Origin of the sequence: Nocardia sp. NPDC058640 (assembly GCF_042716995.1) — a bacterium.
Classification (GTDB): Bacteria; Actinomycetota; Actinomycetes; order Mycobacteriales; family Mycobacteriaceae; genus Nocardia.
On the sequence record NZ_JBHXRG010000023.1, the window covers coordinates 1 to 86,605 of the forward strand.

Below are 86,605 nucleotides of genomic sequence, written 5' to 3' on the forward strand. Positions count from 1 at the left end.
CTGCACGCCGAGCGCCGGGCCGCGCTGCACGCCGAGCGCCGGGCCGCGCTGCACGCCGAGCGCCGGGCCGCGCTGCACGCCGAGCGCCGGGCCGCGCTGCACACTGAGCGCCGGGCCGCGCTGCACACTGAGCGCCGGGCCGCGCTGCACGCCGAGCGCCGGGCCGCGCTGCACATCGAGTGCGGGGCGCCGACCCGCCAGCGCGCGGCGCTGGCTCCGTGGGAGCGAGCGCATTGGTACTGGCGCATCCCGGCGCCAGCGCCGCCGACGTTCGCAGGTGCGCCGGAGCGGGGCATGGGGCAGGCGGGGAAGACGGCTCCGTCACTGAAGCCGTCGGGGTCTGCCCCCGCACGGCCATTCGGATCGGTTGGGCGCTGGCTCGCGTGGCGCGGGCTCGCGTGGCGCGGGCTCGCGGGGGATGCGGGTGCTGCCTCGGTGTTCGTGTGTGTGGTGTTGGCGGGGTTGATCGGTATGACGTTGGTGGTCGCGCAGGTGGGTGCGGTGGTGGTGGCGCGGCATCGCGCGCAGGGGGCCGCTGATCTGGCAGCGTTGGGCGCGGCGGTGGTGTTGGTCGAGGGTGCCGAGGCGGGGTGTGGGGAGGCCGGGGAGATCGCCGCGCGGATGGGTGCGCGGGTGCGACGGTGTGCGGTCGCGCAGTGGGATGTGGTGGTCGAGGTCGAGGCGAATGTGCCCGCGGGGGTATTCGGCGTGCGCACTGTGCGGGCATCGGCGCGGGCGGGACCGGTCGAAGAGAATGGGTGACGCGCAAGTGTTATCACTGGTCGGTGGTAGTTCCGTACCGAACCATTCCGGAATTTAAAGGAACCACGTTTGCACTATTTCATGCGCATTCTTTGATCTGATCGGGAAAAAAATGAAAGCAATAGCGCGATTGCCCACCCGCGCCCATTGGCAATGAGTCAGTTAATCGAAAAGTGGTCCTCTTTAATCGGAAGCGAGGCGTCCATGAGCATGTCTGCGCTGGTCAACACTAATTCGGACAGGTGACCAGCATTCTTCGAGCGAGGTATAGCCCCGGTCACACCCGGAACGCGCGAGCATCACGGATCAGCTACCGGGTTCGGCATGGACCCGCAGCTCGCTCAGCACGGCCGCGAGCAGGCGTGCGGCAGCGTCCTTGTCCAGGGGATTGTTGCCGTTGCCGCACTTGGGCGACTGCACGCACGAGGGGCACCCGTCCTGGCACGCACAGCTGCGGATCACGCTCAGCGTGGCGGCCAACCAGTCGCTGAGCTGGGCGAACCCGCGCTCGGCGAACCCGGCCCCACCGGGCTGCCCGTCGTAGACGAACACCGTCGGCGCCCCCGTATCGGGATGCTCGGCGATGGAGACACCGCCGATATCCCACCGGTCGCAGCCCGCGACCAGCGGCAACATCCCGATGGCGGCGTGCTCGGCCGCGTGCAAGGCGCCGGGCAGCTGTTCGTCGGTGATGTCCGCGGCGGCCAGCAGTCGGGGCGTGACGGTATAGAGGACGGCTTTGGTGTGCAGGGTGTGCGCGGGCAGGTCGAGTTCCACCTGGTCGAGCACCTCCCCGGTGACCAGCGTGCGCAGGTAGCCAACGACCTGATTGGTGACCGCGACCTGCACGGATGCGGTAAATACCTCACCGAACACCCGCTCCTCGATCACCCCTTCGACGGTGATCGAGGTGACCTGACGAGAGCTGGTAGTGAAGCCGGGATCCACCTCGTTGACGAACGCGACCCCACCTTCGAGGTCGAGCTCGTCGACCAGATAGGTCTCACCCTGATGCAGGTGCACCGCCCCCGAGTGCAGCGTCGCGGGCGCCCGTCCCGCGTCGGCGGTACCGAGCAGCCGCCCGGTTTCGGCATCGACGATCGCGATCGGCGACCCGAGCCCACCGCGCACGTCGACGTCGTCGTGCGGGTGGGTGTGCGCGGTGACATGCCAGCGCGCCCCCGCCCCGCGAACACTGGGCCGACGCCGGATCAAACCCTGTTCGGCCAGGTCAGCGAGCACTTCATCGGCCCGGAGTTCGCTCACTTCCATGTCGGTGAGCGGCAGTTCCATCGCCGCGCACAGCAGCTGCGGCCCGAGGATATAAGGGTTGTAGGGATCGGTGATGGTGGCCTCGATCGGCCGGTCGAGCAGCGCTTCCGGGTGATGCACCAGATACGTGTCGAGCGGATCGTCGGTGGCCACGAGCACCACCAGCGACCCCTGCGACCGCCGCCCCGCCCGCCCCGCCTGCTGCCAGAACGAGGCCACCGTTCCCGGAAAACCCGCGATGACCACGGCATCCAATCCCGCGATATCGACACCGAGCTCGAGCGCATTGGTACTGGCGGCACCGAGCAGAGTCCCCTCCGACAGCGACTTCTCCAGCTCCCGTCGGTCCTCGGCCAGATAGCCCGCCCGATACGCCGCGACCCGTTCCTGCAGTTCAGGTGCGGTTTCCGCGAGCACGCGACGAGTATCCAGCGCGATCAGTTCGGCACCGCGCCGCGAGCGAACAAAGGTCAGCGTCCGGGCACCCTCGGTCACCAGCGCCGCCATGATCTTGGCCGCCTCGCTGGTCGCGGTCCGCCGCACCGGCGCCCCGTTCTCCCCGGTCAACGACGCACTCAGCGGCGGTTCCCACAGCGCGATCGTCCTGGCACCACGCGGCGACCCGTCCTCGGTGACCGCGACAACCGGCGACCCGACCAACCTGCTCGCCGAGGCCGCCGGATCGGCACTGGTGGCCGAGCACAGGATGAAAACCGGATCGGCACCGTAGAACCGGGCCAGCCGTCGCAACCGTCGCAGCACCAGCGCGACGTGCGAACCGAACACTCCTCTATATGCGTGGCATTCGTCGACCACCACATACCGCAGGTTCCGCAGCACCCGCGCCCACCGCTGGTGCGACCGCAGAATCCCCACGTGCACCATGTCGGGATTGGTGAAGATCCACCGCGCGTTGGCCCGCACCCACTGCCTGACCTCGGCGGGAGTATCGCCGTCGTAGCTCGCCGGATGGGCCTCACGCAGGGGATTGTCGTGAATCAGACTGCCGACCGCCCGCAACTGGTCGGCGCCCAGCGCCTTGGTGGGGGACAGGTAGATCGCGGTCGCGCGCGGGTCGTCGTGCAGCGCGGTGAGCACCGGCAACTGGTAGCCCAGCGACTTCCCGGACGCGGTCCCGGTGCTCACGACGACGTCGTCGCCGGCCCACGCGAGATCGGCCGTGCGGGTCTGGTGCTCCCATGGCAGCGCGATCCCCTGGGCGTCCAGGGCTGTGACCAGCGACGATGCCACCCATTCCGGCCAGTCGGTGGTCCGCGCGCGCTGCGCGGGCAGCTCGGCGACATGGGTCAGCGGGTCGCCGCCCGCGGCCGCGTCGGTCAGGACACGATTCAGCAACGATCGACCGTAGCTTTCGCTCGCATCGCGCGCTCGGACCTCCGTCCGGTCTGCCGGATTCATCCGGTCCTCCTCTCACGCGACACGAGAAGTGTGAAACGTGTGTGTGCGCCAACCACTACCTGGGATTTCGTAACCCAGTGGCGATCTGGGTCACAGCATGTTTGCTGGAAGCTCACTCGGTTATCAAGAAGCAAACAGACCGAAAGTACGGAAACACCTAATCTCTCCCTTACCTGCACATTCGCAAGATCATGAATTTTGCAAATAGTCGGTAACTCGACTGTTGAATTGCTCGGAGACATGGTTCACTGGGTCTCGGTCGCAAGCTTCTGTGTTCGAGGGACGGATCCAAGGTCCAAACCATCAGCAGGATCGTTGTTGCGAACGCCGTGCTCAGGATTTCCTTGCAGGGGGACCAACAGTACAGCGGTCGGAACGGGCCCGGCGGACGAACCCAGTTGTCCGCCGATTCCGGAGAAAGAGAAGGAAACAGAATGGCACAGGGAACTGTGAAGTGGTTCAACGCGGAGAAGGGGTTCGGCTTCATCGCGCCTGAGGACGGCTCAGCTGACGTCTTCGTCCACTACTCGGAGATCCAGGGCACGGGCTTCCGTACCCTCGAGGAAAACCAGAAGGTCGAGTTCGAGGTCGGCCAGGGCACCAAGGGCCCCCAGGCCACCGGCGTTCGCGCGCTCTCCTGAGCTGCGAAACACAACAACGTCTCGTCCCCCACCCCCGCATGCGGAGGTGGGGGACGAGCCATTTCCCGGGTAGCATCGCCCAGGTTGGCGTTGGCGCGTGTGCAGCTCTACCCCAAGTGCGCAGGGTATAAACGTCACTGATGGTGATGTCCGAACGTCACCATCAGCCCCAGCCGCGCACCGAGCGGACCTCCCGACGCGCGGATCAAGAAGGAAGGTGTTCGCCGGTGGCAACACGAGACCGCAGTTCAGCCGACCAGGGCCGACCCCTGCGTCGTCTCGTGATCGTCGAGTCACCGACCAAGGCCCGCAAGATCGCGCCCTATCTGGGTAAGAACTACACCGTCGAGGCCTCGGTAGGCCACATCCGCGACTTGCCGCGCGGTGCCGCCGACGTGCCCGCCAAGTACAAGGGCCAGCCGTGGGCGCGCCTCGGTGTCGACGTCGATCACGACTTCGAGCCGATCTACGTGGTGAACCCGGATAAGAAGGCCAAGGTCGCCGAACTCAAGAGCTTGCTGGCCGACGCCGACGAGCTCTACCTCGCCACCGACCCCGACCGCGAGGGCGAGGCGATCGCCTGGCATCTGCTCGAGACGCTCAAGCCGAAGGTCCCGGTTCGCCGGATGGTCTTCCACGAGATCACCGAGCCGGCCATCCTCGCCGCCGCCGCCGACACGCGCGAACTCGACAACGATCTGGTCGACGCGCAGGAAACCCGCCGCATCCTGGACCGCCTCTACGGCTACGAGGTCTCCCCGGTGCTGTGGAAGAAGGTCATGCCGCGGCTGTCCGCCGGTCGCGTGCAGTCCGTGGCCACCCGGGTGATCGTGCAGCGTGAGCGTGAGCGCATCGCGTTCCGCTCCGCGGGGTACTGGGACATCGCCGCCAAGCTCGACGCCGGTCCCGACGAGAAGTCCGATTCGACCAACCCGCGCACGTTCGGCGCGCGCCTGGTGCAGGTCGCGGGCGACCGCGTCGCGTCCGGTCGTGACTTCGGGTCCGACGGTCAGCTCAAGTCGGCCACCGGCGTGGTCGTGCTCGACGAGGCCTACGCCCGTCGGCTGGCCGAGTCGCTGCAGGGTGCCGCGATGGAGGTCAGCTCGGCCGAGGCCAAGCCGTACACCCGCAAGCCGTACCCGCCGTTCATGACGTCCACGCTGCAGCAGGAAGCGGGCCGCAAGCTGCGGTTCACCTCCGAGCGCACGATGCGGGTGGCGCAGAAGCTGTACGAAAACGGTCACATCACCTACATGCGTACCGACTCCACGACGCTGTCGGAGTCGGCGATCGCGGCCGCGCGTTCGCAGGCGACCCAGCTCTACGGCGCGGAGTACGTCTCGCCGACGCCGCGTCAGTACACGCGCAAGGTGAAGAACGCGCAGGAGGCACACGAGGCGATCCGTCCCTCGGGTGACGTGTTCGCCACGCCCGGTCAGCTGGCTTCCAAGATCGACAACGACGAGTTCAAGCTCTACGAGATGATCTGGCAGCGCACCGTCGCCTCGCAGATGGTCGACGCGCGCGGCACCACGCTCACCCTGCGGATCACCGGCACGGCGGGCACCGGCGAGGAGTGCGTGTTCTCGGCCTCGGGTCGCACGCTGACCTTCGCGGGCTTCCTCAAGGCGTATGTCGAAAGTGTCGACGAGGAGGCGGGCGGCCAGTCCGACGACGCCGAATCCCGTTTGCCCGCACTGGAACAGGGCCAAAGCGTCACCGCCGTCGAGCTGAACCCCGACGGCCACAGCACCAACCCGCCCGCCCGCTACACCGAAGCCTCGCTGATCAAGACGCTGGAAGACCTCGGCATCGGCCGTCCGTCGACCTACGCCTCGATCATCAAAACGATCCTCGATCGCGGGTACGTCTACAAGCGCGGCAGCGCGCTGGCCCCGGCCTGGGTGGCGTTCGCGGTGGTCGGTCTGCTCGAGGCGTACTTCGGTCGACTGGTGGACTTCGACTTCACCGCCGCGATGGAAGACGACCTCGACGCGATCGCCGGTGGGCGCGAGCAGCGCGGAAACTGGTTGTCCAGCTTCTACTTCGGTGGCGATCACGGCGCCGAGGGTTCGGTGGCGCGGTCGGGTGGCCTGAAGAAGATGGTCTCCGTGCAGCTCGACGACATCGACGCGCGCGAAGTGAACTCGATCAAGATGTTCGTCGACGACGAGGGCCGCGATGTCGTGGTTCGCGTCGGTCGTTTCGGTCCGTATCTCGAGCGGATGATCGTCAATCCCGATGACCCGGAAGGGGATCGGATCTCGCAGCGGGCGAACCTGCCCGACGATCTGCCGCCCGACGAGCTCACCGAAGAGGTCGCCGAGAAGCTGTTCTCGACCCCGCAGGAGGGTCGCTCGCTGGGCATCGATCCGGTGTCCGGCAACGAAATCGTCGCCAAGGACGGACGTTTCGGCCCGTACGTCACCGAGGTGCTGCCCGAACCGCCCGCTCCCGACCCGGCCGCGCCGCCCGCGAAGAAGACCAAGAAGGCCGCGGAGGTCAAGCCGCGCACCGGTTCGCTGTTCAAGTCGATGGACCTGGCCGAGATCACCCTCGACGACGCGCTGATGCTGCTGTCGTTGCCTCGCGTGGTCGGCAACGACCCGACGTCGGGTGAGGAGATCACCGCGCAGAACGGTCGCTACGGCCCATACCTGAAGAAGGGCACCGACTCTCGTTCGCTGGCCACCGAGGAGCAGCTGTTCTCGGTCACCCTGGACGAGGCGCTGAAGCTCTACGCCGAGCCCAAGCGGCGCGGACGTCAGGCGGCGGCCGCGGCACCGTTGCGTGAGCTGGGCAACGACTCCGCCACCGACAAGCCGATGGTGATCAAGGACGGTCGCTTCGGTCCGTATGTCACCGACGGTGAGACCAACGCGTCCCTGCGCAAGGGCGACGAGGTCGAGTCGATCACCGACGAGCGCGCGTCGGAACTGCTGGCCGATCGTCGGGCGCGTGGTCCGGTGAAGAAGGCGGCGAAGAAGACGACCGCGAAGAAGGCGGCCAAGAAGGCTCCGGCGAAGAAGACCGCGGCCAAGTCGACCGCGACCAAGACGGCCACCAAGACCGCGGCCAAGAAGACCACCGCGAAGAAGACGGCCGCCAAAAAGGCTCCGGCCAAGACGTCTGCTGCGAAAACCGCTGGGACAGAAGAGGATTGATCGTCTGGACCAGTCGTTCGGAAAACCTGTCGGACCCCGCGGCTAAGGTGTAGTTCGTGGCAGGTGTCTTCGATCGACTGGTCGGCCAGGACGTGGTCGAGACCGAACTGGCCGCTGCCGCGACGGCGGCGCGAGCCGGGGTGGTCACCGGTGCGATGACGCATTCGTGGTTGTTCACCGGGCCGCCGGGTTCGGGTCGTTCGGTGGCGGCGTTGTGCTTCGCGGCGGCGTTGCAGTGCACCGATCCCGACATCGTCGGCTGCGGAAAATGCCACGCCTGCACCACCACGATGGCCGGTACCCACGGTGATGTGCGACGCATCATCCCCGAGGGGCTGAGCATCAGCACCAAGGAGATGCGCGCGATCGTGCAGATCGCCGCCCGCCGCCCGAGCACCGGCCGCTGGCAGGTCGTGGTAGTCGAAGACGCCGACCGTCTCACCGAGGGCGCGGCCAACGCACTGCTGAAAGTCGTCGAAGAACCACCGGACCGCACCGTGTTCCTGCTGTGCGCACCCACCGTCGATCCCGAGGACATCTCCGTCACCCTGCGCTCCCGTTGCAGGCACGTGCACCTGGTGACCCCGACCGTCCCCGCCATCGCTCAGGTCCTGCGCGACCGCGACCACCTCGACGCGAAAACCGCCGACTGGGCGGCCTCGATCAGCGGCGGTCACGTCGGGCGGGCCCGCCGCCTGGCCACCGACGAAGACGCCCGCCAACGCCGCCAACGCGCCCTGGCCCTGGTCACCGCCACCGAGCGCCCCGGCGCCGCCTACCTGGCCGCCGACGAACTGGTGAAGTCCGCCGACGACGAAGCCAAACTCATGAGCGCCGACCGCGACGACCGCGAACGCGACGAACTGGCCACCGCCCTCGGCGCAGGCGGCACCGGCAAGGGCGCGGCATCTGCCACCCGAGGTTCGGCAGGCGTGCTCAAAGACCTGGAAAAACGCCAGAAGTCCCGAGCCACCCGCACCGGCCGAGACGCCCTCGACCGCGCCCTCATCGACATCGCCGGCATGTACCGCGACGCCCTGGCCATGCGTTTCGCAGGCCGAGGCACCCCCATCACCCTCACCCACCCCGACATGACCGCCGAAATCACCGACCTGGCCACCAGCGTGCGCCCCGAAGGCCTACTCCGCAGCATCGACGCCGTCCTGGCCTGCCGCGAAGCCCTCGACACCAACGTCAAACCCCGCTTCGCCGTAGCCGCCATGACCGCCACCCTCATCACCGCCCGCACCACCTGACCACCCGTTTTCGCGTTCCGACCATTCTCGCGATAGACTCGCGTCGCCTAACGGCACGCCGCCTTAGCTCAGTCGGTAGAGCATTTCACTCGTAATGAAAAGGTCGCGAGTTCGATTCTCGCAGGCGGCTCCAGGTCAAAGGCCCTTTCCGGTTCTCCGGGGAGGGCCTTTTGCTGTGTTCATCTGCCGCCGAGCAGGTTCCAGACTGTTTCGCGTTCGTCGGCGATGTCGATGGGTGTGTCTGCGAGGGTGGTCAGGAGGGTGGGGAGGGGCCAGGTGGCGAGGTGGGCGTAGCGGGCTGAGTAGATGCCTACGTGGGTTAGGGCGTAGGTGTTGGTGTGGTCGAAGAGGGCGTAGGCGATTACCTGGTAGAGGTCGTTGGCGGAGAGGGAGTCGGCTCGGGTGCCGGTGCGTGGGTTTTTGGGGCCGAGGTGGGTTTTGAGGTCTAGGAGTAGGCCTGCGCTGATGATGTCGGCGTCGGCGTTGCACAGGACCGAGGCGTCGAAGGTGGGGCCGGGGAAGGTGGGGGGTTTCAGGTGGGGGAGTAGGTGGTCGTCGGCTAGGCCGCGTAGTTCCCAGAGTTGGCGGATGGCGTCGGGGGGTGTGAGGGACAGCAGCGGATCGGGGGCGAAGCGGCCGGTTCTGAGGAGGTGGTCCAGGGCGGAGTCGCGCAGCAGGCCACGGCGGTAGACGTCGGTGCACAGGGCCAGGGCCCAGCAGGCTCGGCTGAGGGTGTCGACGTCGGTGGCGGTGGGGGCCACGGCGGCCTGGGCGGTTTCGATGACCGATTCGACGACCGCTGATTCCTCGGGGTAGCCGAAGAAGCCGAGTAGCGGCAGGACCGGGGCGTGGTCGGGGACCAGCAGGAAGCGGACGGCGAAGTCGAAGGCGGCGCCGAGGGTGGCGGGGTTGGCACCGCCGGTGTCGACGAGCAGGGGGCCCGCTTCGCGGCGGTATTCGGCCTGGACGGGCCTGGTGTTGGGGTACCGCTCGTGCAGGTACTTGCGCAGGGGTGAGGTCTTGTCGCGCAGTGCGGCGGACAGATTGGTGTAGACGTACACGGGCCCTCCGTCTCCGGATGAGTCGAGCGTGCTCTCGATAGTGCCACCTCGCGGCGGGCCGGCGATGCCGTGGGCGCTCAGCGAGTCGAGTTGCAAAGAAAACTGTGCACAGATATCTATGCAAAGAGTACTGTGCAACTATGGATGTACCACCCAGGGAGATCACCGACCCCGCCGCCCTGCGCGCGCTGGCCCACCCCCTCCGGCAGCGCATCCTGCGCGCACTCGCCGAAAAGGGCCCCGCGACCGCAACGGCCCTGGCGGCACAGCTGGCCGAGAACACCGGCGCGACCAGCTACCACCTGCGCCAACTCGCCGCGCACGGCTTCATCGAGGAAGCGCCGGAACTGGCCAGCGGAAAGGAGCGATGGTGGCGGTCGCCACCGAAGGACCTGCGGTACCGCATGGACAAAGAGCAATCGCCGGAAATGCGGGAGCTGCTGGAAGGGCTTGTCGCCCAACACATCACCGATGATGTGGAGACATTCCAGCGGTTCCGCGCCGAACGCGCCGAGCTGGGTGATTGGGCCGACGCGATGCCGTTCTCGCGCGGCTCGATCTGCGCCACCCGCGAGGAGCTCGAAGAGTTCTGTGAGGACTACCTCGCCCTGCTCAAACGTTTCCAAGCCACCCATGCCGAGGGTCGACCGGGCACCCGCCGGGTGCTGACCAGGTTCATCGCCTTCCCGGCACCCGGAATGCCCACCAGCGAATAGGGATCCACCGATGTTGTATCGAATTCTGTTGTTCCTCAGCCTGATTGCCGCCGTTGTTGTCGGTGCACCGACAGCACACGCGAGCGCGACCACCGACATCACCATCACCCGCGGCGACGGTACGACCACCCCGGGCACCATCCACGCCCCCGAAAGCGCCTCGGGACGTCCCGGCGTCGTCCTCGTCTACGGATCCGGCACATCACCCAGCATCAAATACGCCGAGCAGGCCGAAGCTTTCGCCCGCGCGGGCATCGTCGCACTGCGCTACGACAAACGCACCGAGCACTACACCGCGGCCCACCGCGACTACTCCCTTCTCGCCGACGATGCCCTGTCCGCCGTTGCGGCACTGCGTAACAGGCCCGAGGTCGATCCGAACAACGTGGGAATCTGGGGACTTTCGGAAGGCGGCTGGGTTGCCCCGCTCGCCGCATCACGCAGCGCCGACATCGCCTTCCTGATCACCATCGGCGCCAACTCCGGCGCCCCCGCTCCCCAACAGACCTGGGCAGACCAAACCAAACTCCGCGTCGGCGGTGTCCGCGGCTCCATGGTGGATACGTTGTTACCCAACGGCATTCGACAGGTCGTAGGAGCCGGCCAGTTCGCCGAAGCCGACTACGACCAGCCGTCGGTACTGGCACGCATCCAACAGCCGGTACTCGGAATCTGGGGCGACAAGGACCGCCTGACCCCACCCGGCGACAGCCTGCGCGGATTCCAAGCGGCCTTCGACCAGGTGGGCAAGACGAACTACACCCTGCGAACCGTGCGAGACACCCAGCACAGCGGATTCACCACAACAACGGGATTCGACAGGGGCGATCACCTGTCTCCCGAATACACCCAGCTCATGGGTGACTGGGTGAACGGGCTACCCGGTTCGGCCGGTCGACAGGTGGATCAACCCGCAGCCCAACGACACTCGGTGACACCGCTGCAGCCACTGGCCTGGTGGGAATCCACTGCCGTGTTCCTGACCGTCCTGGCCGGGACACTGCTCGCCCTCGCCGGATTCACCCTCACCGGTTTCGTGAAATCCTGGCGTCTGCCCAGCCCCGGGCCCACGCGAATCCTGGTGGTAACAGCGGTAATCGGTGTCGTCGGCACTATCGCGCAGATCATGTCCATCGCCTCGAGCCGCGGAACATCGTTCGGCCCATTGATTTTCGGTCGCACACTGCCCTGGCTGACCCTGCAAGTGCTCGCCGTCTGCGCGGTGGTGGCCTTGGCGCTCGTCGTGGCCCGCAGCAGGCACACCCTTGCCGAGGCGACCACCGGCGCACGTCTGCGATGGGCTCTATTGATCTGCGGTGGCACAGGATTCGTACTCTGGGCCCTCTACTTCGGACTATTGCTCCCCTGACGAGAAAGACCCCCAACCATCTGGTCGGGGGTCTCTTTCGCGGCGACTCCTGAGCCGATCGCCATTGATCGATCTCAGGAGAACCGGCTCGGGTCAGAGTGCGGCGACGTTGCGGCGGGTGGCCCGAGAGTTCAGGGAGGTGCGCATGATCTGGTGCAGCACCGTATCGAACGCGACGGTGTCTTCGACATTGCTGAGGTGCCCGTGCGGCAGCACCACGAACTCGGCCAAATGACCGGTGCGACGCAGGGTTTCGACGATCGGGCGCGACATCCGTTGCGGCAGCAGACGATCCGCCGCGCTGGCGATCACCGTGGTCGGCACGGTCAGGTTCGCAGTGCCTTCGGACAGATCCATATCGGCCATCGCCGCGGCGTGTCGACCACGCGCGACCGGACGGCAGGACCGTATGATCCCGATCGCGAAGTCGACCTCGTCGGCGGTGGCTTCGGGCGTCAGGATCCGGTACCGGAACACCTGCTCGGTGAGCCAGCCACCGGGGATCGGCAGTGCCGTGAACAGCAGCGACTCGCTGACCGGCTGCGGCACGCGCACCGGCGAACCCATCACGGTGATCGGGTATTCGGCGACGGTGAGCTGCTTGTTCAGCATCGGCAGCAGATCGGTTTCGTGGCGGATCCCGCCGTTGGCGGTGTTGGCCAGCAGCACGGCGGACGCGCGTTCGGTGACCTGCTCGGGGTGATGCTTGGCCCAGGCCTGGATGGTGAGCCCGCCCATGCTGTGCCCGGCGAGCACGGCCTTCTCGCCCGGACGCAGCGTCGCGTCCAGGACGGCGGACAGGTCGTCGGCCAGGGTGTGTTCGCTGGGGGCGACGGTGCCAAGGGTGGATTCGCCGTGGCCGCGCTGGTCGTAACCGACCACGCGGTACTCGCCGGCGAAGGCGTTGATCTGCGCGTTCCAGTACTCGATGCTGCAGGCCCAGCCGTGGATGAGCACCAGCGTGGGAGCGGTGTCGGGGCCGTAGACGTGCACCCGGAGCCGGGCGCCGTCCTCGGTGATCACCGGAACGACCCGATGCGGGGTGGTGGGGGCGTTGAGTTTCGCGGTGGCGAAACTACGGGTCCGCAGTCCAGCACGGAACTGTGCGGTCAGGGCGCCGGTCTCGAGGTGGGAGACCATGGATCGCGCTGCCGCGAGCGTCATCATCGACTTCGCAAGCATGTCGGCACTCCTTTGTGTCGTAGGCCACCGTACCGTGCGAACTCGGGTGCTAGCTAGTGTTAGCGGGTCACGTTGTCCCACTTGTTGCGAAGTGCGCCAGTGTGCGTTCGGTCACTGTGAAATCGCCCGAGATCGGCGGAAAATTACACACATCCGATAACAATGTCGCCGGGCGAGTCGCGTGCTGGCGGTGCTGACCGGCCGCCGCTACCGTGAGGGGGTGGAGAGCGTGCGAGTGCAGGACCGTCCGGCTGTGCGGCGTCTGGCCGCGCCCGTGGTCGCCGCCGGTCTGGGCATCGGCGCGCTGGCGCTGCTGCATTTCCGCGATCCGCACGTCGAAGGGTCGTACGGCCTGTGCCCGTCGTTCGCGCTGCTGGGCGTCTACTGCCCCGGCTGCGGCGGAATGCGCGCGATGCACAACCTCACCGACGGCCGTTTCCTTGACTCGCTGCACAGCAATGTGCTCGCCCTGCCGCTGACCATCGCGTTCGCGGTGTTCGTCATCGACTGGATCGTGCGGGCCCGCCGCGGAAAAACCTGGCGCTTGCCCAGCCTGAGTCCGGCGGTCGTGTGGTCCTTCTTCGGCCTGCTCGCGGTCTACACGGTCCTGCGCAACACGCCGTGGGGCACCTGGCTCACCCCCGTGTAGTGGCCTGCCCGCCCAGCGGCGGCAACTGCGGCAGCGGCTTGGTGCCCAACCAGATCGCGAACAGTCCACGCAACGGCGCCACGCTGTAATGACCGGCCAGGTCGACGAATTCCTCTGTGGTGATGGAGGAATGGCGGTACCGCGCGGTCCATTCGCGGATCAGTTCGAAGAACAGGTGGTCGCGCAGTTCCAGCCGCAGCGCGTGCAGGGCCAGCGCACCGCGCTTGTAGACGCGGTCGTCGAACATGTCCTTGGGGCCGGGATCGCCGATGATGATGTCCTGCGGCTGACGCGCCAGATTCGTGCGCGCCGCCCGCGCCAGCTGATCCGCGGTCGGCCCGCCCGAGGCCTCCGACCAGATCCACTCCGCGTAACAGGCGAAACCCTCGTGCAACCAGATGTCACGCCAGTGCTTCAACGTGAGACTGTTGCCGAACCACTGATGCGCGAGTTCATGTGCCACAAGACGTTCCGAGCCGCGCTTGCCGTCGCAGTGGTTGGCGCCGAAGATCGAAATGCCCTGCGCCTCGATCGGGATATCGAGCTCGTCATCGGTGACGACCACGGTGTAATCGTCGAACGGATACGGCCCGAACTTCTCGGTGAACAGCGCCATCATCTCGGGCTGACGGGCGAAATCATGGTCGAAATTCGTGCGAAGCCGCGGCGGGATGACCGCGTGCATGGGCACCGGTTCGCCCACCGCGCCGACCCGGAACTTGCGGTAGTTGCCGATCTGGATCGTGGCCAGGTAACTGGCCATCGGCTCGGCCATCTCGTACACCCAGGTGGTCTGGCTGGCCTTGGCCTGCTTGCCGACCAGCGCGCCGTTGGCCAGCGCGTAGAACGGACTGTCGGTGGTGATCGAAATCCGGTACGACGCTTTGGAACTGGGGTGATCGTCACACGGGAACCACGACGCCGCACCGTTGGGCTGGCTGGCCACCAGCACGCCCTCGGTGAGCTCCTCCCAGCCGACCTCGCCCCACGGCCCACGCACCGGCTTCGGGGTGCCCGCGTAGTGGACGGTGATCTCGAGAACGCCACCGGCGGGGATCTTCTGCTGCGGGGTGACCGCGAGCTTGCCCTGTTGGTGCGTGAACTTGGCGGCCTTGGACCCGTTGACCAGGACCTTCGATACCGCCAGGGCCTGCGACATGTCGAGGGTGAACCGCGGCTGCACCGTGGTGGTGACCGCGATGATCACCGCGCGCCCCGCCAGCCGGTTGCTGGCCGGTTTGTAGCTCAGCTCCAACTCGTACCGGGACACGCGGTATCCGCGATTGCCGTTGTGCGGCAAGTAGTCATCGATGGGTTCGCTGTAGAAAGTGCTCCGCATCAGGCGGCTCCGCGCTGCCTCGACTCCCGCGGCGCGGCGGGATCGGTCCAGTGCGAGATGGGGTTGCCCCACCAGCGCGTCGACGGGGGGACCACGTCACCGCGCATCACCAGCGACGCGGGGCCGATGGTGGCGCCCGCGCCGATATGGGCGGCGGGCAGGGCCACGCAGTGCGGGCCGAGGGTGGCGCCGGCTTCCAGGGTCACCGTGTCCATGGACATGATGCGGTCGTGGAACAGGTGCGTTTGCACCACGCAGCCGCGTTCCACGGTCGCGCCGTCACCGAGTGTCACCAGGTCCGCCTCCGGTAGCCAATAGGACTCGCACCATACCCCGCGACCGATCTTGGCTCCGAGTCCGCGCAGCCACAAATTCATCACGGGAGTGCCCGTGGCGGCCCGCGCGAACCACGGCGCGGCCACGGTTTCCACGAACGCGTCGGAGACCTCGTTGCGCCACACGAACGAGCTCCACAGCGGGTACTCCACGGCGCGAATTCGCCCGACTATCAACCACTTCGCGGCCACGGCGATGATTCCGGCCAGCGCTCCCGCGGCCATCAGCACCAGCCCGGAAACCAGGGCTGCGACAAGGTAATCGGTGTGCTGGGCGATCCGTGCGAGCACCAGCAGCACGCCCAGGCCGATGGCGAAGGTCACCATCACCGGGATCAACCGGCAGGTCTCCACGAACGCCCGCGCCAGCTTCAACCGCAGTGGTGGGTCGAAAGTGCGTGAGGTGTCGCTGGATTCGGCCGCGCGACGCAACCGCACGGGCGGACTGCCCAGCCACGACGAGCCCGCCTTGGCCTTGTTCGGGGCAGCCGAAAGCACTGCCACCAGACCGTTTTTCGGCACCCGACGCCCCGGCGCGGTCATGCCCGAGTTGCCGAGGAAGGCGCGTTTGCCGACCTTGGATTCGCCGATGCGCAACCAGCCGCCACCGAGTTCGTAACTGCCGATCATGGTGTCGTCGGCCAGGAACGCGCCGTCGGAGATCACGGTGAACTTGGGCAGCATCAGCACGGTCGACGCCTCGACGTTCTTGCCGATCTTCGCGCCCAGCAGCCGCAGCCAGACGGGAGTGAGCAGGCTGGCGTACAGCGGGAACAGGAAGGTGCGCGCGGAATCCAGGAGGCGTTCGGTGGCCCAGACCTGCCAGCCGGTGCGGCTGCGCACGGGGTGATAGCCCTCGCGCAAACCGATGCTGAGCAGGCGCACCGCGATCACCGTGGCCACCGCGTACACGGCGAGACTGAGCAGGGTGGCCACCGGCAGGATGGCGAAACCGCGCAGGGCGGCGGCGCCGATGGTGGTCTCCTTGCGGACCCACCAGGCGATGAACGTGCCGCCCACGGCGAGGCCGAACACGGGCATCGCGCCCAACACCATCGACGACAGGCCGAACACGAGCAGCCAGTGGCGGGCGCGTTCGGGGGTGTGGTCGGGCCAGCGGCGCGGCGCCTTACCGGTCTTGGTGGCAGGCGAGCCCGCCCATTCCTGTTCACCCTTGACCTTGCCCGACACCGCGGAGCCGGGCGCGATCTCGGCGCGTTTGCCGATCTTGGTGCCGGGCAACAGGATCGAGCGGGCGCCGATCACCGCACCGTCGCCGATGGTGATGCCGCCGATGTGCACGATGTCGCCGTCGACCCAGTAGCCCGACAGGTCCACTTCGGGTTCGACGCTGGCGCCGTCGCCGAGTTCGAGCATGCCGGTGACCGGGGGCAGGCTGTGCAGGTCGACGCCCTTGCCGATCTTGGCGCCCAGTGCGCGGGCGAACGGAACCATCAGCGGTGCGCCGGAAAGACTTTCGGCGCCACTGGCTTCGGAGAGACGGACTGCGGCCCAGAGCCTCAGGTGCACTGAGGAGCCGCGCGGGTAGGAGCCGGGGCGAAGGCCGGCGAGCAGGATGCGGGCGCCGATCACGCAGATCGTCATCCGGCCGATCGGCGAGATGAACAGCACGAACGCCACCACGATCCACCACCACGACAGGCGCGGCAGCCACGGCAGCGAACCCGACCAGGCCGCGATGCCCGACACGATGGTGAGCCAGGTGACCCACTGCAGGCCGGTGAGGGTGGTCAGCGGGATCGTGGCAAGGACCTGGGTGATCTGCGCGCGCAACGGGGTCGGTTTCACCACGCGCACGTCGACCGCGGCCACGGGAGCGCTGCCGTCGAGGAGTTCGACCAGCGAACCCAGGCGCGGATGGTCGTAGAGATCGGCGACGGTGACGTGCGGGTACTTCTCCCGCAGCGCGCCGACCAGCTGGGCTGCCGACAGGGAGCCGCCGCCCAGATCGAAGAATTCCGCGTCGAGATCGGTGGGTTGGGCGCCGAGGATCGCGTCCCACAGGCCCGCCACCCAGGCCGCGGTGCCGGACAGGCCCGTCTCGGGCTCGTCGGTCGACGGCAGTGGCCACGGCAGGGCGTCGCGGTCGACTTTGCCGGAGGTGCGGGTCGGCAGGTCGGCGACGATCGCCAGGCGGGGGACCAGCGGGCCCGGAAGTTGTTCGGCCAGAATCTCTCTGGCCTTCTTCACGTCGAAATCGGGACCGGCGCCGGTCAGGTAGCCGATCAGAATCTTGTTGCCCGCCTTGGTGGTTCGGATAGCGGCAGCCGCGCCGCTGACACCGGGTAGGTGCTGCAATGCGTTGTCGAGTTCGCCGAGTTCGATGCGGCGGCCGCCGATCTTGATCTGGTCGTCGGCGCGGCCGAGGAAGATCAGGCCTTCGCGGTCGTTGCGCACCAAATCGCCACTGCGATAAGCGCGTTCCCAACCCAGCGAGGGCAGGGGTGCGTACTTTTCGGCGTCCTTGGCGGGGTCGAGGTAGCGGGCCAGGCCGACGCCGCCGATCACGAGTTCGCCGGTTTCGCCTTCGGCTACCGGGTTGCCTTGCGGGTCAACAACAGTCAGGTCCCAGCCGTCGAGGGGAAGGCCGATTCGCACGGGCATCTCGCCGGTGAGCAGCGCGGCGCACGCGACGACGGTTGCCTCGGTCGGCCCGTAGGTATTCCACACTTCACGCTCGGGGCCCGCCAGGCGCTCGGCCAGCTCGGGCGGCACCGCTTCCCCACCAAAGATCAACAGCCGCACCGATTCCAGTGCTTGCGCGGGCCAGGTCGCGGCCAGCGTCGGCACCGTCGACACGATGCTGATCTCGCGGCGCATCAGCCACGGGCCCAGATCGGCGCCGGTGCGCACCAGGTCGCGCGGGGCGGGGACCAGGCAGGCGCCGTTGCGCCAGGCCAGCCACATTTCCTCGCAGGAGGCGTCGAAGGCCACCGACAGTCCGGCCAGTACGCGGTCGCCGGGGCCGATCGGGGCCTGCTGCAGGAACAGGCGCGCCTCGGCATCGACGAAGGCGGCGGCGTTGCGATGGGTTACCGCAACACCTTTCGGGGTTCCGGTGGAGCCGGAGGTGAAGATGATCCACGCGTCGTCGTCGGGGGACGGCAGGGTGTTCCAGTCGTGGTCGCCCATGGCCGTGGTCTGTGACTCGATGCCGTCGGCGGTCGCGATCGCGCTCACCTTCGCCTCGCCGAAGACCAGCTTGGCGCGTTCCTCCGGGTCGTCGGCGTCGACGGGGACGTAGGCGGCGCCGCAGTAGAGCACCGCCAGAATCGTCACGTACAGCGCGGCGCTACCCGACGGCATCCGCACGCCGACACGGTCGCCCGGACGCACGCCCGCCTCGGTCAGCTCGGCCATGCGGGCCTCGATCGTGGCGATCAGCTCCATGTACGTGAGCACGACCGTGCCGTCGTCGATCGCCGGCGCGTCCGGGTGTGCCAGCGCGGTGCTGGTCAGAATGTCGACCAGGGTGCGCGGCGGCGCGGCGAGATCGGCGCGCAACAGCGGGTCGCGAAGAACCGCCGGAACCTGTGGCTCGAGCATCGTGCTCAGTCCACCTCTCATCGGTTGACCCCCATCGGTGGTGTCTGTTGTTTCATGAGCGGGTTACCGGAGGGCAAACGGGATGGTCACCAGATGCCAACGGTACTCGCGGAAGGACTTGCTCGACGGCAGCGTGCGGCGTGCCGTCGGCGCTGATCACGACGGCGATTCCGGCAACTCGCCCAGCGCCGTGACCACCAGTCGGTGCAGCGTGCGCTGTTCTTGTTCGTCGAGGCCGTCCAGCACTCGCGCGGTGGCTTCGGCGATCAGTTTGTCGGTGCGCTTGCACTGCTTGCGCCCCGCCTCGGTGATCCGCAGCCGGTACTTGCGGCGATCCTTGCCGTCGCGGGTGCGTTCGACCAGGTCGGCGCGTTCCAGCGCATCGATCAGCCGCACGACTTCGCTGCGGTCGATGCCGAGTGCGTCGCCGACTTTCTTCTGCGTCAGGTCGGCGTTTTCCTCGATGAAGGTGAGCACCCAGTGATCGCGCAACGGCACGTCGATCTCGGCGTGCAGCGCCTTGGTGAGCCGTCCGAGCGCGTACACCGGGTAGCGCGGCAGGCCGCGGACGGAGTTCGTGTTCGTGGACATGAGAGAGGACTCTAGCAAATAGTGGAGCCGCTCAATCATCTCGGGTGTCCATCATGGGGTTTTCAGATGGTTGAGAAGTGGGCGTGACCAGGCAACTCGGGGCAATCGCGCGATCTCGAAAATTCTGATGATCCCGACGTGTCGACCGCCCACTTCCTGTGACTCACGCCTTGACGGTTGACAGGTCCCGCGATCGTCTGTCACTCTCGTTGCAGGTCACGAGTACCAGTGTTCAGCCCCGGCTTGCTGGTCGGCAACCCTCCTCCGCGGTGGGGTGCTCCGGGTGACGACCTGGCTGACGTCCGCATCGGGCGCGGCAAGCGCGGGCCAACTCTTCGAGCGGGTCCCTGAACCGACGGGATTTCGTCATGACTGCTGTAATCGACCCCACCTGTGCCATCGCCGCCGTGTCCGGCGCTGACCTGCGCGTTCCGCTCGTGCAGGGCGGCACGAGCACCTACGCCAACTTCGACTACGCCGCCAGCGCGCCCGCGTTGAAGCAGGTCACCGACCGGATCTCGCAGCTGCTGCCGTTCTACGCCAGCGTGCACCGGGGTGCGGGGTACGCCTCGCGGATCTCCACCGAGTGCTACGAGGCCTCGCGCGGCTCGGTCGCCCGGTTCCTCGACGCCGACGACGACCAGGTTGTGGTCTTCACCCGCAACACCACCGATTCGCTGAACCTGCTGGCCGGGTGCGTGCCGGGGGAGACCGTGGTGCTCGACATCGAACATCACGCGAACTTCCTGCCGTGGACCGAGCACGGTCGCCGGGTCGTGCGCGCCGGTGCCACCGTCGAGGAGACGGTGCAGCGGGTGGTCGCCGAACTGTGCAGCAAGCCCGCTGCGCTCCTGGCGGTGACCGGCGCGTCCAATGTCACCGGCGAGGTGCTGCCGCTGGAACGTCTCGCCCGGATCGCGCATCTGTGTGGTGCGCGCATCCTCGTCGACGCCGCGCAGCTGGCCCCGCATCGTCGGATCTCCTTGCGCGAGACCGGCATCGACTACCTCGCCTTCTCCGGGCACAAGCTGTACGCGCCGTTCGGCTCGGGCGTGCTCGTGGGTCGACGTGACTGGCTGGACCAGGGCGAGCCGTACCTGGCCGGCGGTGGCGCGGTGCGCAATGTCGGTGTGTCCGAAGTGGAATGGGCCTGCGCACCCCAGCGGCACGAAGGCGGGTCCCCGAATGTGTTGGGCGCGGCCGCCATCGCCGCCGCCTGCGACGCACTCGCCGCCATCGACCCCACCGAACTCGTTGCGCACGAACGCTTCCTGGCCGACCGCCTCCGCGACGGCCTGTCCACGATCCCCGGCGTCGACCTGGTCACCATCTGGTCCGACAGCCCCGACTGTGTGGGCATCGTCGCCTTCACCGTCGCCGACTACGCCCCCGGCCAGGTAGCCGCCTACCTCTCCGCCGAACACGCCATCGGCGTCCGCGACGGCCGCTTCTGCGCCCACCCCCTCCTGGCCAGCCTCGGCCTGGACGCCGCCCTGCGCGCCAGCATCGGCCTCGGCACCACCGCCGCCGACGTAGACCGCCTCATCGACGCCGTCACCACCCTGGTCACCACCGGCCCCACCTGGACCTACGCCCCCACCGACGGCCACTGGAACCCCACCCCCGAAACCCGCCCCCTCACCGCGTCTTCCCCCGAAGGCGCAGCCCCCTGCTTGATCGGGTGACCACCAACCCGGCGTAATCGACCACTTCGACGCTCAAAAGTCAGAAAACTGATTCTGACGAGGCGAATTGGTCGATTACGCCAGTTTCGGCGGCATCCGTGCATCGGAGATCGGCCCATCGCCCGCGCCGGGTACTCGGAGGAGCCAGGCCCCGTGGTGCCGACCACGACGCTCGCGCCACCTCCGCCGCCCGTCATCGTCCCTGTGCCCACCACGACCGTTGACGTGCCTGCCCCGCGTGTTGCGCCCGTCCCCGCACCCGAAGTACCCGCGCCGGCCAGCGCCTACTACCCGAATTGCAAGGCGGCCAAAGCAGCCGGCGCCGCGCCGCTGCACCGGGGCGACCCGGGGTACAGCTCCAGCTCGGACCGAGACGGGGACGGCATCGCCTGCGAAAAATAGTCTCGTCGTTCGTCCGGCCTAGTCGGCGGTCGAGGTCGAGTGCATGACATCGCCCGGCTGGACGAGCTGGGAGATCGTGTCCGAAAAGGTGAATGAGTATTCGCCTCTGGATGATCGGTGGAATTCGATCCACTGGAGGGTTCCGTGGGCGATCACCTCGTCGCCCCGCCGGAGTTCCACGTGGTCGCCCTGACGGAAGTCGCCGATCGCATAGCCCGTCACGAACGGGTTCGGTTTGTAGCTGACGGGGAAGACGCCGGTTACGCGGAACTCGCTCATGGATTCTCAGGTGTCGAGGGGGGTGGGGCGGTGGTACCTACCGTTGTAGTACAGCAAGGGGGCGGCTGAGGGGGATTCTTCGGTTTGGTCGTGGACTCGGGTTACCAGGCCTACGGCGAGGGTGTGGTCGCCTAGGTCTATGAGTTTGTGGAGGGTGGTGCGTAGCCAGATGGGGGTGCCGTGCAGGACTGGTTCGCCGGTGGGGAGGGTGGTCCACAGGGAGCGGTCGGTAAAGCGGTCGGCGGCGGTGCGGGAGAAGCGGTGGGCCAGGTCGTGTTGGTGTTCGCCCAGGAAATGGATGACCACGGAGTCGGCGGCGCGCAGGGCGTCGATGCTCGACGAGGTGTGGGCGATGTTGAACGAGACCAGGGGTGGTTCCAGCGACAGGGAGGCGAAGGAGGTGGCGGTGAAGCCGACGGGGCCGGTGTCGGCGTCGAGGGTCACCACGGTGACGCCGGCCGGATAATGGCGCATGGAGGCCCGGTATTGCTCGGCGGTGATCCCGCTCAGATCGTCGGGAACTACCAGGCCGGTCTCGGAAGGTTGTACATCGCCCACCGCTTCAACTTACGCCCGCCCAACCCGCGTTCCTGCGCCCGCGTTGTCCGATTGGTCTGACTGGGTGGTCGCGGTCGCCGTAAAAACGCAGGGCACAGGCCCAGGACAATCGGGGCGTCGGGTTTTCGATCTGCCTGCGCTCAATGCCGCGCGACTTCAGTCCAGGTCGAGCGGCAAACCCGCCGTGATACGGACCAGTTCGCGGAAGTTGGTGCGGAACACCGTGTTCGGATGACCACCCGCCGCCCAGACTTCGGAGTGGGCGGCCAGCGCCGTATCGACCCAGGTGGGAAGGTTGGTGGGGTGGCCGAGTGGCGCGGTGCCGTCGATGGGTTGGCCGGTGATGCGTTCGACCAACGGCGTGGGGGCGGGGGTCAGGGTGCCTTCGAGGCGTTTGCCCGTGCGGGTGAGGTCGACGTGGTGGTGGTCGGCTACCAGGATCAGGACCGGGTCGTCGTCGAGCAGGAAGACCTGGGCGGTGAGAATCGCGGTGGGGTGCGCGCCCATGGCGCGGGCGGCCGCGGCCGCCGTGGGGGACGGCGTCTCGGGGCAGACGATGACGCCGTGGTGCCCGCGGGCGATGAGAGTTTCCGCGACCCGGCATGCGACCGGCGGCAATGACGACCTGCGCATGTCATCCAGAGTAGGTCGATTGCCGGAAATGTGCTGTGTTACTGGAGTTCTGGTGCAGCCTCGGGGGTGCGAGACCGAGGTGGACGGGCCGGGCGGCAATAATTGCCCCATGAGTGAATGGAAGGCTTTCGCCGTCGAGATCGCTGACAACGTCGCGCAGGTGACGTTGACGGGGCCGGGTAAGGGCAATGCGATGGGCCCGGATTTCTGGCGGGAGTTGCCGGAGATCTTCGCCGAGCTCGACGCCGACGCGCAGGTGCGGGCGGTGGTGATCACGGGGTCGGGCAAGCATTTCTCGTACGGTCTCGATCTGGCGGCGACCGCGGGGACGTTGGCGCCGGTGTTGGCCGATGACGCGAAGGCCGCGCCTCGTGCGAAGTTTCTCGAGGAGATCCGGCGGATGCAGGCTTCGGTGACGGCGCTTGCCGAGTGCACCAAGCCGGTGATCGCGGCGATCTCCGGGTGGTGCATCGGTGGTGGGCTCGACTTGATCGCGGCCGCGGATATTCGGCTGGCCAGCGCGGACGCGAAGTTCAGCTTGCGTGAGGCGAAGGTGGCGATCGTCGCCGACATCGGTTCGCTGCAGCGGCTGCCGGGGATCATCGGCGAGGGCAATCTGCGGGAGCTGGCGTTCACCGCCAAGGACATCGACGCGGCGCGGGCGCAGCGGATGGGTCTGGTGAACGAGGTGTTCGACGATCAGGAGGCCGTGTTGGCCGCCGCGCACGCGATGGCGCGCGAGATCGCGGGCAACCCGCCGCTGGTGGTGCAGGGCATCAAGGATGTGCTCGAGCAGCGGACCGGTCCGGCGGTGGCCGAGGGTCTGCGTTATGTGTCGACGTGGAACGCCGCGTTCCTGCCGTCGAAGGACCTCACCGAGGCGATCACGGCGGTGTTCCAGAAGCGCGCGCCCGAGTTCAAGGGCGAGTAAAGGCAGTTCAAACGGTTGCCCCGGCGACCGGTCTACGCACATACTTGTATCGAACAACTAATTGTATGATGCAAGTAAAGGTGGCACATGAGCGAGATCGAGCAGGCGATCGACACGATCGCCTCGCAGCTCGTCCGGCTGCACCGCCTGCGGGACCGGTCGCTGGCGCAGATGAAGGACTCCTCCGGCATCGACCCGGCGGGTTTCGTGGTGCTGTTCCGGCTGGTGTGTGACGGCGCGATGCGCTCGGGGGCGCTGGCCGACGCCGTGCACTCGGACGCGTCGACGGTGAGCAGGCAGGTCGCGCAACTGGTCGACCGCGGGCTGGTGGAACGCACCGCCGATCCCGACGACGGCCGCGCGACGGTGCTGCAGGCCACCGCCGAAGGGCGTGAGGTCGCCGCCCGCATCCGCGCCCGCAGGCAGGACAGCATCGCGATCATCACCGACAGCTGGTCCGCGGCCGACCGCGCGAGTTTCGCCGGGCTGCTCACCCGCTTCGTGGACGACTACGACCACGCCCGCGCCACCCTGCTCGCCCGGCCATCGGCCATCACCGCTTCGGAGAACAACTCGTGACCACCACTGCCACCCCCGCGGTGGATTCCCCCGCCGGCTTCACCCATCGCCAGATCCTGACCATCCTGTCCGGGCTGATGCTCGGCATGCTGTTGGCCTCGCTGGACCAGACGATCGTGTCGACGTCGATCCGCACCATCGCCGACGATCTCGACGGCTATTCACTGCAGGCATGGGCCACCACGGCCTACCTGATCACCGCCACGATCAGTACTCCTCTCTACGGCAAACTTTCGGACATGTTCGGTCGAAAGCCGTTCTTCCTGGCCGCAATTGGGTTGTTCATCATCGGTTCACTGCTGTGTACGCTCGCGACTTCGATGTATCAGCTGGCCGCGTTCCGTGCGTTCCAGGGTCTCGGCGCGGGCGGTCTCATGTCGCTGGCGTTGGCCATCATGGGCGACATCATCGGACCCCGCGAACGGGCCCGCTACCAGGGCTATTTCCTTGCGGTGTTCGGTATTTCGAGTGTGCTCGGTCCCGTGCTCGGCGGCCTGCTGGCCGGGCAGGACACGATTCTTGGCATCACCGGCTGGCGCTGGGTGTTCCTGGTGAACGTGCCGCTGGGGCTGCTCGCGCTGGTGGTCGTCACGCGCGTGCTGCACCTGCCACGCAAGCCGCACGCCACCCATCGCATCGACTTCGCGGGCGCTGTGGTGCTCGCGGTCGGTCTCGTTCCGCTGCTGATCGTGGCCGAGCAGGGTCGCGAATGGGGTTGGGGGAGTACGGGTTCGATCATTTGCTATGCGATCGGCGCGATCGGTCTGGTCGCGTTCGTCGCGGTCGAGAAGTTCATGGGTGATGCGGCGCTGATCCCGCTGCGAGTCTTCGACAACGTGACTTTCGCACTGGGCGTGGTGATTTCGTTCGTCGTCGGCGCGGCCATGTTCGGCGGGATGTTGCTGCTGCCGCAGTACCTGCAGGTGGTGCGTGGCGCCGGGCCGACCGAGGCCGGACTGCAGATGCTGCCGATGGTGCTCGGGCTGATGATCGGGTCGATCCTGTCAGGGCGGCTGATCTCGAAAACCGGTCGCTACCGCGCCTTTCCGATCATCGGCGGGTTCATGCTCACGCTGGGCCTGTTCCTGCTGCACCTGCTGGATGCCGACAGCCCGCTGTGGTTGGCGATGTTGTTCATGGCGGTCACCGGTTTCGGCCTCGGCAATCTGATGCAACCGCTGACGCTGGCACTACAGAATGCGTTGCCGCCCAAGGACATGGGCGTGTCCACCGCCTCGGCGACCTTCTTCCGGCAGATCGGCGGCACGCTGGGCGCGGCGGTCTTCCTGTCGATCCTGTTCTCACTGCTGGCCCCGAACATCACCACGGAACTGCAGCAATCGGCGAAGGATCCCGCCTACCAGCAGGCAGTGATCGAGGGCGCGCGCAGCGCGAACCCCGCGGATGTCGCCTTGTCGAAGGGCCTTCTCGCACAGGACACTTCGGCCGCGGGTGACGTGCTGAAAGACAGCTCGATCATCCAGCAACTCGACCCGGAACTGGCCAAACCCTTCCAGGTGGGCTTCGCCGACTCGATGTCGACGGTGTTCCTGGTCGCCTCCGCCGTGGCCCTGATCGCGCTGCTGCTGGTGCTGTTCTGGAAGGAAGTCCCGCTGCGCATGTCCAGCGGACTGCAAGCGGCCAAGGGTGAGGAGGACCAGACCTAGGGGTTCCTGGTACTGACAGCAAAACGGGAAGTCCGAAAACCCTTCGGACTTCCCGTTTTTCGTCGGAATCAGCTCAGTGGCCGGATTCCTTCAGACGAGCGAAGGACTCGTCGATGATCTTCTCGGCCTCGGCGCGGCCCAGCCACTCCGAACCCTCGACATACTTGCCGGGCTCGAGATCCTTGTAGCGCTCGAAGAAGTGCTTGATCGCCGACAGTTCGAACTCCGAGACGTCGCCCAGGTCCTGGATGTGGTCCCAGCGCGGGTCGCCCGCGGGGACACACAGCACCTTGTCGTCGCCGCCGGCCTCGTCGGTCATGCGGTACACGCCCACCGGGCGGGCCTCGACGATCACGCCGGGGAACACCGACTCGGGCAGCAGCACCAGCGCGTCCAGCGGGTCGCCGTCCTCACCGAGGGTGTTCTCGATGAAGCCGTAGTCGGCCGGGTAGCCCATGGAGGTGTACAGGTACCGGTCGAGCTTGACCCGGCCGCTCTCGTGATCGACCTCGTACTTGTTCCGAGAACCCTTGGGAATCTCGATGGTGACGTCGAACTCCACGCCATCTCCTTGCTCGTTCGAGTGCTGGTCTGTGCCGAATCGCCAGATCGTTCTGGGGAACCGGTGCGCAACGAGGATAGTGTGGTGTGCTGGTACACCGGTGCGGCAGGCGGCTGTAGTCGCACAGTCGAGGCGTGTCGGGCGGCGTTTGAGGGAGACACGGTCGTGACAGACGGCAGTAATCCGGGATCGCGGGCGCAGGGGCGCCGCGGGTCTCGCTGGATCTGGTTATCGGCGGTGGTCATCGCGGTGCTGGTGATCGCGGGTGGATTCGCGGCGATCGCGAAGCCGTGGACGCCGGAATTCCGGCACGGCGGGCTCACCGTGACACCGCCGCCGGACACCGGTCAGGTGTTCCCCGAGGTGGCGCCTGCCAGATCTGACGCGCCCGCGCCGACGGTCGCGGGAATCGCCGCGGCGCTGGCTCCGGTGATCGGAAACCCTGATCTGGGCGCGTTCGCCGGGCAGGTCACCGATCCGAGCAGCGGGACGACGCTGTGGAGCCAGGACCCGACCAAGCCGATGATCCCGTCCTCGACGGCGAAGATCATGCTGGTCGCGGCCGCGCTGCTGACCCTGCCCGACGATCAGCGGGTGGCCACCAAGGTCCTCGCCGGTGCTTCCGGCGAACTGGTGCTGGTCGCGGGCGGCGACCCGACGCTGACCACGCAGCCCGCGGGCGGCTACTTCACCGACGGTGCCCGGATCTCCGATCTGGCCGCGCAGGTGCGGGCCGCGGGCAAGCAGGCGAATGCGATCGTGGTCGACACCTCGCTGTATTCGGGCCCGACGATGGCGCCCGGCTGGGATCCGATCGACGTGCCGGAAGGCTCGATCGCGCCGATCGAACCGATCATGATCGACAGCGGTCGTGAGGTCTTCTCGATCGACTATTCCCCGCGCACCTCGACCCCCGCGCTGGAAGCCGGTCGCGCGCTGGCCGCGGAGCTGGGGATCGATCCCGGTGCCGTGCGAGTGGATCCGGCGAAGCAGACCGGCACCGAGATCGCGAAGGTCGAATCGGCGCCGTTGCGAGTTCGATTGCACGACATGATGATTCATTCCGACAATGTGCTGGCCGAGACCATCGGGCGTGAGTTGGCGCTGGCATCGGGGCAGCCCGCCTCCTTCGCCGGGGCCGCTGCGGCGACGTCGGCGGCACTGTCGGCGGCCGGATTCGATGTCACCGGACTGCATTTGGCGGATAACAGCGGACTGTCGGTCGATGACCGCGTCACGCCGAAGCTGCTCGAGGCGATCATCGCCACCGCCGCGAAGCCCACCGGCAGCGGCGCGGTGATACCCGCCGGAACGCAAGCCAGGCCCGAAAGTGACCCGCGCGCAGCAGCTCTCGCGCCACTGCTGGACAACCTGCCCGTCGCGGGCGCCACCGGCACCCTGGCACCGCGCTACGCCCGCTTCATCACCCAGAACCGGCAGGGCGCGGGCTGGGTACGCGCCAAGACCGGAACTCTGAGCGTGGCCAGCGCGTTGGTGGGATATGTGCTCGACCGCGACGGACGAGTGCTCACCTTCGCGCTGATGTCCAACGATCGGCCGCCGGAAGTCAGCAGGCCGGCCCTGGACGCGGTGGCGGGTGCCCTGCGCGACTGCGGATGCTCGTAGAGAACGGGTGGCGGATGACCGACAAGACCGAGCACAAGAGTTCCGGGTTCAGCGGGGCGGTGGATTGGCGGCTGGCCGCGCGTACCGGGGCGCTGCTGGCACCCTCCGGGCCGCGTACTTCGCGGGAGGCCGCGGAACAGGTCGTCGACGAGTTGGCGTCGGCGTCGGTGCTGGCGGAGTTGCCGGTGCGCGAGGTCAGCGGGCTGCTCGACGATCGGCCGGTGCCGCAGGCGCGCATCGTCGACCGGCCGGGATGGATTTCCGCCGCCGCCGACTCGATGGCCGTGCTCACCGGGACAGAGTCCACTGACGGGGGCAAGCTCGCGGGGAAACCGGCAGGGATTCAGGCCGGGACGATGCTGGCCTTCCTGTCGACCGCGATTCTGGGCCAGTACGACCCGTTCACCGGCGAAGACGGCACGCTGCTGCTGGTCGCGCCCAATATTCTCGGCGTCGAACAGGCGCTGGGCGTGGATCCCAGCGACTTTCGGCTGTGGGTGTGCCTGCACGAGGTGACGCACCGGGTGCAGTTCTCCTCGGCGCCCTGGTTGGCCGGGTACATGCGCACGAATGTGGACATTTTGAGCGAGGTCGGCGAGGAACCGATGAGCGAGATGCTCACGCGGTTGCTCGGTGAGGTGCGGGCTCGGCGCAATGGGGACAACGCTGACGACCCGAACAGTCGCGGGGTGGTCGGGTTGTTGCGCGCGGCGCAGGCCCCGCCGCAGCGGGAGGCGCTGGACCGGCTGCTGATGCTCGGGACGCTGCTCGAAGGGCACGCCGATCACGTGATGGACGCCGTCGGGCCCGCTGTCGTGCCGACTGTCGCCGACATTCGTTCCGCGTTCGATCGCCGCAGGCAGCGGCCGTCCAATCCGATCCAGCGGCTGATGCGGGCCCTGCTCGGGGTGGACGCGAAGGTCGCGCAGTACGTGCGGGGGAAGAAGTTCGTCGACGCGGTGGTCGAACGAGTCGGCGTCGCGGAGTTCAACACGGTGTGGACCAACGGGGACACTTTGCCGCGGCTGGACGAGATCGACGAACCGGACCGGTGGATTCGCCGAGTACTGGGGTAGGCGATCGGTAACCTGCGGAGATGAGATTGCCCGAGACAGCGGCGGTGCTCGCTGTGCGGCGGGGTGTGCGGGAGTGGGTGGTCGCGCACGGTGGGCGGCGGCCGGTGGTGGTGGGGTTGTCCGGTGGGGCGGATTCGTTGGCTTTGGTGGCGGCGGCTGTTGTCGAGGCGGGTGCGGTGACGGCGGTGGTGGTCGATCACGGGTTGCAGGAAGGGTCTGCCGAGGTTGCCGAGCGGGCGGCTGCGCAGGCGCGTGCGTTGGGGTGTGTGGAGGCGGTGGTGGTGCCCGTTCAGGTGGGGCGTGAGGGTGGAGTCGAGGCGGCGGCTCGGGCGGCTCGGTATGCGGGGTTGGAGTCGGTGCGCGACGGGCGGCCGGTTTTGCTCGGGCACACGCTCGACGATCAGGCCGAGACGGTGCTGCTGGGGTTGGCGCGAGGGTCCGGTGGGCGGTCCATTCACGGGATGGTGGCGTGGAAAGCGCCGTGGGGGCGGCCGCTGCTGGGGGTGCGGCGGGCGCAGACCGTGCAGGTGTGTGCGGATCTGGGGATCGAACCGTGGGACGACCCGCACAACGCCGACCTGAAGTACACCCGCGTTCGGGTTCGCAACGAGTTGCTGCCGCTGCTGGAAGACGTGCTCGGGGGAGGGGTGGCCAAGGCGCTCGTTCGCACCGCAGACCAGCTGCGCGAAGACGGCGCAGTCCTTGACGGCTACGCCGAGACCCTGCTGCGGGCCGCCCGCACCACCGACTCGACTGCTCCTGAAGTCGTTGCGGGCGCCGAATTGCGGCCGCCCGGCAACCCGTCGCCGGGCGGCCTCGATGCGATCACCGATCGGCCCAACGACCTCGTGACCCCCGATCAACCCAGCAGTGGCCCCCGCGACACCCATCGACCGACCCTGTCGATCGAGATCCTGGCCACTGCCCCCGCCGCCCTGCGTCGCCGAGCAGTCCGCTCCTGGCTGGCCGATCAGGGCGTCACCGGCCTCGTTAACGCCCATTTACAGGCAATCGACGAGCTGGTGAGCAACTGGCGAGGCCAAGGTGGCGTGGCCGTGGGGGGCGGCACGCGGGCCCACAGGTTGGTCGTGACGCGCGAACATGGCACGCTGGCGGTGCGAGCACAGCCGCGCATTTGATGCCACGAAGGGACACCCACTTCCGTGTACGGAGACGACATCGCATCGGTGCTGATCACCGAAGACGAGATCAAAGCCAAGATCGACGAATTGGCCGAGATCGTCGCCAAGCGGTACCCGCCCGATTCCCCCGAAGGTGACCTGCTGCTGATCTGCGTTCTCAAGGGCGCAATCTTCTTCATGACCGACTTCGCCAGAGCGCTGCCGATCCCCACCCAGCTGGAATTCATGGCCGTGTCGTCCTACGGCTCGTCCACCTCGTCCTCGGGCGTGGTGCGGATCATGAAGGACCTGGACAAGGACATCGCGGGCCGCAACGTCCTGATCGTCGAGGACATCATCGACTCGGGTCTGACCCTGTCGTGGCTCAAGCGCAACCTGTCCACCCGCAACCCGGCCTCGCTGGAAGTAGTGACCCTGCTCCGCAAGCCCGACGCGCTGCGCACCCCCGTGGACGTCGCGCACGTGGGCTTCGACATCCCCAACGAGTTCGTGGTCGGCTACGGCCTTGACTACGCCGAGCGCTACCGCGACCTGCCCTACATCGGCACGCTCAACCCGGCCGTGTATTCCTGAACATCCCCGACTGCCCCGTCCCCGTATCGTGTTGCGGGGGCGGGGTTTTCGCGTGTCAGCTGACGACGCGTTCGAGCGCTTTCAGGTCGGCTTCCAGTTCGCGGAACAGTACGTACGAGCCGACGAACGCGATGATGCCGCCGATACACAGCACGCGCACGGCGACGATCACCGACGGGATGTCGGCGGGCGGTAGGAAGGTCAGACTCGCCACCGCCAGCAGCGGCACCGATGCCGCCACGGCCAGATACCAGGTGCATCGGCGGCTCAGTGCGCGCAGCCAGACGCCGTCGTCATCGCTGATCTCGCCGTGCCGCAGGAACACCGGATAGATGCAGCGCACGAGGTAGAAGGTGACGAGGAAGAACGGGTAGGCCACCGCGATCGCGCCGCAGACCAGCAGCGATGCCAGGAAATGCACCACGGCGCGCCCCGGGACGTCACCGGTGGACAGTTGCAGGGCCACCGGGAACGTCAGGCCGGCCAGCGCCCACAGCGAGAACGCGACGATCACCGCGCGGTCGCCCAACCGCAGCGAGTCCTGTCTGGCGCGGCGCAGGGTGTCGGGGTCGTAGCGGCGGCCTTTGCGCAGGCCACCGGGTACCCACAGGACGAATCTCGACAGATAGATCAGCACCGCGGCGCCCGCGGGGAAGAAGATCAGGTTCACGCCCGCGGTGATGAAAATGAAGGTCTGCTGGGCCGTTTCGCCGAGGCGACTGACCACCAGGGTCTGGTTGTGCTGGATGTTGTACCAGGACGCGAGGCCGTTGGGGATGCCGATCGCCAACACCAACACCAGCAGCGGCCACTTCCGCCACACCATCCGCGCACTGTCGGGCGGCGGATCGACCAGATCGCGGGCCCGCTCGTCCAAACACAGGTCGAACTGCTTGGCCAGCACGCCACCATCGGCCCACCGTCGCGATCGATCCTGGTCCAGGCACGTGAGCAGGACTCGGCGCAGCGCCGCCGGACAGTTCGCGGGCACCCGGTCCAGCGCGTCCGCGTCGACACCGCCGGTGCGTCGTTCGAGCATCGCTTCGAGGGTCGTCTCGTCGCCACGTCCCGCGGCTTCGGCGGTGCTGTCGTCGAACGGTTTCGCGCCGGTCAACAGCTCCCACAGCACCACGCCCAGCGAATAGATATCCGCGCGCGTATCCAGATCGCCCGCGGTACGGCCGAGGTCGGGGTGACAGGCCTCGAGCTGTTCGGGCGACATGTACGACAGCGAACCGCCGAAATACGCCACCGGACTCGTGCCCACGATCGTGCGACTGAAGCTGATGTTGAAATCGGCGAGTTTGGGCACACCTTCCGCGGTGAGCAGCACATTCGCCGGTTTCACATCGCGATGCAGCACGCCGTGCGAGGACGCGTAATCCAGCGCCTCGGCCAGCCGTCGACCCAACCACGCCACCGTTTCCGGCCAGCTCAGCGCGGCGATCTCGGCCCGCACGCTCGAGTCGGTGGGGCGGATCTCGCCCTTTTCCTCCATGGCGGCGTCCACCGCGTCCAGTAGCAGTCGGCCGCTGCGGTCGGCGGGCGCGGTCGCGCGGACCCAGCGCAGCAGGCCCAGCAGCGTGCCGCCGGGCAGGAACTGCATGTAGAGCAGACGAAGCCGCCGCGAACCCGAAGGCACGGAGTCGGTGTCGAGTAGCTGTTGGTCGAAGACTCGCACGATGTAGTCGTGATCGAGTTGGGCCAGGGTCTGCGGTTCGGTGCCACGATCGGCGGAGATCTTCACCGCGACCAGCCGCTGCATCGACCGCTGCCGAGCCAGGAACACCCGCGCGAACGCACCCGAACCCAACCCGGTGAGCAGTTCGAAATCGCCGATCCGCTGGCCGATCTCGATCCGATCCAGCGGCTCGAACGCACCCGGCGTCGTGGTGACCGTCGCGGCCGAGGTGGCGGTGAGGTCGAGCTGCCCCGTGTCGGCACCCACATTTGTAGACCGACGGGTACTCGCGTCGGGTGGTTCACCGCCGGTCGTGCTGTCGCCCAAATTCATTTCGCCACACCCGCCGCCATCGTCGGACAGCCGTACCGAAAATGATAACTTGCGCCTCTAGAGCTGATCACCCGATTATCGACGATTGTGCGACGGGGGCGAATCCGCAGATGAACGAAGACCTCACAGCCATAGCCTGGGAATCCATCGACGACGAGGGCGTGACCGACGCGCCGGTGAGCATGAGCACCGGCCGCCCGAGCGCCGACGAATACCCCATCAGCGGGCCCGCGGCCGCGTTGGCCGCGCGGGTGCGCGCGGGCACGATCATGCCCGCCGACGTCACCGCCGACGCGCTCGCGCGGATCGCCTCGGAGAACCGCAAGATCAACGCGTTCACGGTGGTACGCGCCGACAAAGCCCGAGCGGAAGCGCGGGAACTGACCCTGCGCGTCGACCTGGACGAGCTGCCGTTGGCCGGCGTGCCGGTGGCGGTGAAACAGAACATCGCGGTCGCGGGCGAAGCGACCCGCGCGGGTTCGGCGGCCACCTCGACCGAACCCGCGACCGTGGATCACCCGGTGGTGGCCAGATTGCGGGCCGCGGGCGCGATCGTGGTCGGGTTGACGGCCATGCCCGAAATGGGGCTGTGGGCCAGCACCGACGCCCCGGGCCGCGTGACCCGCAATCCGCGCGATGTCGGCCGGTCGACCGGCGGTTCCTCCGGTGGCGCGGCTGCCGCGGTGGCCGCCGGACTCGTCCCGATCGCCCATGGCAACGACGGACTCGGCTCGATCAGGGTGCCTGCCGCCGCCTGCGGAGTGTTCGGCATCAAGCCGGGTAGACACGTGGTGCCCGCGCAGATCGGCGCCGATTCCTGGGGCGGTTTGGCCGAGAACGGCGTACTCGCCACGACGGTCTCGGACGCGGCGCTGGCACTATCGGTGCTGGCGGGCCGCTCCGACCTGGCCGAACTCCGCAAACCACAGCGACTACGCATCGGACTCGCCGTGGCTCCGCCGTCGCGACTTGTCCGCATGGATCGGCATTGGACGGCGGCAGCGCGTACCGCGGGTGCGCGCGCGGCGGTGGCCGGGCACGAGGTGCAACCGGTCGAACTGCCCTATGGCGACGCGGCGCTGTTGATGCTGTTGCGCTGGCCCAGCGCCGGGCTGGGCGACGCCGAGGCGCTGGCGAATCCCGAATTGCTCGAGGATCGCACCAAGCGTCATCTGGCGTTGGGCGCGGTGATTCGGCGTCTTGGCCTGGTGCGACCGAGTCAGATCGACCGGACCGAAGCCAGATTGCTCGAATTCTTCGAGAACTTCGACGTGGTGATCACCCCGACCCTGGCCGCGCGACCGCCCAAAGCCAGGCAGTGGAGTGGGCGCGGGTGGGCGGCGAATGTGGTGTCGTCGGTGCGCTACGCACCGTTCACCGGGCTGTGGAATCTGCTCGGCTGGCCCGCGGCGTCACTGCCGATGGGCACGCATCCCGAGGCGCACACGCCGTTGGCGGCGCAGTTGGCCGGTCCGCCGGGCAGCGAGGCCACTTTGCTCGGCCTCGCCGCCCAACTGGAACTGACGAATTAAACCGCGATCGGCTGCGGCTGCGGGGTGGGCTCGGAGAACCCACCGTCCACGGCGCGACCGGCGAATTCCAGAATGGTCGGACGGGTGTCGTCGGCCCGCCACGCCACGGCCAGCTCACACGGGGTGAGACCGGCGACCGGACGCGCGGTCAGCCCGGGCCAGCGGTACATCGGCACGTTGTTCTCGGCCAGCAGGCACACGCCCAGACCCAGGCTCACGGCCTCGAGCTTGTCCTCGGGGGTGGCCGCCTCGGCGCCGATCTTGGCCGCGCGACCACCACGGGCGTCGTTGCCCAGCCAGAAGTCGCGCACCGCACCGGCTTCGGTGGGCAGCGCGACGAACGGCTCGTCGAGCAGGTCGGCGAAGTCGATGGTCTCCTGCTCCGCCAGCGGATGGGTGTCGGGCAGCAGCACCCAGCGCGGCTCGGTGCGCAGCACCTGCCAGCGATACCGGTTGGAGTCGGGCAGCGGCAGCCACACCAGCGACAGGTCGGCCTGACGACCGGCAAGCCCACTGGACGGGTCGTTCCACGACGCGGCGTGCAGGGCCAGACGGTGACCGCTGGCGCTTTCCAGGTCGTTGAGCAGCCCGCGACCCAGCGCGGACTGGATGCCGACGCGCAGCACCTCGCCTGCTTCCTGGAGGGACACGTTGGTCACCTCCCACAGCTCGAGGATCTTGCGGGCGCCGTCGAGCAGTTCCTTACCGGCGACGGTCAGGGCAACGCTGCGTTGGTTGCGGTCGAACAGGACCACGTCGAGCTGGCGTTCCAGCTGGCGGATCTGGCGCGACAGCGTCGGCTGAGCGATGTGCAGCCGCTGGGCGGCGTTGGTGAAATGCAGTTCCTCAGCGACGGCGACGAAATACCGCAGATCGCGCAAATGCGGGTCCATAGCACCTTGCTATCAGAATAAGTCGGGAAAATCCAGCCAAAATAGGCAAGGAAGTTCGCGGAAGTGGATCAAAACAGTCACCAGGTTGGTATCGCACAGCATATGGCCTGCCATGGTGAGCTGCATCATCGAGTTGCCTTTTTCCTACCGCGGCCGATTCCGGCCGGGTGCGGAGGCGCTGACCTGCGCGAATGCGGCTCGATTCACACGAATGGGCCGACTGTGGGTCATGTCCCGATGGCATGGTTCGGGAGGCGAGTGCGCCGCTGACCACTTACTCAGCGGGCTTGGAGCACCTTTAGTGAGGTTGATCACAAAAAGGTTTCGTTCATATTGTTCAGGCCGGTCAGTGGCCCGAACATGCGTCAACCGCGCCCCGTCACGTGATGGGGCGGGTGGGGTCGTACGCGCGGATCAGGAAGTCTGTTGAGCTTCTTCGTCGCGCGCGGCGATCCGACGCAGCGGCGGTTCGGTCGGCGGGGGCACCCGACGATCCGGTAACTCCTCGAGCAGCGCGGTAGTGGCCGCGGCGATGGCGGCGACGGCCTTGTCGACGGCGGGTTTGGTGGCACTACTGAGGCCGGAGATGCCGCCGACTTTGCGCACATATTGCAAGGCGGCAGCGTAGATCTCCTGCTCCGTGGCGGCAGGTTCCAAACCACGCAAGACGGTGATATTTCTACACATGACAGCACCATAGACCTGTGAGGCATGACACGACAGGTGAAGGGATTCGCACGCCCCACGTGATCGCGGTCACCGCACTAGACTCGGCCGCATGCCTGCCAGGGGAGTACCAGCACTGACCACTTTTCCCTACCCCGAACTAGACGAACGCGAAGAAGATCACTGGTCGGGCGCGGGCTGCAGCGACGACGAACTGCGCGCACTGGCGCTGGGCGCCTTCTACTCCACCCGGTGGGACGCCTTCCACGACGCGATGCTGCTGGGCCCCGAACGCGAACACCCACTGGGTGACCGCCGCGAACTGGCCATCGACACCCTGACCGGCGCCTGGGGCATCACCGACGGCACCGAGGCGCGCGCGTCGATGGAACAGTTGCTCGAAGGCATGCACGCACCGCTGTACTCGCTGGTGCATCCGCTGGTGATGGCCTCGGTCAACGCCAGCGAGCGCGACCGTTTCGGTGAACGCGCCGACAAGCAACGCGCGTTCCTTCGCCAGGTCGGCTCGTTCAGGGGGATGGACAACCCCGAAGCGCTGGTGCGCGACTACGACATCTGGGCGCAGGCCATCAAAATCGGCTTCACCGACCATCTGTCGCGTCCGCTGCCCAACGACATCCACGCCTGGGACCTGGCCCGCGTGGTCGCCGTGGCGCGCATGGCCTTCACCGCCGGCTATATCGACGCCGACGTGGCCTGGGAATACTGCATGCGCGCGCTGGCCCCCGCGCAACGCCGCTACCGCAACTGGCGCCAATTCGGCGACGCCTACCTGGCCGGCTGGACCTATTGGCAGGCCACCGAGGACCTGGCCGAACTGAAGAACGGCGGCGTGGACCGGCGCATGGAACTGATCCGCCTGTGGACCCGCCCGACCAGCCCGTGGCGGCGCATCGAACTCAACGAACCCGACAAGAAGCCCGAAACCGAAGCGGCCGAACCGAATTGAGCATTCGGTCCGGCCGTCTGGCGACTGTTGTCTACAGGCTGCGCAGAATTCCGCGACCGTAACGCTGGAACTGGGTGTCGTCGACCATGCCCAGCGAATGCCGTTCGACCAGTAATTCCCACTCCGCGTAGAGCTGGTTGACGCCGGGATCGGCGGGCCCGGACGCGCCGTCGGCGGCCTGCCTGCGCACCGCGAAATTCACCGCGCACGTGACCCTTTCGGTGTCGGCGCGATCCACCCCCGCGAAATGCAGCGTGCGATTGCCGTCGTTGATATCGATCCCGGATCCGCCGTGGCGGGTATCGATCTCACCGGGCGCGCTGTGCCCCTCGACCGTGCGGGCGCCCAGAATCGCGGCCACCGCCAGTTCGAAGGCATAACGCTCGCCGGTGCCGATGGAGATGAACAGCACCCGGGTGGTGGTCGCCGCGAGCAGGCCGGTGCCCGAACCCGCGGGCGGAGTAGCCACCGTGATGGCCGTTTCCAGCACGTACTCGTCGGGGGTGACGTACCGGTTCAGCGCGTTGATCGCCGAACGGGCGTCCTTGCGCGGCGCCATCCGGCGTACAGCCCGCTCGACATCGGCGCGGGTCGGACCCGACTTGCCCCACTCGGGAGCGGGCGGGGTGAGATCGGGCGCGGCCACGTCGATGCGCTTGGTCGCCATGATCTGATCGTTGATCCGGTCGACGATGCCAAGGGCCGCGGGCACGTCGTGCTCGGCGATGAGCACCGGCAGCGGTGTGCGGTCGGCGGGAACTCCGGTGAGCACCGCGGTGGGATAACGCAGGTAGATCTCGATCACCACCGCTTCGTCGGCCCGCCTGTTCAGGCGCACTTTGAGCAGGTCGGCAATGGGAACGTCGAGTACACGTTCGCCGTCGGTACCAGGACGCAGGACGACAAGCCGTCCACCGCCATGGCGCAGAATCGCTGTGGGTGTTCGTAGCTCGACGATGGCTGTACCCCCTGCGCTGTAGTTGTGTCGCCGCCCACGATAGGGCGGGCATGACATGATTGTGGCCACTTGCCACAACCCGGCTGGAGAGTTCGGGAACCTCTCACGTTCTCCGGCCGTTTACCAGTGCAACTGCACCAGCAGCCGAACTGCGCGATGTATCGAACTAGACCGTACGCGGTAACGTGGCATGTCCGCATCCGAAACCCGCCGAACTCGACGCATCGCTAGGCACACCCGGAGAAATAACCGGAAAGGACTGGGCCGTCCGGCCGACGCTCTATGAACCGCAAGACAGTGTTTCGCACTTTGGCGATCATCTCGGGCATCATGCTCATGATCTGGCTGTTCACCTATCTTGGCGATGACACGCGCGGCTGGGAGAGTGTCGACACTTCTGTTGCGCTTGCCCAGCTCGAAGACAAGGCGAACGTCAAGAACGTGCAGATCGATGACAAGGAGCAGCAGCTCCGCATCGAACTGAACAACGGCAACGAGGCCACGAGCAACAACGCCAAGATCGTGGCCAAGTACCCCAGCGGCGGAGAGAACTCCGCGCAGGTCCTGGACGCCGTGCAGAAGTCCGGCGCGCCGTACGACACCGTGGTCAAGCAGGAGAGCTGGCTGTCGCAGCTGCTGCTGTTCATCGTGCCGATGGTGCTGTTGGTCGGCCTGTTCATCTTCGTGATGTCGCGCATGCAGGGCGGTGGTCGCGGCGGCATGATGGGCTTCGGTAAGTCCAAGGCCAAGCTGCTGACCAAGGACATGCCCAAGACCACGTTCGCCGATGTGGCCGGTGCCGACGAGGCCGTCGAAGAGCTGTACGAGATCAAGGATTTCCTGCAGAATCCGGCCCGCTACCAGGCACTCGGCGCGAAAATCCCCAAGGGTGTGCTGCTCTACGGGCCGCCCGGAACCGGTAAGACGCTGCTGGCCCGCGCGGTCGCGGGCGAGGCCGGGGTGCCCTTCTTCACCATCTCCGGTTCGGACTTCGTCGAGATGTTCGTCGGTGTCGGTGCCTCGCGTGTGCGTGACCTGTTCGAGCAGGCCAAGCAGAACAGCCCCTGCATCATCTTCGTCGACGAGATCGACGCGGTCGGCCGCCAGCGCGGTGCGGGCCTCGGCGGCGGTCACGACGAACGTGAGCAGACGCTGAACCAGCTGCTGGTGGAGATGGACGGCTTCGGCGATCGCTCCAACATCATCTTGATCGCGGCCACCAATCGCCCCGACATCCTCGATCCCGCGCTGCTTCGCCCCGGTCGTTTCGACCGGCAGATCCCGGTCGGCAACCCCGACCTGGCCGGTCGCCGCGCGATTCTGCGCGTGCACTCGGCGGGCAAGCCGATCTCGCAGGACGCCGATCTCGAGGGTCTGGCCAAGCGCACGGTCGGTATGTCCGGCGCCGATCTGGCCAACGTGATCAACGAGGCCGCGCTGCTCACCGCCCGCGAGAACGGCACGGTCATCACCGGCGAATCGCTCGAGGAATCGGTGGATCGGGTGATCGGTGGCCCGCGCCGCAAGAGCCGGATCATCAGCGAGCACGAGAAGAAGATCACCGCCTACCACGAGGGTGGCCACACGCTGGCTGCCTGGGCGATGCCCGATATCGAGCCCGTCTACAAGGTCACCATCCTGGCCCGCGGCCGCACCGGCGGTCACGCCATGACCGTGCCCGAGGACGACAAGGGCCTGATGACCCGCTCGGAGATGATCTCCCGGCTGGTCTTCGCGATGGGTGGTCGCGCGGCCGAGGAACTGGTGTTCCACGAGCCCACCACCGGCGCTTCGTCCGATATCGACCAGGCCACCAAGATCGCTCGCGGCATGGTCACCGAGTACGGCATGAGTGCCCGTCTGGGTGCCGTGCGCTACGGCCAGGAGCAGGGCGACCCGTTCCTGGGCCGTTCGATGGGCGTGCAGCCCGACTACTCGCACGAGGTCGCGCGCGAGATCGACGAGGAGGTGCGCAACCTCATCGAGGCCGCGCACACCGAAGCCTGGTCCATCCTCAGCGAATACCGCGAGCAGCTCGACACTTTGGCGACCGCGCTGCTCGAGCGCGAAACGCTGCACCGCAAGGATCTCGAGAAGATCCTGGCCGGCGTCGAGAAGCGTCCGCGCATCACCGCGTTCAACGATTTCGGTGACCGGCTCCCGTCGGACAAGCCGCCGGTGAAGACCCCGGGTGAGCTGGCCGTGGAACGTGGCGAGCCGTGGCCGCCGGTGCAGCCCGCGCCGGTGCCGCTGCCCAACGGCGCGCCGCCGGTCGAGCCCAACGGGTACCAGGGTCAGCCGTACGGTCAGCCCGCACCGCCCGCCGCCGGGTACCCGCTGCCCGCCGCGCCGACCCAGGCGTTCCCGCGGCCGTCGGGCACGCACGGTTCACGGCCCGATTACGGCGCTCCCGCCGGTTGGTCGGCGCCCGGTTGGCCGCCGCGCGACGAGCAGGCACCGCACCAGCCGCAGCCCCCGCAGCAGCAACCGCCGCAGGATCAGGGTCAGGGCAGTGCGTGGGGTCGACCCGATCAGCAGCAGCCGCGGCACGCCAGCGACGGCTTCCAGCCGTGGGGCGCGCAGCCGCAGCCGCCCGCGCGCGATCCCGAGCCGGACAACAGTGAATGGGAAGGGCCGAACGGCCGCCACTGATCGGCTGCCGACTAGGCTCGATCGTCGAATGCCGCACGATCACCGTCGCACCGACGGGTGATCGTCGGCGTTCGACACCGGTTCTCGACCCGCCCGACTCCAGATCGATCGGCGGGTGAGAACCCCGCGGCACCAGCCGCGAATATTACGGAGGTGCGGAGAAGTGTCGGCGAACAATCAGGATGTCGATTCGGCCGGTGGGCCGGTGTTGACCGCGTTGGCCACCGGTGCGCCCTTCGACCAGGTGCGCGCCGAGAACGCCGTGCGCGAATTGCTGCTCGCGGTCGGCGAGGACCCCGATCGTCCGGGCCTGCTCGACACGCCCTCCCGAGTCGCACGCGCCTACCGGGAGATGTTCGCCGGGCTGTACACCGAGCCCGACGCGGTGCTGGCCACCACCTTCGACGAAGGTCACCAGGAACTGGTGCTGGTCCGCGATATCCCGATGTACTCCACCTGTGAACACCACCTGGTCTCGTTCCACGGCGTCGCGCACGTGGGGTACATCCCCGGCCCGCACGGTCGCGTGACCGGCCTGTCGAAGCTGGCGCGCGTGGTGGACCTGTACGCCAAGCGCCCGCAGGTGCAGGAGCGGCTGACCAGCCAGGTCGCCGACGCGGTGATGCGCAAGCTGGAACCGCGCGGCGCGATCGTGGTGATCGAGGCCGAACACCTGTGCATGGCCATGCGGGGCATCCGCAAGCCCGGCGCCAGCACCACCACGTCGGCGGTGCGCGGCCAGTTGCAGACCGACGCCGCCTCGCGATCCGAGGCGCTGGACCTGATCCTGCGCAAATGAGTCAGCCACTGGTGACCGCCCGCGACCAGCGTTGCAGCGTGGTCATGGGGGTGGTCAATGTGACCGCTGATTCCTTCTCCGACGGCGGTCGCTATCTCGACCCGGAACTGGCGATCGCACACGGTATCGAGCTGTATGCCGCCGGTGCGGACATCGTCGATGTGGGTGGGGAATCCACCAGACCGGGAGCCGATCGGGTCGATCCCGGCGCCGAGGCCGCGCGGGTCACCCCGGTGATCCGCGGGCTGGTCGCCGCGGGCGTGCCGACCAGTGTCGACACCATGCGCGCCGAAGTCGCCGAGGCCGCGTTGGAAGCAGGCGTCTCCGTGGTCAACGACGTGTCCGGCGGCCGCGCCGACCCGAACATGGTGAAGGTCGTCGCCGAGGCGGGCGTGCCGTGGATCCTCATGCACTGGCGCGCGGGCGCGGATTACCGCCACACCGGCCCTGCCGACCACTACGACGACGTGGTCGCCGAGGTCCGCGCCGAACTGGCCACGCAGGTCGACCTGGCCGTAGCCGCGGGCGTCTCCCCGGACCGCCTGATCCTGGACCCCGGCCTCGGCTTCGCCAAGAACGCCGAACACAACTGGGAACTCCTGGCGGCCCTACCGGAACTGGTCGCCGACGGCCTCCCGATCCTGATCGGTGCCTCCCGCAAACGCTTCCTCGGTGCCCTACTCGCCGACGAATCCGGCCCGCGCCCCCCTGACGGCCGCGAAACCGCCACCGCCACCCTGTCCGCACTGGCCGCCACCCACGGCGCCTGGGGCGTCCGCGTCCACGACGTGCGCGCCTCCGTGGACGCCATCGCCGTCGTCGACGCCTGGCGCCGTGCCACCGAAACCCGTGCCGCCACCCGAGGAGCCATTCGATGAACTCGCCCCTGCTGCCGCCGCCCGCTGGTCGGCCCGCCTCCTCGCGGATCGAACTGCGTGGACTGACCGCGTTCGGTCGGCACGGAGTGTTCGATTTCGAGCGGCGTGACGGGCAGGAGTTCATCGTCGACCTGACCGTGTGGGTCGATTTCGCGGCGGCCGCCGCGTCCGACGACCTCGCCGACACCGTCGACTACGGCGCCCTCGCCGAACGGGCCGTGCGCATCGTGACCGGTCCGCCGCGGAATCTGATCGAGACGGTGGTGTCCGAGATCGCCGATGACGTGATGGCCGATCCGCGTATCGAATCCGTCGAGGTGGTCGTGCACAAGCCGTCGGCACCGATCCCGCACACCTTCGCCGATGTGCGGGTGGTGGCCACCCGGTATCGCACGGTCGCGCCGGGGTCGCGGCGATGACTCGCGCGGTGCTGTCGATCGGCTCGAATCTGGGTGACCGGCTCGGACATCTGCGCAGTGTGGTGGAAGCGTTGGGGGAGCGGGTCATTGCGGTGTCGCCGGTCTACACCACCGCGCCGTGGGGTGGCGTCGATCAGGACGACTACCTCAATGCTGTTGTCGTAGCGCAGGATTCGGACTTCGATGATTACGCGTGGTTGCGATTCGGGCAGCAGCTCGAGCAGGCGTCGGGGCGTGTCCGCGAAATCCGTTGGGGTGCGCGCACTCTCGACGTCGACATCGTCCAGTGCACCGACGGCACCGGCACGCCCATCGCGCGCGACACCGATCCCGACCTGATCCTCCCGCACCCGCAAGCCCACAACCGCGCGTTCGTCCTGACCCCATGGCTGGCCGTCGAACCGTCCGCGCAGTTGCTCGTCGACGGTGTCACCCACCCGATCGCGGACCTGCTCACAGAACTCGACCAGTCCGAAAAAGACGGCGTCATCCGCACCGACCTGGTGCTACGCGACGAAAGTGCCCGCTCGTGCTGAAACCCACCCGGGTGCTGGACCTGGCGCTGAACGTCGTGATCGCCGCCGCCGTCGCGTGGACCGCCACCAGGTTCGCCTACTCCAGCTTCCCGAGCATCTCCGTGGCCGCGGGCGCCTCACTGCTGCCGGTCGCCGCGATCGAGGCCACGCTCGGCTTCGCGATCAAGGCCAAGATCGCCGATCAGGAGATCGGTGACGGCTCCGGCCAGATGCACCCGATCAACGTGGCGCGGGGTGTGGCGCTGGCGAAGGCCTCGCTGCAGGTAGGTTCGCTGGCTGCCGGAGTATGGCTCGGTTTCCTGCTGTGGGTTTTCCCACAGAGCGGCACCGTGACCGCCGCGGCCGCCGATTCACCGGGCGCGGTGGTGGGCCTGCTGGCGGGTTCGGCCCTGGTTGCTGCGGCATTGTGGCTGGAGTATTGCTGCCGCGCCCCCGAGGACCCCACCGACGATCCGGCTACCACTTAGCAACTCGCAAATGGAATCACTGTCACCTTTGGTGGGCCGACCAGCCGATTCCGGCTACCCTGGCCCTCATGGTTTCACCCTCCCGCAGCACGGCGCCCCGACGACGGCGGGACGACGCGGGAAAATTCTTCGTCGGTTTCCTGATCCTGCTCGGTCTGACGGCCAGCGTTTTCCTGATCTTCAGCGAGAACGTCCAGTACGTCCGAATCGGCCTGGTAGCGGCCCTGTGGGCCGCGGTGATCGGCGCACTCGCGGCTACCCGCTACCGCAAGGACGCGGCCGTGGATCAGGCCAAGGTGCGCGATCTGCAGACGGTGTACGAACTGCAGCTAGAGCGCGAGATCAACGCCCGGCGTGAGTACGAGATGGGCGTCGAGGCGCGAGTGCGCGCCGAGGTCGGCGCCGACACCTCCGAAATCGCCGCCCTGCGCGCCGAGCTGACCCTGCTGCGCCAGAACCTGCAGGTCCTTTTCGACGGTGCGCTGCCCGAAGAACAGGTCGCGCTGCAGGCCGACGCCGTGCGCATCGACGCGCTGCCCGCCGGTGAATTCAGCGCTTTCGACGACACGGACCCCGATTTCGACGATAGCCCCGTGGATGCCAACGCGGCCTGGTTCGGACCGTGGCAGCAACCGCCCAGCGCGCTGAAACCCGTTTTCATGCAACCGGTTTCGGCCAATTTCGCCGACCCGTACGACGATCCGGTCACCGCGGAGACCTCCGCGATCCAGCTCGACGAGTACGCCGAAACGCAAGCCGCCACCGCGCCCGCCGCGGCGAAGTCGGCAGGCAAAACGCCCCCGCCGCGCCTGTCCTCCCCGCACACCCGCAAGGTGAGCGACGCGGATTCGCAGTCCAACGGCACCGAGTCCAACGGCACGGAGGCCAACGGTCAGCCTTCGACCGCCGCAGCACCCGCTCCCGCAGCACCCGCGCCCGCAGTGCCCGCGCAGGCGACCAAGCCCGCGGCCGCAAAGCCCGAGAAGTCCCCGTCGGTCGGCACCAGCTCCCGTCGCCGCCGCCGCGCGGAGACCGAGGGCACCGCCCGCCTGTCGGTGGCCGACATCATGGCCAACCTGGAATCGGAGTCTGCGAGGTAGATCACCTCGGGGGTGATGGCGTGCCGCGCATACCGCGCACTATCCTCGACTCGTAACGTCTGGTACCCGCTCCGCGGGACTGGAACGCAAATCGAGAGGACAACGTTGACCTCGAGAAGTGTCAACCCTGATGGCGCGAGCAACAACAGTGTCGATCCAGCGCCCGCACGACTGACGGTGGGAATCGTCTCGGCGGGACGAGTGGGTTCCGCACTGGGTTCCGCGCTCGAGCGAGCCGGCCACGTGGTGTTCGGTGTCGCCGCGATCTCCGACGCCTCGGTGCATCGCGCCAACACGCGTCTGCCCGAGGCGCAGATCCTGCCGATCGAACAGATCGCCCAGCGCAGCGAACTGCTGGTGCTCGCGGTCCCCGACGCCGAACTCGCGGGCCTGGTCCGCGGTCTGGCGGCGGCGAACGTGGTCCGCCCCGGCACCATCGTCGTGCACACCTCCGGCGCGAACGGCGTCGCGATCCTCGAGCCGCTCACGAGCCAGGGCGCGCTCGGCCTGGCGATCCACCCCGCCATGACCTTCACCGGCCACGACGAGGACATCGCCCGCCTGGCCAATGCCTGCTTCGGCGTCACCGCCGCCGACGAGGTCGGGTACGCCATCGCGCAGGCCCTGGTCATCGAGATGGGCGGCGAGCCGGTCCGGGTCGACGAGGACCAGCGCGCGCTGTACCACGCGGCGTTGGCGCACGGCAGCAATCACCTGGTCACGGTCATCGTCGACGCGGTGGCGGCCCTGCGCGAATCCCTGTCGGGCCCCGGCCTGCTCGGCCAGCCCACGGTCGACGACCAGCCCGGCGGCCTCCCCGAACGCCTGCTGGCACCGCTGGCCTCGGCCGCGCTGGACAACGCCCTTCGCCGCGGCCAGTCCGCACTCACGGGCCCGGTCGCACGCGGCGATGTCGACGCCGTCGCCGCACATCTCGACGCCCTGGAACAAGTCGACGATCGCCTGGCCGCGGCCTACCGCGCCAACTCGCTGCGCACCGCCGAACTCGCAAACACCAATCCGGCACTGCTGGAGCTCCTCGCCAAGGAAGGCCACTGATGGAACCCCGAGAAGTGCATCACCACCAGGGCGGCGCGCGCGCCACCGGCGCCTACAAGCCCGGCGTGCTCACCGTGCACCACAACCCCGAGGTCCTGGACACGGTCGCCAAGGCGTTGCGTGGCGCGGGTCGCACGGTCGGTTTCGTGCCGACCATGGGCGCGCTGCACGAGGGTCACCTGGCGCTGATCCGGCAGGCCAAGCTCAACAACCAGGTCGTGATCGTGTCGATCTTCGTGAACCCGCTGCAGTTCGGCGAGAACGAGGACCTCGACGCCTACCCGCGTACCCTCGACGCCGACCTGGAACTGTTGCGCACCGAGGGCGTGGACCTGGTCTTCGCACCCAGCGTGTCCGACATGTACCCCGACGGCATCCGCACCACCGTGCACCCCGGCCCGCTGGGCGCCGAGCTCGAAGGTGGCAGCAGGCCAACGCATTTCGCGGGCATGCTCACCATCGTGGCGAAGCTGCTCAACATCACCCACGCCTCGGAGGCGTACTTCGGTGAGAAGGACTACCAGCAGCTCACGCTGATCCGGCAGATGGTGCGCGACCTGAACATGGACGCCAAGATCGTGGCCTACCCGACCGTGCGCGAGCCCGACGGTCTCGCGCTGTCCTCGCGCAACCGCTTCCTCGACGCCACCCAGCGCGAGGCCGCGCTCGCCCTGTCCGCCTCGCTGGCCGCGGGCCGCCACGCCGCGGGTCTGGGCCCCGACGCGGTGCTGTCCACCGCCCGCGCCGTCCTGGACGCGGTCGACGGCCTGGACGTGGACTACCTCGAACTGCGCGACGCCAACCTCGGCCCGGTCCCCACCGCGGGCAACGCCCGTCTGCTCGTCGCGGCCAAGGTCGGCGACACCCGCCTGATCGACAACGCCGCCGTAGTACTCGGCGCCCAGATCGACGGCCATCCCGACGCTTCCCAGCCTGCTCCGCAGGCGCACTGAAAGGCCACGACGATGTTGCGCACCATGATGACGTCGAAGATCCACCGCGCCACCGTGACTCACGCCGACCTGCACTACGTCGGCTCGGTGACCGTGGACCAGAACCTCCTGGACGCCGCCGGACTGCTGGAAGGCGAGCAGGTCTGCATCGTCGATATCGACAACGGCGCCCGCCTCGAAACCTACGTGATCGCGGGCGAACGCGGCAGCGGCGTGATCGGCATCAACGGCGCCGCCGCGCACCTGGTGCACCCCGGTGACCTGGTCATTCTCATCGCCTACGGCCAGCTCGACGAGGCCGAACTGCGCGAATATGCCCCCAAGGTCGTGTTCGTCGACGACCGCAACCGCCCGATCGAACTCGGCAGCGACCCGGCGTACGCGCCCGAGGGCTCAGGCCTGACCTCACCGCGTTCGCTGTCGATCGTCTGAGCGCGGCGGGGGGACTGAAAAACAATGTTGTTGACGATCGACGTCCGCTACACCGGGATCGAGCTCGGCCTGTTCTCCGGCAGCGGCGAACACTCGAAACTGGTGCGTAACTGGCGAATTCACACCAATCCGCTGATCACCGCCGACGAGTTCGCCATGCAGGTGCGCGGCCTGGTCGGCGCCGACCTCGACCAGATCGTCGGCGTCTCGGCGCTGTCGACCGTGCCGCCGGTGCTGCGCGAACTGCGCACGATGCTGTCGCGGTACTGGTCGCATGTGCCGCACGTCTTGGTGGAACCCGGTGTGCGAACAGGGATTCCGCTGCTGGTGGACAATCCGAAGGAAGTCGGCGCCGACCGCATCGTCAACTGTCTGGCCGCCTACCGCACCTTCGGCGGGCCCGCGATCGTGGTCGATTTCGGCACCGCGATCTGCGTGGACCTGGTCTCGGTCAAGGGTGAATTCCTCGGCGGCGTGATCGCGCCCGGCGTGGAGATCTCCGCCGAAGCGCTGGTGGAACGCAGTGCGATGCGTCGCGTGGAGTTGGCGCGCCCGCGTTCGGTGGTGGGCAAGAACAGCATGGAATGCATTCAGTCCGGCGCCATCTTCGGATTCGCCGGGCTGGTCGACGGCCTGGTCGACCGCATCCGCGACGAATTCGACGCGTTCTCGGGCACCGATGTCACCGTGGTCGCCACGGGTGCGGGCGCGCCGCTGATCGTGCCGGAGTCCGAGACCATCGACCAGCACGTCCCGCACCTCACGCTGACCGGCCTGCGCCACGTCTACGAGCGCAACAAGAAATAGCGTCTGATAGGATATCGCTCGTGATCTTCCGTGTGAGCACCCAGGAGTGTTGTCGAGGCTAATCTGCCTCGACCGTTCGAGGCTGACGTTTTCCCTCGACCGATATCTCACCTCCTGGAGATGCGCTCATGCGTTCTTCCGTCCTTTCCCTTCCGTCCGCACGCGACGACTATTCCGCGACGCCCCCGCTCGACCGGGCGATCGCCTCGGCCCTGCCGACCCGTCTGCGTCCCGCTGACCTGCTGCGACTCACCGACGAAGGCGCCGAAGACGTCCTCGCGGGCCGCTACGACCACCTGCTGCCTGCCGACGGAATCTGGCCCGCCGACGAACGCTGGGCGACGCGCCTTTCGCACGACGACGAGGTCGATGTCTGGCTGATCAGTTGGACGCCGGGCAAATTCACCGATTTACACGATCACGCCGGCTCACTGGGCGCGCTGACCGTGCTCAGCGGCGCCCTGTCGGAATTCCGGTGGAATGGCACCGAATTGCGCAGGCGCACACTGGCCGCGGGTGATCAGGCGTCGTTCCCGATCGGTTGGGTGCACGACGTAGTGCGCGCCCCCGCCGCCGCGGAATCGGTCGGCCCGCTGGATCCCACCTTGAGCGTGCACGCCTATTCCCCGCCGCTGTCGGCGATGTCGTATTACGAAGTGACCGGCCACGGCACGCTGCGTCGCACCAAAACCGTCCTCACCGACCAGCCCGAAGGTGATCTGTGATGAGCCGTATGACCATTGACCAGATGCTCGACAACGCGCGTGCGCGGTTGCGCCGGGTGTATGTGTACGACCTGGCCGAAGCGCTGGCGCGTGGCGCGATTCTGGTCGACATCCGGCCCGCCGCCCAGCGAGTGCGCGAAGGTTCGTTGCCCGGCGCGCTGGTGATCGAGCGAAATGTCCTGGAATGGCGACTGGATCCGACCTCGTCGGCGAGGTTGTCGCTGGCCGCGGATCATGATGTGGAATGGATCATTTTCTGCTCGGAGGGCTACACGTCGAGTTTGGCCGCGGCCGCATTGCAGGAGTTGGGCTTGCACCGCGCCACCGATGTGATCGGCGGCTACCAGGCGTTGAAGTCCGCGGGTTTGTTGACCGTGGGCGTCGGTGTGCCACATTTCACTCGCGAAGTGAATGCCTTGGCTTCGCTATAAGTTCGAATTCGCGGTTACGGCTGCCCCGCGCAAGTGCGGGCAGTGCGCGCCGCTAGGGTTATCTGATGTGAGCACTCCTAACCCCGCCGCGCCCGGCCGCGCCGCCACTTCCGCCGTGGACATCGACGTTCCTGAGCAGATGCGGATTCGTCGAGACAAGCGGGAACGGCTGCTCAGCGAGGGTGGGCAGGCCTATCCGGTCGTCGTGCCGCGCACCCACACGCTGGCCGAAATCCGTGCGGCCTACCCGGATCTGGAAGCCGATACGCAAACCGGTCTGGTCGCCGGTGTCGCGGGCCGCGTCATTTTCGTGCGCAATACCGGCAAGCTGTGTTTCGCCACGCTGCAGGAAGGCGACGGCACCAAGCTGCAGGCCATGATCAGCCTCAACGGTGTCGGAGCCGACGCGCTGGCCGCCTGGAAGTCCGATGTCGACCTGGGTGACTTCGTGTTCGTGCACGGCGAGGTCATCTCCTCGCGCACCGGCGAATTGAGCGTGATGGCCGATTCCTGGTCGATGGCGGCGAAGTCGCTGCGCCCGCTGCCGGTGGCGCACAAGGAGATGAACGAGGAGTCGCGCGTTCGGCAGCGCTACGTGGACCTGATCGTGCGTCCCGAGGCCAGGGAAATGGCCCGCACGCGCGTGAATGTGGTGCGCGCGCTGCGCAACGCGCTCGAGCGCCGCGGGTTCCTCGAGGTCGAGACCCCGATGCTGCAGACCATCCACGGCGGCGCCGCCGCGCGCCCGTTCGTCACCCATTCCAACGCGCTGGACATGGACCTTTTCCTGCGCATCGCGCCGGAGCTGTTCCTCAAGCGTTGCGTGGTCGGCGGCCTGGAGAAGGTCTTCGAGATCAACCGGAACTTCCGCAACGAAGGCGCCGACTCGACCCATTCGCCCGAGTTCGCGATGCTGGAAACCTACGAGGCTTACGGCACCTACGACGACTCCGCGACGATGACTCGGGAATTGATCCAGGAAGTCGCGCAAGAGGCATTCGGCACCTTGAAGATGACGCTGGCCGACGGCACCGAATATGATCTCGGCGGGGAGTGGACCACCGTCGAGATGTACCCTTCGCTGTCGGAGTCGATCGGTGTGCAGGTCACCCCGGAAACCACCGTCGAGGAATTGCTGGCGCTGGCCGATCGGGTCGGTCTGGAAATTCCTTCCGACAAGGGCTACGGCCACGGAAAACTGGTCGAAGAACTGTGGGAACACGCGTATGGCGATAAGCTGTACGCGCCGACTTTCGTTCGCGACTTCCCGGTGGAAACCTCACCGCTGACCCGTCAGCATCGCAGCAAGGCCGGTGTCACCGAGAAGTGGGACCTGTATGTGCGCGGCTTCGAGTTGGCAACGGGCTATTCCGAACTCGTCGACCCGGTGATCCAGCGTGAACGCTTCGTCGACCAGGCCAGGCTCGCCGCGGCAGGCGATGACGAGGCCATGGTGCTCGATGAAGACTTCCTCGCCGCGATGGAACACGGTATGCCGCCGACCACCGGAACGGGTATGGGAATCGACCGCTTGTTGATGGCTCTGACGGGTTCGGGAATCCGGGAAACGATCCTGTTCCCCATTGTTCGTCCCACTACTCGCTGACCAGTGAATTCATGGGGTGAAGACCCCATGTTGGAAATTTAGCATTTCGGGGTATTCTTGCCTCGGGTATTCGGCCTGGAGGCAGGCTTGACGATTTCGAGAGGACGTTCATCTCATGGCAAAGAAGGTCACCGTTAGCCTGATCGACGATGTCGACGGTGAGTCCATCGCGGACGAGACCATCGAGTTCGCTATCGATGGGGTGTCGTACGAGATCGATCTGTCGGACGCAAATGCGGCGCGTCTGCGTGAAGGCCTGGACGAGTGGGTTGCCAACGCCCGTCGGGTGAGTGGCCGTCGCCGGGTGAAGGCTGCCGGCGCACCCTCCCCGCAGGGCAAGAGCCGCGTTTCCATGGACCGTGAACAGAGTGCGGCAATTCGCGAATGGGCTCGTCGCAAGGGCCACAAGGTCTCGGCTCGCGGTCGTATTTCCGCGGAAATCACCGACGCGTACAACTCCGAGGTCGGCAAGAGTTGATTCACCGGCAGGCCGGGGCTCGCGTGGTGCGCGGCCCCGCCTGCCTGCTCGTCCGCGAGGTCGGGGACGTACAGTGATGTTCGTGCACAAGGTGTTTCGGGTCTTCTACGGCGTCGCGGCGTGAGCTCTTTCCTGCGGTACACCGACGGCACCGGCAAGCAGCACGAATTGGCGCTGGACGCGCGGCAGCAGCGGATCACCATCGGCCGCAATGTGCAGGCCGATCTGGTGCTCGCGTGGGATGTCGAGGTGTCGCGGCTGCACGCCGCGGTCGAGCATCTGGGCGCGCAGTGGACGATCATCGACGACGGCCTGTCGCGCAACGGCACGTTCGTCAACGGGGAACGCCTTGTCGGCCGACGCCGCTTGAGTCCCGGCGACCGCATTCGGGTCGGGACCACCCTGGTGCATTTCTTCGATTTCGGCGGTGTGGTCGATGACGCGACGCATACCGCGTCCGGGTCCATCCCCACCATGCGCTCGCTCACCGATACCCAACGCGCGGTACTGATCGCACTGTGCCGCCCGTACAAACACGGCACCGGTTTTGCCACGCCCGCGTCGAATCAGCAGATCGCCGAGGAATTGTTCCTGTCGATCGACGCCATCAAAACTCATCTGCGCGCGCTGTTCGCGAAGTTCGGGGTGGAGAACCTGCCCCAGAACCAGAAGCGCACCAGGCTCGCGGCCCTGGCCATGCAGAGCGGGATGATCTCCGACCACGATTTGTGAGCACAGACGCTCGCGTAGGCCGTTGAGCGCCTGAACCATGTTCGCGAGGGGCCGCTGCGCGGTTGACTTACTCGTATCCCCGAAAGAGCTTGCGGGGCACGAGTCAAGGAGACGTCATGTTCGCAGTTCGGATGGCCACCATGGTGCTGGCGCTGCTCAGTACCGGCCTCGTCGCCGGAGTGTTCTTCGCCTACGCGATCTCGGTGATGCCCGCGCTGGCACGCACTTCCGACCGCACCCTGATCGAGGTCATGCAGAAGGTCAACATCGTGATCCTCAATCCCTGGTTCATGTTCGCGTTCATGGGCACGGTCGGTTTCACCGCGTTGGCGGCGGTGTTGCACCTGGGCAGTGACCAGCGCGCCACGCTGATCTGGATCGGAGTCGCGGTGGCGCTCAACGTGATTGCGTTCGCGGTCACCGCCGGGATGAATGTGCCGCTCAACGAGGCGCTGGATGCCGCGGGCGATCCGTCGTCGATGGCCGACGCGGCCGCCGTTCGCGCGAATTATGAAGCGGCGTGGGTTCGTTGGAACATCGTGCGCGCGGTGCTGAACACCGCGGCGTTCGCGGTGCTGTGTGGCGCGATGTTCGTCGCCGGTGTGCAACACGGCAACTCCAGCAACGCTGTTGCGGGACAGTCGATGGTTTCCGCGCGGTAGTGCCACGCGATCGCTGGGGCGTGTTCCATGATCAGTGGAACACGTTCTAGTGAGGAGTCGTTCATGCGTCGTTCGTTCCGACAATCCTGGTCGCTGCTGATCCTGGCCGCGGCCATGTTCGTGCCAGGCACCGCCACTGCGGCACCGCTGCCGGTCGACTACAACTTCTTCGCCGGCATCGTCCCCGAACTCACCAACCCAGGCGGCTCGCTGCCCGGCGCGAACGACCCGACCTGCGTCCCCTCGGCCGAGCACCCTGATCCGGTGGTCCTGCTGCACGGCACCGGCGGCGGAGGCCAGACGAACTGGGGCGTATATGCCCCGCTGCTGGCCAACGAGGGTTATTGCGTGTTCAGCCTCACCTACGGCTCGTACGCGCTGCCGTGGCCCGTCTCGGCGATCGGCGGCATGGCGCCGATTCCACAAAGTGCCTCCCAGGTTTCCGCCTTCGTCGACGACGTGCTGGCCCGCACCGGCGCGCAGCGCGTGGACCTGGTCGCGCATTCGCAGGGAAACATCGTCGGCAACTACTACGTCAAACGCCTCGGCGGTGGAGACAAGGTCGGCAAGCTGGTCGGCATCGCCCCGCCGTGGCTGGGCACCAACGCGTTCGGGGCGGGCGATATCGCCCATTTCAGCCGGGCCTTGGGCGCGGGACCGGCCTTCGACGCCGTCTCCTCCTCGCTGTGCCAGGCCTGCGGGCAGATGTTCACCGGCTCGCCGTTCATGACCGCGCTCAACGCCGACGGCGTCTACGACCCGCGCGTGCGGTACACCAATATCGTGTCCGCGATCGACGAACTGGTCGTCCCGCACACATCAGGCCTGGTACCGGGCCCGAACGCCACCTCCGTCGTGGTCCAGGACGGCTGCGCGCAGGACTACTCCGAACACCTGGCCATCGCGGGCAGCCCCCGCGCGGCCGGTCACGTCCTCAACGCCCTCGACCCGGCCCGACAGGCACCCGTGCCCTGCGAATTCGTCCCACCCTTCACCGGCTAGCCCCTCGGCGCCGATTTCGCTGTAGGCAAAACTGAAGTGGAAACGAATGCCGCGACGTGCGCGTTGTGAGTGAATGACCATGTTGTCGCCGGTCCCCAATAGGGTGGACCGGCGGCGGCGGAATCCCGTGCCAACTACAGTGGTGGCGGGGGCCGCAACCCCCGGGCTTCATGGCAGGCTGGCGACGACAGTTGTCGGTCCGACGCCCTAGGTTGTATCGAGCGCATACTGCGGCGTCTGTTGCCAGAATGTCGGAGCAGGAGAGTGAGGGAGCGATGTTCGAGAGGTTCACCGACCGCGCGAGGCGTGTCGTTGTCCTGGCCCAAGAAGAGGCCCGGATGCTCAACCACAACTACATCGGCACCGAGCACATCCTGCTTGGGTTGATCCACGAGGGCGAGGGCGTGGCGGCGAAGTCGCTGGAGTCCCTTGGCATCTCGCTGGAGGGTGTGCGTAGTCAGGTCGAGGAGATCATCGGGCAGGGCCAGCAGGCGCCGTCCGGTCACATCCCCTTCACCCCGCGTGCCAAAAAGGTGCTCGAGCTGAGTCTGCGCGAGGCGCTGCAGCTGGGCCACAACTACATCGGAACCGAGCACATCCTGCTCGGCCTCATCCGCGAGGGCGAGGGCGTCGCCGCCCAGGTCCTGGTCAAGCTGGGTGCCGACCTCAACCGTGTCCGTCAGCAGGTCATCCAGCTGCTGTCGGGGTACCAGGGCAAGGAGCCTGTCGAAGGCGCCGGTCCGCGCGGCGAGGCGGGCACTCCGTCCACGTCGCTGGTGCTGGACCAGTTCGGCCGCAACCTCACTCAGGCGGCCCTGGAAGGCAAGCTCGACCCGGTCATCGGTCGCTCGAAGGAAATCGAGCGCGTGATGCAGGTTCTGTCGCGCCGCACCAAGAACAACCCCGTGCTGATCGGCGAGCCCGGTGTCGGTAAGACCGCTGTGGTCGAAGGCCTTGCCCAGGCCATCGTCAACGGTGAGGTCCCCGAGACCCTCAAAGACAAGCAGCTCTACACCCTCGACCTGGGTTCCCTGGTCGCGGGCAGCCGCTACCGCGGTGACTTCGAAGAGCGCCTCAAGAAGGTGCTCAAGGAGATCAACACCCGCGGCGACATCATCCTGTTCATCGACGAGCTGCACACGCTCGTCGGCGCGGGTGCTGCCGAAGGCGCCATCGACGCGGCCTCGATCCTGAAGCCGAAGCTGGCCCGTGGCGAGCTGCAGACCATCGGTGCCACCACCCTCGACGAGTACCGCAAGTACATCGAGAAGGACGCCGCCCTGGAACGCCGTTTCCAGCCGGTGCAGGTGGGCGAGCCGACCGTCGAGCACACCATCGACATCCTCAAGGGTCTGCGCGACCGGTACGAAGCACACCACCGGGTCTCCATCACCGACAGTGCGCTCGTGGCCGCCGCCACCCTGGCCGATCGCTACATCAACGACCGGTTCCTGCCGGACAAGGCGATCGACCTGATCGACGAAGCGGGTGCGCGCATGCGCATCCGCCGGATGACCGCTCCGCCGGACCTGCGCGACTTCGACGACAAGATCGCCGACGCGCGCCGGGAGAAGGAAAGCGCTATCGACGCGCAGGACTTCGAGAAGGCCGCGCGTCTGCGCGACAAGGAGAAGCAGCTCGTCGCCAAGCGTGCCGAGCGCGAGAAGCAGTGGCGTGCGGGCGATCTGGACGTCGTGGCCGAGGTCGACGACGAGCAGATCGCGGAGGTGCTTGCCAACTGGACCGGCATCCCCGTCTTCAAGCTCACCGAGGAAGAGACCACCCGTCTGCTCCGCATGGAAGATGAGCTGCACAAGCGGATCATCGGCCAGGAGGAAGCGGTCAAGGCCGTCTCCAAGGCGATTCGTCGTACGCGTGCCGGTCTGAAGGACCCCAAGCGTCCGTCGGGCTCGTTCATCTTCGCCGGCCCCTCGGGTGTCGGTAAGACCGAGCTCGCCAAGTCGCTGGCCAACTTCCTGTTCGGCGACGACGACGCGCTCATCCAGATCGACATGGGCGAGTTCCACGACCGCTTCACCGCGTCGCGACTGTTCGGTGCCCCTCCCGGGTACGTCGGTTACGAAGAGGGCGGCCAGCTCACCGAGAAGGTGCGGCGCAAGCCGTTCTCGGTGGTGCTGTTCGACGAGATCGAGAAGGCGCACCAGGAGATCTACAACACCCTCCTGCAGGTGCTCGAGGACGGCCGTCTCACCGACGGTCAGGGTCGTACGGTCGACTTCAAGAACACCGTGCTGATCTTCACCTCGAACCTGGGCACCTCCGACATCTCGAAGGCGGTGGGCCTCGGCTTCACCCAGTCGAACGCCCAGGGCTCGAACTACGAGCGGATGAAGCTCAAGGTCAACGACGAGCTGAAGAAGCACTTCCGCCCCGAGTTCCTCAACCGCATCGACGACGTGATCGTGTTCCACCAGCTCACCAGCGAGCAGATCGTGATGATGGTGGACCTGATGATCACGCGCGTGGGCAAACAGCTGAAGAACAAGGACATGGCCATGGAGCTGACCGAGAAGGCCAAGGCCTTGCTCGCCAAGCGTGGCTTCGACCCGGTTCTCGGCGCTCGTCCGCTGCGTCGCACGATCCAGCGCGAGATCGAGGACCAGCTCTCGGAGAAGATCCTGTTCGGCGAGATCGGCGCAGGCCAGACCATCACAGTCGATGTCGAGAACTGGGACGGCGAAGGCCAGGGCGAGGACGCCAAGTTCACCTTCGCGGGCAAGTCCACGAAGCTGACCAAGGCCCCCGCAGGCGACGACAAGCCCGAGGTAGTCCTCACCGGCGCAGCCGAGGGCACCGCGCCCGAAGCCGCCGCCTCCGGCGAGTAGTCAGCACAACGACGGAGCCCGCCCCCTGGAAGTTTCAGGGGGCGGGCTTTTCGTTGCCAGGATCAGCCGAAGCTCTGCAGGAGTCCGGACCGATGGTGCGCGGCGTGCACGAATACCTCGACCAGGCTGGCGTAGTTCTCGCGGAGGTAGCCGAGGCCGTCGTTGCCGTCGCGGATCCAGATCGGGGGATAGACCCCGATGGTGTCCATCGCGACCGGGTCGTAGTGGGCGGCGAGGTTGTCGAATGATGTATTGCCCAGCAGTTCCGCCGTGTGAGCGACATCGTCTGGATCCCATCCGCTGTACCCGTCGATGGGCAACGGCGTAGCGGTGAAGAACAGGTCGATACCCGTATCCGCCGCTTCCAGAAGGTATTTCAGCCCCGCCCACGACTTGTCCAAATACCCGTTCGGGTCGGTTTCCGGTGGCGTGTAGTCGGCGAGAAACTCCTCCGCGCAATCTTTGTGCTTCATCGCCAGTTCCAGATCCGCCGCGCTCACCCTGGTGAACGACATGATCACACCCACAACAGTTTCCTTTCCTCGGTTTCGTTCACAGCCTTGTTGTCAGCTAGGCGAGTCGACCCAGTACCGCAGAGTTCGTCGAAGACGCGTAGGCGAAGAACGCCTGTAGCCGGGTATAGCCGTCGCCCAGGTAGTCGAGCGCTTCGTCGCGGTCCTCCCAGATGTCGGGGCGCGCGTCCTCCTCGTCCATCAACTCGGCGGAGAAATGCTCGGCGAGTCGGTCGAAGGGAGTCGAGGTGAGGACTTCTGCTGCCGCGGCGACTTCCTTCGCGGTCCATACGGTGAGGCAATCCTCGCGATCGTTGGGCCGGTCTTCGCGCAAGAGGTCGAAGTCGACGGCCGCTGCGGAGAACAGCAGGCGCAGCCCATCCCAGGCTTGGTCGAGGTCACCGCATGGTTCGCCCTCAGCAAGGATCGGTGCGTCGAGGAATTCGTCGGGGACATCGGTCGACCCGGCGATGTTGTCGGCGTCGGCGGGGGAGATGCGGGTGAAGACAAAGATCGTGCTCACGGAATCGGGCTCTTTTCGCCGGGGAGTGGTCGGTCCGTGGTGACGGTAGGAATCGCGGCTTGGCGATACCTTGGCGACTCCTTTTCGCCGGTCCCGCAGGCGAATTCGTCGGCGTACGGTGGGAATTGCTCGTACAAACCGACATGGGGGTGTTCGCACACATGACTGATTCCGATCGCACGTTGATTGCGGTATTGCTCGACCGTTCCGGGTCGATGCAGACCATCAAGGCCGATACCGAGGGTGGGTTGGCCGCCTATTTCGAGCAGCAGCGGGCGGTGCCGAAGAAGATCGAGGTGACGCTCGCGCAGTTCGACACCACCTATGACGTGGTCTACGCGAACCTGCCACTGGAGCAGGTGCCCGCACCGAACCTGCAACCGCGCGGCGGAACAGCGCTGTACGACGCGGTCGGCAAGCTCGTCACCAGCGTCGGCACCGACCTGGCTGCCCGACCCGAATCCGAACGCCCCGGCACCGTGATCGTCGTGGTCCTCACCGACGGCCACGAGAATTCCAGCCGCGAATGGACCCACCCCGCCGTGAAGTCCCTGATCACCCAGCAGCAGGACGTCTACAACTGGACCTTCGTGTTCCTCGGCGCCAACATGGACGCCGTCGAAGTAGGCACCAACCTCGGCTTCGACCCCGGCTCGGCCATCACCTACGCCCCGGTCGCAGGCGGCGTCCGAGGAGCCTTCGACGCCCTGTCGGCCTACTCCTCCCGAGCCCAAGCAGCCCCCGCAGGCGCACCCAGACGCGCCCGCTTCTCGTCGGGCGAACGTCAGCAGGCCGACCCGGGAAAGTAGCCGACTACTGCCAACCCGGGCGGACCAGCCCTGATTCGTAGGCGATGACTACGAGCTGGGTGCGGTCTCGGGCGTTGAGTTTGGTGAGGATTCGGCTGACGTGGGTGCGGGCGGTGGCGGGGGACATGAACAGGCGGGTGCCTATTTCGGCGTTGGTGAGGCCTTCGGCTACCAGGGTCATCACCTCGCGTTCGCGGTCGGTGAGTTCGGCGAAGGCGGCGGGAGGTGGTTGTTTGGTGTGGGTGGCGAATTCGGCGAGCAGGCGGCGGGTGACGCCGGGGGAGAGCAGGGCGTCGCCCGCGGCTACGACGCGGACGGCGCGCAGCAGGTCGGCGGGTTCGGTGTGTTTGACCAGGAAGCCCGCGGCGCCGGCGCGGATCGCCTCGAAGACGTACTCGTCGAGTTCGAAGGTGGTCAGGACTACGACGCGGACGGCGGCGAGTTTCGGGTCGTCGGCGATCATGCGGGTGGCGGCGAGGCCGTCGAGGATGGGCATGCGGATGTCCATCAGCACCACGTCGGGGACCAGCGCGCGGGTCATTCGCACGGCCTGTTCGCCGTTGTCGGCCTCGCCGATCACCTCGATGTCGTCTTGGGCGTCGAGGAGTGCGACGAAACCCCCACGGACCAGCGCTTGATCGTCGGCGACGAGGAGCCGGATCTTCGTCGGACCAGCACCGCTGCGCGGCACCTCGGGGTCGCTCATGCGCGGGCTTCTTCGCCGTTGGCCGCTTCCGATCGCGCGTCGGCGGACGTGCGGGCCTGCGTTGACAAAGCCGCAGGTCGAGCAGGTAATCTGGCCGCCACCCGGAACCCGCCGGACGGCCGCGGCCCTGCGGTGAGAGCCCCGCCGAGCGCATGCGCCCGCTCCCGCATCCCGATGATCCCGTTGCCGCCGATCCCCGTTCGAACGGCGGTCCCGGTCGGTCGGGTGTTGTCGACGGTGATGTCGACGGATTCGGGCGTGTAGCGCAGGGTGATCAGCGCCGTCGCGCCCGGCGCGTGCCGCACCACGTTGGTCAGCGATTCCTGCACGATCCTGGCCGCCGCCACGTCGATCACGCTGGGCAACTTCTTGGGCATGCCGATGATCTTGGTGTCGACGTCGAGCCCGGTCGAGCGGGTGCGTTCCAGGAGACCGTCGAGGTCTTCGAGCGTCGGCGCGGGCGCACGTGGGGCCGGACGTGCAGGTTCAGGGCGTGGGGAATCCGGTTCAGTACCAACAGTTTCGGGATACTCAGGTACGACGGCGGCCCCGCTGCGAATCGCGTGCAGCAGCGTATGGACTTCTGTCAGAGCCTCTTTGGACGTCGTTTTGATGGTCGCCAGCGCAGCCGCGGCCTGCTGCGGCTTGCGATCGAACAGTTCCAATGCCACCGATGACTGCACATTGATCAGCGAAAGACTGTGCGCGAGAAGATCATGCAGTTCGCGAGCAATAGACAGCCGCTCTTCGGACGCCGCCCGGGCCTGCTGGGATTGCTCGTCACGCGCAGTCGCCTCAGCCCGCTGTTCACGCGCCGACACCACGGCTCGCCGCTGCCGCACCCCCTCGGCGATCGCGACCAGCACCCCCATCCACGCGAGCAACCCGAAAATCTGCCACGCGTCGGAATCCCGCCCGAGCAGCGCGGGCAACGGCCACACCATCAGCAGAAACCCGACCGCGACCACCGGGTATGTGCGCCAACGCGATCCGCTCACCGCCGCGGTAAGGAACGCGATGATCAACGAGAGGAAAATCGGCCCATACCCGTAGTCGCGCAACACATAAACCACGGCGGCGACGAACGCCACCAGTAACACCGGTTCGGGCCGCACCCGCCGGAATCCGAGCGCGATCGGCCCCGCGAGCAGCAGCAGATACGCGAACGCATCCAATGACCGCACCCCGGTCTGACTCGCATTCGCCCCGGAACTCGCGGCCAACTGGATCACCGCGACGATCACCGCCAGGCCCCAGTCCTGCACGACCGAGCCACGCACCCACTTCGCAGACATTCCCACCTGCTCAACCCTATTGCGTGCGCGCGGTGCCCGCGTCGGCCTGCGCACGTATTTCCTGCGATAGGCGCACTGCGCCTGCACTTCCGCTGATCCTGAGCCCCTTCGCGCCCGCGATTCGCGACGCCCGTAGTCCGCGCGGCGTAGTACCGAGCACGCCGCGCGACGGATGCCCGAGCACCCCGTGAGCGCGGATTCTGATTCCCATGAACGAATCGATCGTGGTCACCACGGAGTTGACCAAACGCTATGGCGAGCATGTCGCGGTGGACGCGGTGAGCATGCGGGTCGCGGCCGGGGAGATCTACGGCTTCCTCGGCCCCAACGGTGCGGGCAAAACCACCACGCTGCGCATGCTGGCCGGCCTCATCCGCCCCAGCGCGGGCACCGCGACGGTCCAGGGTTTGTCCCCGGGCGACCCGGAGGTCTTGCGCCGGATCGGCGTCCTCATCGAGGGCCCCGGCTTCTACCCCTACCTCTCGGGCCGCGACAACCTGCGGGTTCTCGCCCGATATCGCGGTCACGGCAACGCCGACGTCGAGACCGCGCTGGAACGCGTCGGCCTGGCCGACCGGGCAGGCGACCGGTTCCGCACCTATTCGCTCGGCATGAAACAGCGCCTCGGCGTCGGCGCGGCCATGCTCGGCGACCCGGACCTGCTCATCCTCGACGAGCCGACCAACGGCCTCGACCCCGCGGGCTTGGCCGAAATGCGCACGCTCATCACCGATCTCGCCGCCGACGGCCACACGGTCCTGCTGTCGAGTCATCAACTCAGCGAGGTGCAGGAAATCTGCCACCGCGTCGGCGTGATCTCCGGCGGTCGGTTGCTCGCGGAATCGACGGTGGCCGAATTACGCGGCACCGCAACACTTCTCCTGCGCGCCGAACCGGTCAGCGTGGCCCTCGACGCCGTGCGCGCGATCGCTCCCGCACGGACGGGCGCGGACGGAATCAGAGTCGAAACGAGCGCCGCGATGGCACCCGATGTGGCACGAGCCGTGGTCGCGGCAGGTGCTGACCTGCTCGAACTGCGCGTAGACGAGAAATCCCTGGAAGAAGTCTTCTTCGAGATGACGGCTGTGGAGGTAGCGAAATGAACACCATGACAAGGGATCTCACTGCGAGTGTCCGTGCGGAAATATTGCGGCTGGGTCGCTGGCCCGCCTTCTGGATCGTCCTCGCAACCTGGGTCCTGCTCAACCTGACCTTCGCCTACCTGTTCAACTACCTCGCCTACACCTCCGGCGAGAACGGCGCGATGTCCGACGGCCTCCCTCGTGACGTGCTACTCGGACAACTCATGCCCGCCGCCGTCCCCGAGGTGTTCACGCAGGGCATGTCGATGTTCGGCGGCGCGCTGGTACTGATTCTCGGTGCTCTGGCCGTGGGCAGCGGATATGGCTGGGGCACTTGGAAAACCGTGTTCACCCAGGGCCCGAGCCGAGCCGCGGCGGTCACGGGACTCCTGGTGACCCTGCTGGCGGTGGTCTTCGCACTGGTCCTGGCCGCCTTCGCCGTCGATATCGGCATCGCCACGGTGATCGCGGCCAGCGAATCCCAGCCCATCACGATGCCTGCTCTGGACGACTCGCTGGTCGGAATCATCACCGGCACAGCCATTCTCGGAATGTGGACCGCCGCGGGCGCCTTCATCGGTGCCATCGCTCGCGGCCCCGCGTTGGCTGTCGGCCTCGGCCTGGTGTGGGTGCTGGTGGTGGAGAATCTGCTCCGGGGTGTGGCCGGCATCTTCGGCCCGATCGAAGCCGTCACCAACCTGATGCCGGGCACCGCCGCCGGTTCGGCAGCAGGCGCGATGCGCACCGTGGCGGGCCCGGCGAACCCCGGCGTCCTCGACATCCTCACCCGCGGTGAATCTTTCGCCCTGCTGGCCATCTACGTGCTGGCCTTCGCGGGCGGCACGATCTGGCTCATGACCCGCCGCGACCTCACCTGACCCGCGACCTCCGAGGCGAGCGGCAGGTTCCGTCGAGAGAAGCTAAGGCGCACCGAGTAATCGGTGAGCGACAGTCGACAGTCCGGCGATGATCTGCTCGGGCGATAGTCCGCGCTCACGCTGCTGTAGGTAGACCTCGGCGGCGAGCGGCGCGAGGACCGTGTCCACCAGCGAATCCGGTTGCGGCACACCGGCCTCGACGAGCAGCGACCGCACGTGCACAGCCCAGAAACCGTAAGCGCCGGTGGCGAACCGTGCGCCCCCTGTCTCCGCGCCGAGCACGAGATGCGCATGGCCGGTGAGCAATTCGATCATCGCAGCGTAGAAGGCGGCCAGCCGCTCGGCCGGGGGAGCGCCGGGGCCGAGTGGCGGTGCCCCGCGCAGGAGCTGTTCCTGGAGGGCCCGTTCGTGCTCGTCGAGCAGGGCGACAGCGATCGCATTGCGGTCGGGATAGCGGCGGTAGAGGGTGCCGCGCCCGACACCCGCCGCCTTGGCGATGTCGTCCATGGTGACCGTCCGTGGGTCGCGGGTGGCGAACAGTTCGGCGGCCGCCGCCAGCACTTTCGCGCGATTACGGGCCGCGCCGGTGCGCTCGGGAGGCGCCGGCGCACCTACCGCGACCTCGCCGCCGAGCCGACACCGTTCATCGACGAGGGCTGGACCGAACTGTGCGACGCGGTCCTCGCCGCCGGAACCACCGACTTCGACCGACTCCCGGACCTGGCCGTCACGCCCGCGGCGCGGGCCGCCTGGCAGGTGGTCGAACCGCTGCTGGCGCAGGTGTTGGCCGCCGACGTGATCCTGATCGGCACGCCGATGTACAACTACTCCATCCCGGCTTCCCTCAAGGCCTGGCTCGACCAGATCACTTTCCCTCGAATGTCCTTGGGGCAGCGCAGGTTCGTCGTGGTCACGGCTCGCGGCGGCGCGTACTCACCCGGCGCACCCAAGGCCGCGTTCGACTACCAGGAACGCTTCCTGCGCGACTTCTTCGCCGGCCATTTCGCCGTCACCGACACGGTTTTCGTCCACGCGGAGTTCGCCAACGCCGTCCAGGATCCGAACCTCGCCCACCTGCGCGACGCACACGAGGCGTCCCTGGCCGCCGCACGGGCCGAAGTGCGCGTGCTCGCAAAGGAATACGTGCGATGAGCTGGCTTGTCCTCGGCCTGGCAGGCCTCGTCGAAATCATCTGGTCGCAGACCATCAAACCCACCGAGAACTTCACCGAACTCGGCCCGACCCTGCTGTGCGTCGCGCTCGGCTCGCTGGCGGTGTACCTGCTCTCGCGCGCCATGCAGACCCTCCCGGTCGGGACCGCTTACGCGGTGTTCACCGGGATCGGCGCGGTCGGCGCGATCGGGCTCGGAGTGCTGGTGCACAAGGACCCGCTCAGCGTCGGACGCGTGCTGGCGCTGTCGCTGATCGTCGGGGGCATCGTGCTGGCACGAGCCACCGCGACCGAATGACGCGAGAGCCGCGTCAGTGGTCGTCGATCAGCCCGTTTCGGTGGGCGATGGCGGCTGCTTCGGTGCGGCTGGTGGCGCTGAGTTTGGTCAGAATGCGCGAGACGTGAACGCCCGCGGTATTGGCGCTGATGTAGAGCTCGGTGGCGATGGCCCGGTTGGTCATGCCCTTGGCGACCAGGCGTAGGACGTCGAGTTCGCGGGCCGTGAGGCCGAAGGTGCGTGGTGTCGGTGCCGTGGCGGGTCCGGGGTGCGCGTGGGCGACGGGCAGTCGGGCTCGGCGGGCCAGATTGTGTGCGGCATCGGTCAGGGCAACGGCACCCAGATCGGCTGCGATCGTGCAGACGGTGCCGATCAGTGTGGTCGCGGATTCTCTATTACTCTCGGCGACAAGGCATTCGGCAGCTGTGAGCAGTGCACGCGCCCGTTCGTAGGGTTGATCGAGCGCGGCCCAGGAATCGGCCGCCGTAGTCCAGTCTGTCGAGGTGTGGGAGGTCTGCGCGCGATAGGCGGCGGCGTTGGCGTTGTCGACAGGGGAGGTTCGCGGCAGCGACGAAGCGAGCGCGAGCAACTCCGGTGGAGCCTGTTCGACACCGGCGGCCGATGCCACCAACGGCCAGGTTTCCCGGGGATGGGCGAGCAGGGGATGGGCGAGCGCCTCGGTGAAAACCGTTCGAGCGGTGTCGATGTCGTTGTGTGTCAACGCAATGGTGGCCTGCACGACCGCCAGCTGGATGCGATATTGGCGCGCGTAGGCGCCGTCGCCGAGCAGCTCGCCCGCCTGCGCGGACAACCGTTCCGCTGCTGACGAATCACCCTGCGCGACAGCGATAGTGGAGTAGCACAGCTTCACGGCGGCGATGGTCAGCGGCGGTAGCTGACCCAGTTGAACGTCATCGACAACGGCGAGTGCCTCGTCCCAGCGTCCGAGCGCGGTCAACGACTGCACCCACTTCACGAACAGAATCGGCCCTGATTCCTCGAAGTGGAACACCGAATGCGCTGTGCGCAAACCCCGTTCGATCACCTCGATCGCCGCTGCGTAGCGTCCAGCGCTGTGTAGCAAGGCGGACTCCCAGACCGCGACATCCATCCCGATGCGAAGATCGGTTGTCTCGGCGACAGCGGCCCTGGCGGTCTCGAAATGTGCTATCGCAGTGTCGATATCGTCGCGACAGGCCAGGCCGCGGTAGGCGTGCGCGCGGGCGGTCAGCGCGGCGATCGCGGAGGGGGTGCCGTCCGGCAGTGCGTCCAGGATGCGCAGTACTTCGTCCGCGTCCTCGATCGTGGCGGCCGAATCGCCGGAAAACGCACTCTGCAGCGCCCGCGTGGCCAGCGCTTGCGCGCGAAGCAGGCTCGGCGGATCCACCGGCAGCAGTGCCAGCCCGCGATCCAGATCGGTGCCGGGACCAGCGCCGGTCCGACTGCGCAGTGCCGCGCGGTGCAGATAGAGCTGGGCGGCCTCGACCGGTTCGCCCGAGCGGTCCAGCTCGCGCAGCGCACGGTCGGCGGTGTCGATGCCGAGCGTGATCTCACCACAGCGGTTGCAGGCGGCAACGAGCTCGGCCAGGACCCGCGCGCGCGTGGTGTCGGGCAGTTCCGCTGTGGGCAATCGGTCCCACAGCTGCACCACCCGTCGCAACGGGTGCACTCGGGCGGCGGCGTCGTCGAGACCTCGCGCGCAGTTCCAGTAGGCGAGAAGTGCCCGGTGCAGATCACCGGCGGCTTCGGTGTGCTGTGCGAGTTCGGCGTAGTAGCGCGTCGGCGGCAGCGTCTGTCGGCCGATGATCTCGGCCACCGCGGCGTGCATTCCGACGCGCTGGGCGGGCAGTAGATCGTGGTAAATGGCCTGTCGAATCAACACGTGCCGGAATTCGTAGCCCGACGAGCCGGGTCCCTCCGAAGGCTCGCCGTCGACGGTGCGCAACACGTGCCGATCGGTCAGCTCGCGAACCGCCGCGAGCAGCGCCGGTTCGGGCAGGTCGACCAGCGCTGCCAGGGTTTGGTGCCGCATCCCGGACCCGATCACCGCCGCGGCGTCGGCCACCGCGCGACCATCGGCGCTGAGCCCGGAAACGAAACTCAGCAGCAGATCGGTCAACTCCGCACCGTCGCGCGAACGGCTCAACGCCTCGACGAACAGCGGGTTGCCGCCGCTGCGCTCGAACACCCGCGAGATCACGGCCGGTTCCGGTTCACTGCCGGTCAGCGCCGCCAACTGCCGCCCCACCTCATGGCGGGTCAGCGGTGCGGGGGCGAGCACCCGGACCGCCGGATCGCGTCGCAGCTGGGCCAGGAGATCGCGCATCGGCGCGGATTCGGCGGGTCGATAGGTGCCGACCAGAAGCACCCCGCGTCGTTCCAGGTTGGCTACCAGAAACGACAGCAGCTCTCTGGTTCCCGAATCGGCCCAGTGCAGATCCTCGAGCACAACCACCACCGGGCGGGTGAGGGCCAGCTGTTCGAGCAACAGCAGCACCTCACCGAACAGCTGCGTGCGATCCGAATCCGTCGCGGGCACACCCGACCGCACCGCCACCTGCGGCAACCATTTCGCCAGCGCGGGCCGGGGCGGCAGGAGCGCGGCCACTTCCTCGACACCGACGCTGCGGATGATGCTCGCGAAGGCGGCCGCGAAAGGTGCGAAAGGCATTGCGGTACCGCCGAATTCGGAACACCGACCCACCGCGCATACCGTCGACACGGTGAGCCGGGCACTGAACTCCGCCACGACCCGCGACTTGCCGATCCCGGCCTCGCCGCCGATCAGCACCGCGCTCACCTGCTCGTCGGCCACAGCGGCGGCCAGGGCAGCGACCTCGCCCGCCCGGCCCACCAATACGCTGCTGACCGTTTCGCTCACCGACATCCTGACCTGTTACCTGGGTGGATTCGACCTCTCGTAGTCGAATATAACGAGATCTGGTGATGTGGCGACCCCCTCTTCAGCGGAACCATAAATCTCATGAACAGCAACGAGATCCGCCCCTTCCGCATCGACATACCGCAGGCCGACATCGACGACCTGCACCACCGCCTCACCCGCACCCGCTGGCTCGACGAGGTCGGCGATCGCACCGACTGGACGCGCGGGGTTCCCACCACCTACCTGCGCGAGCTGGCCACCTACTGGGCCGAGAAGTTCGACTGGCGTGCCGTCGAGGCAGCCCTCAACGCCCACCCGCAGTTCACCACCGAGATCGACGGTGAGAACCTGCACTTCCTGCACATCCGCTCCGAGCGCGCCGACGCCACGCCGCTGCTGTTGATCCACGGCTGGCCGGGCACCCCCGCCGACTTCGCCGCGCTGATCGACCCCTTGACCAGCCCCGTCGACGCCGACTCTCCCGCCTTCCACCTGGTGATCCCCTCGTTGCCCGGCCACGGCTTCTCCGGTCCGCTCACCGAACTGGGCTGGAACGACGGTCGGGTCGCGGCGGCCCTGGCCGAGTTGATGACCCGCCTGGACTACGACCGCTTCGGCGTTCACGGCGGCGACCACGGCGCGTTCATCGCCCCGTGCATCGGCCGCGACCACAGCGACCGGGTGATCGGGGTACACGCCAACGCCCTGGTCACCTTCCCGACCGGCGATCCGGCCGACATGGCGGCGCTGACCGGGCCGGAGCGGGCGCGCCTGGCCGCCATGGGGGAGTTCCGCGACAGTGGTTCGGCCTACATGAACCTCGCAGGCTCGCGACCGAACACCATTGCCCAGCTACTCGCGGATTCGCCAGTGGGACAACTGGGTTGGATCATCGAGAAGTACAAGGAGTGGACCGACGCCACCCACGTGCTGCCCGAGGACGCCATCGACCTCGACACGATGCTGACCACGGTCACCATCTACTGGCTCACCGACACCGCCCGCAGCGTCGCGAACTACTACTACGAACGCTTCCACGACTCCACGATGTTCGTGCCCGCCGCCGCGGGTACGGTCCCCACCGGCGTCGCGGTCTTCACCACCGCCGACTTCGCCATCCGCCGTTTCGCCGAGAAGGCCCACAACATCGTGCACTGGTCGGAGTTCTACTCCGGCGGCCATTTCCCGGCCCTCGAGGTCCCTGATCTCCTCAGCGGCGATATCCGCGAATTCTTCGACGGCCTCATCCACTGATTCCCGCCGGCTGATTCCCGCATCGTCTCACGAATTGTGAGTAACGCTGTCGCACACCCGATGCGGGGATCGCCCGGTCATCACCGGTAAGGTCGGCGGATGGACCAGCAAGTTCGCCCTCCGGACCTGTCCACGCGGCCGCACGAGCTCACGGTCGAGCGTGTGATGAAAGCCCAGCCCAGCTTGCTGTACGCGGCCTGGACCCAAGGTCTCGACCTGTGGCTGGCCGTTCCCGGATCGGTCCTGATGCGCCCCGCCGTCGACGAGCCGCTCTACTTCGACACCGGCTCCGCCGACAAGCGCAACCCCCACTACGGCCGCATCCTGCTGCTGGAACAGAACCGCCGGGTCGAGTTCACCTGGGTCACCGCCGCCACCGACGGCGTGGAAACGGTGGTCGCCGCCGAATTCCTCAAGCAACCGCGTGGCATCCGACTTCGCCTGCGGCACTCCGGTTTTCCGACCGCGGCGATCCGGGATCTGCACCAGCAGGTCTGGCCCGACAAGCTCGAACGCCTCGACGAAGTCACCAGCAAGGTTTCCTGAGCCGAACACCATCGGTGCACGCGCGAGTAGGTTCGTCACCGAACGCACCACACACGAATCGAAAGGATCGCGATGCCGACTCGTAGCGCACGTACTCTCTGGTCAGGCGGACTGCAGGACGGGTCCGGGCAGGTCGAACTGGTCAGCTCGGGGGTGGGCAAGTTCGACGTGAGCTTCCCGCGCCGGGTCGCCGACACGGCCGAGGGCACCAGCCCGGAGGAACTGCTCGGGGCCGCGCATTCGTCGTGCTACTCGATGGCGCTGTCGGCCGAGATCGCCAATGCCGGTGGCACGCCGGACAGCCTGGATGTGACCGCCGACGTGACGTTGTCGCCTGACCCCGCCGGCGGTTTCCGGATCAGCAAGATCAAGCTCACCGTGCGCGGGCGCGCGACCGGGCTCGACGACGCGGCCTTCGCCGTGGCGGCCACCGCGGCCAAGGAAGGCTGCCCGGTCAGCAAGGCGCTGGCGGGCGTGGCCGAGATCGAGCTGGACGCGGCGCTGGTCTGATCGAACCGGCGTAATCGACCAATCGGCCGCCCGACAGGCAGAAAACCGACTGTCGGGCGGCCGTTTTGGACGATTAGGCCGGGCTCACCGCTGGGTGAACCAGCGATGCGCGGCGGGGGTGTACATGGCCGGAATCGCGATGACGACAGCCAGGATGTGCACAGTGCGGCAACCGGCCAGCACGATCGAACTCTCGGACATCCCGTCGAACAGGGTCGTGTAGTCGTCGGTGGACAACACCACTGCCAGTGGCTCGATGATCAGGGAGATCAGGCCGACTACGCCGATGCCGACGGTCAACACCGCGCGAGCCACGCGGCTGCCGTTGAGCATGTACAACGCCACCCCCGCAACAGCCAGGTAAATGGCCAGGCGCGGGAGCAAACCCGTTGCGGTGGCGCCGAATTCGTCGCCGCCGCGAACCGCGCGCAACAGTCCCTCGGCCACGCCCGCGGCGAGTGCGGTGAGCAGTCCGCCGAACGCGACATGCACGGCGCGGGGGCGGGTTTCGGAAACAAGAAAGGCAGTGCCGGTCATGACACCGACACTGCCGTTCTCAGCTGCTCGCGAGAATCACCCTGCGGTAGGAACCTTGTCCACTACCGAGGTGCTACGCCGCGCGGCGAATTCGGTGAGCGCGGCGAACGCCAGCCCCAAACTCACCCACAGCGTGGTCGTCTGGGCCAGCGAGGCGACCCGGAAGTTCCACAGCAGGGTGGCGGGGAAGTCGTCGGCCACCTCGTTCACGCCGGGCAGCAGCACATAGCCGACCGTGGTGACCACGACGAACGCAGCTACTCCGGCGATCAACCGCAGCGTTTCCATCCCGGCCAGCGCGCGATAGGCCGCGACCGCTGCCGCGACAGCCAACAGTCCGAGCACGACAACCGCGACCCACAACCAGGTGCGCTCGTTGATGGTCTCCGGATCACCCACGGCGGGCGGGTTGGCCGGGTACTTGAAGAACGGCACCGCGACGATCGCCGTCCACGCCAATCCGGCTGTGGTCAGCGACAATTGGGTGCCCGACAGACTCGTGAACCGCCGCGCGACATTCACCGCCGACGCGAACAACGCACCGAACGCCAGGCCCGCCAGGCCGAGCGCGAGGAACTGACCCGCCTTCTGCCCGGACCGGCTGACCAGCGCGTCGTCACCGTGGGAGTGCCCCTCGGCGGCATCGGGTGCGTGCGCATGCGCGGCGGAACCGGCTTCTTCGATAGCGATCGCGGCGTCCACCTGGGGCTCGCCGATGAAGTAGCCCACTGTCGCGGCCAGCAGGCCGGCGATCAAACCGGCCAGCAGGCCACGCAACAGTAGGGTCTTGAGGGATCCGATCAGTGGCACGGGACACCGAGCAGGTGACGTCCGTCGTGCATCAGCTCGTGCAGGAACATCCCGCTACGCGAGACGGCCCCCTGATCGAAACCGACCAGGTACAGCGCGAGCAGTGCAAGAAGAACGACACCGACCGTGACGAGCACGGTTGCGAGGGTGTCGAGGCCGGTCGACCGGCTGGGTGAATGCGCGATAGCCATTCGAGTCCTCCTGTAGGGATACGCGTCCCACGGTTGAAATGTGGTGCGAAGGTGCCGGTGTCTGGCTCTCCGGCACCGGTGACCCGGTACATGGATGACAGTGGCGCGACCGCTCCGGACTCACACCGGAATTACCGCGCACCCTCGCGATGTTCCCTCGAACTGTGACAGCCCGCAGCCACCCGCGTCAATACGTGCACGCGCATGTCCAGCGGAAACGCCGCTGTCAGGCCTTCGCGGGCACGTCCAGGACTACCTCGAACTCGAGCAGCGAGGCACCCGTCGACACCGGCTTGGGACGCTCGCCGTCGCCACCGTGACCGGCATGCGCGGCACGCGCCGGACCGTCACGCCACGCGGCGAACGAATCCTCCGAATCCCATTGCGTCACCACGAAATACCGGTTGTCACCGGCGACCGGGCGCAGCAACTGGAAGCCGAGGAAGCCGGGGGAGTTCTCCACCGCACCCGCCCGCGCGGCGAACCGCTTCTCCAACTCCGGGCCCGCACCCTCGGGAACCTCGATCGCATTGATCTTCACAACAGCCATGGCCCTGACAATACGACCGCTCGGGAAACATCCCGCTCTGGGGCACAATCGGACGGGTGTTGTACGACGAAGGTGGGGTCGGGGTTCCGATTCTGTTGTTGCATGGGCTGATGGGGAGTGCGCGGACCTGGGCGGATCAGGTGCCGTGGTTGCGTGGGTATGGGCATGTCTATGCGGTTGATGCTGCTGGGCATGGGCGGGCTGCGCCGGGCGTGCTCACGACGGAGGCGTTCGTGGCCGATCTTGGTGAGCTCACCGCCGGTATCGCCGAGCCGATGGTGATCGTCGGGCATTCGATGGGGGCGATCCACGGGTGGATGTTCGCCGCGACCTATCCCGAGCGGGTGCGGGCGATCGTCGTCGAGGACATCGCGCCCGATTTCACCGGCCGCACCGCCGCGCACTGGGCCGAGCTGATCGGGTCGTGGCCGCAACCGTTCGCCGACGAACAGGCGGTGCTCGACTACTTCGGCCCGGTCGCGGGCACCTATTTCCTGCGCGCGTTCACCGCGACACCCGATGGCTACCGCCTGCACGGCGAGGTCGACACCTTCCGCGCGATCTCCGAAGAGTGGGGCACCCGCGACTTCTGGTCCGAATGGAAGTCGCTGCGGATCCCCGCGCTGCTCATCGAAGGCGAACACACCATCACCCCGCCGGGTCAGATGCGCACGATGGCCGAGGTCGTTCCCGACGCGGAGTACGTGCGCATCGAAGGAGCGGGGCACCTGGTGCACGACGAACAACCCCAGGCGTACCGCGAACACGTCGGCCGGTTCCTGCACCGCGTCACCGAGCCGACCTCCTCGACGTAGTTCGAGCCGACACACCCGGTCTCGGCGCTATGGAGCCGCGCTTCCCTCGCCTGCGAGCGCGAACAGTCCATCATCGGTCTGCTCGATCAACCCGTCGACCAGCAACGAATCCAACGCCCGCGCCCGTTGACCCGGATCGCGCGTCCAAGCCAGATCCAACCGCACCCGCTCAACCGGCCCCGACGAATCGCGCAGCACATCCAACAATCGCCCCCGCGCCTGACGATCGGTGCCCTCGTACTTCTGCACCTTGCGCGCCACCTCGGCGGCGGGTTTGCCCGCGTCCACCCACGCACAACTCGGCAACGGGCAGCGCGCACAGTCGGGATTGCGGGCCGTGCACACCAGCGCACCCAGTTCCATCAGCGCCGCGGAGAATTTCGCGGCCCGCGGAACCGAAACGGGCAGCAGTGCCTCGGTCTCGGCGAGATCGCGCGAAGACGGGTTGCCCGGTTCGCGCCCGTGCACAGCCCGCGCAACCACCCGTCGAACATTGGTGTCCACCACGGGAACTCGCTGCCCATACGCGAAGCAAGCAACTGCCCGAGCGGTATACGCACCGATTCCGGGCAGGCCCAACAACACGTCGACATCAGCGGGCACCACGTCCCCGTGCTCAGCCGCCAACACCCGCGCACACTCGTGCAACCGCAACGCGCGCCGCGGGTACCCCAACTTCCCCCAGGCCCGCAGCACCTCCGCTTGCGAGGACGCCGCCATCGCCGACGGCACCGGCCAGCGCGCCACCCACTCCCGCCAGATCGGCTCGACGCGCACCACCGGCGTCTGCTGCAGCATGATCTCGCTCATCAGGATGTGCCAGGCGGTGGCCTCGGGCTCGCGCCACGGCAACTCGCGCGCGGTGTCGCCGAACCATGTCAGCAGGGCTTTCGCGTCGATGCTCACCGTTCTCGTTTCCTCTGAGCCAGGCTCTCTTTGCCGACGCGTAACGCGGCGGACTCGCTGGTAACCAAGCGCCTGTGCACAATGGTCGGTATGCCTGGTTCCAATCCGATAAGCGCCTGGAAGTCGCTACGTGAAGGCAACGAGCGCTTCGTCAATGACACTCTGCAGCATCCTAGCCAGGGTGCCGCGGACCGAGCCAAACTCGTCAAGGGTCAGAACCCGCACGCGATCCTGTTCGGTTGTGGTGACTCCCGCGTCGCCGCGGAACTGATCTTCGACCAGGGTCTGGGCGACATGTTCGTGGTGCGCACCGCCGGTCACGTCGTGGACAGCTCGGTGCTGGGCTCGATCGAATACGGCGTGGAGGTGCTCAATGTGCCGCTGATCGTCGTGCTCGGGCACGACAGCTGTGGCGCGGTGAAGGCCACCATCGACGCCCTGGACGGCGGCGAGGTGCCCGGCGGGTTCATCCGCAGCGTGGTCGAGCGGGTGACGCCGTCGATTCTGGTCGGCCGCCGCGAAGGGCTCACCTCGCTGGACGATCTCGAAGCCCGCCACGTGGTGGAGACCAGCAAGCTGCTCATGCAGCGGTCGATGATCATCTCGCAGCGCGTTGCCACTGGTCAGTGCGCTATCGCCAGCGTCACCTACAAGCTCGAGGACGGTCGCGTGCAGCTGCGACGCACCGTCGGCAACATCGGCGAGGTGGTCTGAACCGGGACCACAACCCGGTTCGGCCCCCGACACGCCGAGGTAAGCGCAGCGCGCCCCCCGCGCTGCGCTTACCTTTGAGGTGTGCTGGAACCGAATGGACCGCTGTCACCGGAGATCTACTGGCGCCGCCGTGCACTCGCGATCGGCGTCGCTGTCGTGGTGCTCGCGATCGTGATCTGGCTCGTCACCATGGTCGCGCGCGGGGGAGAGTCGGCCGGGGCCGAGAACGCGGCGGCGACCACGTCCGAGACCGCCACGTCGGCACCGAGTACGACCACGTCGGCAACCAGCTCCGCGCCGACCGGTAGTTCGACCACGCCCACCACCACGACCAGCGCCACCGACCAACCCGCGGCACCGCCGTGCTCGGACCAGTCACTGGCGTTGAAGGTGACCGTCGGCCAGCCGACCTACAAGGTCGGCGACCAGCCCGCGTTCGGCACGGTGATCACCAACATCTCGTCCGCCGCCTGCTCCCGCGACCTCGGCGCCGGCCCGCAGTTCCTGGTCTACACCCTCGACGGCCAGCGCCGCCTCTGGGCGAGCAACGACTGCGCCCAGGACGACCCGCCGGAAATGAAAACGCTCAAGGCCGGTGAACAACTCTCGTACAAGGGCAACTGGTTCGGCACCACCTCGCAGCCGCAGTGCGCGGGCGACCGCCTCCAGGTGCCGGCGGGCGCGTACATGGTGGTGGCCCAACTCGGTGCCGCGCGCAGTGCCGCGGAACCCTTCAACCTGGCCTCGTGAACCACAGCTCCCGCGTGCGGGGGCATTGTGCGGGTGCGCAATAGGTCACATGTTCGACTTCGGTCGATTTGCAGTCTTCGCAGGTTCGGTCACGCCGTCAATGGACATTGTCGCGAAAATGGGTGCTCGACACCGATTTTCGCGTTTGCCGAAGTTATTCCACGGACACCACTTCACGCGGTGCGCGGGATTTGCGGAGTTCGGCCAAACGCAGCGCCGAGCGCAGATCCCCGACCTCGTGAATTCGCATGGTCCCGGTCTTGGTCTTCTCCGAACCGGGCGGCACCAACGCCGTGGTGAACCCCAACCGTTCGGCCTCGGCCAGTCGCCTACCGAGCCCGGTGACCTTGCGGACCTCGCCCGCCAGCCCGACTTCGCCGAGAATCACCCAACCAGCAGGCAGCGCGACATCGGCCTCGGCCGACGCGATGGCCAAGGCGATGGCCAGATCGGCGGTCGGCTCGAGTAATCGCATACCGCCCACGGTCGCCGCGTACACATCGTGCTTGCCCAGAAACACCCGTCCGCGACTTTGCAGCACCGCCAGCACCATGGCGACCCGGTTGTAGTCCAACCCGCTCACCGCCCGGCGCGGCTGCGGAATCTCGGTCTTGACCGTGAGCCCCTGCACCTCGGCCACCAGCGGCCGCTTGCCGTCCATCGCCACGGTCACCGCGGTGCCCGGCACGGTGTCGGTGCGATGGTGCAGGAACAGCCCGGAGGGATCGTCGACGCAGGCGATGCCGTCGTCGTGCAGTTCGAAACAGCCCACCTCGTCGGCACTGCCGAACCGATTCTTGATCCCGCGCACCATCCGCAGCGACGAGTTCTTGTCACCCTCGAACTGCAACACCACGTCCACCAGGTGTTCGAGCGTGCGCGGCCCGGCCACGTTCCCGTCCTTGGTGACGTGCCCGACCAGCAGCACCGCGATCCCCGACGCCTTGGCCAGCGACGTCAGCGCGGCCGTCACCGCGCGCACCTGGGTGACACCGCCGATCACGCCGTCCACCTCCGGCGCGAGCATGGTCTGCACCGAGTCCACCACCAGCAAGGTCGGTCGCACCTGCTCGACATGCCCGAGCACGATCGACAGATCCGACTCCGCCGCCAGATACACCCGGTCGTGCACCGCGCCCGTGCGATCCGCGCGCAACCGCACCTGACCGGCGGATTCCTCCGCGGTCACATACAGCGCGGTCTCCTCGCGCGCCGACGCCCACCGAAACGCCACCTCGAGCAACAGCGTCGACTTGCCGACCCCCGGCTCACCCGACAGCAACACCACCGACCCCGGCACCACACCGCCCCCGAGCACCCGATCCAGCTCACTCACGCCCGTCGAGCGCGCCCGGGTGATCTTGGAATCGATCTGCGACAACGGCGCCGCCGCGGTCGTGGGCAGCATCGCCCGCCGTCCGGGCGCCGCGGCGGACGCCGAGACGGCCACCTCGTTCACCGTCCCCCAGGCACCACAATCGGGGCACTTACCCACCCACTTGGACACCTCGTGCGAACACGCGGAGCACCGGAAGACTGCTTTGGTCTTGGCCACACGCGCACCCTACGGACCAGCACCGACAAGTAGAGCCGCCGCGAAAATTCGCGACGGCTCTACCTGCGAAGGCTGGTCTCAGTGACCGCCGCCCGCACCCTCGGGCGCCGGGCCGGACTTCTCGTTCTCCACGCGCTCGACAGCGGCGGCGTCGACCGGGACCGACACCTGCACGGTGCCCGCGTCCTTGAAGTTGAAGGTGACGTTGTACGTCAGGCCGGGGACGATGTCCTTGGCCAGGCCGGTGATCTCGATGGTGGCCGGGGTCTTCACCGGGTCGATCGAGGGCTTGTCGCCCGCGGCACTGGTGGGCGCGGCCGACGTGCTGGTCGGGGCCGCCGAGGTGGTGGTCGGCGCGGCCGTGGTGGTGCCGTGGTGGTCATCGGCAGCGGCGGGCTTGGCGATTGCCGGGCCCACGACCACGGTCTGCTGCGGCTTCAGCGTGAACTTCGGGTCGCCGGCGGGGCCGGTGATCTTGATCTGACCCAGATCGGTGCTCACGCTGGTCAGCTCGTCGGTGACGGTCTCGCTGCCGTTGATGATCGACAGCGCGAGCACGGCCTTGCCGCCCTTGCTGTGCTCGGCGGTGGCTTCGGGGTACACGATGTACACGTTGCGCAGGGCGATGTCGCCGACCGTGGCGTGGTTGCCGTTGATCGCGGCGGCCTGCGCCGAGGTCTGGGTGTGCTGGCCGGCACTGCAGCCGGTCAGGGCGATACCCGCGGCAGCGGCGAGCGCGGCAACCGTCGCCATGCGACGTCGCGCCGACGTGGCGGTCACAGCTTTCAGGGCAGTCACGGTTTGTCCTCCATGTCGACCGGGCTCACTCCGTCCACAGCGGGTCGGAGGGTAGTAACTAGGCAGCGTAGTAGTTGACTGCGCGCGGGCGACGTTCGGGCTCGCGACGCGCGGGTGCGGAAGTAACAGTTAGGTGTCCCGCGCGAGGTTGCCGGATCGATGCCGGTGGTCCGCGCAGCGTTAACCGGCCACTATGCTGGTGGTTAACCCGTTGTGGCGCAATTCAATGCACAACAACTGCGTATTGTCAACCCCTGCGATGGCCTCGTTGTGGCCCTGACCTGCACAGTTGATCGCGCCGTTATCGAGTCGCATGTTAAACTGTGAACATCGAAAGGGGCACGGGACACATGATTTTTAAGGTCGGAGACACCGTCGTTTACCCCCACCACGGAGCGGCGCTGATCGAAGCAATCGAGACCCGCACCATCAAGGGTGTGCAGAAAGAGTATCTGGTCCTGAAGGTCGCGCAAGGCGACCTGACTGTTCGGGTTCCCGCAGAGAACGCCGAATACGTCGGCGTCCGCGACGTCGTCGGCCAGGAAGGTCTCGACCGCGTCTTCCAGGTGCTGCGCGCGCCACACACGGAGGAGCCGACCAACTGGTCCCGCCGTTACAAGGCCAACCTCGAGAAGCTCGCCTCCGGCGATGTGAACAAGGTGGCCGAAGTGGTGCGTGACCTGTGGCGTCGTGAGCAGGACCGCGGCCTGTCCGCCGGTGAGAAGCGAATGCTGGCCAAGGCTCGTCAGATTCTCGTCGGTGAGCTCGCGCTCGCCGAGGGCACCGACGACGGCAAGGCCGAATCGCTGCTCGACGAGGTCCTCGCAGCGGCTTCCTAGTAAGTACAAATTAAAGTGCGACCTGTCGTAGCACTGGTCCCTGCCGCCGGTCGAGGCGTGCGCCTGGGTGAACCCACCCCGAAGGCGTTCGTTCCGGTCGGCGGCACGGCTATGGTCCGGTTGGCCGTCGACGGTTTGATCGCGTCCGGTGCGGTGCACCGGGTTGTCGTGGTCGTCCCCGCCGAACTGGTCGACGAGGCCACCTCTTTGCTGTCCGGCGGTTCGATGCCCTCTGTGCCGGTGCAAGTCGTCGTCGGCGGTGCCGAACGTACCGACTCCGTCCGCGCCGGCATCGCGGCCGCGCCCGACGCCGCGTTCTACCTCGTCCACGACGCCGCCCGCGCGCTCACCCCGCCCGAGCTGATCGCGCGCGTGGCCGCCGAGCTGCAGGCCGGAAGTCCCGCGGTGGTGCCCGCGCTGCCCGTCGTCGACACCGTCAAATCGGTCGACGCCGCAGGCATCGTCACCGGAACCCCCGACCGCGCCCACCTGCGCGCCATCCAAACCCCCCAGGGCTTCGCCGCCGACCTGCTCCGCCGCGCCTACGCCACCGATGTCGGCGCGACAGACGACGCAGGCCTGGTCGAACGCCTCGGCGTCGACGTGCACACCGTCGCCGGCGACTCCCTCGCCTTCAAGATCACCACCCCCCTAGACCTGCGCCTGGCCGAAGCGCTGCTCGCCGACGGAAGCGCCGCGCCGCGCCGGGCAGAGCACCAGGCCGCCGACGCGACTCCGGCCGTCGCGACTTCCGCTGACGCCGGGCAGCCCACGGCGCCCACCGTGACTCAGGCGGTTGCCCGATGAGAGTCGGCATCGGCAGCGACGTGCACCCCATCGAACCCGGCCGTCCCTGCTGGATGGCCGGTTTGCTGTTCCCGGAGGCCGACGGCTGCTCGGGCCACTCCGACGGTGACGTGGCAGCCCACGCCCTCTGCGACGCCCTTCTTTCCGCCGCAGGTCTCGGCGACGTAGGCGCCGTCTTTGGTGTCGGTCGCCCAGAATGGGCCGGTGTCACCGGCGCCGCCATGCTCACCGAGGTCCGCAGGCTGCTGACCGAAGAAGGCTTCGAAGTCGTGAACGCCGCGGTGCAGGTCATCGGCAATCGTCCGAAGATCGGCCCGCGCCGCGCCGAAGCCCAGAAAGTGCTCGGCGAACTCCTCGACGCGCCCGTCTCCGTCTCGGGCACGACCACCGACGGCCTCGGCCTGACCGGTCGTGGCGAAGGTGTCGCCGCCATCGCCACCTGTCTGCTCGCGGAGTGTTCCTAGCCCGAACCGGGCCGCACGATTCCCACCGCAGTACCTTTTCGCCGATTCCCGGCTTCGTCGCAGAAACTCGCGAGCCACGAACCGGCCGGTCAATCCCACTCTCGTCCCACCGACTAGGATCGAATGCCGTGACCTTGCGCCTTTTTGACACCGACACGCGAACCATGCGGGAATTCACCCCGCTGGTCCCCGGCCGTGCCTCGGTGTACCTGTGTGGGGCCACCGTGCAGGGTCAGCCCCATATCGGTCACGTGCGCAGCGGCGTCGCCTTCGACGTGCTGCGTCGCTGGTTGCTCGCGCACGACTTCGACGTGCGGTTCATCCGCAATGTCACCGATATCGACGACAAGATCCTGAACAAGGCCGCCGAAGCGGGCCGCCCGTGGTGGGAATGGGCCGCCACGCACGAACGCGCTTTCGACAAGGCCTACGAGACCCTCGGCGTGCTGCCGCCGTCGGCCGAACCGCGCGCCACCGGCCACATCACCCAGATGGTCGATCTGATGCAGCGCCTGATCGAGCGCGGGCACGCCTATGCCGCCGACGGCGACGTCTATTTCGACGTGATGAGCTGGCCGAATTACGGTGAATTGTCGGGCCACCGCCTCGACGACGTGCACCAGGGCGAAACCCCGACCCGCTGCAAACGTGATCCGCGCGACTTCACCCTGTGGAAAGCCGCCAAGCCCGGTGAGCCGAGCTGGCCGTCACCGTGGGGTCCCGGTCGTCCCGGTTGGCACCTGGAATGCTCGGCGATGGCCGAGTTCTATCTGGGCCCGGAATTCGATATCCATTGCGGCGGAATGGATTTGATCTTCCCGCATCACGAGAACGAGATCGCCCAGTCGAAAGCGGCAGGCGACGGTTTCGCGCGTTACTGGCTGCACAACGGCTGGGTGACGATGGGCGGGGAGAAAATGTCCAAGTCGTTGGGCAACGTGCTGTCGGTGCCGAATGTGCTCACCAGGGTGCGCCCGGTAGAATTGCGTTTCTATCTGGGCAGCGCGCATTACCGCTCGATGCTCGAATACTCCGACAAGGCTCTCGACGACGCCGTGGCCTCCTATCAGCGCATCGAAGCGTTCGTGCAGCGGGTGCTGGATCGGGCGGGCGAGGTGCCGGTCGGTAAATGGACCGACGGATTCGCCGCGGCTCTCGACGACGATCTCGCGGTCCCGAAGGCACTGGCCGAAATCCACCATGTGGTGCACGAGGGAAATCGCGCACTCGAGTCCGGCGCGGTGGACACCGCGGTCGAACTGGCCGGTGCGGTGCGGGCGATGCTGGGAATTCTCGGCGTCGACCCGCTCGACGAACAGTGGTACACCCCCGCCGATAGTTCGGCGGCGATCGAAGCGCTCGATGTGCTCGTTCAGACGGAATTGAACCGTCGGGCGAACGCGCGGGCCGAAAAGAACTGGGCAGAAGCCGATGCCGCACGGGATCGGCTCATCGCCGCGGGTATCGAGGTAACCGATACCCCGCAGGGGCCGGAGTGGTCGCTGGGCGCATCGAGCGGAAAGGCGAACTGATGGCAGGCAATTCACAGCGACGCGGAGCAGTACGTAAGGGCGGCACCAAGAAGGGGCAGGTCGCCGGTTCCGGCGGCAAGCACCGTCGCGGGCTCGAGGGCCGGGGCGCGACGCCGCCCGCCGTCGAGCGCACCAAGCACCCCGCCGCGAAGCGGGCCAAGGCCGCGGCCAAGGCGAAAGCCAATGCGGCACAGGGTCGCCCGTCCGGTAAGTCCGGCGTGCCGCGCGTTGGCCGCAAGTCCGACGAGGGTCCCGAGTTGGTGCTCGGCCGCAACCCGGTGCTCGAGTGCCTGCGCGCCGAGGTGCCCGCGACCGCGCTGTTCGTGGCGGTCGGCACCGAGAACGACGATCGCCTGTCGGAGAGCGTGCAGCGCGCCGCCGACATGGGCATCTCCATCCTCGAGGTGCCGCGCACCGACCTGGATCGGTTGAGCGCCAACGGAATGCACCAGGGCGTGGCCCTGCAGGTGCCGCCGTACCGCTACGCGCACCCCGACGATCTGATGGACCGGGTGAAGGGCACCGCCGAGCCCGCGCTGCTGGTCGCGCTGGACAACATCACCGACCCGCGCAACCTCGGCGCGGTCATCCGCTCGGTGGCCGCGTTCGGCGGTCAGGGCGTGGTGATCCCGCAGCGTCGCAGCGCCAGCGTCACCGCGGTGGCGTGGCGTACCAGCGCCGGTGCCGCAGCTCGCCTGCCGGTGGCCAGGGCCACCAATCTGACTCGCACACTGAAGGATTGGGCTGCGCAGGGCATCCAGGTCGTGGGTCTGGACGCCGACGGCGACACCACCCTGGACAACTTCGACGGCAGCGTTCCCACCGTCGTGGTCGTGGGTTCGGAGGGCAAGGGCCTGTCGCGTCTGGTGCGCGAGACCTGCGATTCGATCCTGAGCATTCCGATGGCGGGCCCGGTCGAGTCGCTCAACGCCTCGGTCGCCGCGGGCGTCGTCCTAGCCGACATCGCCAAGCAGCGCCGCCTGGGCTGAGTTTGTTCGCAGCGCGGGCGGGCTGTGGTGTAGTTCGCCTCAGCTGCGCTCGCGCACAGTAGGATTCGTGCTGTGGCGATTCCAGATCAGCCGATCGGTGAGACGGTCGAGCACCCGCAGGCCAACCTGATCCTTGTGCTCGGGCTGCTCAGTCCGTTCTGCTGTGGGATCTTCGGGCCGGTCGCGTGGGTGCTTGGCAGGCGCGCGCTCAACGAGATCGACGCGTCCTACGGCGGGCTCAGTGGCCGGTCGCAGGTGGTGATCGGGTTGGTCGCCGGGATCATCGGCACGATCTTGATGTTGTTGTTCGCGCTGCTGTATCTGGCCGGTTCCTGCAACGGGAATTTCTAGACGCGTCAGTCCAGGCTTTGGCGTTGGCCGGGTGTGTCCCAGGCGGGCCATTCGTCGTTGACGCTGCCGGTCCAGTGCGGCGCGCGACGTTCCTTGAACGCCACCATCGCCTCGCCGCCGTCGACACTGTCGCCGACATGCGCGTTCAGTTCCGTTTCGAGCTGCCCGACCACCGCGGGCGTCATGCCCAGGCTCTCCCAGATCAGCCGCTTGGTCAGCGCGACCGGCAGGGGAGCGGTCCCGGTGGCGATGTCGTGCGCGACCGCGAGCGCGGTCATCAGCACCTCGTCGGCGGGCAGCGCCGCATTGGCCAGCCCCAGCGACTTGGCTTCGTCACCGTCGAAGGTGCGTCCGGTGAGCATGATGTCGGCGGCGTTGGCCAGCCCGGCCAGGCGCGGCACGGTCCAGTGCGCGAACCCGTCGGCGAGCACCCCGCGCCGCACCTGATTCAGCCCGTACACCGCGTCGCGCGCGAAATACCGCAGGTCACACTGCAGGGCCAGCGCCAGCCCGATCCCGACCGCGTGCCCGTTCACCGCCGCGATCACCGGCTTGCGGACCTGCCAGGGCGGCGGGTCCAGCGTCGCGCTCACGTCGCCACCGCGCGCGGCCAGATCGGCGCCGGCGCAGAAAGCGGGTGGGGTGCCGGTGATCACGACGGCGCGGATCGCGTCCTCGATATCGCATCGGCGCAGCGCCGCGCTCAGTTCGGCCGCCATGGTCGCGGTGACGGCGTTCTGCTTGGCAGGTCGGTTCAGCGTCAACAAAGCGACGCCGCCTTCGACATCGACGAGCAATTCCGAACTCATAGAACGCAATCGTACTAGCGACCGGCCAGCAAGTGTCTGCCGATCGCATACTTGTGCACTTCGGTCGGGCCGTCGTAGAGCCGGAACGCGCGCATATCCCGGAACAACATCTCCACCACGGTCTCGTCGCTGATCCCGATTCCGCCCAGCACCTGCACGCAACGGTCGGTCACCTTGAACAGTTCCTCGGATACGAACGACTTCGCCATCGACGATTCGTGCCGGGCCTGCTGCCCCTGATCCATCAGCCAACAGGCGTGCCAGATGGTCAGCCTGCACTGGTGCAATGCCACCTCGTTATCGGCCAGCATGAACGACACGCCCTCGTGTTCGCCGATCGGTTTGCCGAAGGCGGTGCGCGTGCGCGCGTAGTCCAGCGCGATCGACTGCGCGCGAGCGGCGGCGCCCAACCAGCGCATGCAGTGGGTGAGTCGGGCTGGGGCCAAACGTAATTGGGCGTAGCGCATGGCCTGTCCGGTGCGGCCGAGCACGGCGGTGGCGGGCAGGGTGAGGTTGTCGAACCGCACGACCGCGTGCCCGCCGACGTAATTGCGGTCCATCGTGTTCATGATGCGTTCGATGACGATGCCGGGCGTGTCGGCCTCGGTGATGAACAGCGTCGGCCCGGCAGGCAGGTGCGGGTTCTCGGCGAGCAGGGCCATGATGATCCAGGTCTTGGCGCCGTCGGCCCCGGTGATCAACCATTTGCGCCCGTTGATCACGAAGTTCTCGCCGTCGAACACCGCCTCGGTGCTGAGCTGTCCCGGATCGGAACCCGCGCCGCCCGGTTCGGTCATCGCGAAAACGGTGCGTTGCTCGCCGCGGATGGCCGGCATCAGATACTGGTCGATCTGCTCCGGATCGGCGATCTTGTTGAGCAGGAACATGTTTCCCTCGTCGGGCGCGGCGCAGTTCATCGCGACCGGTCCGAGCGTGGACCAACCCGCCGCCTCGTACACCAGCGCCTGTTCGACGTGACTGAGCCCGAGCCCGCCGTATTCGACGGGGGCCTGCACGGTCAGCAGTTTCTCGGCGCGGGCCAGTTCGATCAGTTCCGCGCGCAGATCGTCGGTGGGCCCGTGCGCGGTCAGGCGCGGGTCGCGTTCGAACGGCACGATCTTGTCGATGACGAAGGCGCGAACCCGATCTCGCAGCGCGGCCAGATCCTCCGGAACGGTGAAATCGATCATGCTGGCCATTCTGCGCGCGGATCCACGCGGCTCGCGGTCATTCCGGCATCGCGCGGCCGCAGTCCTTGCTCAGCGCACGTGCGCGAGTTGCCGACTGCGATGGCCGATCACCCGGCAGACCAGGTAGATCGTGAACGAGATGCCCGTGACGAAGGTCGACACCGGTACGCCGGGAGCCAGGGACAACAGCAACCCACCCACCGCCGACACCTCGGCGAAGATCACCGACAACACCGTCGCCCGCAGCGGACTCGACGTCAGCTGAGCGGCCGCGGCGGCAGGCGTGATCAGCAACGCCAACACCAGCAACGCCCCCACGATCTGCACGCCGAACGCCGCCGTGATGCCCAGCAACACCGCGAACACCACCGACAACGCCCGCACCGGCACCCCGCGCGCGATCGCGACCTCGGGATCGGCACTGGCGAACAGCAACGGTCGATACACCACCGCCAGTACCGCGAGCACGCCCGCGGTGCACGTGACCAGCAGCGCGAGCCCGTCGTAGCCGACGCCCGCCACCTGCCCGGTCAGCAACGAGAACTTCGATCCGGCGCGTTCGGGCGCCAGCCACAGGAACAGCACCGACAACCCGAGCCCGAACGACAACACCACCGCGATCACCGAATCGCGTTCGCGCGCACGAGAACCCAGCCAGCCGAACAACACGGCAGCCACAACGGAACCGGCTATCGCCCCGAACCCGACCCCGACTCCCATGAGCAGCGCCGCCGATGCACCGGTCAGCGACAGCTCGCTGGTCCCGTGCACCGCGAAGGACATCTGCCGCGCGACGATCAGCGGCCCGATCAATCCGGCCAACAACCCGAGCAGCGCACTGGCGAGCAATGCCTGCTGCACGAAGTCGTAACCGAGCAGGTTCGCGGTGGTCCCGAGGTCGAACATCTGCTGAAAAACCTTGGTGAGCTTGTCCATCAGGCGGTCCCGCCCAGCGCGTCGATCTCGTCGCCGGTCCCGACAACAACCAGCCGCCCACGTACCCGCAACACCTCGACCTCGGTCCCGTACAGCTCCGACAGCGTTTCCGAGGTCATCACCTCGTCGGGCGTCCCGATCCGGAAACCGCCGTCGACCAGGTACAGCACCCGATCCACCAGTGGCAGAATCGGATTGATCTCGTGTGTCACGAACAGCACCGCCGTGTCGTGTTCGCGTCGCCGCTTGTCCACGAGTTCGGCGACCAGCCGCTGGTTCGCCAGGTCCAGACTCAGCAGCGGTTCATCACACAGCAGCACCGACGGATCGCCGACCAAAGCTTGTGCCACGCGCAACCGCTGCTGTTCACCACCGGACAGTGTTTCCAGCGGAGCATGTGCGAAGGACTCCGCTCCGACCGCGGCCACAGCGGCCGCGACCTTCGCCGCCCGCTCGCCACGACCACGCCAGCCAAGCCCCCAACGATGCCCGTCGACCCCGAGCCCGACCAGATCGACACCGCGCAACTGCACCCCGGCATCGATCGTCTTCTGTTGCGGCACATAGCCGATACCCGGATTCCCGAGACTGGCCTTCTTGCCCGCGATCTCCGCGCTACCCGAACTCAAACCCAATCGACCGAGCAGCACACGCAGCAGCGAGGTCTTGCCCGAACCGTTGGGACCCAGCACCGCGATGAACTCACCAGGTGCGACGTCGAGGTCGAGTCCGCTCCACAGGGTGCGGTCGCCGAACGACATGGTCGCCCCGCGCAGCCGGATCGCGGTGTCGGTGCGCTGCGGTATCAGCGTGGTCGTCTCGGACAACGCGACTCCTCAGCGCAGGGCAGCGGCGAGCGCCTTGGCGTTCGCGGTCTGCCACTGGATGTAGTCCATGCCCTGCGGCAGGGTCTCGGTCACCTCGACCACCGCGATCCCGGCCGACTTCGCCGAGGCCTGCAGATCCTGGGTGATCTTGTCCTGCGTCTGGGTGTTGTAAATAAGCGCCTTGACCTGCTTACCCGTGATCAGATCGCGCGTCGCGGCGACGGCGGCCGGGGCCGGGTCGGTCTCCTGCTCGATCGCTTCCTGGAACGCGTGCGGGGTCTTGTCCTGCGCGGACGCGGCGACCAGCAGGTAGTGCGCCAGCGGCTCGGACTGCGCGACCGGCGCGTTGGGCGTCTGGGCGGCGATGGTGCCGGTGATCGTGCTGACGCCGATCAGCTGGTTCTTGAACGTGACCGCACGCTCGGTGTACGCACTGGCGTGCGCGGCGTCGACCTGACCGAGTTCGGCGGCGATCTGATCGGCCACGGCCGCGACGGTGCTCACGTCGTACCAGACGTGCTCGTTGTCATCGGACTTGTCCGCGCGCTGCTCGAAGGCCTCGACGGTGCGCTTGTTCTTGCCGGAAATAGCCTTCTCGATGAACTCGTCATAGTGCCCACCGTTGAACACGACCAGATCCGCATCGCTGATCTTCGCGGTGTCGGTAGCCGAGGTTTCGAAGGAGTGCGGGTCGGCGGCCGGGTCACTGATAATCGAGCTGACCTGCGCATCCGGTCCCGCGACGGCGGCGGCGATGGAGCCCCACACATTGGTGGAGGCGACGATCTGAGGGGTATCGGAATCGGTGGAGCCGGTACCGCAGGCGCTGAGCACGACCGCGGCCACCACTCCCGCCGTGAGACCGGCACACATGCGGGCGAAACGAGGGTTCACGCGGTACTCCTGCTGACAAGCTCTAGATCGTAATGGAAATCGTTACCGTTAGATTAGCAGAGGTCGCGTGGGGGTATGTGCTGGGATCGAAGGTTTGGTGGGGTCGGTGTGGCAAAGCCACGGGGTTTGGGTGGTCCCAGATGGTTTGAGGCTGTGTTTTTGGAGCGCTGGCGCGCTCGAGCGCGGCCCCTGAGGGGCCGCGAGTTAGCCACCGTTGCTTGAGGCTTCGCCTCGGACGCAA

At 67.3% G+C, this 86,605-nt stretch carries 85 protein-coding genes, 1 tRNA gene, 1 pseudogene and 1 riboswitch; of the genes and pseudogenes, 55 read left to right on the forward strand and 32 right to left on the reverse strand.

Annotated features, from left to right (window positions below):
• Nucleotides 1–762 (forward strand): Rv3654c family TadE-like protein (locus tag ACFWU5_RS21585; protein ID WP_379268422.1); only part of this gene is annotated, 762 nt, incomplete at its 5' end.
• 306 nt (nucleotides 763–1,068) lie between these two features.
• On the opposite strand, the gene ACFWU5_RS21590 is transcribed toward ACFWU5_RS21585, so the two are convergent.
• Nucleotides 1,069–3,453: a DEAD/DEAH box helicase gene (locus ACFWU5_RS21590; RefSeq protein WP_379268423.1), complete on the reverse strand. Its 2,385-nt coding sequence runs from the start codon at nucleotides 3,451–3,453 to the stop codon at nucleotides 1,069–1,071.
• Between the two features lie 434 nt (nucleotides 3,454–3,887).
• Between ACFWU5_RS21590 and ACFWU5_RS21595 the strand changes: the two genes are divergently transcribed.
• From ACFWU5_RS21595 to ACFWU5_RS21610, 4 genes are all read left to right on the forward strand, one after another.
• A complete protein-coding gene (locus ACFWU5_RS21595) occupies nucleotides 3,888–4,094 on the forward strand; it encodes a cold-shock protein (protein ID WP_019044597.1) in 207 nt (68 codons plus the stop codon).
• 227 nt (nucleotides 4,095–4,321) lie between these two features.
• Nucleotides 4,322–7,258, forward strand: a complete 2,937-nt coding sequence (gene topA, locus ACFWU5_RS21600; RefSeq protein ID WP_379268425.1) for a type I DNA topoisomerase — start codon at nucleotides 4,322–4,324, stop codon at nucleotides 7,256–7,258.
• Between the two features lie 56 nt (nucleotides 7,259–7,314).
• Nucleotides 7,315–8,514 carry a DNA polymerase III subunit delta' gene (locus ACFWU5_RS21605; protein ID WP_379268427.1) on the forward strand — a complete coding sequence of 400 codons (1,200 nt, stop codon included), beginning with the start codon at nucleotides 7,315–7,317 and terminating at the stop codon, nucleotides 8,512–8,514.
• A gap of 57 nt (nucleotides 8,515–8,571) precedes the next feature.
• Nucleotides 8,572–8,647, forward strand: a tRNA-Thr gene (locus ACFWU5_RS21610).
• 46 nt (nucleotides 8,648–8,693) lie between these two features.
• Here ACFWU5_RS21610 and ACFWU5_RS21615 read toward each other — a convergent pair.
• Nucleotides 8,694–9,575 (reverse strand): hypothetical protein, encoded by an 882-nt coding sequence (locus ACFWU5_RS21615; protein ID WP_379268429.1) that lies wholly within the window; start codon nucleotides 9,573–9,575, stop codon nucleotides 8,694–8,696.
• 140 nt (nucleotides 9,576–9,715) lie between these two features.
• On the opposite strand from ACFWU5_RS21615, the gene ACFWU5_RS21620 reads away from it, so the two are divergent.
• Complete coding sequence (locus ACFWU5_RS21620; RefSeq protein ID WP_379268430.1) at nucleotides 9,716–10,291, forward strand: ArsR/SmtB family transcription factor; 576 nt, start codon at nucleotides 9,716–9,718, stop codon at nucleotides 10,289–10,291.
• A 10-nt stretch (nucleotides 10,292–10,301) separates the two neighbouring features.
• On the forward strand, nucleotides 10,302–11,660 hold the full coding sequence (locus ACFWU5_RS21625; RefSeq protein ID WP_379268432.1) for an alpha/beta hydrolase family protein: 1,359 nt from the start codon (nucleotides 10,302–10,304) through the stop codon (nucleotides 11,658–11,660).
• A gap of 93 nt (nucleotides 11,661–11,753) precedes the next feature.
• Here ACFWU5_RS21625 and ACFWU5_RS21630 read toward each other — a convergent pair whose 3' ends face one another.
• A complete protein-coding gene (locus ACFWU5_RS21630) occupies nucleotides 11,754–12,842 on the reverse strand; it encodes an alpha/beta fold hydrolase (protein ID WP_379268434.1) in 1,089 nt (362 codons plus the stop codon).
• Between the two features lie 220 nt (nucleotides 12,843–13,062).
• Between ACFWU5_RS21630 and ACFWU5_RS21635 the strand changes: the two genes are divergently transcribed.
• Nucleotides 13,063–13,491, forward strand: coding sequence for a DUF2752 domain-containing protein (locus ACFWU5_RS21635; RefSeq protein ID WP_379268436.1), 429 nt, complete (start codon nucleotides 13,063–13,065; stop codon nucleotides 13,489–13,491).
• Here ACFWU5_RS21635 and ACFWU5_RS21640 read toward each other — a convergent pair.
• The 3 genes from ACFWU5_RS21640 to ACFWU5_RS21650 form a co-directional block, all read right to left on the reverse strand.
• Nucleotides 13,478–14,830, reverse strand: coding sequence for a M1 family metallopeptidase (locus tag ACFWU5_RS21640; protein ID WP_379241029.1), 1,353 nt, complete (start codon nucleotides 14,828–14,830; stop codon nucleotides 13,478–13,480). The genes ACFWU5_RS21635 and ACFWU5_RS21640 overlap by 14 nt on opposite strands.
• Nucleotides 14,830–18,732 (reverse strand): Pls/PosA family non-ribosomal peptide synthetase, encoded by a 3,903-nt coding sequence (locus ACFWU5_RS21645; protein ID WP_379268438.1) that lies wholly within the window; start codon nucleotides 18,730–18,732, stop codon nucleotides 14,830–14,832. Before ACFWU5_RS21645 ends, ACFWU5_RS21640 begins: the two co-directional genes overlap by 1 nt.
• A gap of 156 nt (nucleotides 18,733–18,888) precedes the next feature.
• Nucleotides 18,889–19,323, reverse strand: a complete 435-nt coding sequence (locus ACFWU5_RS21650) for a MarR family winged helix-turn-helix transcriptional regulator (protein WP_379268440.1) — start codon at nucleotides 19,321–19,323, stop codon at nucleotides 18,889–18,891.
• A gap of 214 nt (nucleotides 19,324–19,537) precedes the next feature.
• Nucleotides 19,538–19,652: riboswitch (SAM riboswitch) on the forward strand.
• Between the two features lie 39 nt (nucleotides 19,653–19,691).
• Between ACFWU5_RS21650 and ACFWU5_RS21655 the strand changes: the two genes are divergently transcribed.
• Nucleotides 19,692–21,008 (forward strand): aminotransferase class V-fold PLP-dependent enzyme, encoded by a 1,317-nt coding sequence (locus ACFWU5_RS21655; RefSeq protein ID WP_379268442.1) that lies wholly within the window; start codon nucleotides 19,692–19,694, stop codon nucleotides 21,006–21,008.
• A 225-nt stretch (nucleotides 21,009–21,233) separates the two neighbouring features.
• Nucleotides 21,234–21,410: an excalibur calcium-binding domain-containing protein gene (locus ACFWU5_RS21660; RefSeq protein ID WP_379268444.1), complete on the forward strand. Its 177-nt coding sequence runs from the start codon at nucleotides 21,234–21,236 to the stop codon at nucleotides 21,408–21,410.
• 18 nt (nucleotides 21,411–21,428) lie between these two features.
• Here ACFWU5_RS21660 and ACFWU5_RS21665 read toward each other — a convergent pair whose 3' ends face one another.
• The 3 genes from ACFWU5_RS21665 to ACFWU5_RS21675 form a co-directional block, all read right to left on the reverse strand.
• Nucleotides 21,429–21,689 carry a hypothetical protein gene (locus ACFWU5_RS21665; RefSeq protein WP_379268446.1) on the reverse strand — a complete coding sequence of 87 codons (261 nt, stop codon included), beginning with the start codon at nucleotides 21,687–21,689 and terminating at the stop codon, nucleotides 21,429–21,431.
• A gap of 6 nt (nucleotides 21,690–21,695) precedes the next feature.
• A complete protein-coding gene (locus ACFWU5_RS21670) occupies nucleotides 21,696–22,163 on the reverse strand; it encodes a flavin reductase family protein (protein WP_379268518.1) in 468 nt (155 codons plus the stop codon).
• A gap of 240 nt (nucleotides 22,164–22,403) precedes the next feature.
• The gene (locus ACFWU5_RS21675; RefSeq protein ID WP_379241036.1) at nucleotides 22,404–22,880 is read right to left on the reverse strand and encodes a YbaK/EbsC family protein; all 477 of its coding nucleotides are present in this window, start codon (nucleotides 22,878–22,880) and stop codon (nucleotides 22,404–22,406) included.
• A gap of 109 nt (nucleotides 22,881–22,989) precedes the next feature.
• On the opposite strand from ACFWU5_RS21675, the gene ACFWU5_RS21680 reads away from it, so the two are divergent.
• The 3 genes from ACFWU5_RS21680 to ACFWU5_RS21690 all read left to right on the forward strand — a co-directional run bounded on the left by ACFWU5_RS21680 (nucleotide 22,990) and on the right by ACFWU5_RS21690 (nucleotide 26,057).
• On the forward strand, nucleotides 22,990–23,811 hold the full coding sequence (locus ACFWU5_RS21680) for a crotonase/enoyl-CoA hydratase family protein (protein ID WP_379241037.1): 822 nt from the start codon (nucleotides 22,990–22,992) through the stop codon (nucleotides 23,809–23,811).
• Nucleotides 23,812–23,898: 87 nt separating this feature from the next.
• Entirely contained in the window at nucleotides 23,899–24,390 is a 492-nt protein-coding gene (locus ACFWU5_RS21685; RefSeq protein ID WP_379268448.1) for a MarR family winged helix-turn-helix transcriptional regulator, read from the forward strand.
• Entirely contained in the window at nucleotides 24,387–26,057 is a 1,671-nt protein-coding gene (locus tag ACFWU5_RS21690; protein ID WP_379268450.1) for a DHA2 family efflux MFS transporter permease subunit, read from the forward strand. The genes ACFWU5_RS21685 and ACFWU5_RS21690 overlap by 4 nt, the downstream gene beginning before the upstream one ends.
• A 73-nt stretch (nucleotides 26,058–26,130) precedes the next feature.
• Here ACFWU5_RS21690 and ACFWU5_RS21695 read toward each other — a convergent pair whose 3' ends face one another.
• Nucleotides 26,131–26,619, reverse strand: a complete 489-nt coding sequence (locus ACFWU5_RS21695) for an inorganic diphosphatase (RefSeq protein ID WP_266297542.1) — start codon at nucleotides 26,617–26,619, stop codon at nucleotides 26,131–26,133.
• 165 nt (nucleotides 26,620–26,784) lie between these two features.
• Between ACFWU5_RS21695 and ACFWU5_RS21700 the strand changes: the two genes are divergently transcribed.
• The 4 genes from ACFWU5_RS21700 to hpt are packed head-to-tail and all read left to right on the forward strand — an operon-like array spanning nucleotide 26,785 to nucleotide 31,036.
• Nucleotides 26,785–28,245: a D-alanyl-D-alanine carboxypeptidase/D-alanyl-D-alanine-endopeptidase gene (locus ACFWU5_RS21700; RefSeq protein WP_379268452.1), complete on the forward strand. Its 1,461-nt coding sequence runs from the start codon at nucleotides 26,785–26,787 to the stop codon at nucleotides 28,243–28,245.
• A gap of 14 nt (nucleotides 28,246–28,259) precedes the next feature.
• Nucleotides 28,260–29,321 carry a zinc-dependent metalloprotease gene (locus ACFWU5_RS21705; protein ID WP_379268454.1) on the forward strand — a complete coding sequence of 354 codons (1,062 nt, stop codon included), beginning with the start codon at nucleotides 28,260–28,262 and terminating at the stop codon, nucleotides 29,319–29,321.
• Nucleotides 29,322–29,341: 20 nt separating this feature from the next.
• The gene (gene tilS, locus ACFWU5_RS21710) at nucleotides 29,342–30,460 is read left to right on the forward strand and encodes a tRNA lysidine(34) synthetase TilS (RefSeq protein WP_379268456.1); all 1,119 of its coding nucleotides are present in this window, start codon (nucleotides 29,342–29,344) and stop codon (nucleotides 30,458–30,460) included.
• Between the two features lie 24 nt (nucleotides 30,461–30,484).
• Nucleotides 30,485–31,036, forward strand: coding sequence for a hypoxanthine phosphoribosyltransferase (gene hpt / locus ACFWU5_RS21715; RefSeq protein ID WP_379241044.1), 552 nt, complete (start codon nucleotides 30,485–30,487; stop codon nucleotides 31,034–31,036).
• Between the two features lie 55 nt (nucleotides 31,037–31,091).
• On the opposite strand, the gene ACFWU5_RS21720 is transcribed toward hpt, so the two are convergent.
• On the reverse strand, nucleotides 31,092–33,050 hold the full coding sequence (locus tag ACFWU5_RS21720) for a serine/threonine-protein kinase (protein ID WP_379268458.1): 1,959 nt from the start codon (nucleotides 33,048–33,050) through the stop codon (nucleotides 31,092–31,094).
• 110 nt (nucleotides 33,051–33,160) lie between these two features.
• Here ACFWU5_RS21720 and ACFWU5_RS21725 point away from each other — a divergent pair, with 110 nt between their 5' ends.
• Nucleotides 33,161–34,582: an amidase gene (locus ACFWU5_RS21725; protein WP_379268460.1), complete on the forward strand. Its 1,422-nt coding sequence runs from the start codon at nucleotides 33,161–33,163 to the stop codon at nucleotides 34,580–34,582.
• On the opposite strand, the gene ACFWU5_RS21730 is transcribed toward ACFWU5_RS21725, so the two are convergent.
• A complete protein-coding gene (locus tag ACFWU5_RS21730; RefSeq protein WP_379241047.1) occupies nucleotides 34,579–35,475 on the reverse strand; it encodes a LysR family transcriptional regulator in 897 nt (298 codons plus the stop codon). The two genes, ACFWU5_RS21725 and ACFWU5_RS21730, sit on opposite strands and share 4 nt — an antisense overlap.
• A 414-nt stretch (nucleotides 35,476–35,889) precedes the next feature.
• Entirely contained in the window at nucleotides 35,890–36,162 is a 273-nt protein-coding gene (locus ACFWU5_RS21735) for a DUF2277 domain-containing protein (protein ID WP_379241048.1), read from the reverse strand.
• 91 nt (nucleotides 36,163–36,253) lie between these two features.
• On the opposite strand from ACFWU5_RS21735, the gene ACFWU5_RS21740 reads away from it, so the two are divergent.
• Nucleotides 36,254–37,111 (forward strand): DUF1266 domain-containing protein, encoded by an 858-nt coding sequence (locus ACFWU5_RS21740; protein WP_379241049.1) that lies wholly within the window; start codon nucleotides 36,254–36,256, stop codon nucleotides 37,109–37,111.
• A gap of 31 nt (nucleotides 37,112–37,142) precedes the next feature.
• On the opposite strand, the gene ACFWU5_RS21745 is transcribed toward ACFWU5_RS21740, so the two are convergent.
• Nucleotides 37,143–37,949 (reverse strand): hypothetical protein, encoded by an 807-nt coding sequence (locus ACFWU5_RS21745; protein WP_379241050.1) that lies wholly within the window; start codon nucleotides 37,947–37,949, stop codon nucleotides 37,143–37,145.
• 402 nt (nucleotides 37,950–38,351) lie between these two features.
• Between ACFWU5_RS21745 and ftsH the strand changes: the two genes are divergently transcribed.
• The 19 genes from ftsH to ACFWU5_RS21840 all read left to right on the forward strand — a co-directional run bounded on the left by ftsH (nucleotide 38,352) and on the right by ACFWU5_RS21840 (nucleotide 56,653).
• On the forward strand, nucleotides 38,352–40,721 hold the full coding sequence (gene ftsH / locus ACFWU5_RS21750) for an ATP-dependent zinc metalloprotease FtsH (RefSeq protein WP_379268462.1): 2,370 nt from the start codon (nucleotides 38,352–38,354) through the stop codon (nucleotides 40,719–40,721).
• A gap of 163 nt (nucleotides 40,722–40,884) precedes the next feature.
• Entirely contained in the window at nucleotides 40,885–41,520 is a 636-nt protein-coding gene (gene folE / locus ACFWU5_RS21755) for a GTP cyclohydrolase I FolE (RefSeq protein ID WP_379241052.1), read from the forward strand.
• A complete protein-coding gene (gene folP / locus ACFWU5_RS21760) occupies nucleotides 41,517–42,398 on the forward strand; it encodes a dihydropteroate synthase (RefSeq protein ID WP_379241053.1) in 882 nt (293 codons plus the stop codon). The genes folE and folP overlap by 4 nt, the downstream gene beginning before the upstream one ends.
• Nucleotides 42,395–42,817 carry a dihydroneopterin aldolase gene (gene folB, locus ACFWU5_RS21765; RefSeq protein ID WP_379241054.1) on the forward strand — a complete coding sequence of 141 codons (423 nt, stop codon included), beginning with the start codon at nucleotides 42,395–42,397 and terminating at the stop codon, nucleotides 42,815–42,817. The genes folP and folB overlap by 4 nt, the downstream gene beginning before the upstream one ends.
• Nucleotides 42,814–43,353, forward strand: coding sequence for a 2-amino-4-hydroxy-6-hydroxymethyldihydropteridine diphosphokinase (gene folK, locus ACFWU5_RS21770; protein WP_379268464.1), 540 nt, complete (start codon nucleotides 42,814–42,816; stop codon nucleotides 43,351–43,353). Before folB ends, folK begins: the two co-directional genes overlap by 4 nt.
• Entirely contained in the window at nucleotides 43,347–43,820 is a 474-nt protein-coding gene (locus tag ACFWU5_RS21775; RefSeq protein WP_379268466.1) for a DUF3180 domain-containing protein, read from the forward strand. The genes folK and ACFWU5_RS21775 overlap by 7 nt, the downstream gene beginning before the upstream one ends.
• 68 nt (nucleotides 43,821–43,888) lie before the next feature.
• Complete coding sequence (locus ACFWU5_RS21780) at nucleotides 43,889–44,920, forward strand: DUF6779 domain-containing protein (protein WP_379268467.1); 1,032 nt, start codon at nucleotides 43,889–43,891, stop codon at nucleotides 44,918–44,920.
• A gap of 105 nt (nucleotides 44,921–45,025) precedes the next feature.
• Nucleotides 45,026–45,979, forward strand: coding sequence for a Rossmann-like and DUF2520 domain-containing protein (locus tag ACFWU5_RS21785; protein ID WP_379268469.1), 954 nt, complete (start codon nucleotides 45,026–45,028; stop codon nucleotides 45,977–45,979).
• Entirely contained in the window at nucleotides 45,979–46,932 is a 954-nt protein-coding gene (gene panC, locus ACFWU5_RS21790) for a pantoate--beta-alanine ligase (RefSeq protein ID WP_379241061.1), read from the forward strand. The genes ACFWU5_RS21785 and panC overlap by 1 nt, the downstream gene beginning before the upstream one ends.
• Before the next feature lie 12 nt (nucleotides 46,933–46,944).
• On the forward strand, nucleotides 46,945–47,364 hold the full coding sequence (panD, locus tag ACFWU5_RS21795; RefSeq protein WP_379241062.1) for an aspartate 1-decarboxylase: 420 nt from the start codon (nucleotides 46,945–46,947) through the stop codon (nucleotides 47,362–47,364).
• Between the two features lie 24 nt (nucleotides 47,365–47,388).
• Nucleotides 47,389–48,171: a type III pantothenate kinase gene (locus ACFWU5_RS21800; RefSeq protein WP_379268471.1), complete on the forward strand. Its 783-nt coding sequence runs from the start codon at nucleotides 47,389–47,391 to the stop codon at nucleotides 48,169–48,171.
• A gap of 128 nt (nucleotides 48,172–48,299) precedes the next feature.
• On the forward strand, nucleotides 48,300–48,896 hold the full coding sequence (locus ACFWU5_RS21805; protein WP_379268473.1) for a cysteine dioxygenase: 597 nt from the start codon (nucleotides 48,300–48,302) through the stop codon (nucleotides 48,894–48,896).
• Nucleotides 48,897–48,904: 8 nt separating this feature from the next.
• Complete coding sequence (locus ACFWU5_RS21810; protein ID WP_379268519.1) at nucleotides 48,905–49,327, forward strand: rhodanese-like domain-containing protein; 423 nt, start codon at nucleotides 48,905–48,907, stop codon at nucleotides 49,325–49,327.
• 139 nt (nucleotides 49,328–49,466) lie between these two features.
• On the forward strand, nucleotides 49,467–50,933 hold the full coding sequence (gene lysS, locus ACFWU5_RS21815) for a lysine--tRNA ligase (RefSeq protein WP_379268521.1): 1,467 nt from the start codon (nucleotides 49,467–49,469) through the stop codon (nucleotides 50,931–50,933).
• A 115-nt stretch (nucleotides 50,934–51,048) separates the two neighbouring features.
• Nucleotides 51,049–51,411, forward strand: a complete 363-nt coding sequence (locus tag ACFWU5_RS21820; protein WP_379241066.1) for an Lsr2 family protein — start codon at nucleotides 51,049–51,051, stop codon at nucleotides 51,409–51,411.
• A gap of 120 nt (nucleotides 51,412–51,531) precedes the next feature.
• The gene (locus tag ACFWU5_RS21825) at nucleotides 51,532–52,143 is read left to right on the forward strand and encodes an FHA domain-containing protein (RefSeq protein WP_379268475.1); all 612 of its coding nucleotides are present in this window, start codon (nucleotides 51,532–51,534) and stop codon (nucleotides 52,141–52,143) included.
• Between the two features lie 116 nt (nucleotides 52,144–52,259).
• A complete protein-coding gene (locus tag ACFWU5_RS21830; RefSeq protein WP_379241069.1) occupies nucleotides 52,260–52,805 on the forward strand; it encodes a DUF1772 domain-containing protein in 546 nt (181 codons plus the stop codon).
• A 63-nt stretch (nucleotides 52,806–52,868) separates the two neighbouring features.
• Complete coding sequence (locus ACFWU5_RS21835) at nucleotides 52,869–53,807, forward strand: esterase/lipase family protein (protein ID WP_379268477.1); 939 nt, start codon at nucleotides 52,869–52,871, stop codon at nucleotides 53,805–53,807.
• 275 nt (nucleotides 53,808–54,082) lie between these two features.
• Entirely contained in the window at nucleotides 54,083–56,653 is a 2,571-nt protein-coding gene (locus tag ACFWU5_RS21840; protein WP_379268479.1) for an ATP-dependent Clp protease ATP-binding subunit, read from the forward strand.
• A gap of 62 nt (nucleotides 56,654–56,715) precedes the next feature.
• On the opposite strand, the gene ACFWU5_RS21845 is transcribed toward ACFWU5_RS21840, so the two are convergent.
• On the reverse strand, nucleotides 56,716–57,168 hold the full coding sequence (locus ACFWU5_RS21845) for a DUF1877 family protein (RefSeq protein WP_379268481.1): 453 nt from the start codon (nucleotides 57,166–57,168) through the stop codon (nucleotides 56,716–56,718).
• Between the two features lie 55 nt (nucleotides 57,169–57,223).
• Entirely contained in the window at nucleotides 57,224–57,688 is a 465-nt protein-coding gene (locus tag ACFWU5_RS21850; protein WP_379241073.1) for a DUF1877 family protein, read from the reverse strand.
• 161 nt (nucleotides 57,689–57,849) lie between these two features.
• Here ACFWU5_RS21850 and ACFWU5_RS21855 point away from each other — a divergent pair, with 161 nt between their 5' ends.
• Nucleotides 57,850–58,497 (forward strand): VWA domain-containing protein, encoded by a 648-nt coding sequence (locus ACFWU5_RS21855; RefSeq protein ID WP_379268483.1) that lies wholly within the window; start codon nucleotides 57,850–57,852, stop codon nucleotides 58,495–58,497.
• A 4-nt stretch (nucleotides 58,498–58,501) separates the two neighbouring features.
• On the opposite strand, the gene ACFWU5_RS21860 is transcribed toward ACFWU5_RS21855, so the two are convergent.
• Together ACFWU5_RS21860 and ACFWU5_RS21865 are read right to left on the reverse strand one after the other, a co-directional pair.
• Nucleotides 58,502–59,203, reverse strand: coding sequence for a response regulator (locus tag ACFWU5_RS21860; RefSeq protein WP_379268485.1), 702 nt, complete (start codon nucleotides 59,201–59,203; stop codon nucleotides 58,502–58,504).
• Nucleotides 59,200–60,498 carry a sensor histidine kinase gene (locus tag ACFWU5_RS21865; RefSeq protein ID WP_379268487.1) on the reverse strand — a complete coding sequence of 433 codons (1,299 nt, stop codon included), beginning with the start codon at nucleotides 60,496–60,498 and terminating at the stop codon, nucleotides 59,200–59,202. Before ACFWU5_RS21865 ends, ACFWU5_RS21860 begins: the two co-directional genes overlap by 4 nt.
• Nucleotides 60,499–60,707: 209 nt before the next feature.
• Between ACFWU5_RS21865 and ACFWU5_RS21870 the strand changes: the two genes are divergently transcribed.
• Both ACFWU5_RS21870 and ACFWU5_RS21875 read left to right on the forward strand, forming a co-directional pair.
• Complete coding sequence (locus ACFWU5_RS21870) at nucleotides 60,708–61,601, forward strand: ABC transporter ATP-binding protein (RefSeq protein WP_379268489.1); 894 nt, start codon at nucleotides 60,708–60,710, stop codon at nucleotides 61,599–61,601.
• Nucleotides 61,598–62,458: an ABC transporter permease subunit gene (locus ACFWU5_RS21875; protein ID WP_379268491.1), complete on the forward strand. Its 861-nt coding sequence runs from the start codon at nucleotides 61,598–61,600 to the stop codon at nucleotides 62,456–62,458. Before ACFWU5_RS21870 ends, ACFWU5_RS21875 begins: the two co-directional genes overlap by 4 nt.
• Before the next feature lie 42 nt (nucleotides 62,459–62,500).
• On the opposite strand, the gene ACFWU5_RS21880 is transcribed toward ACFWU5_RS21875, so the two are convergent.
• Nucleotides 62,501–62,773, reverse strand: a complete 273-nt coding sequence (locus ACFWU5_RS21880; RefSeq protein ID WP_379268528.1) for a hypothetical protein — start codon at nucleotides 62,771–62,773, stop codon at nucleotides 62,501–62,503.
• A 255-nt stretch (nucleotides 62,774–63,028) separates the two neighbouring features.
• On the opposite strand from ACFWU5_RS21880, the gene ACFWU5_RS21885 reads away from it, so the two are divergent.
• Together ACFWU5_RS21885 and ACFWU5_RS21890 are read left to right on the forward strand one after the other, a co-directional pair.
• The gene (locus ACFWU5_RS21885; RefSeq protein WP_379268523.1) at nucleotides 63,029–63,610 is read left to right on the forward strand and encodes an FMN-dependent NADH-azoreductase; all 582 of its coding nucleotides are present in this window, start codon (nucleotides 63,029–63,031) and stop codon (nucleotides 63,608–63,610) included.
• Nucleotides 63,607–63,927, forward strand: coding sequence for a DMT family transporter (locus tag ACFWU5_RS21890; protein WP_379268493.1), 321 nt, complete (start codon nucleotides 63,607–63,609; stop codon nucleotides 63,925–63,927). The genes ACFWU5_RS21885 and ACFWU5_RS21890 overlap by 4 nt, the downstream gene beginning before the upstream one ends.
• 13 nt (nucleotides 63,928–63,940) lie before the next feature.
• Here the strand turns inward: ACFWU5_RS21890 and ACFWU5_RS21895 are convergent, their stop codons facing one another.
• Nucleotides 63,941–66,787 carry a helix-turn-helix transcriptional regulator gene (locus tag ACFWU5_RS21895; protein WP_379268495.1) on the reverse strand — a complete coding sequence of 949 codons (2,847 nt, stop codon included), beginning with the start codon at nucleotides 66,785–66,787 and terminating at the stop codon, nucleotides 63,941–63,943.
• A 102-nt stretch (nucleotides 66,788–66,889) separates the two neighbouring features.
• On the opposite strand from ACFWU5_RS21895, the gene ACFWU5_RS21900 reads away from it, so the two are divergent.
• The 3 genes from ACFWU5_RS21900 (at nucleotide 66,890) to ACFWU5_RS21910 (ending at nucleotide 69,100) form a co-directional block, all read left to right on the forward strand.
• Nucleotides 66,890–68,044 carry an epoxide hydrolase family protein gene (locus tag ACFWU5_RS21900; RefSeq protein ID WP_379268497.1) on the forward strand — a complete coding sequence of 385 codons (1,155 nt, stop codon included), beginning with the start codon at nucleotides 66,890–66,892 and terminating at the stop codon, nucleotides 68,042–68,044.
• Nucleotides 68,045–68,143: 99 nt separating this feature from the next.
• Nucleotides 68,144–68,590, forward strand: a complete 447-nt coding sequence (locus ACFWU5_RS21905; RefSeq protein ID WP_379268499.1) for an SRPBCC domain-containing protein — start codon at nucleotides 68,144–68,146, stop codon at nucleotides 68,588–68,590.
• A gap of 72 nt (nucleotides 68,591–68,662) precedes the next feature.
• On the forward strand, nucleotides 68,663–69,100 hold the full coding sequence (locus ACFWU5_RS21910; protein WP_379268501.1) for an OsmC family peroxiredoxin: 438 nt from the start codon (nucleotides 68,663–68,665) through the stop codon (nucleotides 69,098–69,100).
• Nucleotides 69,101–69,184: 84 nt separating this feature from the next.
• Here the strand turns inward: ACFWU5_RS21910 and ACFWU5_RS21915 are convergent, their stop codons facing one another.
• The 4 genes from ACFWU5_RS21915 to ACFWU5_RS21930 form a co-directional block, all read right to left on the reverse strand.
• A complete protein-coding gene (locus ACFWU5_RS21915; protein ID WP_379268503.1) occupies nucleotides 69,185–69,637 on the reverse strand; it encodes a hypothetical protein in 453 nt (150 codons plus the stop codon).
• Between the two features lie 36 nt (nucleotides 69,638–69,673).
• Nucleotides 69,674–70,447, reverse strand: a complete 774-nt coding sequence (locus ACFWU5_RS21920) for a CbtA family protein (protein WP_379268505.1) — start codon at nucleotides 70,445–70,447, stop codon at nucleotides 69,674–69,676.
• Entirely contained in the window at nucleotides 70,438–70,638 is a 201-nt protein-coding gene (locus tag ACFWU5_RS21925; RefSeq protein WP_019044677.1) for a CbtB-domain containing protein, read from the reverse strand. The genes ACFWU5_RS21920 and ACFWU5_RS21925 overlap by 10 nt, the downstream gene beginning before the upstream one ends.
• 226 nt (nucleotides 70,639–70,864) lie before the next feature.
• A complete protein-coding gene (locus ACFWU5_RS21930) occupies nucleotides 70,865–71,188 on the reverse strand; it encodes an antibiotic biosynthesis monooxygenase family protein (RefSeq protein ID WP_379241081.1) in 324 nt (107 codons plus the stop codon).
• Between the two features lie 56 nt (nucleotides 71,189–71,244).
• Between ACFWU5_RS21930 and ACFWU5_RS21935 the strand changes: the two genes are divergently transcribed.
• Nucleotides 71,245–72,003: an alpha/beta fold hydrolase gene (locus ACFWU5_RS21935; protein WP_379268507.1), complete on the forward strand. Its 759-nt coding sequence runs from the start codon at nucleotides 71,245–71,247 to the stop codon at nucleotides 72,001–72,003.
• A gap of 27 nt (nucleotides 72,004–72,030) precedes the next feature.
• On the opposite strand, the gene ACFWU5_RS21940 is transcribed toward ACFWU5_RS21935, so the two are convergent.
• Nucleotides 72,031–72,909 (reverse strand): A/G-specific adenine glycosylase, encoded by an 879-nt coding sequence (locus tag ACFWU5_RS21940; protein WP_379268509.1) that lies wholly within the window; start codon nucleotides 72,907–72,909, stop codon nucleotides 72,031–72,033.
• A 90-nt stretch (nucleotides 72,910–72,999) separates the two neighbouring features.
• Between ACFWU5_RS21940 and ACFWU5_RS21945 the strand changes: the two genes are divergently transcribed.
• Both ACFWU5_RS21945 and ACFWU5_RS21950 read left to right on the forward strand, forming a co-directional pair.
• Nucleotides 73,000–73,623 (forward strand): carbonic anhydrase, encoded by a 624-nt coding sequence (locus tag ACFWU5_RS21945; RefSeq protein WP_379241084.1) that lies wholly within the window; start codon nucleotides 73,000–73,002, stop codon nucleotides 73,621–73,623.
• 81 nt (nucleotides 73,624–73,704) lie between these two features.
• Entirely contained in the window at nucleotides 73,705–74,373 is a 669-nt protein-coding gene (locus tag ACFWU5_RS21950) for a hypothetical protein (RefSeq protein WP_379268511.1), read from the forward strand.
• 154 nt (nucleotides 74,374–74,527) lie between these two features.
• Here the strand turns inward: ACFWU5_RS21950 and radA are convergent, their stop codons facing one another.
• The gene (gene radA / locus ACFWU5_RS21955; protein WP_379241086.1) at nucleotides 74,528–75,928 is read right to left on the reverse strand and encodes a DNA repair protein RadA; all 1,401 of its coding nucleotides are present in this window, start codon (nucleotides 75,926–75,928) and stop codon (nucleotides 74,528–74,530) included.
• Nucleotides 75,929–76,006: 78 nt separating this feature from the next.
• Nucleotides 76,007–76,726, reverse strand: coding sequence for a hypothetical protein (locus ACFWU5_RS21960; RefSeq protein ID WP_379268512.1), 720 nt, complete (start codon nucleotides 76,724–76,726; stop codon nucleotides 76,007–76,009).
• Nucleotides 76,727–77,076: 350 nt separating this feature from the next.
• Between ACFWU5_RS21960 and carD the strand changes: the two genes are divergently transcribed.
• From carD to ACFWU5_RS21990, 6 genes and pseudogenes are all read left to right on the forward strand, one after another.
• Nucleotides 77,077–77,565: an RNA polymerase-binding transcription factor CarD gene (carD, locus tag ACFWU5_RS21965; RefSeq protein ID WP_019044685.1), complete on the forward strand. Its 489-nt coding sequence runs from the start codon at nucleotides 77,077–77,079 to the stop codon at nucleotides 77,563–77,565.
• Nucleotides 77,566–77,574: 9 nt separating this feature from the next.
• Nucleotides 77,575–78,258: pseudogene (ispD, locus tag ACFWU5_RS21970) on the forward strand (2-C-methyl-D-erythritol 4-phosphate cytidylyltransferase); the annotation flags it as partial.
• A 110-nt stretch (nucleotides 78,259–78,368) separates the two neighbouring features.
• A complete protein-coding gene (gene ispF / locus ACFWU5_RS21975; protein ID WP_379241088.1) occupies nucleotides 78,369–78,836 on the forward strand; it encodes a 2-C-methyl-D-erythritol 2,4-cyclodiphosphate synthase in 468 nt (155 codons plus the stop codon).
• A 128-nt stretch (nucleotides 78,837–78,964) separates the two neighbouring features.
• Nucleotides 78,965–80,368 carry a cysteine--tRNA ligase gene (cysS, locus tag ACFWU5_RS21980; RefSeq protein ID WP_379268514.1) on the forward strand — a complete coding sequence of 468 codons (1,404 nt, stop codon included), beginning with the start codon at nucleotides 78,965–78,967 and terminating at the stop codon, nucleotides 80,366–80,368.
• Entirely contained in the window at nucleotides 80,368–81,357 is a 990-nt protein-coding gene (gene rlmB, locus ACFWU5_RS21985; protein ID WP_379241090.1) for a 23S rRNA (guanosine(2251)-2'-O)-methyltransferase RlmB, read from the forward strand. Before cysS ends, rlmB begins: the two co-directional genes overlap by 1 nt.
• 72 nt (nucleotides 81,358–81,429) lie before the next feature.
• A complete protein-coding gene (locus ACFWU5_RS21990; RefSeq protein ID WP_379241091.1) occupies nucleotides 81,430–81,708 on the forward strand; it encodes a DUF4190 domain-containing protein in 279 nt (92 codons plus the stop codon).
• A gap of 5 nt (nucleotides 81,709–81,713) precedes the next feature.
• Here the strand turns inward: ACFWU5_RS21990 and ACFWU5_RS21995 are convergent, their stop codons facing one another.
• The 5 genes from ACFWU5_RS21995 to ACFWU5_RS22015 all read right to left on the reverse strand — a co-directional run bounded on the left by ACFWU5_RS21995 (nucleotide 81,714) and on the right by ACFWU5_RS22015 (nucleotide 86,343).
• A complete protein-coding gene (locus tag ACFWU5_RS21995; RefSeq protein WP_379268516.1) occupies nucleotides 81,714–82,517 on the reverse strand; it encodes an enoyl-CoA hydratase/isomerase family protein in 804 nt (267 codons plus the stop codon).
• A gap of 14 nt (nucleotides 82,518–82,531) precedes the next feature.
• Nucleotides 82,532–83,707, reverse strand: a complete 1,176-nt coding sequence (locus ACFWU5_RS22000) for an acyl-CoA dehydrogenase family protein (protein ID WP_379241093.1) — start codon at nucleotides 83,705–83,707, stop codon at nucleotides 82,532–82,534.
• Nucleotides 83,708–83,776: 69 nt separating this feature from the next.
• A complete protein-coding gene (locus tag ACFWU5_RS22005) occupies nucleotides 83,777–84,643 on the reverse strand; it encodes a metal ABC transporter permease (RefSeq protein WP_379241094.1) in 867 nt (288 codons plus the stop codon).
• Complete coding sequence (locus tag ACFWU5_RS22010) at nucleotides 84,643–85,404, reverse strand: metal ABC transporter ATP-binding protein (protein ID WP_379268525.1); 762 nt, start codon at nucleotides 85,402–85,404, stop codon at nucleotides 84,643–84,645. Before ACFWU5_RS22010 ends, ACFWU5_RS22005 begins: the two co-directional genes overlap by 1 nt.
• A 75-nt stretch (nucleotides 85,405–85,479) precedes the next feature.
• Nucleotides 85,480–86,343 carry a metal ABC transporter solute-binding protein, Zn/Mn family gene (locus ACFWU5_RS22015; protein ID WP_379268527.1) on the reverse strand — a complete coding sequence of 288 codons (864 nt, stop codon included), beginning with the start codon at nucleotides 86,341–86,343 and terminating at the stop codon, nucleotides 85,480–85,482.
• Nucleotides 86,344–86,605 lie beyond the last annotated feature (262 nt).

Bases quoted from the DNA above. Each gene is read 5' to 3' on its own strand.
- ACFWU5_RS21740 (WP_379241049.1), top strand. From the start codon at position 36,254: ATGCCTGCCAGGGGAGTACCAGCACTGACCACTTTTCCCTACCCCGAA.
- carD (WP_019044685.1), top strand. From the start codon at position 77,077: ATGATTTTTAAGGTCGGAGACACCGTCGTTTACCCCCACCACGGAGCG.
- ACFWU5_RS22005 (WP_379241094.1), bottom strand. From the start codon at position 84,643: ATGGACAAGCTCACCAAGGTTTTTCAGCAGATGTTCGACCTCGGGACC.
- ACFWU5_RS21835 (WP_379268477.1), top strand. From the start codon at position 52,869: ATGCGTCGTTCGTTCCGACAATCCTGGTCGCTGCTGATCCTGGCCGCG.
- ACFWU5_RS22015 (WP_379268527.1), bottom strand. From the start codon at position 86,343: ATGTGTGCCGGTCTCACGGCGGGAGTGGTGGCCGCGGTCGTGCTCAGC.
- ACFWU5_RS21845 (WP_379268481.1), bottom strand. From the start codon at position 57,168: ATGTCGTTCACCAGGGTGAGCGCGGCGGATCTGGAACTGGCGATGAAG.
- ACFWU5_RS21680 (WP_379241037.1), top strand. From the start codon at position 22,990: ATGAGTGAATGGAAGGCTTTCGCCGTCGAGATCGCTGACAACGTCGCG.
- ACFWU5_RS21855 (WP_379268483.1), top strand. From the start codon at position 57,850: ATGACTGATTCCGATCGCACGTTGATTGCGGTATTGCTCGACCGTTCC.
- ACFWU5_RS21590 (WP_379268423.1), bottom strand. From the start codon at position 3,453: ATGAATCCGGCAGACCGGACGGAGGTCCGAGCGCGCGATGCGAGCGAA.
- ACFWU5_RS21925 (WP_019044677.1), bottom strand. From the start codon at position 70,638: ATGGCTATCGCGCATTCACCCAGCCGGTCGACCGGCCTCGACACCCTC.
- ACFWU5_RS21685 (WP_379268448.1), top strand. From the start codon at position 23,899: ATGAGCGAGATCGAGCAGGCGATCGACACGATCGCCTCGCAGCTCGTC.
- ACFWU5_RS21725 (WP_379268460.1), top strand. From the start codon at position 33,161: ATGAACGAAGACCTCACAGCCATAGCCTGGGAATCCATCGACGACGAG.
- ACFWU5_RS21890 (WP_379268493.1), top strand. From the start codon at position 63,607: ATGAGCTGGCTTGTCCTCGGCCTGGCAGGCCTCGTCGAAATCATCTGG.
- ACFWU5_RS21945 (WP_379241084.1), top strand. From the start codon at position 73,000: ATGCCTGGTTCCAATCCGATAAGCGCCTGGAAGTCGCTACGTGAAGGC.
- ACFWU5_RS21820 (WP_379241066.1), top strand. From the start codon at position 51,049: ATGGCAAAGAAGGTCACCGTTAGCCTGATCGACGATGTCGACGGTGAG.
- ACFWU5_RS21735 (WP_379241048.1), bottom strand. From the start codon at position 36,162: ATGTGTAGAAATATCACCGTCTTGCGTGGTTTGGAACCTGCCGCCACG.
- ACFWU5_RS21915 (WP_379268503.1), bottom strand. From the start codon at position 69,637: ATGACCGGCACTGCCTTTCTTGTTTCCGAAACCCGCCCCCGCGCCGTG.
- ACFWU5_RS21810 (WP_379268519.1), top strand. From the start codon at position 48,905: ATGACCATTGACCAGATGCTCGACAACGCGCGTGCGCGGTTGCGCCGG.
- ACFWU5_RS21630 (WP_379268434.1), bottom strand. From the start codon at position 12,842: ATGCTTGCGAAGTCGATGATGACGCTCGCGGCAGCGCGATCCATGGTC.
- ACFWU5_RS21905 (WP_379268499.1), top strand. From the start codon at position 68,144: ATGGACCAGCAAGTTCGCCCTCCGGACCTGTCCACGCGGCCGCACGAG.
- ACFWU5_RS21840 (WP_379268479.1), top strand. From the start codon at position 54,083: ATGTTCGAGAGGTTCACCGACCGCGCGAGGCGTGTCGTTGTCCTGGCC.
- ACFWU5_RS21705 (WP_379268454.1), top strand. From the start codon at position 28,260: ATGACCGACAAGACCGAGCACAAGAGTTCCGGGTTCAGCGGGGCGGTG.
- ACFWU5_RS21865 (WP_379268487.1), bottom strand. From the start codon at position 60,498: ATGTCTGCGAAGTGGGTGCGTGGCTCGGTCGTGCAGGACTGGGGCCTG.
- ACFWU5_RS21625 (WP_379268432.1), top strand. From the start codon at position 10,302: ATGTTGTATCGAATTCTGTTGTTCCTCAGCCTGATTGCCGCCGTTGTT.
- folK (WP_379268464.1), top strand. From the start codon at position 42,814: ATGACTCGCGCGGTGCTGTCGATCGGCTCGAATCTGGGTGACCGGCTC.
- ftsH (WP_379268462.1), top strand. From the start codon at position 38,352: ATGAACCGCAAGACAGTGTTTCGCACTTTGGCGATCATCTCGGGCATC.
- tilS (WP_379268456.1), top strand. From the start codon at position 29,342: ATGAGATTGCCCGAGACAGCGGCGGTGCTCGCTGTGCGGCGGGGTGTG.
- ACFWU5_RS21830 (WP_379241069.1), top strand. From the start codon at position 52,260: ATGTTCGCAGTTCGGATGGCCACCATGGTGCTGGCGCTGCTCAGTACC.
- folP (WP_379241053.1), top strand. From the start codon at position 41,517: ATGAGTCAGCCACTGGTGACCGCCCGCGACCAGCGTTGCAGCGTGGTC.
- panC (WP_379241061.1), top strand. From the start codon at position 45,979: ATGGAACCCCGAGAAGTGCATCACCACCAGGGCGGCGCGCGCGCCACC.
- ACFWU5_RS21665 (WP_379268446.1), bottom strand. From the start codon at position 21,689: ATGAGCGAGTTCCGCGTAACCGGCGTCTTCCCCGTCAGCTACAAACCG.
- ACFWU5_RS21800 (WP_379268471.1), top strand. From the start codon at position 47,389: ATGTTGTTGACGATCGACGTCCGCTACACCGGGATCGAGCTCGGCCTG.
- ACFWU5_RS21875 (WP_379268491.1), top strand. From the start codon at position 61,598: ATGAACACCATGACAAGGGATCTCACTGCGAGTGTCCGTGCGGAAATA.
- ACFWU5_RS22000 (WP_379241093.1), bottom strand. From the start codon at position 83,707: ATGATCGATTTCACCGTTCCGGAGGATCTGGCCGCGCTGCGAGATCGG.
- ACFWU5_RS21730 (WP_379241047.1), bottom strand. From the start codon at position 35,475: ATGGACCCGCATTTGCGCGATCTGCGGTATTTCGTCGCCGTCGCTGAG.
- ACFWU5_RS21870 (WP_379268489.1), top strand. From the start codon at position 60,708: ATGAACGAATCGATCGTGGTCACCACGGAGTTGACCAAACGCTATGGC.
- ACFWU5_RS21655 (WP_379268442.1), top strand. From the start codon at position 19,692: ATGACTGCTGTAATCGACCCCACCTGTGCCATCGCCGCCGTGTCCGGC.
- ACFWU5_RS21720 (WP_379268458.1), bottom strand. From the start codon at position 33,050: ATGAATTTGGGCGACAGCACGACCGGCGGTGAACCACCCGACGCGAGT.
- lysS (WP_379268521.1), top strand. From the start codon at position 49,467: ATGCGGATTCGTCGAGACAAGCGGGAACGGCTGCTCAGCGAGGGTGGG.
- ACFWU5_RS21670 (WP_379268518.1), bottom strand. From the start codon at position 22,163: ATGCGCCATTATCCGGCCGGCGTCACCGTGGTGACCCTCGACGCCGAC.
- ACFWU5_RS21675 (WP_379241036.1), bottom strand. From the start codon at position 22,880: ATGCGCAGGTCGTCATTGCCGCCGGTCGCATGCCGGGTCGCGGAAACT.
- ACFWU5_RS21620 (WP_379268430.1), top strand. From the start codon at position 9,716: ATGGATGTACCACCCAGGGAGATCACCGACCCCGCCGCCCTGCGCGCG.
- panD (WP_379241062.1), top strand. From the start codon at position 46,945: ATGTTGCGCACCATGATGACGTCGAAGATCCACCGCGCCACCGTGACT.
- ACFWU5_RS22010 (WP_379268525.1), bottom strand. From the start codon at position 85,404: ATGTCGTTCGGCGACCGCACCCTGTGGAGCGGACTCGACCTCGACGTC.
- ACFWU5_RS21910 (WP_379268501.1), top strand. From the start codon at position 68,663: ATGCCGACTCGTAGCGCACGTACTCTCTGGTCAGGCGGACTGCAGGAC.
- ACFWU5_RS21860 (WP_379268485.1), bottom strand. From the start codon at position 59,203: ATGAGCGACCCCGAGGTGCCGCGCAGCGGTGCTGGTCCGACGAAGATC.
- ispF (WP_379241088.1), top strand. From the start codon at position 78,369: ATGAGAGTCGGCATCGGCAGCGACGTGCACCCCATCGAACCCGGCCGT.
- ACFWU5_RS21880 (WP_379268528.1), bottom strand. From the start codon at position 62,773: ATGATCGAATTGCTCACCGGCCATGCGCATCTCGTGCTCGGCGCGGAG.
- ACFWU5_RS21645 (WP_379268438.1), bottom strand. From the start codon at position 18,732: ATGCTCGAGCCACAGGTTCCGGCGGTTCTTCGCGACCCGCTGTTGCGC.
- rlmB (WP_379241090.1), top strand. From the start codon at position 80,368: ATGGCAGGCAATTCACAGCGACGCGGAGCAGTACGTAAGGGCGGCACC.
- ACFWU5_RS21930 (WP_379241081.1), bottom strand. From the start codon at position 71,188: ATGGCTGTTGTGAAGATCAATGCGATCGAGGTTCCCGAGGGTGCGGGC.
- ACFWU5_RS21900 (WP_379268497.1), top strand. From the start codon at position 66,890: ATGAACAGCAACGAGATCCGCCCCTTCCGCATCGACATACCGCAGGCC.
- ACFWU5_RS21650 (WP_379268440.1), bottom strand. From the start codon at position 19,323: ATGTCCACGAACACGAACTCCGTCCGCGGCCTGCCGCGCTACCCGGTG.
- ACFWU5_RS21595 (WP_019044597.1), top strand. From the start codon at position 3,888: ATGGCACAGGGAACTGTGAAGTGGTTCAACGCGGAGAAGGGGTTCGGC.
- ACFWU5_RS21780 (WP_379268467.1), top strand. From the start codon at position 43,889: ATGGTTTCACCCTCCCGCAGCACGGCGCCCCGACGACGGCGGGACGAC.
- folB (WP_379241054.1), top strand. From the start codon at position 42,395: ATGAACTCGCCCCTGCTGCCGCCGCCCGCTGGTCGGCCCGCCTCCTCG.
- ACFWU5_RS21995 (WP_379268516.1), bottom strand. From the start codon at position 82,517: ATGAGTTCGGAATTGCTCGTCGATGTCGAAGGCGGCGTCGCTTTGTTG.
- ACFWU5_RS21640 (WP_379241029.1), bottom strand. From the start codon at position 14,830: ATGCGGAGCACTTTCTACAGCGAACCCATCGATGACTACTTGCCGCAC.
- ACFWU5_RS21805 (WP_379268473.1), top strand. From the start codon at position 48,300: ATGCGTTCTTCCGTCCTTTCCCTTCCGTCCGCACGCGACGACTATTCC.